At 63.7% G+C, this 111743-nt stretch carries 108 protein-coding genes (2 of these 108 only partly in view); 62 read left to right on the top strand and 46 right to left on the bottom strand.

The features are described from left to right. From iolC to JVX98_RS20660, 3 genes are all read right to left on the bottom strand, one after another. Positions 1 to 340, bottom strand: the start of a protein-coding gene (gene iolC / locus JVX98_RS20670; RefSeq protein ID WP_205237261.1) for a 5-dehydro-2-deoxygluconokinase. 1598 nt of this gene lie to the left of the window's left edge; 340 of the gene's 1938 nt are visible here — the first part of the coding sequence; it begins with the start codon at positions 338 to 340; the stop codon falls past the left edge of the window. Positions 341 to 464: 124 nt separating this feature from the next. Next, positions 465 to 1319: a MurR/RpiR family transcriptional regulator gene (locus tag JVX98_RS20665; protein ID WP_205237260.1), complete on the bottom strand. Its 855-nt coding sequence runs from the start codon at positions 1317 to 1319 to the stop codon at positions 465 to 467. A gap of 213 nt (positions 1320 to 1532) precedes the next feature. Beyond that, entirely contained in the window at positions 1533 to 2660 is a 1128-nt protein-coding gene (locus JVX98_RS20660) for a Gfo/Idh/MocA family protein (protein ID WP_205237259.1), read from the bottom strand. 270 nt (positions 2661 to 2930) lie between these two features. On the opposite strand from JVX98_RS20660, the gene JVX98_RS20655 reads away from it, so the two are divergent. After that, positions 2931 to 3737, top strand: a complete 807-nt coding sequence (locus JVX98_RS20655; protein ID WP_192448053.1) for a class II glutamine amidotransferase — start codon at positions 2931 to 2933, stop codon at positions 3735 to 3737. Between the two features lie 201 nt (positions 3738 to 3938). On the opposite strand, the gene coaBC is transcribed toward JVX98_RS20655, so the two are convergent. After that, positions 3939 to 5159 (bottom strand): bifunctional phosphopantothenoylcysteine decarboxylase/phosphopantothenate--cysteine ligase CoaBC, encoded by a 1221-nt coding sequence (coaBC, locus tag JVX98_RS20650; protein ID WP_205237258.1) that lies wholly within the window; start codon positions 5157 to 5159, stop codon positions 3939 to 3941. A 287-nt stretch (positions 5160 to 5446) separates the two neighbouring features. Between coaBC and JVX98_RS20645 the strand changes: the two genes are divergently transcribed. Continuing rightward, complete coding sequence (locus JVX98_RS20645; RefSeq protein ID WP_205237257.1) at positions 5447 to 7258, top strand: diguanylate cyclase; 1812 nt, start codon at positions 5447 to 5449, stop codon at positions 7256 to 7258. Positions 7259 to 7419: 161 nt separating this feature from the next. Then, positions 7420 to 9000 (top strand): ABC-F family ATP-binding cassette domain-containing protein, encoded by a 1581-nt coding sequence (locus JVX98_RS20640; protein WP_205237256.1) that lies wholly within the window; start codon positions 7420 to 7422, stop codon positions 8998 to 9000. Positions 9001 to 9005: 5 nt separating this feature from the next. Here JVX98_RS20640 and JVX98_RS20635 read toward each other — a convergent pair whose 3' ends face one another. Beyond that, on the bottom strand, positions 9006 to 9908 hold the full coding sequence (locus JVX98_RS20635; RefSeq protein WP_205237255.1) for a cation diffusion facilitator family transporter: 903 nt from the start codon (positions 9906 to 9908) through the stop codon (positions 9006 to 9008). A gap of 213 nt (positions 9909 to 10121) precedes the next feature. Here JVX98_RS20635 and JVX98_RS20630 point away from each other — a divergent pair, with 213 nt between their 5' ends. Then, a complete protein-coding gene (locus JVX98_RS20630) occupies positions 10122 to 10898 on the top strand; it encodes a DUF4239 domain-containing protein (RefSeq protein ID WP_205237254.1) in 777 nt (258 codons plus the stop codon). A gap of 6 nt (positions 10899 to 10904) precedes the next feature. On the opposite strand, the gene JVX98_RS20625 is transcribed toward JVX98_RS20630, so the two are convergent. The 3 genes from JVX98_RS20625 to JVX98_RS20615 all read right to left on the bottom strand — a co-directional run bounded on the left by JVX98_RS20625 (position 10905) and on the right by JVX98_RS20615 (position 13456). Next, positions 10905 to 12173 (bottom strand): MFS transporter, encoded by a 1269-nt coding sequence (locus tag JVX98_RS20625; protein ID WP_246764916.1) that lies wholly within the window; start codon positions 12171 to 12173, stop codon positions 10905 to 10907. 207 nt (positions 12174 to 12380) lie between these two features. Next, positions 12381 to 12851, bottom strand: coding sequence for a nucleoside deaminase (locus JVX98_RS20620; RefSeq protein WP_205237252.1), 471 nt, complete (start codon positions 12849 to 12851; stop codon positions 12381 to 12383). A gap of 11 nt (positions 12852 to 12862) precedes the next feature. After that, entirely contained in the window at positions 12863 to 13456 is a 594-nt protein-coding gene (locus tag JVX98_RS20615; protein ID WP_205239491.1) for an ankyrin repeat domain-containing protein, read from the bottom strand. 359 nt (positions 13457 to 13815) lie between these two features. Between JVX98_RS20615 and JVX98_RS20610 the strand changes: the two genes are divergently transcribed. Beyond that, the gene (locus JVX98_RS20610; RefSeq protein ID WP_205237251.1) at positions 13816 to 14688 is read left to right on the top strand and encodes a LysR family transcriptional regulator; all 873 of its coding nucleotides are present in this window, start codon (positions 13816 to 13818) and stop codon (positions 14686 to 14688) included. A 52-nt stretch (positions 14689 to 14740) separates the two neighbouring features. On the opposite strand, the gene JVX98_RS20605 is transcribed toward JVX98_RS20610, so the two are convergent. From JVX98_RS20605 to ubiE, 5 genes are all read right to left on the bottom strand, one after another. Further along, positions 14741 to 15520: an SDR family oxidoreductase gene (locus JVX98_RS20605; RefSeq protein WP_205237250.1), complete on the bottom strand. Its 780-nt coding sequence runs from the start codon at positions 15518 to 15520 to the stop codon at positions 14741 to 14743. Between the two features lie 158 nt (positions 15521 to 15678). Then, complete coding sequence (locus JVX98_RS20600) at positions 15679 to 15939, bottom strand: hypothetical protein (protein ID WP_034797516.1); 261 nt, start codon at positions 15937 to 15939, stop codon at positions 15679 to 15681. A gap of 169 nt (positions 15940 to 16108) precedes the next feature. Continuing rightward, the gene (locus JVX98_RS20595; protein ID WP_205237249.1) at positions 16109 to 16639 is read right to left on the bottom strand and encodes a GNAT family N-acetyltransferase; all 531 of its coding nucleotides are present in this window, start codon (positions 16637 to 16639) and stop codon (positions 16109 to 16111) included. 221 nt (positions 16640 to 16860) lie between these two features. Further along, positions 16861 to 18435, bottom strand: a complete 1575-nt coding sequence (gene ubiB, locus JVX98_RS20590; RefSeq protein WP_205237248.1) for a 2-polyprenylphenol 6-hydroxylase — start codon at positions 18433 to 18435, stop codon at positions 16861 to 16863. 5 nt (positions 18436 to 18440) lie between these two features. After that, complete coding sequence (ubiE, locus tag JVX98_RS20585; RefSeq protein WP_205237247.1) at positions 18441 to 19217, bottom strand: bifunctional demethylmenaquinone methyltransferase/2-methoxy-6-polyprenyl-1,4-benzoquinol methylase UbiE; 777 nt, start codon at positions 19215 to 19217, stop codon at positions 18441 to 18443. 172 nt (positions 19218 to 19389) lie between these two features. Between ubiE and mutM the strand changes: the two genes are divergently transcribed. The 4 genes from mutM (at position 19390) to dnaA (ending at position 24145) form a co-directional block, all read left to right on the top strand. Next, complete coding sequence (mutM, locus tag JVX98_RS20580; RefSeq protein WP_205237246.1) at positions 19390 to 20280, top strand: bifunctional DNA-formamidopyrimidine glycosylase/DNA-(apurinic or apyrimidinic site) lyase; 891 nt, start codon at positions 19390 to 19392, stop codon at positions 20278 to 20280. Between the two features lie 46 nt (positions 20281 to 20326). Next, positions 20327 to 21100, top strand: a complete 774-nt coding sequence (locus JVX98_RS20575; protein WP_205237245.1) for an enoyl-CoA hydratase — start codon at positions 20327 to 20329, stop codon at positions 21098 to 21100. A 190-nt stretch (positions 21101 to 21290) separates the two neighbouring features. Continuing rightward, on the top strand, positions 21291 to 21557 hold the full coding sequence (gene rpsT, locus JVX98_RS20570; protein ID WP_043615568.1) for a 30S ribosomal protein S20: 267 nt from the start codon (positions 21291 to 21293) through the stop codon (positions 21555 to 21557). A 1142-nt stretch (positions 21558 to 22699) separates the two neighbouring features. Then, complete coding sequence (gene dnaA, locus JVX98_RS20565) at positions 22700 to 24145, top strand: chromosomal replication initiator protein DnaA (protein WP_246764914.1); 1446 nt, start codon at positions 22700 to 22702, stop codon at positions 24143 to 24145. A 51-nt stretch (positions 24146 to 24196) separates the two neighbouring features. Here the strand turns inward: dnaA and gcvA are convergent, their stop codons facing one another. Beyond that, positions 24197 to 25141: a transcriptional regulator GcvA gene (gene gcvA, locus JVX98_RS20560; RefSeq protein WP_205237244.1), complete on the bottom strand. Its 945-nt coding sequence runs from the start codon at positions 25139 to 25141 to the stop codon at positions 24197 to 24199. A 134-nt stretch (positions 25142 to 25275) separates the two neighbouring features. On the opposite strand from gcvA, the gene JVX98_RS20555 reads away from it, so the two are divergent. From JVX98_RS20555 to JVX98_RS20515, 9 genes are all read left to right on the top strand, one after another. Beyond that, on the top strand, positions 25276 to 26235 hold the full coding sequence (locus tag JVX98_RS20555) for a DMT family transporter (RefSeq protein WP_234824388.1): 960 nt from the start codon (positions 25276 to 25278) through the stop codon (positions 26233 to 26235). Between the two features lie 122 nt (positions 26236 to 26357). Next, a complete protein-coding gene (locus JVX98_RS20550) occupies positions 26358 to 26732 on the top strand; it encodes a YciI family protein (RefSeq protein ID WP_205237243.1) in 375 nt (124 codons plus the stop codon). Next, positions 26729 to 28000, top strand: a complete 1272-nt coding sequence (locus tag JVX98_RS20545; protein WP_205237242.1) for an RNA polymerase sigma factor — start codon at positions 26729 to 26731, stop codon at positions 27998 to 28000. Before JVX98_RS20550 ends, JVX98_RS20545 begins: the two co-directional genes overlap by 4 nt. A gap of 87 nt (positions 28001 to 28087) precedes the next feature. Continuing rightward, on the top strand, positions 28088 to 28483 hold the full coding sequence (locus JVX98_RS20540) for a DoxX family protein (protein WP_060608316.1): 396 nt from the start codon (positions 28088 to 28090) through the stop codon (positions 28481 to 28483). Between the two features lie 23 nt (positions 28484 to 28506). Then, a complete protein-coding gene (locus tag JVX98_RS20535; RefSeq protein ID WP_205237241.1) occupies positions 28507 to 28872 on the top strand; it encodes a DUF1801 domain-containing protein in 366 nt (121 codons plus the stop codon). A gap of 396 nt (positions 28873 to 29268) precedes the next feature. Next, entirely contained in the window at positions 29269 to 29661 is a 393-nt protein-coding gene (locus tag JVX98_RS20530; RefSeq protein ID WP_205237240.1) for an MAPEG family protein, read from the top strand. A 29-nt stretch (positions 29662 to 29690) separates the two neighbouring features. Further along, positions 29691 to 30050: a YciI family protein gene (locus JVX98_RS20525; RefSeq protein ID WP_205237239.1), complete on the top strand. Its 360-nt coding sequence runs from the start codon at positions 29691 to 29693 to the stop codon at positions 30048 to 30050. Between the two features lie 39 nt (positions 30051 to 30089). Further along, positions 30090 to 31310 (top strand): RNA polymerase sigma factor, encoded by a 1221-nt coding sequence (locus tag JVX98_RS20520; RefSeq protein ID WP_205237238.1) that lies wholly within the window; start codon positions 30090 to 30092, stop codon positions 31308 to 31310. Positions 31311 to 31464: 154 nt separating this feature from the next. After that, positions 31465 to 32079, top strand: coding sequence for a glutathione S-transferase family protein (locus JVX98_RS20515; RefSeq protein ID WP_205237237.1), 615 nt, complete (start codon positions 31465 to 31467; stop codon positions 32077 to 32079). 84 nt (positions 32080 to 32163) lie between these two features. Here JVX98_RS20515 and hemW read toward each other — a convergent pair whose 3' ends face one another. The 4 genes from hemW to rph all read right to left on the bottom strand — a co-directional run bounded on the left by hemW (position 32164) and on the right by rph (position 35220). Continuing rightward, a complete protein-coding gene (gene hemW / locus JVX98_RS20510) occupies positions 32164 to 33348 on the bottom strand; it encodes a radical SAM family heme chaperone HemW (RefSeq protein WP_205237236.1) in 1185 nt (394 codons plus the stop codon). A gap of 79 nt (positions 33349 to 33427) precedes the next feature. After that, complete coding sequence (gene rdgB / locus JVX98_RS20505; RefSeq protein ID WP_205237235.1) at positions 33428 to 34072, bottom strand: RdgB/HAM1 family non-canonical purine NTP pyrophosphatase; 645 nt, start codon at positions 34070 to 34072, stop codon at positions 33428 to 33430. A 17-nt stretch (positions 34073 to 34089) separates the two neighbouring features. Beyond that, on the bottom strand, positions 34090 to 34485 hold the full coding sequence (locus JVX98_RS20500; RefSeq protein ID WP_192448033.1) for a VOC family protein: 396 nt from the start codon (positions 34483 to 34485) through the stop codon (positions 34090 to 34092). 15 nt (positions 34486 to 34500) lie between these two features. Continuing rightward, complete coding sequence (gene rph, locus JVX98_RS20495) at positions 34501 to 35220, bottom strand: ribonuclease PH (protein WP_192448032.1); 720 nt, start codon at positions 35218 to 35220, stop codon at positions 34501 to 34503. Positions 35221 to 35482: 262 nt separating this feature from the next. On the opposite strand from rph, the gene hrcA reads away from it, so the two are divergent. Both hrcA and grpE read left to right on the top strand, forming a co-directional pair. Then, positions 35483 to 36562, top strand: coding sequence for a heat-inducible transcriptional repressor HrcA (gene hrcA / locus JVX98_RS20490; protein WP_205237234.1), 1080 nt, complete (start codon positions 35483 to 35485; stop codon positions 36560 to 36562). 164 nt (positions 36563 to 36726) lie between these two features. Next, positions 36727 to 37335, top strand: coding sequence for a nucleotide exchange factor GrpE (grpE, locus tag JVX98_RS20485; protein ID WP_205237233.1), 609 nt, complete (start codon positions 36727 to 36729; stop codon positions 37333 to 37335). Between the two features lie 88 nt (positions 37336 to 37423). Here grpE and JVX98_RS20480 read toward each other — a convergent pair whose 3' ends face one another. After that, positions 37424 to 38659: a D-arabinono-1,4-lactone oxidase gene (locus tag JVX98_RS20480; protein WP_205237232.1), complete on the bottom strand. Its 1236-nt coding sequence runs from the start codon at positions 38657 to 38659 to the stop codon at positions 37424 to 37426. Between the two features lie 11 nt (positions 38660 to 38670). Continuing rightward, positions 38671 to 39438, bottom strand: coding sequence for an SDR family NAD(P)-dependent oxidoreductase (locus tag JVX98_RS20475; protein WP_192448029.1), 768 nt, complete (start codon positions 39436 to 39438; stop codon positions 38671 to 38673). Between the two features lie 150 nt (positions 39439 to 39588). Between JVX98_RS20475 and JVX98_RS20470 the strand changes: the two genes are divergently transcribed. Further along, complete coding sequence (locus tag JVX98_RS20470; RefSeq protein WP_192448028.1) at positions 39589 to 40401, top strand: helix-turn-helix transcriptional regulator; 813 nt, start codon at positions 39589 to 39591, stop codon at positions 40399 to 40401. 53 nt (positions 40402 to 40454) lie between these two features. On the opposite strand, the gene ptsN is transcribed toward JVX98_RS20470, so the two are convergent. From ptsN to lptC, 6 genes are all read right to left on the bottom strand, one after another. Next, on the bottom strand, positions 40455 to 40919 hold the full coding sequence (ptsN, locus tag JVX98_RS20465; protein WP_043615607.1) for a PTS IIA-like nitrogen regulatory protein PtsN: 465 nt from the start codon (positions 40917 to 40919) through the stop codon (positions 40455 to 40457). A 172-nt stretch (positions 40920 to 41091) separates the two neighbouring features. Beyond that, complete coding sequence (gene hpf, locus JVX98_RS20460) at positions 41092 to 41664, bottom strand: ribosome hibernation-promoting factor, HPF/YfiA family (protein WP_034797455.1); 573 nt, start codon at positions 41662 to 41664, stop codon at positions 41092 to 41094. Positions 41665 to 41888: 224 nt separating this feature from the next. After that, on the bottom strand, positions 41889 to 43427 hold the full coding sequence (rpoN, locus tag JVX98_RS20455; RefSeq protein WP_205237231.1) for an RNA polymerase factor sigma-54: 1539 nt from the start codon (positions 43425 to 43427) through the stop codon (positions 41889 to 41891). A 146-nt stretch (positions 43428 to 43573) separates the two neighbouring features. Further along, the gene (lptB, locus tag JVX98_RS20450) at positions 43574 to 44392 is read right to left on the bottom strand and encodes an LPS export ABC transporter ATP-binding protein (RefSeq protein WP_192448026.1); all 819 of its coding nucleotides are present in this window, start codon (positions 44390 to 44392) and stop codon (positions 43574 to 43576) included. Between the two features lie 12 nt (positions 44393 to 44404). Further along, the gene (locus tag JVX98_RS20445) at positions 44405 to 44965 is read right to left on the bottom strand and encodes an LptA/OstA family protein (protein WP_192448025.1); all 561 of its coding nucleotides are present in this window, start codon (positions 44963 to 44965) and stop codon (positions 44405 to 44407) included. A gap of 15 nt (positions 44966 to 44980) precedes the next feature. Further along, the gene (gene lptC, locus JVX98_RS20440) at positions 44981 to 45649 is read right to left on the bottom strand and encodes an LPS export ABC transporter periplasmic protein LptC (RefSeq protein ID WP_043615620.1); all 669 of its coding nucleotides are present in this window, start codon (positions 45647 to 45649) and stop codon (positions 44981 to 44983) included. A 263-nt stretch (positions 45650 to 45912) separates the two neighbouring features. Between lptC and sppA the strand changes: the two genes are divergently transcribed. The 4 genes from sppA to JVX98_RS20425 all read left to right on the top strand — a co-directional run bounded on the left by sppA (position 45913) and on the right by JVX98_RS20425 (position 47756). Beyond that, a complete protein-coding gene (gene sppA, locus JVX98_RS20435) occupies positions 45913 to 46872 on the top strand; it encodes a signal peptide peptidase SppA (RefSeq protein ID WP_043615623.1) in 960 nt (319 codons plus the stop codon). Next, on the top strand, positions 46869 to 46991 hold the full coding sequence (locus JVX98_RS32570; RefSeq protein ID WP_256442651.1) for a hypothetical protein: 123 nt from the start codon (positions 46869 to 46871) through the stop codon (positions 46989 to 46991). The genes sppA and JVX98_RS32570 overlap by 4 nt, the downstream gene beginning before the upstream one ends. Positions 46992 to 47001: 10 nt before the next feature. Next, positions 47002 to 47304, top strand: a complete 303-nt coding sequence (locus JVX98_RS20430) for an integration host factor subunit beta (protein WP_025425688.1) — start codon at positions 47002 to 47004, stop codon at positions 47302 to 47304. A gap of 107 nt (positions 47305 to 47411) precedes the next feature. Then, on the top strand, positions 47412 to 47756 hold the full coding sequence (locus JVX98_RS20425) for a lipopolysaccharide assembly protein LapA domain-containing protein (protein WP_205237230.1): 345 nt from the start codon (positions 47412 to 47414) through the stop codon (positions 47754 to 47756). Between the two features lie 60 nt (positions 47757 to 47816). Here the strand turns inward: JVX98_RS20425 and JVX98_RS20420 are convergent, their stop codons facing one another. Next, complete coding sequence (locus JVX98_RS20420) at positions 47817 to 48275, bottom strand: carbon monoxide dehydrogenase subunit G (RefSeq protein ID WP_043615626.1); 459 nt, start codon at positions 48273 to 48275, stop codon at positions 47817 to 47819. A gap of 310 nt (positions 48276 to 48585) precedes the next feature. Between JVX98_RS20420 and JVX98_RS20415 the strand changes: the two genes are divergently transcribed. From JVX98_RS20415 to JVX98_RS20395, 5 genes are all read left to right on the top strand, one after another. Then, entirely contained in the window at positions 48586 to 49740 is a 1155-nt protein-coding gene (locus JVX98_RS20415; RefSeq protein WP_205237229.1) for a class I SAM-dependent rRNA methyltransferase, read from the top strand. After that, positions 49737 to 50597 carry an RNA methyltransferase gene (locus JVX98_RS20410; RefSeq protein WP_192448022.1) on the top strand — a complete coding sequence of 287 codons (861 nt, stop codon included), beginning with the start codon at positions 49737 to 49739 and terminating at the stop codon, positions 50595 to 50597. The genes JVX98_RS20415 and JVX98_RS20410 overlap by 4 nt, the downstream gene beginning before the upstream one ends. Next, the gene (gene lspA / locus JVX98_RS20405; protein WP_043615632.1) at positions 50594 to 51085 is read left to right on the top strand and encodes a signal peptidase II; all 492 of its coding nucleotides are present in this window, start codon (positions 50594 to 50596) and stop codon (positions 51083 to 51085) included. Before JVX98_RS20410 ends, lspA begins: the two co-directional genes overlap by 4 nt. A gap of 55 nt (positions 51086 to 51140) precedes the next feature. Beyond that, complete coding sequence (locus JVX98_RS20400) at positions 51141 to 53417, top strand: ATP-binding protein (protein ID WP_205237228.1); 2277 nt, start codon at positions 51141 to 51143, stop codon at positions 53415 to 53417. A gap of 121 nt (positions 53418 to 53538) precedes the next feature. Further along, positions 53539 to 54429 (top strand): GNAT family N-acetyltransferase, encoded by an 891-nt coding sequence (locus JVX98_RS20395; RefSeq protein ID WP_043615637.1) that lies wholly within the window; start codon positions 53539 to 53541, stop codon positions 54427 to 54429. A gap of 349 nt (positions 54430 to 54778) precedes the next feature. Here the strand turns inward: JVX98_RS20395 and JVX98_RS20390 are convergent, their stop codons facing one another. Further along, on the bottom strand, positions 54779 to 57064 hold the full coding sequence (locus JVX98_RS20390) for an NADP-dependent malic enzyme (protein WP_192448020.1): 2286 nt from the start codon (positions 57062 to 57064) through the stop codon (positions 54779 to 54781). Between the two features lie 103 nt (positions 57065 to 57167). Between JVX98_RS20390 and mutS the strand changes: the two genes are divergently transcribed. From mutS to JVX98_RS20300, 18 genes are all read left to right on the top strand, one after another. Continuing rightward, positions 57168 to 59921, top strand: a complete 2754-nt coding sequence (mutS, locus tag JVX98_RS20385; protein ID WP_205237227.1) for a DNA mismatch repair protein MutS — start codon at positions 57168 to 57170, stop codon at positions 59919 to 59921. 231 nt (positions 59922 to 60152) lie between these two features. Then, a complete protein-coding gene (locus JVX98_RS20380) occupies positions 60153 to 62996 on the top strand; it encodes a [protein-PII] uridylyltransferase (protein WP_205237226.1) in 2844 nt (947 codons plus the stop codon). Beyond that, a complete protein-coding gene (gene murJ, locus JVX98_RS20375) occupies positions 62993 to 64588 on the top strand; it encodes a murein biosynthesis integral membrane protein MurJ (RefSeq protein WP_205237225.1) in 1596 nt (531 codons plus the stop codon). The genes JVX98_RS20380 and murJ overlap by 4 nt, the downstream gene beginning before the upstream one ends. After that, positions 64588 to 64980 (top strand): VOC family protein, encoded by a 393-nt coding sequence (locus JVX98_RS20370; RefSeq protein WP_192448016.1) that lies wholly within the window; start codon positions 64588 to 64590, stop codon positions 64978 to 64980. The genes murJ and JVX98_RS20370 overlap by 1 nt, the downstream gene beginning before the upstream one ends. A 111-nt stretch (positions 64981 to 65091) precedes the next feature. Beyond that, positions 65092 to 66156: a tryptophan--tRNA ligase gene (trpS, locus tag JVX98_RS20365; RefSeq protein ID WP_205237224.1), complete on the top strand. Its 1065-nt coding sequence runs from the start codon at positions 65092 to 65094 to the stop codon at positions 66154 to 66156. A gap of 165 nt (positions 66157 to 66321) precedes the next feature. Beyond that, the gene (locus tag JVX98_RS20360; RefSeq protein WP_205239490.1) at positions 66322 to 66813 is read left to right on the top strand and encodes a universal stress protein; all 492 of its coding nucleotides are present in this window, start codon (positions 66322 to 66324) and stop codon (positions 66811 to 66813) included. Positions 66814 to 66919: 106 nt separating this feature from the next. After that, positions 66920 to 67486 (top strand): NifU family protein, encoded by a 567-nt coding sequence (locus JVX98_RS20355; protein ID WP_043615659.1) that lies wholly within the window; start codon positions 66920 to 66922, stop codon positions 67484 to 67486. Positions 67487 to 67587: 101 nt separating this feature from the next. After that, positions 67588 to 68247, top strand: a complete 660-nt coding sequence (tsaB, locus tag JVX98_RS20350) for a tRNA (adenosine(37)-N6)-threonylcarbamoyltransferase complex dimerization subunit type 1 TsaB (protein ID WP_192448014.1) — start codon at positions 67588 to 67590, stop codon at positions 68245 to 68247. Between the two features lie 6 nt (positions 68248 to 68253). Further along, positions 68254 to 68751 carry a GNAT family N-acetyltransferase gene (locus tag JVX98_RS20345; RefSeq protein WP_205237223.1) on the top strand — a complete coding sequence of 166 codons (498 nt, stop codon included), beginning with the start codon at positions 68254 to 68256 and terminating at the stop codon, positions 68749 to 68751. A 155-nt stretch (positions 68752 to 68906) separates the two neighbouring features. Next, entirely contained in the window at positions 68907 to 69698 is a 792-nt protein-coding gene (locus tag JVX98_RS20340) for a 1-acyl-sn-glycerol-3-phosphate acyltransferase (RefSeq protein WP_205237222.1), read from the top strand. Between the two features lie 71 nt (positions 69699 to 69769). After that, the gene (gene miaB, locus JVX98_RS20335) at positions 69770 to 71170 is read left to right on the top strand and encodes a tRNA (N6-isopentenyl adenosine(37)-C2)-methylthiotransferase MiaB (protein ID WP_043615669.1); all 1401 of its coding nucleotides are present in this window, start codon (positions 69770 to 69772) and stop codon (positions 71168 to 71170) included. A 27-nt stretch (positions 71171 to 71197) separates the two neighbouring features. Next, entirely contained in the window at positions 71198 to 72253 is a 1056-nt protein-coding gene (locus JVX98_RS20330; RefSeq protein ID WP_043615671.1) for a PhoH family protein, read from the top strand. Positions 72254 to 72271: 18 nt separating this feature from the next. Beyond that, the gene (gene ybeY, locus JVX98_RS20325; RefSeq protein ID WP_205237221.1) at positions 72272 to 72778 is read left to right on the top strand and encodes an rRNA maturation RNase YbeY; all 507 of its coding nucleotides are present in this window, start codon (positions 72272 to 72274) and stop codon (positions 72776 to 72778) included. Positions 72779 to 72790: 12 nt separating this feature from the next. Then, a complete protein-coding gene (locus tag JVX98_RS20320) occupies positions 72791 to 73951 on the top strand; it encodes a hemolysin family protein (protein ID WP_192448010.1) in 1161 nt (386 codons plus the stop codon). A gap of 233 nt (positions 73952 to 74184) precedes the next feature. Continuing rightward, complete coding sequence (gene lnt / locus JVX98_RS20315) at positions 74185 to 75780, top strand: apolipoprotein N-acyltransferase (RefSeq protein ID WP_192448009.1); 1596 nt, start codon at positions 74185 to 74187, stop codon at positions 75778 to 75780. 146 nt (positions 75781 to 75926) lie between these two features. Continuing rightward, positions 75927 to 76346, top strand: coding sequence for a helix-turn-helix domain-containing protein (locus JVX98_RS20310; RefSeq protein ID WP_034797393.1), 420 nt, complete (start codon positions 75927 to 75929; stop codon positions 76344 to 76346). Between the two features lie 202 nt (positions 76347 to 76548). Further along, positions 76549 to 77817: a methionine adenosyltransferase gene (gene metK, locus JVX98_RS20305; protein WP_192448008.1), complete on the top strand. Its 1269-nt coding sequence runs from the start codon at positions 76549 to 76551 to the stop codon at positions 77815 to 77817. 165 nt (positions 77818 to 77982) lie between these two features. Further along, entirely contained in the window at positions 77983 to 78681 is a 699-nt protein-coding gene (locus JVX98_RS20300) for a tRNA (guanosine(46)-N(7))-methyltransferase TrmB (RefSeq protein WP_192448007.1), read from the top strand. A 220-nt stretch (positions 78682 to 78901) separates the two neighbouring features. On the opposite strand, the gene JVX98_RS20295 is transcribed toward JVX98_RS20300, so the two are convergent. Both JVX98_RS20295 and JVX98_RS20290 read right to left on the bottom strand, forming a co-directional pair. Next, positions 78902 to 79159 carry a DUF1150 family protein gene (locus JVX98_RS20295; RefSeq protein ID WP_034797387.1) on the bottom strand — a complete coding sequence of 86 codons (258 nt, stop codon included), beginning with the start codon at positions 79157 to 79159 and terminating at the stop codon, positions 78902 to 78904. Positions 79160 to 79206: 47 nt separating this feature from the next. Further along, positions 79207 to 79638 carry an Hsp20 family protein gene (locus tag JVX98_RS20290; RefSeq protein ID WP_034797386.1) on the bottom strand — a complete coding sequence of 144 codons (432 nt, stop codon included), beginning with the start codon at positions 79636 to 79638 and terminating at the stop codon, positions 79207 to 79209. Positions 79639 to 79878: 240 nt separating this feature from the next. On the opposite strand from JVX98_RS20290, the gene JVX98_RS20285 reads away from it, so the two are divergent. Next, positions 79879 to 80823: a nucleoside hydrolase gene (locus JVX98_RS20285; protein WP_205237220.1), complete on the top strand. Its 945-nt coding sequence runs from the start codon at positions 79879 to 79881 to the stop codon at positions 80821 to 80823. A 75-nt stretch (positions 80824 to 80898) separates the two neighbouring features. Here the strand turns inward: JVX98_RS20285 and JVX98_RS20280 are convergent, their stop codons facing one another. From JVX98_RS20280 to JVX98_RS20270, 3 genes are all read right to left on the bottom strand, one after another. After that, positions 80899 to 83304 (bottom strand): methyl-accepting chemotaxis protein, encoded by a 2406-nt coding sequence (locus JVX98_RS20280; protein WP_205237219.1) that lies wholly within the window; start codon positions 83302 to 83304, stop codon positions 80899 to 80901. Between the two features lie 360 nt (positions 83305 to 83664). Then, on the bottom strand, positions 83665 to 84564 hold the full coding sequence (locus tag JVX98_RS20275; protein WP_205237218.1) for a ribokinase: 900 nt from the start codon (positions 84562 to 84564) through the stop codon (positions 83665 to 83667). A gap of 52 nt (positions 84565 to 84616) precedes the next feature. Continuing rightward, positions 84617 to 85810, bottom strand: coding sequence for a DNA recombination protein RmuC (locus JVX98_RS20270; protein WP_205237217.1), 1194 nt, complete (start codon positions 85808 to 85810; stop codon positions 84617 to 84619). A 151-nt stretch (positions 85811 to 85961) separates the two neighbouring features. Between JVX98_RS20270 and def the strand changes: the two genes are divergently transcribed. From def to truA, 3 genes are all read left to right on the top strand, one after another. Then, complete coding sequence (def, locus tag JVX98_RS20265) at positions 85962 to 86486, top strand: peptide deformylase (RefSeq protein ID WP_043616874.1); 525 nt, start codon at positions 85962 to 85964, stop codon at positions 86484 to 86486. A gap of 162 nt (positions 86487 to 86648) precedes the next feature. Beyond that, positions 86649 to 87584: a methionyl-tRNA formyltransferase gene (fmt, locus tag JVX98_RS20260; RefSeq protein ID WP_205237216.1), complete on the top strand. Its 936-nt coding sequence runs from the start codon at positions 86649 to 86651 to the stop codon at positions 87582 to 87584. After that, positions 87584 to 88327, top strand: a complete 744-nt coding sequence (gene truA, locus JVX98_RS20255) for a tRNA pseudouridine(38-40) synthase TruA (protein ID WP_034797373.1) — start codon at positions 87584 to 87586, stop codon at positions 88325 to 88327. The genes fmt and truA overlap by 1 nt, the downstream gene beginning before the upstream one ends. 10 nt (positions 88328 to 88337) lie before the next feature. Here the strand turns inward: truA and JVX98_RS20250 are convergent, their stop codons facing one another. From JVX98_RS20250 to JVX98_RS20230, 5 genes are all read right to left on the bottom strand, one after another. Next, positions 88338 to 88937 carry a hypothetical protein gene (locus JVX98_RS20250; protein ID WP_205237215.1) on the bottom strand — a complete coding sequence of 200 codons (600 nt, stop codon included), beginning with the start codon at positions 88935 to 88937 and terminating at the stop codon, positions 88338 to 88340. Continuing rightward, positions 88924 to 90117, bottom strand: a complete 1194-nt coding sequence (gene dapE / locus JVX98_RS20245; RefSeq protein ID WP_205237214.1) for a succinyl-diaminopimelate desuccinylase — start codon at positions 90115 to 90117, stop codon at positions 88924 to 88926. The genes JVX98_RS20250 and dapE overlap by 14 nt, the downstream gene beginning before the upstream one ends. A gap of 246 nt (positions 90118 to 90363) precedes the next feature. Next, positions 90364 to 93549 carry an efflux RND transporter permease subunit gene (locus tag JVX98_RS20240; RefSeq protein WP_192447998.1) on the bottom strand — a complete coding sequence of 1062 codons (3186 nt, stop codon included), beginning with the start codon at positions 93547 to 93549 and terminating at the stop codon, positions 90364 to 90366. A 128-nt stretch (positions 93550 to 93677) separates the two neighbouring features. Beyond that, the gene (locus tag JVX98_RS20235) at positions 93678 to 94880 is read right to left on the bottom strand and encodes an efflux RND transporter periplasmic adaptor subunit (protein WP_205237213.1); all 1203 of its coding nucleotides are present in this window, start codon (positions 94878 to 94880) and stop codon (positions 93678 to 93680) included. A gap of 79 nt (positions 94881 to 94959) precedes the next feature. Then, a complete protein-coding gene (locus tag JVX98_RS20230) occupies positions 94960 to 95784 on the bottom strand; it encodes an alpha/beta hydrolase fold domain-containing protein (RefSeq protein WP_205237212.1) in 825 nt (274 codons plus the stop codon). A gap of 140 nt (positions 95785 to 95924) precedes the next feature. Between JVX98_RS20230 and JVX98_RS20225 the strand changes: the two genes are divergently transcribed. Further along, a complete protein-coding gene (locus JVX98_RS20225; RefSeq protein WP_043616806.1) occupies positions 95925 to 96836 on the top strand; it encodes a LysR family transcriptional regulator in 912 nt (303 codons plus the stop codon). Between the two features lie 160 nt (positions 96837 to 96996). On the opposite strand, the gene JVX98_RS20220 is transcribed toward JVX98_RS20225, so the two are convergent. From JVX98_RS20220 to dapD, 3 genes are all read right to left on the bottom strand, one after another. Then, positions 96997 to 98967: a DEAD/DEAH box helicase gene (locus tag JVX98_RS20220; RefSeq protein ID WP_205237211.1), complete on the bottom strand. Its 1971-nt coding sequence runs from the start codon at positions 98965 to 98967 to the stop codon at positions 96997 to 96999. A 139-nt stretch (positions 98968 to 99106) separates the two neighbouring features. Further along, positions 99107 to 99490, bottom strand: coding sequence for a DUF805 domain-containing protein (locus tag JVX98_RS20215; RefSeq protein WP_113536592.1), 384 nt, complete (start codon positions 99488 to 99490; stop codon positions 99107 to 99109). 5 nt (positions 99491 to 99495) lie between these two features. Beyond that, on the bottom strand, positions 99496 to 100353 hold the full coding sequence (gene dapD / locus JVX98_RS20210) for a 2,3,4,5-tetrahydropyridine-2,6-dicarboxylate N-succinyltransferase (RefSeq protein WP_034797345.1): 858 nt from the start codon (positions 100351 to 100353) through the stop codon (positions 99496 to 99498). 364 nt (positions 100354 to 100717) lie between these two features. Between dapD and JVX98_RS20205 the strand changes: the two genes are divergently transcribed. Further along, positions 100718 to 101617, top strand: a complete 900-nt coding sequence (locus tag JVX98_RS20205; RefSeq protein WP_034797342.1) for an LOG family protein — start codon at positions 100718 to 100720, stop codon at positions 101615 to 101617. Positions 101618 to 101722: 105 nt separating this feature from the next. On the opposite strand, the gene JVX98_RS20200 is transcribed toward JVX98_RS20205, so the two are convergent. Next, positions 101723 to 102244 carry an EF-hand domain-containing protein gene (locus tag JVX98_RS20200; RefSeq protein ID WP_205237210.1) on the bottom strand — a complete coding sequence of 174 codons (522 nt, stop codon included), beginning with the start codon at positions 102242 to 102244 and terminating at the stop codon, positions 101723 to 101725. 173 nt (positions 102245 to 102417) lie between these two features. After that, a complete protein-coding gene (locus JVX98_RS20195; protein WP_205237209.1) occupies positions 102418 to 103131 on the bottom strand; it encodes a pyrimidine 5'-nucleotidase in 714 nt (237 codons plus the stop codon). A gap of 159 nt (positions 103132 to 103290) precedes the next feature. Between JVX98_RS20195 and JVX98_RS20190 the strand changes: the two genes are divergently transcribed. The 4 genes from JVX98_RS20190 to JVX98_RS20175 all read left to right on the top strand — a co-directional run bounded on the left by JVX98_RS20190 (position 103291) and on the right by JVX98_RS20175 (position 106975). Then, positions 103291 to 104082 carry a sterol desaturase family protein gene (locus tag JVX98_RS20190; RefSeq protein WP_205237208.1) on the top strand — a complete coding sequence of 264 codons (792 nt, stop codon included), beginning with the start codon at positions 103291 to 103293 and terminating at the stop codon, positions 104080 to 104082. Positions 104083 to 104140: 58 nt separating this feature from the next. After that, the gene (locus JVX98_RS20185; protein WP_192447989.1) at positions 104141 to 105055 is read left to right on the top strand and encodes a DMT family transporter; all 915 of its coding nucleotides are present in this window, start codon (positions 104141 to 104143) and stop codon (positions 105053 to 105055) included. A 76-nt stretch (positions 105056 to 105131) separates the two neighbouring features. Further along, a complete protein-coding gene (locus tag JVX98_RS20180; protein WP_205237207.1) occupies positions 105132 to 106211 on the top strand; it encodes a bifunctional transcriptional activator/DNA repair enzyme AdaA in 1080 nt (359 codons plus the stop codon). Next, complete coding sequence (locus JVX98_RS20175; protein WP_205237206.1) at positions 106208 to 106975, top strand: isocitrate lyase/phosphoenolpyruvate mutase family protein; 768 nt, start codon at positions 106208 to 106210, stop codon at positions 106973 to 106975. Before JVX98_RS20180 ends, JVX98_RS20175 begins: the two co-directional genes overlap by 4 nt. A gap of 86 nt (positions 106976 to 107061) precedes the next feature. Here JVX98_RS20175 and argB read toward each other — a convergent pair whose 3' ends face one another. Beyond that, the gene (gene argB, locus JVX98_RS20170; protein WP_065372260.1) at positions 107062 to 107949 is read right to left on the bottom strand and encodes an acetylglutamate kinase; all 888 of its coding nucleotides are present in this window, start codon (positions 107947 to 107949) and stop codon (positions 107062 to 107064) included. Between the two features lie 156 nt (positions 107950 to 108105). Between argB and JVX98_RS20165 the strand changes: the two genes are divergently transcribed. The 4 genes from JVX98_RS20165 (at position 108106) to msrB (ending at position 110781) form a co-directional block, all read left to right on the top strand. After that, positions 108106 to 108645, top strand: coding sequence for a sigma-70 family RNA polymerase sigma factor (locus tag JVX98_RS20165; RefSeq protein ID WP_192447986.1), 540 nt, complete (start codon positions 108106 to 108108; stop codon positions 108643 to 108645). Continuing rightward, a complete protein-coding gene (locus tag JVX98_RS20160; RefSeq protein ID WP_205237205.1) occupies positions 108642 to 109361 on the top strand; it encodes an anti-sigma factor domain-containing protein in 720 nt (239 codons plus the stop codon). Before JVX98_RS20165 ends, JVX98_RS20160 begins: the two co-directional genes overlap by 4 nt. Positions 109362 to 109526: 165 nt before the next feature. Beyond that, entirely contained in the window at positions 109527 to 110084 is a 558-nt protein-coding gene (locus tag JVX98_RS20155) for a fasciclin domain-containing protein (RefSeq protein ID WP_043616880.1), read from the top strand. A gap of 205 nt (positions 110085 to 110289) precedes the next feature. After that, entirely contained in the window at positions 110290 to 110781 is a 492-nt protein-coding gene (msrB, locus tag JVX98_RS20150; protein ID WP_205237204.1) for a peptide-methionine (R)-S-oxide reductase MsrB, read from the top strand. 13 nt (positions 110782 to 110794) lie between these two features. Here msrB and JVX98_RS20145 read toward each other — a convergent pair whose 3' ends face one another. Together JVX98_RS20145 and yihA are read right to left on the bottom strand one after the other, a co-directional pair. Next, positions 110795 to 111331 (bottom strand): DUF1269 domain-containing protein, encoded by a 537-nt coding sequence (locus JVX98_RS20145; RefSeq protein WP_043616846.1) that lies wholly within the window; start codon positions 111329 to 111331, stop codon positions 110795 to 110797. A gap of 150 nt (positions 111332 to 111481) precedes the next feature. Beyond that, a protein-coding gene (gene yihA / locus JVX98_RS20140) for a ribosome biogenesis GTP-binding protein YihA/YsxC (RefSeq protein ID WP_043616883.1) crosses the window boundary here: on the bottom strand, positions 111482 to 111743 show its final stretch. It continues 392 nt past the right edge of the window; only the last 262 of its 654 coding nucleotides appear in the window; its start codon lies beyond the right edge, outside the window; the stop codon is at positions 111482 to 111484.

Here is a 111743-nt window from a genome sequence, read left to right as displayed (position 1 = left end):
GCGGGAAGGTCTTGTCGTTTTCGACCGCGAGGATCGCGAGCGCCGTCAGCCGCTCCGGATCGGTGACAATGCCGCGGGTCTCGACGCCTTCACGGGTAAGCTGCTCGCGGATGAAGCGGCCCATCTGCTCGTCGCCGACGCGGGTCAGAAGTGCTGACTTCAGACCGAGGCGCGCCGTACCGACCGAGATGTTGCACGGGCAGCCGCCGACGGACTTCGCAAAACTCGAAACATCCTCAAGCCGCGTGCCGATCTGCTGGCCGTAGAGATCGACCGAGGCCCGGCCGATGGTGATCAGGTCGAGCGGCTTTGCTCCCTGTGCCGAAACGTTCTGGCTCACTGCTTCCTCCCCGCGGACACCTTGGCGGGCCCGACCATTTCCGTACTGTGGGTGATGGTCGTATGAAACATAAATTCCGACGTTTCGTCAATATGGAATTTTCATTCTATCTGTTCCGTTTCGCCTAATCGCCCTCGGCGAGGCGCTGGCGCTTCTCGGCAATGGCGACCGTCAGGGCCATGGCAAAGGCCATGCTGGCTGAAAGCGAACGGAAGCCGGCATGGTCGGCCTCGACCAGTTCGAACCAGACCTTCGAGGATTCCGCGAGCGGCGAGAAGGCCGAGTCCGTCAGCGACACGACCGGCACCTTGCGTTCGGCGAGAAGCCGCGCCTGGGCGGCACTTTCAGACGCATAGGGCGAGAAGCTGACGGCAAAGGCGGCATCGTTCTTCGTCGCCATGGCCAGCATGTCTTCGTCGATGCCAGCGGCGGTGCCGACGAGTTGGTACTTCACCTTCAGCTTGCCGAAGGCATAGGCCATGTAGCTGGAGATCGGATAGGAGCGGCGCTTGGCGATCAGGTAGACCGTGTCGGCTTTGGCGAGGATATCGACGGCGCGCTCAAAGGCTTCCGGATCGACCGAGGAGGCGATGTTGTCGAGCGAGCGGTGGGCGGCGGCGACGAAGCCGTTGAAGATCGAGCCGCTTTCGAGCTTGCTGTGATCGTTGGCGCTCAGCGCCTTCAGCCGGTCCTCATAGCCGGGCGTGCGCTCGCGTAGCCGGGCGCGAAAAATCTGCTGCAGGCTGGAGAAGCCCTCGAAGCCGAAATGCTGCGCGAAGCGCACCAGAGTCGACGGCTGCACTTCGGCCGAGGTGGCGATGCTGGCGGCTGTGCCGAAGGCGATTTCATCGGGATTGTCGAGCGAATAGGCGGCGACCTGGCGCAGCCGTTTCGGCAGCTCCGCCTTGCGTTCCAGAATGGCGGCCTTCAGCGCCTCGAAATCCTGCGGCACCTCTGTCGTCGTTTCCGGCATGGCCATGTCTCGCTCGTCTCCCTCGATATCAGTCTGGCTTTCGGCCTCACCCTAATCGATTAGTCGGGAACGGGATAGAACAGGCGTTCTATTTTTCCTCCAGCATTTCCAGCAAAAGTGCGCCGCGGTTTTGCGTCCGGGAATGCGTAGCCAAACAGAGAGCATTTCCAGCAAAAGTGCGCAGCGGTCTTGTGCCCGCAACGCGCAGCACGGAACCGCTTAGATCTGCACCCATTCGTTGGTCTTGGCCGATTGATAGGTTGCCGAAAGCACCTTCTGCACCTCGTAGCCTTCGCGGAAATCTGTCGAAGGCGCCTTGCCGCCGGCGATGGCATCGAGGAACTCCTTGACCTCGATGGCCTTCAGGTCGTTGAAGCCGATCTGGTGGCCCGGCGCCACGCAGAAGGCGCCATAGGGCGGATGCTCCGGCCCCGCCCAGATGGTGCGGAAGCCGCGGGTGCGGATGTCGTCGCCGGTCTTGTAGAGGCGAATTTCGTTCAACCGCTCCTGGGTGAAGACGATACTGCCCTTCGAGCCGTAGATCTCGAAATCGTGCTGCATCTTGCGGCCCGTTGCGATCCAGCTTGCCTCGAAGCTGCCGGTGGCACCGTTTTCGAAGCGCACGAAGGCGCGGGTGATGTCGTCGACCTCGACGGCGCGGGTTTCACTGGAGCCGGCGGAAACCGGGCGTTCGGGGATCTGGATGATGGTCTCGGCGAGCACCCGGCTGATCGGGCCGACGAGGTGGCGCATGGAGGCGATGATGTGGCTGCCGATATCGGCAAGCGCGCCGCCGCCGCTGGCCGGGTTCAGGCGCCAGCCCCACGGAACCTGCGCATCGGCCATGAAGTCTTCCGCATGAATGCCGCGCATCGAACGGATTTCGCCGATCTCGCCGCTTTCAATGATGTCCTTGGCAAGGAAGACCAGCGGGTTCTTCAGATAGTTGAAGCCGACCTGGGTGACGACGCCGGCCTTTTCCGCCGCTTCGACCATCTCGCGGCATTCGGCAACGGTCGGGGCCAGCGGCTTTTCGCAATAGACGTGCTTGCCATGGGCGATCGCCGCCAGCGCCATCTCCTTGTGCAAGAGGTTCGGCGTGGTGATGTCGATGATGTCGATATCCGGATCGGTCAGGAGTTCACGCCAGTCGACCGTCGCCTTGCGGAAACCGAGCTGGCCGCGGGCGCGCTCGGCACTTTCAACGGTCACGTCGGCGACGGAAACCAGGTCGAGTTCGAAGGGCAGGTCGAAGACCCGCGCGGCAATGGTGAAGCCGAGCGCATGGGCCTTGCCCATGAAGCCCGTGCCGATCAGGCCGATGCCGAGTTTGCGCTTGCTGCCCATGCCGAATTCCTCCCTGGCGGCGCTGCCGTATTGGCTCGAAATGAAATGAATTGTGCAAGATTTGTCAATATGGAATATTTGTTCGAAATAGGGCGAAGTGCACGCCCTGTGCCGCTCGAAACAGCCAAAACTGTGCATTCCGGCTACCCTCACCTTGACGAAGGGGGAATGTGTTAACGCATTTTTACCATGTTCCGTTGAAACATCGGATTTCGTCATGGTTAACGAATCGCTCCGGAGTGAACCGGGCGGAGCTGGAGTGAAATCAGCATGTGCCGCTGGGCAGCCTATCGCGGGGAGCCGCTGTATCTCGAGGAACTGGTGACCTCTCCGGCGCACTCACTGATCGAACAGTCCCATTGCGCGACACGGGCCAAGACCGCCACCAACGGCGACGGCTTCGGCATCGCCTGGTACGGCGACCATCCCGAGCCGGGGCGCTACCGCGATATCCTGCCCGCCTGGTCCGACTGCAACCTGAAGAGCATTGCGAGGCAGATCCGCTCGCCGCTCTTCCTTGCCCATGTGCGCGCCGCGACCGGCGGTGGCACAAGGCGCGACAATTGTCATCCCTTCGTCTTTGGCCGCTGGTCTTTCATGCACAACGGCCAGATCGGCGACTTCGAGCATCTGCGCCGGCCGATGGAGAGCATGCTCGACAACGACCTCTACTCGGCGCGCACCGGCACGACGGATTCGGAGCTTTTGTTCCTGCTCGCGATGCAGTTCGGCCTCGACCGCGATCCGCTCGGCGCCATCGCCGAGGCGCTGGCCTTCATCGAGCAGCTTGCCGAGCATTTGGAGCGGCAGGTGCTGGTGCGCTTCACCGCCGCTTTCTCCGACGGCCGGGATCTCTACGCCGTGCGCTACGCCTCCGACTGGAAGGCGCCGACGCTCTATGCCGCACCGATGGGCCCGAGCGGCGGCTATTGCCTGGTTTCCGAGCCGCTCAACGACGACGACAGCGCCTGGGTGGAAATCCCCGACGGTACGGCGGTCATCGTCGGCGAGAATGGCGTCGATGTCCGGTTGTTTTCGACCAAGGGTACGCCGGTTCGGTCGCGCCAGCTGGCTTGAGATATCGCATCCACGACTGCAGCACTTGTCGTCGACCCCTCATCAGGTTGCCGCCGCCTTCTCCCCGCAGGCGGAGCGAAGGGACAGGATAGCGCCGTCTTCACTCTACCTCACCGTCGCTGGGTAGGGCACGTCCCCTCGCCCCGCCGGCGGGGTAGGGTTAGTCCTCGGATTTAACCCTAGGAGAGGGGCGATGGTGGATCAGCCCCGATCTTTCCGCGCCAGTTCGTCGGCGATCATGGCCGCAAGCTTCTCCGCCACCGCGTCCTTGTCCATCTCCGGCCAATCATCATTGCCGGTGGCCGAGATCAGTTTCACCTTGTTGCGGTCGCCGCCCATGATGCCCGTTGCCGGTGACACGTCGTTGGCGAGGATGAAGTCGGCGCCCTTGCGTTCGAGCTTGGCGCGGCCGTTGTCGGCGACGTTTTCGGTCTCGGCGGCAAAGCCGATGACGAGCTTCGGTCGCCTGGCATGGTGGCCGACCGTCTTCAGGATATCGGGGTTTTCGGCAAGCAGCAGCGGCGGCGGCGCCTCGCCCGGCTTCTTCTTGATCTTGTTGCCGGCGGCCGTCGCCACCCGCCAGTCGGCAACGGCGGCGACCATGACCGCGACATCGGCGGGAAGGGCGGCAAGCACCGCGTCGCGCATCTCTTCGGCCCGTTCCACATGCACGACCTTGACGCCGGCCGGATCCGGGATCGTCACCGGGCCGGAGACCAGCGTCACGTCGGCGCCGAGTTTCGCGAGCGCCGCGGCGATCGCATGGCCTTGTTTGCCCGAGGAGCGGTTTGCGATGTAGCGCACCGGGTCGATCGGCTCATGCGTCGGCCCTGAGGTGACGACGACGCTGCGCCCGGCAAGCGGCTTTGGCGTTCCGCCAAGAAGATCCTCGACGGCCGCGACGATCGCCAGCGGCTCGCTCATGCGGCCTTCGCCGGCTTCGCCGCTTTCCGCCATCTCGCCCGCTTCCGGGCCGATGAAACGGATGCCGTCCCTGGCAAGCGTCGCCCGGTTGCGGCGGGTCGCCGGATGCGCCCACATCTTCGGGTTCATCGCCGGCGCGACCAGCACAGGGCGGTCCGTTGCCAACAGAATGGTCGAGGCGAGATCGTCCGCATGGCCGTTCGCCATCTTCGCCATCAGGTCGGCGGTCGCCGGTGCCACGACGATCAGATCGCATTCGCGCGCCAGCCGAATATGGCCGACGTCCTGCTCGTCCTCGCGCGAAAACAGGTCGAGATAGACATGCGAGGCCGAAAGCGCGCCGACGGCAAGCGGCGTCACGAACTGCTGTGCGCCCGCCGTCATGACCGGCCGCACGCTTGCGCCGCGCTCCCTGAGGCGCCGGATGAGATCTAGGCTCTTATAGGCCGCGATGCCGCCGGAGATGATGAGGAGAATACGCTTGCCCGACAGTGTCATTTGTACCCGGCCCTTCGGCCGTCCTCTTGCCCGGCATGGGCTGCCGAGCCTACGCGATACCAGAACATTTGGGACGGCTGGCTTTGCCAGCGTCTCTGGATTGAACCTACTTGAGCGATCCGTCAGGCGCAACGTGTGCCGCCGGCGGACACGCGTTGCGCCCAGCGGATCGAGGAAATGCGGCGGAACAAAAGCCGCGCCGCTTGCGTCAACCGGGGCAGGGGCTGTTGCCGAAGCCTGATAATGCGGTTAATCCGCTCTCAATCCGCGGGGGCTAAGCTTCTTCCATGCGAATAAATGCGATCACAAACTGGGCCTATGGCGTGACCGTCCTTCTGACGGGGCTTTCTGGTGCCGCCTTCATCCTGTCGACCGACAGCGCGATCAAGGAACGCCAGGCGGTTGAGCAACATCTGGTGCTTGATACACTCGGCGAAGAGCTTGCGCTCGGGGCTGAAACGCGAAGTGACGAGGCACGTCTTTATGTGATGCGCGGCGACGAGCGCCATCTCGAAGCCTTCCACCGCGCCGAGGAAGAAGAACGCCGCCGCGAGGAGGCGACCAAGACCGCGACCAATCTTGGCGCGACGCCGGCGGAGATCGCCGCCTTGCAGGATATCGTTCGCGAGGCGGAAGCGCTCGACAAGGTCGAGGTTGCCGCCATCGATGCCTATCAGAAGGGTGACCGCGCCGGCGCGCAGGAAAAGCTCTTTGGGCCCGAGCACGAGCGTCTGCAGACCGCCCTTCTTGAGACGGTGGCGCGGTTCAGGGACCTGACCAACGTCCGCACCGGCGCGGCCCTCAACGAGGCGCAGGAGCGCAGCGATTGGTATGCGGCCGCCGCCAAGACGATGCTCGGCATCACCGCCGCCCTGTTCCTGAGCGTGCTCTATTTCATCCTCAAGCGCCGCGTCGCCATGCCGCTTACCCGCATGAGCGGTATCGTCACAAGGCTTGCCGAGCAGGATTACGCCGTGGAAGTCCCGCTCGATCGCCGCAGCGACGAGATCGGCGAGATGAACAAGGCGATCCATATCTTCCGCGAAAACGGCCTGGAGCGGGACCGTCTCGATGCCGAGCGGCGGCTGGACCAGCAGACCAAGGACCTGATCCTGCAGATGATGCACCGGCTGCAGGCCTGCCAGAGCCAGGACGAACTGGCCGAGGTCGTCGCCCGTTTCGCGCCGCAGGTCTTTCCCAACCTCGCCGGCCATCTCTATGTGCTGAACGACAGCCGGACGCTCCTGTCGCGCGTCGGTACCTGGCTCGATCCGCAGCATTCAGCGCCGACGTTTCCCTCCAGCGCCTGCTGGGGGCTCCGCCGCGGCCGGCCGCATGTCAGCAACCGCGGCCACAGCGACATTGCCTGCCAGCACCTCGACGATGAAGGCGTGATCGGCCTCTGCGTGCCGCTGACGGCCCAGGGCGACACGATCGGGCTCCTCTATTTCGAGGAACGGTCTGAGGAGAAGTTCGCGGTCGAGGCGTCGCGCCTCTATCTCGAGCTGATCGCCGAAAACATCGGGCTTGCCGTCGCCAATCTTCAACTGCGCGAAAAGCTCACCAATCTCGCCGTCCGCGACGCACTGACGGGCCTGCTCAACCGGCGCTGCCTCGACGAGGCGCTGAACCGGCAGCCACGCGGGCAGGACGGCAAGCCGCTCAGCTGCCTGATGATCGACATCGACCACTTCAAGCGCTTCAACGACGAGTTCGGCCACGATGCCGGCGACGTCGTGATGCAATATGTCGCCCAGATCATCGTCGACACGGTCGGCGATGCCGGCAGTGCCTACCGCTTCGGCGGCGAGGAATTCACCGTGCTTTTGCCCGACGCCGGCGAAGCGGCGGGCTTTGAGCTTGCCGAGCGGCTGAGGACGCGGATCGGTACGACGCCGCTTTCGCATCGCGGCCGCATTCTGGGCACGGTGTCGGTCTCGGTCGGCGTTGCCGCGGCGCCGGACGATGGGCCCGTTGCCTCGCTTCTGACCCGGGCCGATGCCGCTCTTCTCGAATCCAAGAACCACGGCCGAAACCGGAGCGTGCGGGCCTCCGGGCTCGCCTTCGGCGGCGACGAAGCGCGTCGCAGCCTCGCCTGATCCCCTGCCTTCCGAAACACTGTATCGAATGCCCCGCCTTGAAACGGGCGCATTCGATGCTATCTATGACCGCGATAGAAATTTGAACAGGATACACGCATCGATGGATTTCACCCTGACCGCCAAGCCGAACCGACTTGCCATCAGGGAAAACCGTATCCATGCCTGCTTCGATTTCACTCTTCCAAATTTCGTGGTCCACGCCTGAGGGCCGAAGCCTTCTTTCCGGTCTCGACCTGACCTTTGGTCCTGTCCGCACCGGCCTTGTCGGCCGCAATGGCGTTGGCAAATCCACACTGCTGCGACTGGTCGAGGGCACGCTGACACCGCAGGGCGGCAAGGTCACTGTTGTCGGCAGCCTCGGCGTGCTCAGCCAGACCGTTCAGGTCGCGGCAGGCGAGACCGTCGCCGATCTCTTCGGCGTCACCGACGCACTTGCGGTTCTGCAGAAAGCAGAAGAGGGGCGCGCCACCCTTGACGAACTGGCTTCCGCCGACTGGACGCTGGAGGCCCGCATGGAGGAAGCGCTGGCGCGCGTCGGTCTGGACGCGTCGGCGGAAACGCGCCTTGCCGCCCTGTCCGGCGGGCAGATGACCCGCGTGAAGCTTGCCGCGCTCGTCTTCAGGGAGCCGGACTTCATCCTGCTCGACGAACCCACCAACAATCTCGACCGCGAGGGGCGGGCGGCCGTCGCTGCGCTGATGGCGGGCTGGCGCGGCGGCGCCATCGTCGTCAGCCATGACCGTGAACTCCTGGAAGAGATGGACGCCATCGTCGAACTGACCACGCTCGGCGCCACCACCTACGGCGGCAATTGGAGCCACTATCGCGAACGCAAGGCGATCGAGCTGGCGTCTGCTCACCACGATCTCGCCGATGCCGAGCGTCGTCTGGCCGAGGTCGAGCGCAAGACCCAGGAGACGGCCGAACGCAAGGCGCGCAAAGATGCCGCCGGCCGCCGCAAGCGCGCCAAGGGCGACGAACCGCTGCTCCTGCTCGACGCCAGGAAAGAGCGGAGCGAAAAGACCGGCGGCGACAATGCCCGCCTCGCGGAACGGCGGCGGGACCAGGCAGTCGGCGATCTCGCCGAAGCGCGCGAGCGTATCGAAATCCTGCAGCCGCTGACTGTTCGCCTGCCGCCGACCGGACTGCCTGCCGGTCGGAGTGTCCTGCAGGTCGATAACGTCGGCGTCGGCTATGAGCGGGGGAAGCCGGTCGTCGACCGGCTGTCGCTTTCTGTCGTCGGGCCGGAGCGCGTTGCGCTTACCGGTCGCAACGGTTCGGGCAAGACGACGCTGTTGTCGCTGCTGACGGGTGATCTCCAGCCATGGTCCGGCACGGTGCGCGTCCTGGTCGATCACGCCATGCTCGACCAGAAGGTAAGCCTGCTCGATCCTCGTCTGTCGATCCGCGACAATTTCCGGCGCCTCAATCCCGAGGCCAGCGAGAACGATTGCCGGGCGGCGCTCGCCCGCTTCATGTTCCGGGCGGACGCGGCGCTGCAGATCGTCTCAAGTCTCAGCGGCGGCCAGATGTTGCGGGCCGGTCTCGCCTGTGTGCTCAGCGGCAGCAAGCCGCCGCAGCTCCTCATCCTCGACGAGCCGACCAACCATCTGGACATCGATTCCATCGAGGCGGTCGAGGCGGGGCTCAGGGCCTATGACGGCGCGCTGCTCGTCGTCAGCCACGACCAGGCCTTCCTGGAGGCGATCGGCATCACCAGGCGGATCGAACTTTCCTGACGGGACTATTCCGCCCAGCGCGCATCGCCGGTAAAGGCGATCGTCAGCCAGCGGTCAGGGCCGGGATCACCGATCTCCTCGCCGATCTCGGCGCGGATCCGGTCGAGTTCGGCGAGCGTGCCGACCTTGGTTTCGGGCGTTGCGATCAGATAGACCTCGATCGTCTTGGAGCGCCCGACCTTGGCGACATAGGTGCGGTAATCGGCAAAGCCATGGCGTGTGGCGGCGTTCGCCGCTGCCTGCCGCACCCGCTCGTCGAGTTCGGCGGGTGCGATGAGGAAGATCTCCTTCAATGCCTGGAAGACCGTGCGGATCGGCAGCGGGATCAGGCAGAGCGTCAGCACGATCAGGATCGCCGGGTCGACATAGGGCGTGACGTATTCGTAAGCCGTGCCCTTCAGGGCGGCGGCGATCGCAAAGGCGACCAGCAGCGCGGAGGTGATCGCACCGGACATCGCCCAGGCGCGCACGTCGAGCGCCAGGAACTCCGAGCCGATCGGCCGGTTCGCCCGGCGTACATAGAAGAACATGAAGGCGCAGATCACCACGACGACGGCGGCATAGGCGATCGCCCAGTCGAAGGCGAGGTGATTGCCGCCCGACAGAATGGAGCCCACGGCGTTCACCATCGCGTAGAAGGAAAGCAGGGTCAGAAGGCCGGCATTGAAGAGCAGCACCATCGGTTCAATGTGCCAGAAGCCCATCTGGAAGCGCTTGCTCGGCTTCGGGATCAGCTGCGTCACGCCAAGCGCAAGCAGGGTCATAGAGGCGTCGACGGCCGAGAAGACGCCGTCGAACACGATGGAAACCGAGCCCGATAGCAGACCGAAGATAACGCCCGTCACCCCGACGACCACGGTGGCCGCGATCGATTGTTTGAGGACTGTCTGTTCGCTTGGCGCACTCATGATCTTGTTTTTACTCCAGTTTTGGCGCGGTGCTTAGGTGTTGGCAGTGTCGAAATGGTGGCAAGACGGGTGGATGGCGCTGCAAGCATAGCGTTTCGGCCAGCCGCAAGACAGCCGCCCAGGGCCTGGTCCGGGGCGTGCAGTTGTCTTTCGCCGGTCGTGGGCTCAGAATTGACGAAGGCCCGCGGCAGGAGAATGGGCTGTGGAGGGGACATGATCGTCGAGATGCTGCTCGGTGCACTCTTCGTGTGTGGCACGGTCGCACTGACGCTTGCTGCGTACTTCCTGATGCGGCTGATCATGGGCGGTGAGGCCGAGGGTCATGACAAGGAGCTGGCCAGTTCGGTCATCTTCCGGATCTCGGCACTGCATGGCCTGATCCTTGCTCTCGTGTTCGCGCAGGAGATGGTCGAGTACCAGCAGCTTAAATACGAAATGGCGACCGAAGCCGGCGCTATCGCCGACATCTACTATGATGCCGCACGCTACGGCGAAGGCTTCAAGGCACCGATCCAGCAGGCGATCTCCGCCTACGTGTCCCAGGTGATCGACGGCGAGTGGCAGTCATTGGCCGACAAGGGCCGTCTTTCAAATGAGGCCTGGGCGTTCTGGGACAAGGCCTACCAGCATGTGCTGAACCTCGTGCCGGCCGACAAGCGTCAGGAGAGCCTGCGCAGCCAGATGCTGGAGCGGCTGCACGACGTTTCGCAGAGCCGAACCAAGCGGGAAAGCAACGTCGCGGACTCGATCGACAGCATCTTCTGGTTCGCGGCACTCTCCGGCGTGATCTTCATCGCGCTCGCCTATTATGCCTATCCGCCGAGACGGCGTAACCTGCTGCTGCTCTGCCTCTTCGGCGCCTATACCGGCATCATCCTGTTCCTGATCTACGCCTTCTCCAATCCGTATCAGCCGCCGGCAGCACTGGCGCCGGGGCCACTCGAACGGGTACAGGAGCAGATCAACGCGTCGCCCGCGACCGGCGGATAACCGGTCTCAAGCAAACTGCCCCAGCCGCAGCAGGTCTCCCGTGGCGGCGCCATCGTCGAGCGCTGTGGTGCGCGCAGCCTCAGGACGCGGCGGCGGCATGGAATGGCCGATCGCAAACAGAAGCGCACCTGCCGCCGCAAATGCCCCGAACAGCAGGAACATGCCGGCGCCGCCGACGGCGCCAAGCGCAAGGCCGCCGGTGAGCGGCCCGAGGAAGTTTCCAAACGTCGAGAGTGAATGGGCACCGAAATAGGTGCCGCGGTTGCCGGCGTTGGAAATTCCGTCGACCAGCACATATTCCGACGGCACGACCAGCACCTCGCCTATGGTGAAAAGGATCATCGAGGCGACGAGCATTTCCATTCCGGACGAGGCGGCAAAGCCGATCTCGCCGATCAGGAACAGCAGGCTGCCAAGCGACAGCGCGTGCAGGGCGCCGATCCGTTCGATGACGAAGCGGGCCGGCGTGCTGGCGACCAGCACCGTTACCGCGTTGGTCGAAACCAGCAGCGCAAAGAGCGTGACGCCGTCCTCAAAGCCGGTATTGAGATACTGCGACAGGGTCACCGACCACTGACCGTGAACGGCGAGAAGCAGCGTGCCGCCGACGACGAAGAAGACCAGGCGCCGGTCACGCAAGGCGGCGACAAGTCCGCGCCAGCCACCGGCACTCCCTGACGTTCGTTCGGCTTCGATAGCCTGCCTGCTGCTCGCCTCGGGTACCGTGAGCAAGATCACGAGACCGAAGGCTGCGTGGATGACGCCCGCGATGACGAAAAGCGTCACATAGGCAGCGCCGACCCATACGCCGATCAATGGCCCAATCGCCCAGCCGGCATTGATGGCGAGATAACGCCAGGAGAAAACCTTGAGGCGCAGATGTTCAGGCGCCGCATCGCTCATCAAGGCGCGTGCGACCGGTTCAAAAACGGCGGCGGCAACGGCGGAGACGATGTGGGCCAGCGCGAAGGCGGCGATCGATTGCGCCAGTCCGAGCCCGGCCAGCGCCAGTCCGGCCATGAAGAGTGCGACGGTCAACACGGCTTTTCGGCCAATCCGATCGGAGAGCGTGCCGGCGAAGGGGCTGACGATCGCGCCGAGCAGCGGACCCACGCCGATCAACGCGCCGATGCTGGCAGGGTTGAGGCCGAAGTCACGCTGGAGGCGGATTGCAAGGAAGGTCAGGCTCATGCCCTTGGCGATCGTCACCACACCGGAGCCTGCGATGAGAAGCAGCGCGACGAAGCGGCCGGCTTTTTCGGAATAGGCAGTCATCACGGGCACCTGCTGGCTGGAAACCGCCCGGTCTCCTTAAGAGATGGGGCGGCATAAAAGGAAGAAACGCCTATGCGATTACAGCCGGCACGTGTGTTCCGCAAGGGGCATCGTTTCCCCGATCCTCTGGACTGAACGGAAGGCCCGAGGCGGCCGTCGGCCGCCCCGGCTGTTCACATCCGGATGGCCGGGCGTTGACCCGGCGGCTCAGGCCTTGGCCTGCCGCTCTTGCCAGGCGGCGTAAAGCGGTGCCGTCCCGGCATCGTCGACCGGCACATGGCGGAAGCGCATGGCCTGCTCGGCAAGCGGCTTTGCCAGTTCCGCATAGATCGCCGCGGTCGAGAGGCCAAAGGGCTCGGCGTCGGCATTCGAGTTCGCATAGGCGATCTCGGTGATCCCGGCCATGCGCATGGCCGCCAGACACATCGGGCAGGGCTGGCCGCTGGCATAGACGGCGGCGCCTTCAAGCCGCGGGGAACGAAGGTTTTGGGCGGCGGAACGCAACGCGTTCAGTTCCGCATGCGAGGTAGGGTCGCCGAATGACAACATCTCGTTGACGCCGCGACCGACGATCTTGCCATCCTTGACGACGACGGCGCCGAAAGGGCGTCCTCCTTTCTCGATGTTGCGGCGGGCAAGCGTTACTGCCTCGGCCAGATAGGTCTGTTCCTGGGTCATGAGAGTTCTTTCTAGCGTGCGCCGGCGTCGGCCAGCAGCCTCTCGATCTTGCCATAGCCGCGCTGGCGGGCATGGGTCAGCGGGCTGACACCCTCGCCATCGGCAAGGTTCACGTCGGCGCCGGCCTTGATCAGCAGGCGTACGATCTCGGTGTGCTTTTCACCGCCGCTGCCGAGGATGATGGCTTCGAGCAGCGCGGTCCAGCCGAGGCGGTTGACGTGATCGACGTCGATGCCGGCTTCGATCAAGGTCTTGACGGTCTCGACATGGCCGCGCTCGGCGGCCGGGATCAGCGCCGTTCCGCCATAGCGGTTGGTGCTCTTGAGGTCGGCGCCATTGGCAAGCGTCAGCTTCAGGATCTCGAGATGCCCGCGCGCGCCGGCATAGAGGTAGGGGCTGTCCTCTATCTTGTCCTTGGCGTTGACGTCGGCGCCGGCCTCGATCAGGGCACGCGCCGCATCGACGCGATTTTCATGGGTGGCGGCGAGCAGCGCCGTCGCACCGCTGGCGTCGCGCGCTTCGATGCTCGCGCCTCCCTTGAGCAGCGCTTTGACTTTTTCCGGATCGCCGGTCTCGGCGGCGGAGATCAGTTGGTTTTCAGGCATCGAAGCCCCCACGGTTTGAGGTGCAAGGCTGAAGGCGGCAATCGATGCGCCGATCAGCGAGCCGAAAAGTCTTGGTCGCATTTGGTCTTTCCGATCATGCAGGCCGGTCGAATGGATCGACCGATCGCAATGGTTCCGGTTACGAGCGGAACTGGGAAACCCGGATGGGGCTCCGTCCATGCCGCTCTCGCTCATCGCGATCTCTTGGCTACTTGAGCCGATCCGTGACCTTTTCAAGGGCGCAAGACACGCGTCGTCGCCGAACGTCTCCCGCGCCCGGCATGGCCCTCCCACCTGCGACCTTAGGCACTGCCGCATTCATTTGGAAATTAAATGTATGAATGCTATCAAGTGGAAATATGAATGGTCAGCCTTTCGATCTGGATCTGCTGAGAGCTTTCGCGACGGTGGCCGATTGCGGTGGTTTCACCGCTGCCGCCGGCCGGCTCAATTCCACCCAGTCGACCGTCAGCCAGAAAGTCCTGCGGCTGGAAGAGCAGGCCGGCCATCGGCTGCTCGAACGCAGCCATCGTCAGGTCCGCCTGACCGAGGCGGGCGAGCAGTTGATCGGCTATGCGCGGCGCATGCTGGCGCTCGATGCAGAGGCGCGGCAGCTTCTCTCCGGCGCATCGGTCGCCGCGACGCTGCGCCTCGGCCTGCCCGAAGACTTTGCCGCCGGTCGCACGACCCGCATGCTTTCGGCCTTTGCGCGCCGGTATGACAATGTCAGGCTCGAAGTGACGAGTGGGCTCAGCCGCGAGCTGCGGTCACTCTATGATCGCAGCGAGCTCGAGATCGTCGTCGTCAAGCAGCGCCGCGGCACGGGCGAGGCCGTGAAACGCTGGCAGGAAAGCCTGTGCTGGATCGATAGCGCCGCCCATCCTGTTCTGGCGCTCGATCCTCTGCCGCTCGTCGTCTTTCCGCCACGCGGCCTCTATCGCGACGACATGGTGGCGGCGCTGGACGCCTCAGGGCGCCGCTGGCGCGTCAGCTATACCAGCTCCAGCCTTGCCAGCATTCAGTCGGCGGTTGCCGATGGGCTCGGTATCAGCCTGCTGCCGGCCCGCGTCGTCCATGACGGGCACCGGGTGGTGAAGCCGCAGGACGGGCTGCCGATGGTCGAGACGATGGAGATCGGACTCTATTACCGGCCGGAGGCCGGCGATCTAGTCACGCGGCTTGCAGAGGATCTCTCAGCGCTCATCGGCGATGACAGCCGGGACGAGGCATGACCTCGCCTTCGTGGGTCACCCCAATCCGTCGGCGGAAATGCCCTGAACCGTATCAGAGCATCGAACGGCTGAGGCCGCCATCGACGGGCAACGCCACGCCGGTGATGTAGCCTGCCTGACGGCCGGCAAGGAAGGCTGCGGCCGCCCCGAATTCCGCCGGCGTGCCGTAGCGGCCGATCGGGATGTCGCGTTGGCTGCGGGCTGCGACGGTTGCAATATCGAGTCCTTCGCTTTCGGCGTCCATCCGGTCGAAGCTGAGCGTGCGGTCGGTGGCAAGCCTTCCGGGCAGAAGCAGGTTGACGGTCACGCCGTCGGCCGCGACTTCGCCGGCAAGCGTCTTCAGCCAGCCGGCAACCGCACTTCTGAGTGCGTTCGACGCGGTGAGCCCGACGATCGGCTCGCGGATGCTGGTGGAGGCGACGGCAATGATGCGCCCGAACTTGCGTTCCCGCATGCCGGGCAGCAGTCGTCCGGTGATGCGCATGCCAGCCAGTACCATGGTCTCGAATTGCGCCCGCCAGAAGTCCGTTTCGATGACCGACGCAGGCGAGGGCGGCGGCCCGCCGCCATTCAGCACCAGAATGTCGATCGCACCGAAATTGGCTTCGAGCTGGTCCAGCAGGCCATCGAGGCTTTCGGGTTTCGAGAGGTCGAGGGCATAGCCGCGCGCCGAAGGGCTGATGTCGGCTGCCACCTTGGCGGCCGATGCCGCGTCGCGGCCGGTCAGCGCTACGATGACGCCTTCGCCGGCAAGAGCCTCGGCAATGCCGCGCCCCAGCCCCTTGCTGCCGCCGAGCACCAGCGCGCGTTTTCCAGCGATGCCAAGATCCATGGCCGACCCTCCTCGATTGCGGAATTCAGAATGGCTCGGCATCCGAGCTACACCAGATTTCCGCGCAGAGGAATCGTTTTGACGCCGGTGGGGGTGGGAATGCAAAAGCCCGGCCGCATGGCGGCCGGGCTCTCAAGCGCCCTCCCTCATTCTGTCGCTTAGCGGCAGATGCGGATTTTCTTGTAGTAGCGGTTGCCGTAGCTGTCGTAGCGCTTCACCGTCTTCAGGAAGCAATAGGGTTCGTCCTCGTAGTAGTAGGGTCCGCCATAATAGCTGCCGACGTAGCCGACACGGCCGCTCCAGCCATGACCGTAGTAGCCGTTGCCGAAGCCGATCGAAATACCACCGGCCTGCGAAGGTGCTGCAAAGGAGATGGCGGCGGTAATGGCGACAGCGGCTGCGACGATGAACTTGCGCATGATGATCTCTCCTCCGGATGGGTTGGGATGAACCTTTGTCATCCATGAGACGAAAGTCGCATGAAGCCGAGATATTCGCAGTTCCGGATGGAACAGGACGGTGCCGGCGGTTGCGCTGGATCGCAATCGGCCGGCCACAGTCCGTGCCGGTTGCCGGCCGTTGCGGCCTTCAAGCGGCCTTCGGCGCCCCAGGCTCACGAATGCGGGCCATCGCGAACACGTCGGCCAGCACACCGTTCCTCAGCGCATAGGCCCGGTGCGTACCCTCCATCTCGAAGCCGGCCCTGCGGTAGAGCGCGATTGCGGGTTCGTTGTCGGTAAAGACCGTAAGCTCGATGCGGCTGATGCCGAGCCAGTTGTCGGCGGCATCGATCAGAGCGGTCAGCAACGACTTACCGATGCCTTCGCCGCGATGATTGTCGTCGACGCTGATCCCAAGTGCTGCCGAATGATGCCGGCGCCCCTTGCTGCGGTGCAGTCCGGCCAGGCCGAGGATCCGACCGGCGCGCTCGGCGACGATGACGACGCTGTCGTCCGAGAGGCTCTCCAACCACTTGCGTGTCTGTTCCGGGGTGGCGAACGGCTGGCGCAGCGTGCCCGAGCGGATGCCCGGCTGGTTCATCAGCGCCGCGATCGCTTCGAAATCGACGACGCGGGCCGCGCGGATGTTGATATCTGAAGGGTCGTTTGCGTCGGTCATTGTTTCCTCTCTTTGGTTCCGAGGAAACAGGTCCCAACCCTGCTCGCCTCGGCAGGGTTGGTGGGGGGACATTTCGCCTTAAGTCAGCGCAACAGGTCTCCCGCACACCCCCGGGGTATGCGTGCAAAGCACCATTGCGAGCATCGAGCGATTGTCCATCAGGGGACGATAGCAAGCGAGGGTAGAAAAGCAAGCCGGTTCGGCGACCGGATTGCCGACGGTCAGGTCACCTGCCAGGCGATGTAGACGAGGGTGGCGGCGATCAGCCAAAGCGCGATGCGGCCGGAGCGCGTGTGTTTCGCCTCCGCCTTACCGATCGCATGCGCGGTCTCGGCATCGAAGCGCAGGCCGTTTTCGCTCATCGCCATGATCTCGCTCGAGAACTTCTCGGTACGTGCGGCGATTTCAGGCGCGGCTTCGGCCAGCCGCAGTGCGGCATGCAGGCCGTCGCGCAGGTCGGTGACGATGCGCTTCGGTCCGAGATTGTCTCGGATCCATTTGCCGACGACCGGTTCAGACGCCTTCCACATGTTGAAGCGCGGATTGAGCGTACGGGCCACACCTTCGACGACCACCATCGTCTTCTGCAGCATGACGAGCTCGGGGCGCGTCTGCATGTCGAAGAGTTCGGTGACCTCGAAAAGCAGCGTCAGAAGCTTCGCCATCGAGATGGTTTCGGCCGGCTGCCCGTGGATCGGCTCGCCGATCGCGCGGATCGCCTGGGCGAAACTCGCAGCATCGTGGTGCGAAGGCACGTAGCCCGCCTCGAAATGCACGTCGGCGACCCGCTGGTAGTCGCGGGTGATGAAGCCGAAGAGGATTTCGGCCAGGAACCGGCGCTCCTTTTTGCCGAGGCGGCCGACGATGCCCATGTCGACGGCGACGATATGGCCGGCATCGTCGACGAAAAGATTGCCCTGGTGCATGTCGGCATGGAAGAAGCCGTCGCGCAGCGTGTGGCGCAGGAAGGACTGGATCAGCACTTCGGCAAGAAGGTTGAGGTCGTGGCCGGCCGCCTTCAGCCCCTCGATATCCGACATCTTGACGCCGTCGATCCATTCCATGGTGACGACGTCACGCCCGGTCCGTTCCCAGTCGACCTTCGGCACGCGGAAACCGGAGTCGTCCTTGGTGTTCTCGCCAAGTTCGGACAGGGCGGCCGCCTCCAGGCGAAGATCCATCTCGATCTTCGTCGTCTGCTCCAGCGTCTTGGTCACCTCGACCGGCTTCAGCCGGCGGGTATAGGGCAGGAACCGCTCCTGCATATGGCTGACGAGATACATCGCCTCGATGTCGGAGGCGAAACGCTGCCGCACGCCGGGGCGGATGACCTTGACCGCGACCTTCTCAGGGCCGCTGTCGCGCATTACGATCGCCGGATGCACTTGCGCGATCGAGGCCGCAGCCATCGGCTCGGAAAATTCGGCGTAGAGATCGTCGACCGTCCGGCCGAGCGAGCCTTGGATCGCGGCCTTCGCCTCGTTCTGCGGGAAGGTCGCCATGCGGTCCTGCAACAGCGACAGATCGGCGGCAAACTCCGCGCCGACGACGTCGGGGCGGGTTGCAAGGAATTGGCCGATCTTCACATAGGAAGGGCCGAGCCGGGCGACGGCGCGCGACAGCCGGTCGCTGCGCTCTTCTCCCGGAACCCTGCGGCGCGCCAAAAGTCCGGCCGCCTTCTGGGCAAAACGGGCAAAGGGCGGCAGATGTTCGGTCGGGACGGCGGAGACGACGCCTTCGCGCACGAGAACCCAGCCGATCCGCGCGAGGCGGATATATGCTCCAGGCGTGCTCATCGGGATCAGATTTTCCAGCCGGAATGCAGCGCTGCGATGCCGCCGGTGTAATTGGTGAAGGAAACGCGGGAGAAGCCCGCTTCCTTGATCATCGCCGCGAAGTCCTTCTGGTTCGGGAACTTGCGGATCGATTCCACCAGATACTGGTAGGGCGCTTCGTCGCCGGTGATCAGCTTGCCGAACTTCGGGATCGCGTTGAACGACCATGCGTCATAGAAGCGATCGAGCAGCGGCATTTCGACTTCGGAAAATTCCAGCACCAGCAGGCGGCCGCCGCGCTTCAGCACCCGGTACGCTTCCTTCAGCGCCACGTCGATGCGCGGCACATTGCGGATGCCGAACGCGATCGTATAGGCATCGAAGGTGTTGGCCTCGAAGGGCAGGTCCTCGGCATTGGCCTCGACGAAATCGAGATTGGCGGTGAGCTTCTTCTTCTCGGCCCGCTCGGCGCCGACGGCGAGCATCGAGCCATTGATGTCGAGCACGGTCGAATGCGCCTTGCGGTCGGAGGCCTCGATAATGCGGAAGGCGATATCGCCGGTGCCGCCGGCAACGTCGAGGGTTCTGTAGACCTCGCGGCGCGGCGGGTTGAGCGCGGCGATCATCGCATCCTTCCAGGCGCGGTGCAGGCCGGCCGACATCACGTCGTTCATGATGTCGTAACGCTTGGCCACCTTGTGGAAGACGTCGTTGACGAGCGGCTGCTTCTCGCCCGTGCCGACGTTGCGGAAACCGAAGGATGTTTCCATGCCGCCATCGGCCGATACGCGCTGATCCGTCATACGAAGAACTCCACCTGAACCAATTTTTCCGGCACCATAGCGAAAAGGCCCGCCACGCGCTATCTCGTGGGCGGGACTGCGGCTGCGGCATAGCGCACCCCTATAGGATAAGAAGGCCGCCAAGGAAATGCCAACCACCACATCCGGTGGCTGAGATCGAAGGAGTGCATTCATGCCGGAGTTGCCCGAGGTCGAAACCGTCAAGCGCGGCCTGGCGCCGACCATGGAGGGGGCGCTGCTGGTCAATGCGGAACTGCGCCGTCCGGATCTGCGATTTCCTTTCCCGGAGAATTTCTCCTCGACCGTTGCCGGCCAGCGCATCGTCTCGCTGTCGCGCCGCGCCAAGTACCTGATGATCGATCTGGAAGCCGGCGACGTGATCATCGCCCACCTCGGCATGTCCGGCTCCTTCCGCATCGAGGTGGGACCGGCGGCCGCAACGCCGGGCGAATTCCACCATCCGCGCGGCAAGGACGAAAAGCACGATCACGTCATTTTCCATCTCGACGGCGCGCAAGGCCCGCTGCGGGTGATCTACAACGACCCGCGCCGCTTCGGCTTCATGGACCTTGCTCGCCGCGACACGGTGGCAAACCACGCCTATTTTCGCGCGCTCGGCGAGGAGCCGACCGGAAACGTGCTCGATGCCGCCTATCTCGCCGCACGCTTTGCCGGCAAGGCGCAGCCGCTGAAGGCGGCCTTGCTCGACCAGAAGAACATCGCCGGTCTCGGCAACATCTATGTCTGCGAGGCGTTGTGGCGCTCGCACCTGTCGCCGCTGAAACCGGCCGGCGCGCTCGTCGACAAGCGCGGCAAGCCGAAGGACGGGCTTGTGCGCTTGACGGACGCGATCCGCGAGGTCATCGCCGATGCCATTGCCGCCGGCGGATCGTCGCTCAAGGACCATATCCAGGCCGACGGCTCGCTCGGCTACTTCCAGCACTCCTTCTCCGTCTACGACCGCGAAGGAGAGGCTTGCCGCACGACCGGCTGCGACGGTACGGTCGCGCGGATCGTGCAGGCGGGCCGCTCGACCTTCTATTGCCCGCACTGCCAGAAATGAACGCCGGTCCGTCAGCGGTCTGGTGCATGAACCGGAGGAAACAGGAATGACCTACGAAACGCTGCTGGTCGAAACACGCGGCCGCGTCGGCCTGGTGACGCTCAACCGTCCGCAGGCGCTGAACGCGCTGAATTCGACGGTGATGCGCGAGCTTGCCGCAACGCTGAAGGCCTTCGATGCCGACAAGGAGATCGGCGCCGTCGTCCTCGCCGGCTCGGAGAAGGCCTTTGCCGCCGGCGCCGATATCAAGGAGATGCAGACGCTCGATTTCGTCGACAGCTATCTCGGCGACTTCATCGGCGGCTGGGACCAGGTGGCGGCAGCCCGCAAGCCGCTGATCGCTGCCGTTTCCGGCTATGCGCTCGGCGGCGGCTGCGAGCTTGCGATGATGTGTGACTTCATCATCGCGTCGGAGACAGCCAAGTTCGGCCAGCCGGAAATTACCCTCGGCGTCATTCCCGGCATGGGCGGCTCCCAGCGCCTGACGCGCGCCGTCGGCAAGGCGAAGGCGATGGACCTGGTTCTGACCGGCCGGATGATGGATGCGGCCGAGGCCGAACGTGCGGGACTCGTTTCGCGTGTGGTGGCGTCGGAGAAACTGATGGAGGAAGCGCTGGCCGCTGCCCAGAAGATCGCCTCCTTCTCGTTGCCAGCGGTCATGATGGCGAAGGAGGCCGTAAGCCGCTCGCTGGAGGTGACGCTTGCCGAAGGCCTGCGTTTCGAGCGGCGTCTCTTCCACTCGCTGTTTGCGACCGAGGACCAGAAGGAGGGCATGGCCGCCTTCGTCGCCAAGCGGAAGCCGGACTTCAAGCATCGCTAGCTCAAAGGAAGGCGCGCAGATTCTGGAAAATGCGCGTTGACGGGGCGGCCGTTTCCCGCTATACGCCGCCCTCAGTTTGGAACGCCATCCTGGGCTTTCCGGAAATACTCCCGAATTGCTTTGATGACAGGTCGCAGTGACCCGGCACGGCGAGGGCGGAGTTCATATCAGTTTTCGAAGAGAGGCACCAATGGCCAATACAACTTCGGCGAAAAAGGCGACCCGCAAGATCGCACGCCGCACTGCAGTGAACAAGGCCCGTCGTTCGCGCGTCCGTGGCTTCATCCGTAAGGTCGAAGAAGCGATCGCCACCGGCGACCAGGCTGTTGCAGCCGCAGCGCTCAAGGCAGCTCAGCCCGAGCTGATGCGCGCCGCCACCAAGGGCGTCCTGCACGCCAACACTGCATCGCGCAAGGTTTCGCGTCTTGCACAGCGCGTAAAGTCGCTTTCGGCCTAATCCGGCTAAGAAAAATCTGTTAATCGAGAGCCCGGCCCTTGCGCCGGGCTTTTCGGATTCATACTTCTGTCATTGCGATGGTTAATCTGGCGGCTTGGGCTTATGTCAGTGCGATGACAAAATTTATATAATTATTTCAATGACTTGTGAGAGGTCCTTATCAAAAGGATGTCTCTGGCTGGGGGTCTGTTAGGCCCATTCTGAGTCAAGCGAATTTTTATTTTTTTTCTTTTTCGCCAGCTAAGCAAAGGGCGAAAAATCAAAACCCTTGATTCAACAGGGATTCTTCTCGGACTCGGAATGCGGCAAGCAAATGGCGGCCGGAGAGTCAACGGCCGGCGCTTAAGGTTGCGTAAAAATCGCGATTGATCTTGCCCATCGATCCTGCCTAAATGCCCTCCACAGGGGACACGGACCACATCTGTAAAAGGAAGCAAAAGAGGCCATTTCGAAGAAATGGTTTCGATGTTTCTGTCCTTTGTATCAGGGCGGCTCCGCGTCGTTCAATCAGACAAGTCGAAGGTGAAAAACCGGATGGTTCAGACCACTCCGGACGAGAAACTTTCGTCCTGTGATTGTGAGGCGGCCATCTGCAGCACCGTGCGTCCGGTCGGACGCCTGAAGGTCGCTGCGGCGCTTTGACGGCTGCCTATCCTGCCCTTTGATCGGCTACGACAAAGGAAACATGCAGGCGGTCTCGATGGAGGGTGCAAGCGGCGCCCGACGCGAGGCCAAGGTCCAACGCGCGGCTCATCGCTTCGTACGAGGGTGCGAGGAGCTGTTGACGAGGAGGAGGATCCGGTACGGCGCGGGAGCGCGTCGAAGGGATTGTTGACAAGAGGCGCGAGGGGACATCCTCCGGCCCGAAGGGCAGGTGGGTGCGCGTAGCGCGCAGCGAGGCGGGAGATGAGGAGCCCGGCGTCGTCTGCGACTGTGACGTTCGGCGTAAGCGGCATGGCCCATACGGGCGCCGCGGGCGGCGGACATAAGAGATGAGGCCGGCAGCGATGACGGCATCTGAACATGAATTGGAAGGCGGCAAAATGCAGATGAATTTGGTGACGGCGGGCGCACTTCAGAAAGAAGGAGACGCATTTCAAGCCGGAAGCAATCTATCTCAGGCGGCGGGGGAAAAAACCGACATGAGGCACGACGCACTGTTCGAGCGGGTAAGTGCGCGTCTCAAAGCTCAAGTCGGTCCGGATGTCTTTGCAAGCTGGTTTGGGCGTCTGAAGCTCCATTCCGTATCCAAGAGCGTTGTGCGCCTTTCGGTGCCGACCACGTTCCTGAAGTCCTGGATCAACAACCGTTATCTTGACCTCATCACCTCGATCTTCCAGCAGGAAGACGGCGAGATCATGAAGATCGAGATCCTGGTGCGCACGGCAACCCGTGGCGCCCGTCCGACCACCCAGGAAGAAGCGCTGCCGCAGGCGGTAGAAGCAGCTCCGGCTCAGCCCGCGCGCCGTCCGGCCGCAGCCCAGCCGGTGGCAACCGTTGCCGCGGCGACTGTCGCAAGCATGCAGAGGCCGACCCAGGCGCCGCTCTTCGGCTCGCCGCTCGACCAGCGCTACAATTTCGAAAACTTCGTCGAGGGTTCCTCGAACCGCGTGGCGCTTGCCGCCGCCCGGACGATTGCGGAAGCCGGCGCCGGTGCGGTGCGGTTCAACCCGCTCTTCATCCATTCGAGCGTCGGTCTCGGCAAGACGCACCTTCTGCAGGCGATCGCCATCCAGGCGCTGCAGAGCGCGCGTGCGCCGCGCGTCGTCTACCTGACGGCCGAATACTTCATGTGGCGTTTCGCCACCGCGATCCGCGACAACGACGCGCTGTCCTTGAAGGAGTCGCTGCGCAACATCGATCTCCTGATCATCGACGACATGCAGTTCCTTCAGGGCAAGTCGATCCAGCATGAGTTTTGCCACCTGCTGAACATGCTGCTCGATTCCGCCAAGCAGGTCGTCGTCGCAGCCGACCGCGCACCGTGGGAATTGGAATCGCTCGACAGCCGCGTTCGTTCGCGTCTCCAGGGCGGCGTCGCCATCGAGATGGACGGCCCGGACTACGACATGCGCCTGGAAATGCTGAAGCGCCGCCTGGACACGGCCCGTCAGGACGACGGTTCGCTCGACATTCCCGGCGAAATCCTGAGCCACGTGGCACGCAACGTGACCGCCAGCGGCCGCGAACTGGAAGGTGCCTTCAACCAGCTCCTGTTCCGCCGCTCCTTCGAGCCGCAGCTCTCGCTTGAGCGCGTCGATGAATTGCTCGGCCACCTCGTCAACGCCGGCGAACCCCGCCGCGTGCGCATCGAGGACATCCAGCGCGTCGTCGCCAAGCACTACAACGTCTCGCGCCAGGAGCTCGTCTCCAACCGCCGCACCCGTGTCATCGTCAAGCCGCGCCAGATCGCGATGTATCTGTCGAAGACGCTGACGCCGCGCTCCTTCCCGGAGATCGGCCGTCGCTTCGGCGGACGCGACCACACGACCGTGCTGCATGCCGTGCGCAAGATCGAGGAGCTGATTTCGGGCGACACCAAGCTCAGCCATGAGATCGAACTGCTGAAGCGCCTGATCAACGAATAGCCGAGGCGCATTGCCGCAAAAAAAGCCCGGGTTCGCCCGGGCTCTTTTGTTTTATCGGACCGCTTTCAGTGCCGGCCGCGGCGGACGCTTGGTCGCCGCTTTCCTCACACCCTGCTCGGCTCGTGCCTGTTCGATGATCCAGGCGCGAAAGGCCGTGACCGGCGGGCGGTCGAGCGCGGCCGGCGGGTAGACGAGATGGTAGGCAAGCCCGGTCATCACGCCCTCAGGGAAGGGGGCTTCCAGCACACCCTCCGCAAGCTCGCGCGTGACCAGCGACAGGCGCACCAGTGCAACGCCGTCGCCGGCCTTGGCCGCCTCGATGGCGCCGTTGCTGTTGACGAAGACTGGCCCTCGTCCTGCGTCCACCCCGTCGGCGCCCGCCGCATCCAGCCACAGCCTCCAATCCTGACGGTGCACGTCGTGCAGGAGCACATGCGCGGCAAGGTCGCCCGGCGTGTCGAGTGGGTTCCTGGCGCGTAGTGCCGGGTGAAGGACCGGCACCGGGTCGTCATCGATCAATCGTTCGCTCACAAGACCGTCATAGCGGCCAAGCCCATGACGGATGGCGATGTCGACCCCATCGCTGTTGAAGTCGGTCAGCCGATTGGTGGTGCTGATGCGCACGTCGATGCCGGGCACCTGCAACTCGAAGGCGCCGATGCGCGGGACCAGCCATTGGGCGGCAAAAGTGGGCGTGCAGCTCACCGTCAGCACCGGCGCGCGCTTGCGCGCCGTCAGTTCCTCGGTCGCTTCGCGCATCATCCGGAACGCGCGCCTGAGCGTCGCGAAATAGGTGCTGCCGTCCTCCGTCAGCACCAACTGTCTCGGCCGGCGCTCAAACAGCGTCACGCCAAGCGTCTGCTCTAGTTCGCGCACCTGCAGGCTGACCGCGCCAGGCGTCACGTTGAGTTCCTGTGCGGCCTTCGTCACGCTCGAATGGCGCGCCGTCGCCTCAAAGGCGCGCAGCGAGGCGAGGGACGGAAGGGATGTAGCCATGGTTTAGCCAAACTCAATCATGCGGCGAGAAATGATCGTTTGTTCGAAGCTCAATATCCTGAGAATAATGGCACAAAGTCAAGATGGTCGATGCCATCACGGTTTAGCCTGACAAACAAACGAGGGTTTAGGCAATGACACAAGCAACGCAGGCCAAGGTCATGGGTGCCCGGGAATGGGGCATGTTGATCCTGCTCTCCATTTTGTGGGGTGGGTCGTTCTTCTTCATCGGCGTCGCCGTCAAGGCGTTGCCGCCGGTCACGATCGTGGCGCTGCGCGTCAGTCTCGCGGCGCTCGCGCTGCTCGCCTTCGTTCGACTGATGGGACTGTCGATGCCGCGCGACCCGCGCGTTTGGCTGGCCTTCTTCGGGATGGGGTTGCTCAACAATCTCATCCCCTTCTCGCTGATCGTCTGGGGGCAGACGCATATCGCAAGCGGCCTTGCCTCGATCCTCAACGCCACCACGCCGCTGTTCGGCGTGATCGTCGCGCATCTCCTGACCGATGACGAGAAGCTGACAGCCAACCGGTTTGCAGGCGTCGTCGTCGGCTTCCTCGGGGTTGCGATGATGATTGGCCCGGCGGCGCTCGGTGGGCTCGGTTCGAACCTGCTTGCCCAGGTCGCCGTGCTCGGCGCAGCGCTCTCCTATGCGCTCGCCGGTGTCTTTGCCCGCCGCTTCAAGCGCATGGGCGTGGTGCCGATCGTGACGGCGACCGGTCAGGTCTCGGCCGCAAGCATCATGCTGGTCCCGCTGTCGCTGCTGATCGATCATCCCTGGACGCTTCCCATGCCCGGCTTCGACGTCTGGGCGGCGATCGTGGGCATCGCGCTGATTTCCACGGCGCTCGCTTACGTCCTGTTCTTCCGCATCCTTGAAACGGCCGGTGTCACAAACCTGATGCTGGTGACCTTCCTGATCCCGGTCAGCGCCATCCTGCTTGGCGCCCTTTTCCTCGGCGAAACGCTGGAACCCAAGCACTTCCTGGGTATGACCTTGATCGCGGCCGGTCTGGCGGCGATCGACGGGCGGCTTCTGCGCCTCTTTTCCCGACCGGCCATCGACACCAAGTTAGAGTGCCGCGACAACGCTTGAGCATTTCTGATTTGCACGCATTGCGGGCCGGTGGGCGAAAGCACCACCGGCCCTGTTTTTTTCATCCGGGTTGTCGGCTATTGCTTGCCGCCACCGTCTTTGTTTCAGGAGCTGGAGTTCCGATGCTTTACGCCGTGTTTTGCTACAATCAAGAAGATGTCACGAACGCCTGGACCAAGGAGCAGGACGAAAAAGTCATGCATGATCTGTTGGCCGTACAGAGCAAATATGCGGAGGCAGGCCGGCTTGGGCCGGTGGCGCGCTTGATGCCGACGACGGCGGCGACGACGCTCCGGCACAGTCACAGCGAGACGATCGTAATCGATGGCCCGTTTGCCGAAACGAAAGAGCAACTGCTCGGTTTCTATGTCATCGACTGTGCGTCTCTCGATGATGCGCTCGAGTTCGCCCGTGATCTGAGTTCTGCCAATCCGGCCGCTGGCTCCTATGAAATCCGTCCCCTTGCCATCTACAAACCCAGTGAGCTTGATTCATGACAGACACAGCCTGGATAGACCTCGCTCTCGTTTCGGCCCGGCCGCAGGCCGTGGGCGCGCTGTTGCGCTATTTCCGCAACCTCGACACTGCCGAAGAAGCGTTTCAGGAGGCCTGTATCCGGGCTTTGAAGACCTGGCCGAAGAGCGGCCCGCCGCGCGACCCCGCCGCCTGGCTGATCTTCGTCGGCCGCAACAGCGGCATCGACAAGGTGCGCCGCCAGTCTCGCGAGACGGCGCTGCCGCCGGAGGAAATTCTTTCCGACCTCGAGGATCAGGAGGGCGTGCTCGCCGACCAGCTCGACGGCTCCCACTATCGCGACGACATTCTTCGCCTGCTGTTCGTCTGCAGCAATCCGGCACTGCCGGCAACGCAGCAGATCGCGCTGGCGCTGCGCATCGTCTCGGGCCTTTCGGTCAAGCAGATCGCCCGCGCCTTCCTCGTCAGCGAGGCGGCGATGGAACAGCGGATCACGCGGGCCAAGTCGCGTGTCGCGGCCGCCGGCCTTGCCTTCGAGACCCCGGATGCGGCCGACCGGTCAGATCGGCTTGCCGCCGTCGCCACGATGATCTACCTCGTCTTCAACGAGGGCTATTCGGCGATGAACGGCCCGGAAAGCGTCTCGGCCGACCTGTGCCAGGAGGCGATCCGGCTCGGACGCCTGTTGCTTCAGCTTTTCCCGGCCGAGCCGGAGATCAAGGGGCTTACGGCGCTCATGATGATCCAGCATTCGCGGGCGCGCGCCCGCTTCGACGCCGATGGCGCCGTCATCCTGCTTGATGACCAGGACCGCAGCCTGTGGGACCGCCCGCTGATCGACGAGGCCTTGGCGCTGATCGACAGGGCGATGCAGTACCGCCAACCGGGCGCCTACCAGATCCAGGCGGCGATCGCGGCGCTGCATGCCCGCGCCGAGCGTGCGGATGAGACCGACTGGGCCCAGATCGACTTGCTCTACCAGGCGCTCGAGCGGCTGCAGCCCTCTCCGGTGATCACGCTCAATCGCGCAGTGGCGGTTTCGAAGCGTCAGGGGCCGGAAGCCGCGCTGGCGATGATCGCGCCCTTGGCGGAAAAGCTCTCCGGCTATTTCTATTTCCATGGCCTGAGCGGCCATCTCCTGAAGCAGCTCGGCAAGGTCCGCGAGGCGCGTGTGGCCTTCGACCATGCGATTGCGCTTGCGACCAACGCGGCCGAATGCGCTTACATCCGCATGCAGCTCGACAAGCTCGATGAAACGCCTGGTATCGAGATCTCCGAAAGAAAAATCTGACGGTGCCTGTCGGGATCCCTCATGCGCTTTCGTCCTTGGACCGAGAACGAAATCCAAGGAGAGAAATCAGTGACCACCAGCCTCGTTATGCCCGCCCCAACGGCAAAGTCGATCATCCTCGGCCGCTTCCTCAGCGGCGTGCTAGTCGCCTTCCTGATTTTCGATGCCGTCATCAAGCTCGTGCCGCTTGCTGTCGTCACCGAAACCATGGTTGCGCTCGGCTACTCGGCCGACCAGGGCCTGGCACGTCTGCTCGGCATCCTCACATTGCTATGCACGGTGCTATATGTGATCCCGCGCACCTCGATCCTCGGCGCCATTCTGCTCACCGGCTATCTCGGCGGCGCGATGGCGACGCATCTGCGGGCCGGCAGCCCGCTCTTCACCCATCTGCTTTTCGGCTTTTATCTCGGCGTGATCGCCTGGGGCGGCCTCTGGCTTCGGGATCCGCGCCTGCGCGCCCTCATCCCGCTCAAGAACTAACGGCAAGCGACAGAAAGACGACCATGACCAAGACAGTCAAGGACTACATTGCCGGCCTTTCCGGCGTTCCCGCCGACGTGGCGAAACGCCTGCATGATGCCATCCTCGCGGTGGGCGGGCTGACGGACATCGTCAAATGGGGGCATCCGGTCTACGACGCCGGCGGCGCTGTCTGCCTGCTCAAGGGCACAAAGGACTCCGTCACCTTCGGCTTCTGGCGCGGAGCCGACATGCTCGATCTTGATCCTCGCATGGAGAAGGGCGGCGGCAAGGGTGACATGGCCTATATCCGCCTGCGCAGCACCGATGACGTCGACGATGCGCAGGTCGCCCGGCTGGTCGCGAAAGGCATCGAACTCAATCGCCTCAAGGGCGATCCTATGAAATAGGCTTCCGCGGAAGACGCGTGCAGATTTGCAATCATCGCCACCTCGCGGATGCGTGATTTTCACGCCCGCCTCCGCGAGGAATCGAACCGCTCTCCTTCGCGGCGCCCATACCCTTGCCCGGCCTCTCAGGCGGTTTCGCCGGGAAAAATCGTCCTTCGCATCGTCCGGTTGGTGGCAATGGCAAAGGGCGTTCCGACCCTCCGTGTGGCAACGGCCTGGTACCGTTAATTGTAGGCCACGCGGGCTCGCGCGCGCCTTGCATCACCCCGACGCCTCGGGCATCGTCCCGCACACCGATCCTCAAAAATTTTCGAGAAAAGTTTTTACCCGTGTCGAAATTCGCGAAGCGCGGACGTCCATCGCACGTAGAGACCATTCAATCTCATTGGAGAGACCATGACTTTTACAGTGACACCGCTTTATGCGCTGCCGGTGGCGGCGATCTACCTTATCCTCTGGTTCCGCGTCAACGCCTCGCGGTCCGCCAACGGCGTGTCGTTCGGCGATGGCGGCAACGCACTTCTGCTTCAACGCATTCGCCAGCACGGCAATTGCGCGGAGTGGTCGGCCTTCGTCATCATCCTGATGATGCTTGCCGAGGGCATGGGCGCGCCGGCGCTCTACCTGCACATTTCGGGCGGACTGCTGCTGATCGGGCGCATCGCGCATCCCTTTGGGCTCAAGGCCGACAATGCCGGGCATCCGCTGCGCTATGTCGGAAACGGCACGAACATTCTCGCAGCACTCAACGCGATGGTCTGCCTTGGCGTCAACGCCGTCGACCTCTGACATCCGCACACAATCGAAAGGCAAGAACGATGCAATACATGCTGCTGATCTATAACGACCCCCAGAAAGAGCCTGCCTATGGCACGCCCGAATTCCAGGAGATGATGGCCGGATTCTTCGCTGCCAACGCGCGAATGAAGGACGATGGTGTCCTGCGCTCGGGCGAGGGCCTTCAGGGCACAGAAACCGCAACGTCCCTGCGCATAAAGTCCGGCAAGGTCGAGACGATGGATGGTCCGTTTGCCGAAACGCACGAGCATCTTGGCGGCTATTATGTCATCGATGTCGCGGACCTGGATGCAGCACTCACCTATGCTGCGCTGATACCCTCGGCGCACTTCGGTACGGTCGAGGTCCGTCCGCTCATGGATTACAACCCCACAAACTGACCTGAACCGATGTCACAAACCGTCCCCAAGGCCATCGCCGTGGCGAAGTTGCTCGACAGCACGCTGCGGTCGGATCGGGGGCGGCTTTTGGCCATCCTTGCGGCCAACCTGCGCGATCTTTCACTGGCCGAGGACGCGCTGCAGGACGCCGCCGTATCGGCCCTGTCGCATTGGGGCCGGGCCGGCGTGCCGGCATCGCCGCAGGGCTGGCTGCTGACGGTTTCCCGGCGCAAGGCGCTCGACCGCTTGCGCGGGGCGCGCCGCGACGCCCGCAAGGCCGAGGCGCTGGCGCAGCTGATCGTTCGCGAAGAAGCGGAAGCCGAAGACATTCCCGATGAGCGCCTGCGGCTGATCTTTGTCTGCTGTCACCCGGCGCTCGAACTCAAATCGCGCGTCGCCCTGACCTTGCGCACGGTCTGTGGCCTTACCACCCCTGAAATCGCCCGTGTCTTTCTCGACCAGGAGCCGACGATGGGCCAACGTATCAGTCGTGCCAAAGCCAAGATTGCCGGCGCGGGCATTTCCTTCTTTGTGCCGGCTGCCGAGCACTGGCCGACGCGGCTCGACGCGGTGTTGACGACCGTCTACCTGATTTTTACGACTGGTTATCTGGCCGGGGCGGAGGGCGCGCGGGATCTGTGCCTGGAGGGCGAATTCCTGATGCGGATGATCGATCGGCTGCGCCCCGAAGACCCGGAAATCGAGGGCGCGCTGGCGATGATCCTGTTGACCGCCGCCCGCCGTGCTGCGCGGATCGGCCCCGATGGGGCAAGCCTTCCGCTCGACGAGCAGGATCGCGGGCTTTGGGATCAGGCGCTGATATCGGAGGGCCGCGCCATTCTTGCGCAGGCGGTGGCCCGCAGAAGCCCGGGGCCGTTCCAGATCAAGGCGGCGATCGCCGACTGCCGGTTGGCCGACGCGGGGCCCGACTGGCCGCAGATCGCAGCACTTTATGGCGGCCTCCTTCGGTTCGAACCGACGCCCGTGGTTGCATTGAATGCAGCCGTCGCGCTGGCCGAAGCCGGCGACCCGGCAAGGGGTCTTCAGATCGTCGAAGGGCTCGCGGCCGAGCTTGCGGACTACCAGCCTTGGTGCGCTGCCAGGGCGTCGCTCCTGGCCATGACAGGCAGGTCTTGCGCGGCGGCCGACGCCTATCGGCGCGCCATTGCCTTGGCTCCAGGCCCGGCCGAAGCCCTGTTTCTGGAAAAGCGCCTCGCGGCGTTGCCTTGCGACCAGCCAGGGCCCCCTGAGCCGTTGTGATGGCGTCCCCGCGACTTGGTGAAAGACGATCCACCACAAGGGCGTTCGACGAAACAAAATTGCGGAACAGCCGACTATTCAGAGCAGCTTTATCGCGTCGAATGCAATATTTCTTCACGGGACCAGGAAATCACCACGATCCCGCGAGGCAATCATGATCCTCTACTATCAGACCCATTCCCCTTTCGCCCGCAAAGCGCTCGTCTTTGCCCATGAGATCGGTCTTGCCGACCGGCTCGAGGTCATTCACCACGAAACGAGCCCGACACGGCGTAACGATGAGGTCTATGCCGAAAACCCGCTCGGCAAGGTTCCGATCCTGTTGCGTGAGGGGCAGGAGCCGATCTTCGACAGCGACGTGATCTGCGCTTATCTCGACACGCTCCATGAGGGCCGCAACCTGATTCCGGAGGCCGGTGAGCCGCGTTGGCGGGCGCTAAGGCTGCAGTCGGTGGCACAGGTCTTGGCGCAGACCGGCATCGGCCTGCGCTGGGAATGGGAGCGCCGGCCGGAGCATCTGCGTTATCCGGCGCTTGCCGATGGTTATGCCGAGAAGATCGAGGCGACCTACGATTGGCTGGAGCGCACGTTAAAGCCGGAAGCGGCTGTCGATATCGGCCAGATCGCGCTTGCAACCACGCTCTCGTGGATGGCGTTTCGCGACCTTCCGTCGTTTCGCAACCGTCCGTCGCTGACCCGCTGGTTCGATGCGTTCGAAGAGCGGCCGTCGATGCAGGCGACGCCGCTCTCCGGTGAAACGTTCGATTGAGCCTGTAGCCGGCGAAACCCTACCAGAAGCAATCCCAGGAAAAGTGCGACGCGGTTATCCGTTGGAAATCGCGTCCTTACCACCTTACGGGCAGGCGAGATCGGCAACCACCGCGTCGAGGATCAACATGCCCGCCGGCGTGCAGCGCAGGCGCGAATTGCCAAGCCGCTCGATGAAGCCGTTGTCGATCAGGAACTGCTCGCGCTCCGGGTCCGGGTCGCGGCCGGAAAGCGTCTGCCATCGGGCGAGGTCGACGCCTTCCTTCAGACGCAGGCCCATCAGCAGCAGTTCGTCGGACTGCGCCTCGAGATCGAGGGATTCCCGTTCGATCATTCCATGGCCGTAGGTCTCGACAAGGTTGAGCCAGTCCTCGGGCTTGCGCTCGGTGGAAGTCGCGATCTTGCCGTTGCCGATGCCGAGGCGGCCGTGCGCGCCGGGGCCGATGCCGGCATAGTCGCCATAGCGCCAGTAGGTCAGGTTGTGGCGGCTTTCGGCACCCGGGCGGGCGTGGTTGGAAACCTCATAGGCGGGCATGCCGATCGAAGCCGTGATGTCCTGCGTCGCCTCGTAGAGCACCGCCGATTGTTCTCCGTCGGGAACGATGAGCTTGCCGGCCTTGTGCAGGCCGAAAAAGGGCGTGCCTTCCTCGATCGTCAGCTGGTACAGCGACAGATGGTCGACCGCGTAGGAGACGGCCTCCTTAAGCTCGCGCTCCCACTCCTCGACCGTCTGGTTCGGGCGGGCATAGATCAGGTCGAAAGACATGCGCGGGAAGATTTCGCGCGCCAGCCGGATTGCCTTCAGCGCGTCCTCGACATTGTGCAGCCGGCCCAGGAATTTCAGGTCTCGGTCGTTCAGCGCCTGGACGCCGAGCGAGACGCGGTTGACGCCGGCGGCGCGGTAGCCGTGGAAGCGTGTCGCCTCGACGCTCGACGGGTTCGCCTCCATGGTGATCTCGATGCCGTCGGGCACATGCCAATGGCGAGCGATACCCTGGAGGATGGCGTCGACCGTGGCGGGTTCCATCAAGGACGGCGTGCCGCCGCCCATGAAGACGCTGGTGACGGTACGCGGGCCGGAAAGCTCGCGCACTTCTTCCATTTCCTTGAGGAACGCGGCAACGAAACGCGGCTGGTCCACCGGCTGGTGGCGCACATGGCTGTTAAAGTCGCAATAGGGGCATTTGGCCGCGCAGAACGGCCAATGCACATAGACCCCGAAACCGGGGTCCATGCCGTCACCGATCGCCGATAGCGTGGCAGTCTGCATTATTGCGTCTCTCATGGTCACATTTCATAGGGAGCGGGGACGCGGCGGATAAATCCGCGGTTTCCTCCTCCCGCTCCGATCACGCTCCGAGGCAGGTTTCGGCAAAGATCTTGAAGGCGCGGGCGCGGTGCGACAGAGCCTCTTCGTCGCCCGGCTTCCAGCCGTGCTTCTCGTCGGCGCTCATCTCGCCGAAGGTGGTGTCGTAGCCCTTGGGCTGGAACACCGGATCATAGCCGAAGCCCTGGCTGCCACGCGGCGGCCAGACGACGAAGCCTTCGACTTCGCCGCGGAAGAGTTCCACATGGCCGTCCGGCCAGGCAAGGCAGAGAACCGAGACGAAGCGGGCGGTGCGCTCGGAAGGCGTCTTGGCGCCTTTCTCCTGCAGCGCATCTTCGACCTTCTGCATGGCCATGGCGAAGTCGCGGCTGCCATCCTCGCGCTCGGCCCAGTTGGCGGTATAGACGCCGGGTGCGCCATCGAGCGCGTCGATCGCGAGACCAGAATCGTCCGAAAGCGCCGGCAGGCCGGAGGCCTTGGCCGAGGCAAGCGCCTTGATCGTGGCGTTCTCCTCGAAGGTCGTTCCGGTCTCGTCGGGCTCGACGAAATTGAGGTCGGCGGCCGACTTCGCCTCGAAGCCGAGCGGGCCGATGAGATCGCGGATTTCGCGGATCTTGCCGGCATTGTGGCTGGCCACGATCAGCGTCTTGTTGTCCAGTTTGCGCATGGTGTCTCGTTTCGTGTTCATTCGATGGACCAGAGGCCCGGTTCCGCACATTCAAGGCTGTTGCCGGCCGGGTCGCGGAAATAGAAGGACCGCGCCCCATTGGGCCAGCGGGTGTCCGCTTCGATCGCGATACCCGATGCTTCCAGTTTCGCCTTCCAGGCGTCCAGCGCTGCGGCGGAAACCCGGAAGCACATGTGACCCTGGCCGCTTGTGCCGTGCGGGATTGGCGGCTTCAGCGTTTCGTCCGGATTGAAGATCAGCAGCACGCCCGGTCCGCAGCGATAGAAGACGTGACGATTACCGGCGCGCGTGATCTTCTGCAGGCCGAGAATACCACCGTAGAAGGCCTCGGCGGCATCGAGGTCACCCACGTAGAGGGCGGTCTCGAGAATGCCTTCCAACGCCGGGGCCATCTTGACGTTCCTTCCTCAGCCGGCGATCGCCTGCTTCTGCAGCGCCACCAGTTCGGCAATGCCGTTCTTGGCAAGGCCCATCAGGCTTGCGAATTCTTCCTCCGAGAACGGCTTGCCTTCCGCCGTGCCCTGGATCTCGACGATGCCGCCGGAGCCGGTCATGACGAAGTTGGCGTCGGTCTCGGCAGCAGAATCTTCGAGGTAGTCGAGATCGATCACCGACTGGCTGGCGAAGATGCCGCAGGAAATGGCGGCGACATGATCCTTCAGGACCTTCTCGACCTTGACCATGTTGCGGGCTTCCATCCACTTCAGGCAGTCGTGGAGCGCGATCCAGGCGCCGGTGATCGAGGCCGTGCGCGTGCCGCCATCAGCCTGGATGACGTCGCAGTCGATCGAGATCTGGCGTTCGCCGAGCGCCGGCAGATCGACGACGGCGCGCAGCGATCGGCCGATCAGCCGCTGGATTTCCTGGGTACGGCCGCTCTGCTTGCCGCTTGCCGCCTCGCGCCGCATGCGCTCCCCGGTGGCGCGCGGCAGCATGCCGTACTCCGCCGTCACCCAGCCCTTGCCGCCATTGCGCAGCCAGGCCGGAACCTTTTCCTCAAGGCTGGCGGTGCACAGCACATGCGTGTCGCCGAACCGCACCAGACAGGAGCCTTCCGCATGCTTGGAAAAATTGCGCTCGAAAGAAACCTTGCGCATTTGATCGGTTTTTCTGCCGGATGGCCGCATCGTCAACTCCTATCGTATCTCGTGAGCCTTCTACTGCATAATTCCCTAAATCGAAATCGATTTAGGGACAAAATTATGCAGCAGTTTATGGTGCTGCAGCGACCTTTGGCGCGTCCAAGGACGCGCGGCGCTGCAGAACACGGCGCGGGCAAAGGGAACCGGTGGAAAGCCGGGCAATCGACCGTTTTTTCCCTTTTGCCAACGGCCCGCAGGGACACTATATTCCGGCCACGGCAGGATGTGCCTGCATATGTGGAGTGACATGGTACTGCGCAATCCCGGAGCAAAGGAAATCGCCGCGGCGCTCGACGAGCGCTCGGGCGAAATTTTCCGTCGCATCGTGGAGACCTATCTGACGAGCGGCGAGCCGCTCGGCTCGCGCAATCTGTCGCGGCTTTTGCCGATGGCGCTGTCGCCTGCCTCCGTGCGCAACGTGATGAGCGACCTCGAAGACCTCGGGCTCATCTATTCGCCGCATGTGAGCGCCGGTCGCCTGCCGACCCAGACGGGCCTGCGCTTCTTCGTCGACGCCTTCATGCAGGTCGGCAATCTCTCACCTGAAGACCGCGCCTCGATCGACCGGCATGTCCGGCGCGACGACCATACCCAGCCGGTCGATGCGCTTTTGACCGAAGCGAGCCAGATGCTGTCCGGCATGTCGCGCGGCGCGGGTCTTGTCATCACCGCCAAGGCCGATCCGGTGCTGAAGCATGTCGAGTTCATCCGCCTGGCGCCGACCAAGGCGCTGGCCGTGCTCGTCGGCGAACATGACCAGGTGGAAAACCGCATCATCGAGCTGCCGGCAGGCGTCACCAGCTCGCAGCTTACGGAAGCCGCAAACTTCCTCAACGCCCATCTCGCCGGACAGACGATCGCCGAGGTGCGCACGCAGCTCGAAAGAGTGAAGCTGACGGTGCGCGGCGAACTCGACGCGCTGTCGCAGGATCTCGTCGAGCGCGGCCTTGCCATCTGGTCGGGCAACGAGGGCGACGAGAAGCCGGCGCGCCTGATCGTGCGCGGCCGTGCCAACCTGCTAGAAGGGCTCGAAGGCGCCGAGGATATCGACCGGCTCAGAATGCTGTTCGATGATCTCGAAAAGAAGGACAGCATGATCGAGCTGCTCGATCTTGCCGAAAGCGGCCCGGGCGTGCGGATCTTCATCGGCTCGGAAAACAAGCTGTTCTCGCTGTCCGGCTCCTCGCTGATCGTCGCACCCTATCGCGATGGCGAGGACCGCATCGTCGGCGCCGTCGGTGTCATCGGTCCGACGCGGCTCAACTACTCGCGCATCGTGCCGATGGTCGATTATACCGCGCAGCTGATGTCGCGGCTTTCGCGCTAAGAGCCCGTCTTTAGCGCACGTGCGCCATTGAACCCTTGATTTTTCGGCCCCAAACCTCGATATCGGCTTCAAATCCAGTTCCTGAGCATTTTTGCTGAAACGCAGGCTCGCGCTTGCGGTGTGGAAATGCGAAGGACAATAGAGACGACACTGCGGAGAACGTCATGACCGACGATACGAACAAGCACGGACCCGAGGCCACCGACGAGGTATTAGACGCCGCACCGGACGCTGCCGAGGCAGCAGCCGTTGCCGAGCCCGATCCGTTGGAACTCGCCCGGGCCGAGAGCGCCGAACTGCGCGACAAGTACCTTCGGCTTGCCGCCGAGATGGACAACCTGCGCCGCCGCACCGAACGCGATGTCAAGGATGCCAAGTCCTATTCGGTTGCAGGCTTTGCCCGCGACATGCTGGCGGTATCCGACAACCTGCGCCGCGCGCTCGACGCCATTCCGGCGGAAGCCAAGGAAGCTGGCGAAGCCGGTCTCAACACGCTGATCGAAGGCGTGGAGATGACCGAGCGCTCGATGCTTTCGGCGCTTGAGCGCCACGGCGTCAAGAAGCTGGAGCCGGAAGGCCAGAAGTTCGACCCGAACTTCCACCAGGCGATGTTCGAAATCCCGAATGCGGATGTGCCGAACAACACGGTGCTGCAGGTCGTCCAAGCCGGCTACACCATCGGCGACCGCGTCCTGCGTCCGGCCATGGTCGGCGTTTCCAAGGGCGGCCCCAAGGTCGTTGCTGGCGAGAACGGCGACACGCCGGCCGCCTGATCCCGCCGAACGGAATTCAACAAAAACGCCGCGCGAGCTTCGCGCGGCGTCTTTGTTTGGTGCACGGCGCGACAGCCACGGGCAAGTGTTACCCGAACAATTGCTGTAGGTGATCGTTGAGGAAGCGTCCTTCGGGATCGACCTTGGCCCTCAGCGCCCGGAAATCGCCGGCGCGGGGGTAGAGTGCCGTTACATCCTCGGCGCCGAGGAAGTGCAGCTTGCCCCAGTGCGGCCGCGAGCCGTACTGCCTGAGGATCGTGTCCACGTCCTTCAGGTATTCCCAATAGTCGGTGCCGGGCTCGCCGGAGACCGAAAGCGTGATTGAGTCCTGCTCGAAGAAGGGGCTGATCCAGCCGGTGTCGCCAGCAGTGAAGCGATACTCGATCGGATAGATGCATGTCGGGTGCTTCTCCAGCATCAGCTTGCGCACCGCCTTGACCGCTTCCTTGCCGTGGGCGACGGGCACCGCATATTCGAGTTCGTGGAAGTTCGGCACGTATTCGATCGGGTAGATCTCCGAGGAATAGGCGATCTTCTCGAAACCACGCTCCATCGGCGCTTCCCCGGTGATGTCGATCACCTTCATCTCGCAGACGTCGGAGGTCTTGTCGGTGGTCGAAACCGAGGCCGTATCCGGCAGGCAGTAGCAGTGGCGGCTCTCGGGCACCGGGCACCAGAAGAAGCCGAAATGGCGGTGCTTGGCGGCAAGCTCGTCGTGCTGCTCGATCATTTCGTCGAAGGTGCAGCGCCAGAGCTTTTCATGGAGATTGTAGCTCTCCATCGCCTGCAGGGTAATCTCCGAGATCACGCCGAGCATGCCGACGGAGACGCGCGCCGCCTCGAGCAGATCCGGCGTCGTCTCGTCGACCACGAGGATGCTGCCGTCCGGTTGCACGAGGCGCATGCCGACGATCTGCGAGGCCATGTTGCCAAGCCTGGCGCCGGTGCCATGGGTGCCGGTCGTCAGCGCGCCGGCCAGCGCCTGGCTGTCGATATCGCCCTGGTTGATCAGCGACAGGCCGTTTTCCTTCAGCACCTTGCCGAGCTGGTTGATGGTGGTGCCGGCCCTGACCGCGACGCGCTTGCGCGCGCTATCGATGTTGACGACACCTTGCATGCTGGAAAGCGTCAGATGCAGCCCGCTCGTCAGCGCCACCGGTGTGAAGGAATGGCCGGACCCGGCGCAACGCACGTTCAGCCCTTGGGCTGTCGCATCGCGCACCATTTCGGCCAGCGCCGCCTCGCTCTCCGGCGCGCCGCGATGGCGCACGATGCATGATTGGTTTCCGACCCAGTTGCGCCAGTGGCCACCTGCCTGAAGCATTTTCCCCTCCCTCAAACCGCGGTGAAGCAATTGTCGACGAACAGATGCGTGCCGTTGACGAAACTCGCCTCGTCGCTCGCCAGAAACAATGCCGCGTTCGCCACTTCCTTCGGATCGCACATGCGGCCCTGCTGCGCGGCGATCGCCGCCTCCGAAACGTCGACGCCATATTTGCTGAGGCCGACAAGTTCGCGCTTGCCGTGGTCGGTGGCGATGAAGCCCGGGCAGACGGCGTTGCAGCGGATGCCGCGGTCGCGAAACTCGACGGCGATGGCGCGCGCGAACATGTGGCAGGCGCCCTTTGTGGTGTCGTAGAGCACCTCCATCGGCGTGGCCGCCACGGCCGAGATCGACGAGGTGCAGACGATGCTGCCGCCGCCGGCCGCAAGCATGCCCGGCAACACTGCCTTGGTCATCAGGAACATGCTGCGCACATTGACCGCCATCAGCCGATCCCACTCGTCCTCCTCCGTTTCGAGGAAGGGGCCGACGGCAAGGATGCCGGCGTGGTTGAAGAGCACGGTGATGGAACCGAAGGCCGCTTCGACCGCCTTGACGGCGGACGTCACCTCGGCCGACACCGAGACGTCGGCGGGGGCGAAAATCGCCTCGCCGCCATTGGCGCGGATCGAGGCGGCCACCTCTTCGCCCTTGCTGCGCGGCAGGTCGACGATCGCGACCTTTGCGCCTTCGCGCGCGAACAGCTCGGATGCGGCAAGACCGCAGCCTCCCGCGCCACCGCTGATCAGCGCCACCTTGCCTGAAAGCCTGCCTGCCATCGTCATCCTCCCCCTTAGGCGTCCTTCGCAGCGGTCGCCAATGACGACCCGCGACGGATCCGGTTTCTCACTCCCCGGGAATTATTGTTGACGAGTGAGGGGCTGTCGATATCCCATGGGGGATACGTAGGGTTGGGGGATGACAAGGGAATGCTCGCAAGCGAGTCCGCAGATATCTCGGCGATGATCGGCCTGATCGGCACCGAGGATTTCGGCCGGGCGCTCGACCGGATGCTCCGGTCGGTCACCGGCTTCGATCTCTCGGTCGTGTTTGCCTACCCCTACGATGCCAGGCCGATCGTCCTGCATGACGGCTATACGGCCAAGGTGTCGGCAAGTGCGCTTTCCGCCTATCTCGGCGGCGCCTATCTGCTCGATCCCTTCTATGTCGCCTGTTGCGCCGGCCAGCCGGCGGGCCTCTGGCGAATGCGCGAGCTGGCGCCGGACCAGTTCTTCCAGTCTGACTTCTCGTCGTCGGCGGAAGTGCATCCTTGCGTGTCGATGGAATCCGGCGTTCTCGTCGAGGAGGTGGGCTTCGTCATCCCGCTCGATGGCGGCCTGCAGGCGACCTATTCGCTGATGCGCGGCCGCGGCGGCGAACCTTTCAGCGAGGCGGAACTGGCGCGGCTCCGCGTCTACGAGCCGATCGTGCGCGAGGCCATCCGGTCGAACTGGCGCCAGCAGGGCCAGCCGGTCGCGCCGCCGCCTTCCGAGGAGGGCGACGACGCGATGGAGGTGGCGTTCGAGAGCCTCTGTTCAGATCGGCTGACCAAGCAGCAGCGCAACATCGTGCGCCTGATCCTCAGGGGCCACAGCAACCTGTCGATCGGCAAGGTGATGAACATTGCCGAAGGGACGGTGCGCATCCACCGCAAGAACATCTATCGCCGGCTCGGCATTTCGAGCCAGGGTGCGCTGTTTCGGATTTTCATTGATCATTTGAACGGGCGTCAGCTCTATTGACGCAAGGTTCGGGTGACTGTGCGCATCCTGCCGGATGCGCCCGTTGTTCAAGCTCAGGCGGCGTGCGAGGTCGCGTCGTCGTCGAGCAGCGTGTAGATCGCGCTGGCGGAATCGCTCGAGCGGATCTTGGCCACCATGTCCTGGTCGCGAAGCACGCGGGCGATGCGCGACAGGGCCTTGAGGTGGTCCGCACCGGCGCCTTCCGGAGCAAGCAGCAGGAACACGAGATCGACCGGCTGGTCGTCGAGCGCCTCGAAATCGACAGGCGTATCGAGACGCGCGAAGATGCCGATGATCGAGGGAAGGTTGTTGAGCTTGCCGTGCGGGATGGCGATACCGTTGCCGACGCCGGTGGAACCGAGGCGCTCGCGCTGCAGGATCACGTCGAAGATTTCACGCTCCGGAAGCCCGGTGATCTTAGAAGCTTTTGCCGCCAATTCCTGAAGGAGCTGTTTTTTCGAGTTGGCCCTCATGGCCGGGATGATCGCATTTTGATGCAGTAGACCTGCCAATGCCATTCTTTTGTCCTCGTTCGCCGGTTAGAGCCGGACAACATCATCATAAATGCGTCGCAATGGCTCTAACCATCTTTGTCATGGCGGGTTCCATGCACAGAAAAGTCACATTTTCCGGCCTGGCCGCTGAGTTGCGGGAGAGGGACGCCGGCATGCCGGCATCCCTCTTTTTCGCTCATGCTTTGATATTGGCAGCGTCGATCCAGCCAATATTTCCGTCGTTGCGTCTGTAGACGATATTCAGTTCGGCCTTGCCGGGAGTGCGGAACATGAGGACGGGTTCATCCGTCATGTCGAGTGCCATCACGGCGCTGGCGACAGACATCGTCCTCAATTGTTTCGAGCTTTCGGCGACGATCGTCGGGGCGTAATCCTCGGGGACTTCGTCATCCTCGAAGGGCACCGAATCCATCACTGTGTAGGCCACTTCGGCAGCGTTCTGTCCGTTGCCGTTGTGATGATCCTTCAGCTTGCGCTTGTAGCGACGCAGGCGCTTTTCGATGCGGTCCGACGCCGCGTCGAAGGCTGCCTGTGGATCGTTCGCCTGGCCATTCGCCTGCATTACCACGCCCGTATCGAGATGAAGCTTGCAGTCGGCGCTAAAGCGCGGCCCGGATTTTTCCACAGTGACCTGGCTTGAATATCCTCCGTCGAAATATTTGGTAACGGCCTGCTCGATCTGCTCGCCAATGCGGGCGCGGAACGAATCGCCGATTTCCATCTGTTTACCGGATACACGCACACTCATGGAGTTTCCTCTCTCGTTCGTGATTTGCGCAGCCAGTCTATTCCAAGCGGTCCCGTCATCCAAGCCTTTCAGACTTGCGAGCGCGCCTCTGTCGCAGCCACCGGTCGCACCGGTCGCCTCCGGGGCGAGCATGTCCCCGGCAATTGCGGCGGGCTCATATCGCCTGTGTCGGAGAGAGTCAATCGAAGGTCGCAAAAAAGTTAATGCGCCTTAACGTTCGAGGCTCAGAAACCGGAGGCCTTGGCGAGCGCGCGCTTCTCCCGCCGGCGCTGCACGGAGGAGGGGATGTTCATCGCCTCCCGGTATTTGGCGACCGTGCGCCGCGCGATGTCGATGCCAGCCTTCTTGAGGATGTCGACGATGTCGTCATCGGAAAGCACGGCCTCGGTGCTCTCCTCCTGGATCAGCGTGCGGATCTTGTGGCGCACGGATTCCGCCGAATGGCTGTCGCCGCCTTCGGCCGAGCCAATCGAGACGGTGAAGAAATATTTGAGTTCGAACAGCCCGCGCGGCGTCAGCATGTACTTGTTCGAGGTGACGCGGCTGACGGTCGATTCATGCATCTTGATGGCGTCGGCCACGGTCTTGAGGTTCAGCGGCCTGAGATGCCCGATGCCGTTGGCGAGAAAGGCGTCCTGCTGGCGCACGATCTCGGTCGCGACCTTCATGATCGTGCGGGCGCGCTGGTCGAGGCTACGCGTCAACCAGTTGGCATTCTGCAGGCACTCGTTGAGGAAGGCCTGGTCGGCGCTGTTTTTCTGCGTGCCGCGCGAAACCGAAGCGAAGTAGTCCTGGTTGACCAGAACGCGCGGCAAAGCGTCCGGATTGAGCTCGACCAGCCACGACCCGTCGGGCGCTGCCCGCACGACGATATCGGGCACGATCGCCTCGCTGACGCTGGTCTCGAAGCTGGTGCCCGGCTTCGGGTCGAGCTTGCGGATTTCCGCCAGCATGTCGATCAGGTCTTCCTCGTCGACGCCGCAGATCTTCTTGAGCGTTGCGAAATCCCGTCGCGCCAGAAGTTCGAGATTGGCAAGCAGCGCCTCCATCGCCGGGTCGAGCCGGTCGCGGGCGCGCAACTGGATGGCGAGACATTCGCCGAGCGAACGGGCAAAGACGCCCGGCGGATCGAACTGCTGCAGCGTCAGCAGCACCCTGATGACATCGGCATCTGCGGCACCCAGCCGTTCGCCGACCTCGCCGAGGTCCGCCTGCAGGTAGCCGGCGTCGTCCAGCTGGTCGATGAGGTGTTGCGCGATCAGTCGGTCGGACGGCGTCGGCAGCGCGAAGGGTAATTGCTCCAGAAGCGTTTCGCGCAGGCTCTTGCGGCCGGCGACGAAGTCGTCGAGGTCGTAGTCTTCGCCCTCGCCGCCGCCGGGCATCGATTTCCACTGGCCAAGCAATTCCGGCGCGTCGGCGCGCTGCGGCGTCGTGTCGTCCTGGAAGACATTGGCGAAATCGGCATCGAGCTGGTCGTCAAGCCGCTCGCCGCTCTGCGATGTGGCGCTGTCATAGAGATCCGCCTGGCCGCCGCCGTCGTCGTTTGCGCCACTCTCGTCGCCGCCGGCCATCTCGCCCCGCTCCGGGGTGAGCTGATCGTCATTTGCCTGAAATTCGAGCAGCGGGTTCTTTTCGACTTCCTGGGCAATGAACTGGTTGAGTTCAAAATGCGTCATCTGCAGCAGCTGGATCGACTGCATGAGTTGTGGCGTCATCACCAGGGACTGGGATTGGCGCAGATGAAGGCTGGCGGACAGGGCCATGCTGACGCGAAACTCCCGAGAAATCTCCAGGGGCCGCGGTGCTTCTCCGGTCGCCGATCGGGCCCTTTTCTTAATTGGCCCAAAAATTGCTTATCGGAAAGGTTTGGTCAAGCGCGATCGCGGGCGGAATCGCCCGCGAGGCGGTCTCAGAGGCTGAAATTGTCGCCGAGATAGAGCCGGCGCACGTCAGGATTGGTGACGATGTCGTTGGCGCGACCATGCGTCAGCACTTCGCCGGCATGGATAATGTAGGCACGGTCGATGAGGCCGAGCGTCTCGCGAACGTTGTGGTCGGTGATCAAAACGCCGATGCCGCGCGATGTCAGGTGCCGGACAAGTGCCTGGATGTCGGCGACCGAGATCGGATCGACGCCGGCAAAGGGCTCGTCGAGCAGCATGAAAGTCGGGTCGGTCGCAAGCGCGCGGGCGATTTCGAGACGGCGGCGTTCGCCACCGGAAAGCGCAATCGCCGGCGACTTGCGCAGATGCGTGATGTTGAACTCGCCGAGCAGGTCGTTGAGCTTGCTCTCGCGTCGCTCCAGGTTCCTGTCGTGGACCTCGAGCACGGCGCGGATGTTCTCCTCGACCGTCAGCCCGCGGAAGATCGACGCTTCCTGCGGCAGGTAGCCGACGCCGAGGCGTGCACGCCGATACATCGGCATGGTCGTCACGTCGTTGCCGTTGATCTCGATCGAGCCCTCGTCGACGGGGACGAGGCCGGTGATCATGTAGAAGCAGGTGGTCTTGCCGGCGCCGTTCGGCCCGAGCAGGCCTACGGCTTCGCCGCGCCGCACCACGAGCGATACGCCGTTGACGACCCGGCGCTCGCGATAGGCCTTGGTCAGCCCACGGGCGATCAGCGTGCCGTCATAGCGCGCCTTGTCGACCGCATGGCCGGAGGCGACCGCAGCGGTCGCCGACGGTTTGCGGACCCGTTTGCGCTTGTGGAGGAAGGGAAGTTGCACGAGCGGTCTACGTCAGTTCGTCTTGCGGGACTTCGGGTCGAGCTGGATCTGCACGCGGCCGCCGCAGGCTTCGAGCTGGGCCTCACCGGTTTCCATCTGGACGTTGAGCTGGCAGCCGACGAAGACGTTCTTTCCTTCCGAGAGGACGACCTTGTCGCCCTTGAGAACGAAGACCTGCTTGGTCATGTCGAACGAGCCGGTGTCGGCCGTCGCCTGCTGGGTCCCGGAGCTCAGGAAAACCTTGTTGCTGACCTCGATGCGGTCGATGTCGGCGTCGCCGCTCGAAACCGAGCCGCCGCCGGACTTGTAGAAGACGACCATGTTGCCCGCCTGCAGCGTCGTCGTGCCCTGCACGACCTTGACGTTGCCGCTGAAGATCGCCTTGCTTTCCGGGTCCTTGATTTCGAGCTTGTCGCTCTCGATCTGGATTGGCTTGTCGTTGGACAGCTCAAGGCCCTTCATCTTGCTCGACGTGGCCTGCGCAAAAGCGCCGGAGGCAATAATCAAAGCGCCGGCTCCGGCAATGGCCAGGCTGGCGGAAATCTTGAAAAATGATGCGGTTGTGACCGACATGGAGTGCACCGGGTCCTATTTCGCGTTTTTGCGGATGGCGGTGGGCTCGACGTTCACCCTCACCATGCCCTCGAAAATTACAATACGTCCCTTATCCGTCATTCGCAGCGTCTGCGCAATGATCGAACCACCCTTCATGCTGATCGCAACGGGCTGCTTCGTTTCCATCTCGCCGGCATTGATATCCAGATAGGCCGACTGGAAGTCGGCGTTGATGCCATTATTGACGGAAATGGTGAACGGGGCGTTCATGTCGAGCGTATTGGCGCCGCGATCGTAGATGCCGTTGGTGGCATCGACGGTTGCCATCATCGAATCCTTCATCGGCATTTCCGCGTGGATCGTCTGCAGCGTGATGATGTCGGGGTTGGCGATATCCTGAAGCGCCCGCTGGGCCTTCATCGAATAGCTGATGCCCTGCTTGTTGCGGCCGGAGATCGCCGGGTTCTTCATGACGATCTTGCCATCCTCGATCGTCGCGGTCTCGATCTGCAGGTCGACGGGCATGAAGGCGCGCACGAAGGAGACGGCGGCAAAAATGACGGCGATGACGCCGGCGATGATCGGCAGGATGATCTTCAGGCGACGCACGCGCGCGGAATGCCGCGCGGCGAGCGCGTAGGCGTCGGCGGAGCTCGCACCCGTATCGGCAAAGATGCCCGGGGCTGGCGCGTGGTTCAACATGAAAAGGCCTGTCGGTTCTACTGCTTTTGTCGCTGACCCGGCGAAGGGGTCATTTACATACATTGGTGTAAGTCGTCGCAAATATGGATATTTTTTGCTGTCGCACAATGGCGCCGCAAAAAAACTCGGGTAAGGCGCAAAAACGCCCGCCGCGGCTTTCAACCGTGACCAAGCGCGTTTATGGAATATGCCTCTTCGCGCGCAGATAGCACGTTCCCGCGGAAACTGACAGAAGCAGCGCCAACAAATCGGGAGAAACCCACATGGACGAACTCGCCATCGCCGATCGCCGCAGCCTGCGCCGGAAGTTGAGCTTCTGGCGCTTTGTGGTGGCGGGCCTGCTTCTCCTCGTCGCGCTCGCCATCTTTGCCTGGTCCGGTGCTGCCGACGATGTCGGCCACAACAGGCAGCACGTGGCGCGTGTCGCGATCACCGGCCTGATCCAGGATGACCGCGAGCTGCTCGAGCGCCTGCAGAAGATTGCCGACAACGACAGCGTCAAGGCGCTGGTCGTGACCATTTCGTCGCCGGGCGGCACCACCTATGGCGGCGAGGTCATCTATAAGGCGATCCGCAAGGTCGCCGCCAAGAAACCGGTCGTTTCCGACGTGCGCACGCTTGCCGCTTCGGCGGGCTACATGATCGCGCTCGGCGGCGATACGATCGTTGCCGGCGAAAGCTCGATCACCGGCTCCATCGGCGTCATTTTCCAGTACCCGCAGGTCAAGGAGCTGATGGACAAGCTCGGCGTCTCCCTGGAATCGATCAAGTCGCGGCCGCTGAAGGCGGAACCTTCGCCCTTCCATCCGGCCAGCGACGAGGCGAAGGCCATGATCCAGTCGATGATCGACGACAGCTACGCCTGGTTCGTCGACCTGGTTGCCGAGCGCCGCAAGTTGTCGCGTCCCGATGCGTTGCTGCTCGCCGACGGACGCATTTTCACCGGTCGCCAGGCGCTGAAGGCCAAGCTCGTCGACAAGCTCGGCGGCGAGGACGAAATTCGCGCCTTCCTCACCGAGAAAAAGGTGTCGAAGGACCTGCCGATCGTCGATTGGGAAGCCCCCCGCAAGACCCTTCCTTTTGGCCTCGGCGCGCTGGTCGGCAACTGGATCAAGATGTTGGGATATGACGCTTTTCCGGCAATGAGCGGGCTCGAAAAAGTTGCAGGCGACAAGTTGTTTCTTGACGGTCTTGTTTCGGTTTGGCAGGTTGATGGCCAATGAGCAAGGCGACATATACCCAGCCTGAGCCGTCGAGCGATGTCGGTGATTTTGCAAATGCCGCGCACCGCCTTGCGGAAATCACAATGCAGACCGAAAAAGCAAAACAAACAAGAATTTGAGGGGGCGACAGTGATCAAGTCAGAACTGGTGCAGATTGTTGCAGCTCGCAATCCGCATCTCTACCACCGCGACGTCGAAAATATCGTCAACGCGGTCCTCGATGAGATCACCGACGCGCTCGCCGCAGGCAACCGGGTCGAACTGCGTGGCTTCGGCGCCTTCTCGGTCAAGAACCGGCCCTCGCGGTCCGGGCGCAACCCTCGAACCGGCGATTCCGTCTTCGTCGAGGAAAAATGGGTGCCGTTCTTCAAGACCGGCAAGGAACTGCGCGAGCGGCTCAACCCGGGCATGAACGGCGACGACGAGGATTGATTATCCTTGGCGGTCTACAGAGACCCCCAGCGACCCCCTGTAAACGAGGCCCGTTGCCGGCAAGTGTCCGGCAAAGAGTGTGGGCGTCGGCGAAATGGAGCGATTGAATGTTCAAGAAACTGATCAACATCGTTGTTCTTGTACCGGTCGCCATCATCCTGATTGTGCTCAGCGTGGCCAACCGCCAGAGCGTGACGCTGGCACTGAACCCCTTCCGGCCGGAAGACAGCGTGCTTTCGGTGAGCGCGCCGTTCTTCGTCTTCCTGTTCCTTGCGGTCATCGTCGGCGTCATTCTCGGTGCCGCCGCGACCTGGTTGAGCCAGGGCAAGTACCGGCGGCGCGCGCGCAACGAGGCCAACGAAGCAGTGAAGTGGCACCGCGAGGCGGAGAAACACCGCAGCCAGGCGGAAAAGCTCGCAACCCAGGCGACGCTGGCAGCGCCGCAGAACTGATCAGACGCTCACAAGCCTGCGAAGGCCGAGACGGGATGCCTGCTCGGCCGCGTCGCGTTTTCAGCTCGCAGCTTCCGCCGGGCCGCCAACGGCGGCGCTAAAATCGGCGAAAAATTGCTGCGCCAGTTTCTTGGCTGTCGAGTCGATCAGACGCGAGCCGAGCTGAGCGAGCTTCCCACCGATCTCCGCCTTGACGTCGTAACGCAGCACCGTTTCCTCCCCGTCCTCGGTCAAGGCGACATCGGCGCCGCCCTTGGCAAAGCCGGCGATGCCGCCCTTGCCTTCGCCCGAGATCGTATAGCTCTCTGGCGGATTGAGGTTGGAGAGCACGACATTGCCGGTGAAGGAGGCCGAGACCGGGCCGATCTTGATCTTCACCACGGCCGCAAGCTCGGTCGGCGACGTCATTTCCAGCGACTGGCATCCGGGGATGCATCGTTTGAGGATCTCCGGGTCGTTGAGGCCGCGCCACACCGCGTCGCGCCCAGCCGCAATCCGTTCTTCGCCGGTCATGTCCATGCGTTTTCCTCCCCCCATGCGACGCCGCGCGCCCGATATCGACGCGCAAATGTCGCTTCGACACACTAGACCTGCCGCGGAATTTTGTCGCGAAGCCGGTTCCGGCCCATGGAAATTCGCAGCGGGTTCTTGCGCCTTGATCTTCGCAAAACGGAAACGGCTTTGCCAAGAGCATCAGCGATGCTATTTGCAGCTTCAAGAGATGCCGCGGCTTCAGGCTGCGGCGACAAACCTCATGGCGTCCGCCGGCTCGTCCCGGATACTGCGCAGGCAGGCGGCCCATGCACCAACAAAGCCCAGGGATTTCAGCGTGAAGGAAAAGGACCGGCGGTCGAAGAATGCCTCCGTGACGACGGCCAAGGGCCGTGGTGCCGAAGCGCGTGGCGGCGGCCGCCACGCAGAGAAGCGTTCGGCGCCGCCAAAGGGCGGCGGCTTCAAGGAGCGGCCGGCGCGACCGGCGGCAGCGCAGGGCGCGGAGACGCGCGAGAAGCAAGCAAAACATGCGCCTGCGCAGGAAACGCCGGCGCGGGTGATCGCGCGGCGAAACGGCGACAAGCCGGCCGAACGCGTGCCGCTCATTCTTGAAACGTCCGACGCTTCCGGCTACCACCTGATCGACAGCGGTGCCGGCGAGAAGCTGGAACAGTACGGTCCCTATCGCATCGTGCGCCCCGAGGCGCAGGCGCTCTGGCCGCGCAACCTGCCCGACAGCGTCTGGGAGAAGGCCGACGCGATCTTCACCGGCGACACTGACGAAGACGGCATGGGCCGTTGGCGCTTTCCCGGCGCCGTGCTCGGCGAAACCTGGCCGATGCAGCTTCTCAATACGGAGTTCCACGGCCGTTTCACCTCGTTCCGCCATGTCGGCGTCTTTCCCGAACAGCTCGCGCACTGGAGCTGGGTGAAGGAGCAGGTCGAGGCGGCCGGACGGCCGCTGAAGGTTCTGAACCTCTTCGGCTACACTGGCGTTGCCTCGCTGATCGCCGCCAGGGCCGGCGCCGAGGTCACCCATGTGGACGCCTCGAAGAAGGCGATCGGCTGGGCGCGCGAGAACCAGCAGCTGGCGCGGGCCGAAAACCTGCCGATCCGCTGGATCTGCGACGATGCGATGAAGTTCATCCAACGCGAGGAGCGACGCGGCAGCCGCTACGACATCATCCTCACCGACCCGCCGAAGTTCGGCCGCGGGCCCAACGGCGAGGTCTGGCAGCTTTTCGACCATCTGGCCGCGATGCTCGACATCTGCCGCGAGATCCTGTCGCCGGAGGCGCGCGGCCTGGTGCTGACGGCCTATTCGATCCGGGCGAGCTTCTACTCGATCCATGAACTGATGCGCGAGACGATGCGCGGCCGCGGCGGCCGGGTGGAGTCGGGCGAACTCATCATCCGCGAGGGCGGGCTTGACGGCCGCGAGCCGGGCAGGGCGCTTTCGACTTCACTCTTCAGCCGCTGGGTACCGCAATGACGAACGACAGAAGCGAGCACGGCACCGGTCGTGTCGGTCAGGTGAAGGAGGTCACGAGCCTCACCAACCCGATCATCAAGGATATTCGCGCGCTGACGCAGAAGAAGCACCGCGATGAGACGCGCTCCTTCATGGCCGAAGGCCTGAAGCTGGTGATCGACGCGCTCGACCTCGGCTGGAAGATCAAGACGCTGATCTATGCGAAGGCCGCCAAGGGCAAGCCGCATGTCGAACAGGTGGCGGCAAAGACCTTCGCCAAGGGCGGGCTGGTGCTGGAAGTCAGCGAAAAGGTGCTGTCGACAATCACCCGGCGCGACAATCCGCAGATGGTCGTCGGCATCTTCGAGCAGCGCTACCAGTCGCTGAAGGACCTGAAGCCGCAGCTCGGCGAAACCTATGTGGCGCTCGATCGCGTCCGTGACCCCGGCAACCTCGGCACCGTCATCCGCACGGCCGATGCCGCCGGTGCCTCCGGCGTCATTCTCGTCGGCGAGACCACCGATCCGTTTTCGCTCGAAACCGTGCGCGCGACGATGGGCTCGGTCTTTGCGATGCCGGTGGCGCGCGCCAGCGTCGAGGATTTCATCCGCTGGCAGAAATCCGCCGGCGTGAAGGTCGTCGCGACCCATCTCGCCGGTGCCGTCGACTATCGCACCATTGACTACAAGTCGAAGCCGGTCGTGCTTTTGATGGGCAACGAGCAGTCGGGTCTGCCGGAGGAGCTCGCCCGCGAGGCCGGTGCGCTTGCCCGCATCCCGCAGGCCGGCCGCGCCGACTCGCTCAACCTGGCGATCGCCACCGGCATCATGCTGTTCGAGGCGCGCCGTCACCTTCTGACCCTGGATGCCCGTGCATGAGCGAGAAGCAGGTGCTGTTTTCGCGGCCGCTGCCGATCGCGGTCTTCATCGTTCTCGCGCTCATCGCCGATCAGGTGATCAAGTATCTGGTCGAGCTTTACCTGCCGTTCAACCAGGCGGTCCATGTGGTGCCAATGCTGGCGCTCTACCGCACCTACAACTACGGCGTCGCCTTCTCGATGCTGTCGGGCATGGAAGGCTGGTTCATCGTCGGCATGCGGCTCACCGTCTGCGCCTTCGTGCTCTGGCTGTGGAAGCGCACGCCGAAGGACCGGTTCTTCGCCCATTTCGGCTACGCGCTGATCATCGCCGGTGCGCTTGGCAACCTCGTCGACCGGGTGATCTTCGGCTACGTCATCGACTACATCCTGTTCTATACGGAGACGTGGTCCTTTGCCGTCTTCAATCTGGCCGATACCTTCATCACCATCGGGGCCGGGGCGATCATCCTTGACGAGCTTCTGCACGCGAAAAAGGCGGATCGGTAAGATTTTATCGAAGCCTTGAAGCCATTCGGAACGCCTGTCGTGTTAGCCGGAACGCATGAGCGAACCGTCACGACTGCTAGAGCGGATCGAAACCGGCTTCGGGAGAGACGCCCGGGCGGGTAGCGCTGCGTCGGTTTCGGCGCTTCCGCTCGATGGGGCGCCGTCCCGTGAGGTGTCGGCGCAGCCGGCTTCCGGTACGCGCTCTGCGCTTAATTACGCATCCCTGGCGCTGCTCGGCCTGGTCGCTTCCGGCCTTATCCTCGTCGTCGGCATGACTGCCGGCTTCCACTTGTTCGCCGCGGCGATTGCCGCGGCCGGCGTGGTCGGTGCGCTTCTGCTCGCCGTTGAAGCCATCCGCGCGTTCGATAGCGTGCCGGTTTCCGATGAGGCGGAGCGAGACAAGGATTGGCGCCGCTCTGAAACCTCGGCGCTGCTTTCGACCATTCACGATGCGCTGGGCGACCTTGCGATCATGCGCGGCATGGACGGAAAGATTGTCCACGCCAATGCCGTCTTCCATCAGATCTGCGGCCGGTCGGATGTCCGGGGCATGGCCTGCGGCGCCCTTGGCCTGAGCTTCGAGCCGAAGGCCGCGCCCAATCATTACCTCGTGCGCATCGCCGCGGCCGAAGGCATCCGCCTTTTCGATTGGCATGACGTGATCGCCCGCGATCCGGCGAGCGGCAAGCTCATGCGCCACAGCATTGCGCGCGATGTCACCGAGGAAGCGCGGGCGGCGCGCGAGCGTGAGGCGGCGCGCCGGCGGGCCGAGGAGGCGAGCCAAGCCAAATCGCGGCTGCTCGCCACCGTCAGCCACGAAATTCGCACGCCGCTTTCGGGCATTCTCGGCATGAGCCATCTGCTCGGCCAGACACGTTTGTCGAGCGAACAGCAGAACTATCTCGCCGGAATGCAGCAATCCGGCCACGCGCTGGTCCAGCTCGTCGAAGACCTTATCGACTTCTCGTCGCTTTCGGCCGGTCGCTTCCAGTTTCGCCCGAGCCGCCAGGATCCGCGTGGCGTGATCGAGAGCGTCGTGGAAATGCTCTCCAACCGCGCCCACGAGAAGGGCATCGAGATCGGCGCCACCGTTTCCGTCGACGTCCCCGCGCTGATGGCTTTCGATGCCGCGCGTCTGCGGCAGGTGCTTTTCAACGTCATCGGCAACGCGGTCAAATTTACGGAAGTCGGCGGCGTCTTCGTCAGCGCCGACACGATCGAAGACTGCGTGCGGATCCGCATCGACGATACGGGTCCGGGCATGTCGCCCGAAGATCTGAAGCGCATCTTCGAGGAGTTCGAGCAGGCCGGCAATGACGAACAGCGCGCCAAGGGCACCGGTCTCGGCCTCGCCATATCCAGGCGCATCATGCAGGCCTGCGGCGGCAGCCTCACGGCTGCGAGCGCGCCCGGCCGCGGCAGCCGCTTCGAAATCCGCATGCCGCTTGCAGAGGTCGAGGCGATCGCGCCGGAGCGCCGCTCCACTCTTGCCGGATCGCATGTGCTGGTCATGGCCCCAGATGGCCCGGCCTCGGCGGCGCTGGCCGCAACCATCGCGACGCTTGGCGGGCGCTGCCACCGCGCAACGACGCTTGCCGCAGCCCAGCATGTTCTCGCCGACGTGCAGGCAGGCGGCGCGGCGCTCACCGACGTGATCGTCGATCACCGACACGCACAGCAGTACGAGCAGCTTCTGGCGCTGCAGCCGGCCATCGGGCGGCTGGAGGTTCGCCGCACCTATCTGATCAATCCGGAGGAGCGCAACAGTCATCCCGTCAACCAGATGGATGGCTACGAGGCTTGGCTGATCCGGCCCTTGCGCGAAAAGTCGCTGGTCGAAGTGCTGCTCGGCCGCCTGAAGGGCATCGAAAAGCGCGACGCGATCAACGACAACAGGCCGGTCCTGCGCGAGGAGCCGGTCGTCGAACCCGACCGTCGGCCGGGACACGGCATCCTGTTGGCCGAGGACGACCCGATAAATGCACTGATCATCCGCACCCTGCTGCAGCGCTCGGGACATGCGGTTCAACTGGTCAGCGATTTCGCGGGGGTCGCCGAGACGCTACGGGCGCCCGCCGGAAACACATCGCCGGAGCTTCTCGTCACCGACCTCAACATGCCGGGTGGCGACGGGCTTTCCATGATGCGGCAGATACGCGCGGACGAGGCGTCGCGCGCGCTGGCGCGGCTGCCGGTGATCGTTCTGACGTCGGATATCCGCGAGGATATGCGCGACCGCCTGCTTGCTGCCGGTGCCGATGTCGTGCTCGCCAAGCCCGTGGAACCACAGGTGCTGACCGCCGAGATCGCGCGTCTGCTGCGCAAACGGTAACTCTTGCGGTGGTTACGGTATTGATCGGACAGCGGGGGTTGTACGCAATGTTCATGTCACTATGTTGTTGCAGAAACGTGGTCTAAGCCCCCGCAGACAGATTTGATTCGGGATTACGCGGATGGCCATCGAGCTACTGGATTCGGCGAACGTGGTTGACACTTCTCAGGCTTGCATCGGCAAGAAAGCCGCCGCTCCGGCGTCCGACGTTCTCGGCAGGATCGCCAATCTCGAGACGCGGCTTGCCCGCACGGCGTCGGAAATCGATGCCGCTCAGGCCGTGCGTTACAAGGTTTTCGTCGAGGAGATGAAGGCGCAGGTCGGCCCAGAGGCAGATCGGCGCAAGCGCGACGTCGACAGCTGGGACGCGATCTGCGACCATCTTTTGGTTCTCGATACCTCGATCGAAGGCGACGCCGAGGATCAGATCGTCGGAACATACCGGTTGCTGCGCCAGGATGTGGCTGAGCGCTCGGGCGGCTTCTACTCGTCTTCCGAATTCGCGATCGATGCGCTTCTCGCCCGTCATCCGACCAAGCGCTTCATGGAGCTCGGCCGTTCCTGCGTCCTGCCGGACTACCGGACCAAGCGCACAGTCGAACTCCTGTGGCAGGGCAACTGGGCCTATGCGCTCAAATACGGCATGGACGCGATGTTCGGCTGCGGTTCGTTCCCCGGTGTCGTTCCGGCCGAACATGCGCTGGCGCTATCCTTCCTGCACCACAATATCCGCGCCCGCGACGACTGGGCCGTCAGCGCACGGCCCGAGCTGCACCGGACGATGGATCTGATGCCGGCCGAGGCGATCAATGCCAAGAAGGCGCTTGCCGCTCTGCCGCCCTTGATCAAGGGCTATATGCGGCTCGGCGCCATGGTCGGCGACGGAGCGGTGGTCGATCATGCGTTCCGCACCACCGACGTTCTGATCGTTTTGCCGATCAGCAACATCTCGGGCCGCTACCTCAACTACTACGGCGCGGATGCCGGACGTTTCGGTGGCGCCGCCTCCTGACCGGGTCCCGGTGGGGTTAACCAATTATTAATGATGGGTTTGACTTTCAGGGTCGAAAGAGAGACATGTATTGTCATGTTCTTCTCTAGTTTCATGACGAACGAATAGAGAAAATAAATGGAGAAACTGCCGATCTTCCGGGGATCGACAGGCATAGGGTTCCCAAGACTCCGTCTTTCATTACCTTAAACATAAATGCATTACATGTTATTAAGCCCGCCTCCTTTTCGGAAGGCGGGCTTTTCTTCTTTATAGTTGTTTCGAATTGCTACCAATCGGGGTCGCGCGTTGATCCGAATGGAGACGGCTGCACTGAAATGGAGCAGCCGCCGGACCGGCAATACCGGTCCTACATGCCGGCGTTATAGGCCGCGATCGCCGCCATATTGACGATGTCGGAATCCTTGGCCGACATCGAGACGATCTGGATCGACTTGTCGAAGCCGACGAGCAGGGGGCCAATCACCGTCGAGCCGCCGAGTTCCTGCAGCATCTTGGTCGAGATCGATGCCGAGTGGAACGCCGGCATGACGAGCACGTTGGCCGTGCCCGAAAGTCGGCAGAACGGGTATTGCTCCATGACCCGGGCATTGAGCGCGACGTCGGCGGCCATTTCGCCGTCATACTCGAAATCGACGCGACGCTTGTCGAGGATGTTGACCGCCTCGCGCACCCGCTCGGAACGCTCGCCCTGGGGATGGCCGAAGGTGGAATAGGCAAGCATCGCCACGCGCGGCACGTAGCCGAGACGCTTGGCGAGGCCGGCCGCTTCCTCGGCGATATCGGCAAGCTCCTCCGAAGAGGGCATGTCGTGAACCGCCGTGTCGGCGACGAGCACCGTACGGCCGCGGCAGAGCGCGATCGAGACGCCGATGACGCGGTGGCCGGGCTTCGGGTCGATGCAGCGGCGCACGTCTTCGAGCGCCGTCGAATAGTTGCGGGTGAGACCCGTCACCATGCCGTCGGCGTCACCGAGCGCCACCATGCAGGCGGCGAAGTGGTTGCGGTCGTTGTTGATCAGACGCTGGGCGTCGCGGAAGAGGAAACCCTTCCGCTGCAGGCGGGCATAGAGATAGTCCGTATAGGCGCCGACACGCTTGGAAAGCCGCGCATTGACGATCTGGATGCCGGGGCGGTCGAGGTCGATGCCTTCACGCTCCGCCGTCTCGCGCATGCGCTCTTCGCGCCCGAGCAGGATGGCGGTGCCAAGCTGCTGGTTGGCATAGGCGATGGCCGAGCGCATGACCTGCACTTCCTCGCCTTCGGCAAAGACGATGCGTTTCGGCTGGCGCCGGACGCGCTCGTAGATGCGCTGCAGCGTCGAGGCGATCGGGTCGCGGCGGGCGGAAAGCTGGCGGCCATAGGCTTCGAGGTCGGTGATCGGCTTGCGGGCGACGCCGCTTTCCATCGCTGCCTTGGCGACCGCCATCGGGATCGCCGAGATCAGCCGCGGGTCGAAGGGGACCGGGATGATGTATTGCGGGCCGAAGCGCGGGCGGTTGCCCTGGTAGGCGGCGGCGACGTCGTCGGGAACGTCTTCCTTGGCAAGGCTGGCGAGCGCCTCGGCAGCGGCGATCTTCATCTCGTCGTTGATGGTCGTTGCGCGCACGTCCAGCGCACCGCGGAAAATGTAGGGGAAGCCGAGCACGTTGTTGACCTGGTTCGGATAGTCCGAACGACCGGTCGCGACGATCGCGTCGTCGCGGATGCGGGCGACTTCCTCAGGCGTGATTTCCGGATCCGGGTTGGCCATGGCGAAGATGATCGGCCGCGGCGCCATCGAGCGCACCATGTCCTCCGAAAGCGCGCCCTTGGCCGACAGACCGAAGACCACGTCGGCGCCGTCCATCGCTTCGGCCAGCGTGCGGCGGTCGGTCTTGACCGCATGGGCCGACTTCCACTGGTTCATGCCCTCGGTGCGGCCTTGGAAGATCACGCCCTTGGTATCACACAGGATCACGTTTTCCGGATTGAAGCCCATCGACTTGATGAGCTCGATGCAGGCGATGGCTGCGGCACCTGCGCCGTTGCAGACGAGCTTCGTCGTCTTGAAGTCGCGGCCGGTCAGCGCCAGCGCGTTGATGAGGCCGGCCGCGGCGATGATCGCTGTGCCGTGCTGGTCGTCGTGGAACACCGGGATGTCCATCACCTCGCGCAGCTTCTGCTCGATGATGAAACAGTCCGGCGCCTTGATGTCTTCAAGATTGATGCCGCCGAAGGAGGGCCCGAGGAAACGCACGCAGTTGATGAACTCGTCGACGTTTTCGGTATCGACTTCAAGGTCGATGGAATCGACGTCGGCAAAGCGCTTGAACAGCACGGCCTTGCCTTCCATGACCGGCTTGGAGGCAAGCGCGCCGAGATTGCCGAGGCCAAGGATGGCCGTGCCGTTCGAGATCACGGCCACCATGTTGCCGCGGGTCGTATAGTCATAGGCGGTGTTGGGATCCTCGGCGATCGCCTTCACGGGGACTGCAACGCCCGGTGAATAGGCGAGCGACAGGTCGCGCTGGGTGGCCATCGCCTTGGTGGGGGAAATCTCCAGCTTTCCGGGGCGACCCTGCGAGTGAAAATCAAGCGCTTCCTGCGCGGTGACGCTCGTCATGGTGCGATCGGTCTTGTCGGTGGCCGGCATGTTTCCTCTATCCTCCTGTGGGCGAGCCTTGCGGCGCGCCTCTTTATGGTTGTCGTCTATATTTGCTTGGCGATAGTGTGCCATCTCTTTTTTCGGAACAATCATGAATTTCGTGACAGACTATTCGACCCGCGCGGGGGAGGTTTTATCCGCAGCCGAATTGGCGAGCGAGGAAAGCCGTTCCACCGCGACGCCGATGATGGAACAATTCATCGAGATCAAGGCGAACAACCCGGACTCGCTGCTGTTCTATCGCATGGGCGACTTCTACGAGCTGTTCTTCCAGGACGCGGTCGAAGCCTCGCGCGCGCTCGGCATCACGCTGACCAAGCGTGGCCAGCATATGGGGCAGGAGATCCCGATGTGCGGCGTGCCGGTGCATGCGGCCGATGATTACCTGCAGAAGCTGATCGGCCTCGGCTTCCGCGTCGCCGTCTGCGAGCAGGTGGAAGACCCGGCGGAAGCCAAGAAGCGCGGAGCCAAGTCAGTGGTGCGCCGCGACGTGGTGCGCCTGGTCACGCCGGGTACGATCACCGAAGAGAAACTGCTTTCGCCGTCCGAGACCAACTATCTGATGGCGCTGGCGCGGATCAAGAGCGGCTCGGAGCCGGCCTACGCGCTTGCCTGGATCGACATCTCCACCGGCATCTTCCGCCTCGCCGAAACCGCCGAGAGCCGGCTGCTTGCCGATATCCTGCGCATCGAGCCGCGCGAACTGATCCTGGCCGATACGGTCTTTCACGACCCGGAACTAAGGCCCGTCTTCGACGTGCTCGGCCGCGTGGCCGTGCCGCAGCCGGCGGTGCTGTTCGACAGCGCGACGGCGGAAGGCCGCATCAGCCGCTACTTCGGCGTCAAGACGCTCGATGGCTTTGGCACGTTTTCCCGCGCCGAACTCGCAGCGGCGTCTGCTGCCATTTCCTATGTCGAAAAGACCCAGCTTGCCGAGCGGCCGGCGCTCGGTACGCCCGAGCGCGAAAGTGCCGCCTCGACGCTCTTCATCGACCCGGCGACCCGCGGCAATCTGGAACTGGTAAAGACGCTGTCCGGCGCACGCGAAGGCACCCTCTTGAAGGCGCTCGACCGCACCGTGACAAGCGGCGGCGCCCGGCTTCTGGCCGAGCGGCTGATGTCGCCGCTGACCGACCCGGACCGTATCAATGAGCGTCTCGACTCGATCGAGATCCTTGCGGATCAGCCGTCCTTTGCCGGCGACCTGCGCGATGCGCTGCGTCGCGCGCCGGATATGCCGCGTGCCCTGTCGCGGCTGGCGCTCGGCCGTGGTGGCCCGCGCGATCTCGGCGCCATCCGGGCCGGCCTGCATGCCTCCGCGTCGATTGCGCGGATGATGGCGGCCGGCACGCTGTCTGATGAGCTGAAAGGTGCGCGCGCTTCGATCGAGGCGCTGCCTGCCGGTCTGCTCGGCCTGCTCGATGCGACGCTTGGCGACGAGCTGCCGCTTCTGAAGCGCGACGGCGGTTTCGTGTGCGAAGGCGCCAATGCCGAGCTCGACGAGGTCCGGGGCCTGCGCGATCAGTCTCGCCGGGTGATCGCCGGGCTGCAGCTGCAATATTCCGAAGAGACCGGCATCAAGTCGCTGAAGATCAAGCACAACAACGTTCTCGGCTACTTCATCGAGGTGACGGCGGGCAATGCCGGTTCGATGACAGACACGGATGCCGGCCGTGCCCGTTTCATCCATCGACAGACGATGGCGAACGCGATGCGCTTCACCACGACGGAACTGGCCGAGCTTGAAAGCAAGATCGCCAACGCCGCTGACCGCGCGCTGTCGATCGAGCTTGAAGCCTTTGACCGGATGACGGCAGAGGTCGTCGCTGCTGCCGAGACGCTGAAGGCGGCGGCACTGGCGCTTGCGACCGTCGACGTCTCCGTCGGTCTTGCGGTTCTCGCCGAGGAACAGGCCTATGCCCGCCCCACAGTCGATCGCTCGCGCATGTTTGCGATCGACGGCGGCCGCCATCCGGTGGTCGAGCAGGCGCTGAAGCGCCAGGCGTCGAATGCCTTTGTCGCCAATGGCTGCGATCTCTCCCCGCCCGAAGGCGAGGAGGGCGGCGCGATCTGGCTGCTCACCGGTCCCAACATGGGCGGTAAGTCGACCTTCCTGCGCCAGAACGCGTTGATCGCGATCATGGCGCAGATGGGCACCTTCGTGCCTGCCGCGAGCGCCCATATCGGCATCGTCGACCGGCTCTTCTCCCGCGTCGGCGCCTCCGACGATCTGGCGCGCGGCCGCTCGACCTTCATGGTCGAGATGGTCGAGACGGCCGCGATCCTCAACCAGGCAACCGACCGCTCGCTGGTCATCCTCGACGAGATCGGCCGCGGCACCGCCACCTTCGACGGCCTGTCGATCGCCTGGGCGGCGGTCGAGCACCTGCATGAGGCGAACCGCTGCCGCGGTCTCTTCGCCACCCACTTCCATGAGTTGACCGTGCTTTCGGAAAAGCTCGGCCGTCTCTCGAACGCGACGATGCGCGTCAAGGAATGGCACGGCGACGTGATCTTCCTGCACGAGGTCGGTCCGGGTGCTGCCGATCGCTCCTACGGCATTCAGGTCGCCCGTCTCGCCGGTCTGCCGGCCTCGGTCGTGGCGCGCGCCAAGGACGTACTCGCCAAGCTCGAGGATGCGGACCGCAAGAACCCGGCGAGCCAGCTGATCGACGATCTGCCGCTGTTCCAGGTGGCGATCCGCCGCGAAGAGGTGAAGCCCGCCGGAAATTCCAAGGTCGACGAGGCGCTGAAGGCGCTGAACCCCGACGACATGACGCCGCGCGAGGCGCTCGATGCGCTCTATGCGCTGAAGAAGGAATTGAGCGCGACCAAGGCGGGGTGAGGAACGTGCGTGCGGTTTCCCGCCCGCATTCCAACAACCCTTGGCCTATGCGCTGCGCCTTTTTCCTGTGCAAGCCGTCGGTAAAAAGGCTATACAGCGCCGCGCGCCTTTGCCGGCGCGGCGCTTGATTGCTGTTTGGTCTTTATTCGGCCTCGGTCGCAAGGATCATGCAGGAGCGCTTGACAGCGAACGACCACGCAACCAGTCGGACAGGGCGCCCCTCGGCACTTCATGGGCAGACAAGACATTTCCTTTCCCGAAATTCTCGACGTCGCAGCGCTCCGGGCGAAATGCGACTTCATCGCCTCGGCCCATGCCGAACAGCGCGACCCGATGCGTCAGGCGCTGCTCGCGGCCTTCAAGCAGGCAAACGTCGCTGGCCGGGCAAAGGCCCGTGAACTGTTCAATGCCGACGGTGCCGGCATTCTCTGCGCCGAGCGTATTTCCTGGCTGCAGGATCGGCTGATCATGGTCCTGCATGATTTCGTGCTGAACGAGATCTTCGATGCCGCCAATGCACCGCCGGCGTCGCGGATCGCCGTGACGGCGGTCGGCGGCTATGGCCGCGGCACGCTGGCGCCCGGTTCCGACATCGACCTTCTGTTCCTGCTGCCGGTGAAAAAGGCCGTCTGGGCCGAGCCGGCGATCGAGTTCATGCTCTATATTCTCTGGGATCTGGGCTTCAAGGTCGGCCACGCCACCCGCACCATCGATGAGTGCATCCGGTTGTCACGCGCCGACATGACGATCCGCACGGCCATCCTCGAGACACGCTACATCTGCGGCTCGCAGACGCTCTGCGCCGAACTGGAAACCCGCTTCGACCACGAGATCGTCCGCAACACCGGCCCGGATTTCATCGCCGCCAAGCTGGCCGAGCGCGACGAGCGTCACCGCAAGGCCGGCGACACGCGCTATCTCGTCGAGCCGAACGTCAAGGAAGGCAAGGGCGGGCTCCGCGACCTGCACACGCTGTTCTGGATCGCCAAGTACTTCTACCGGCTGAAGGACACTGCCGACCTCGTCAAGCTCGGCGTCTTGTCGCGGCAGGAGTACCAACTCTTCCAGAAAGCCGAGGACTTCCTCTGGGCGGTGCGCTGCCACATGCATTTCCTCACCGGCAAATCCGAGGAGCGGCTTTCCTTCGATATCCAGCGTGAGATCGCCGAGGCGCTCGGTTACCATGACCACCCTGGCCTGTCCGCCGTCGAACGCTTCATGAAGCACTTCTTCCTGGTGGCCAAGGACGTCGGCGATCTCACCCGCATCTTCTGCGCAGCGCTCGAAGACCAGCAGGCCAAGGACGCGCCCGGCATTTCCGGCATCATCGGCCGCTTCACCCATCGCAGCCGCAAGATCGCCGGTACGCTCGATTTCGTCGACGACGGCGGTCGCATCGCGCTTGCAAGCCCCGATGTCTTCAAGCGCGATCCGGTCAATCTGCTGCGCTTCTTCCACATCGCCGATATCAACGGGCTCGAATTCCATCCGGCGGCACTGCGCCAGGTCACGCGGTCGCTGAGCCTGATCAAGCCGGCGCTGCGCGAAAACGAGGAGGCGAACCGCCTCTTCCTGTCGATCCTCACGTCCCGCCGCAAGCCGGAGCTGATCCTGCGGCGCATGAACGAAGCCGGTGTGCTCGGCCGCTTCATTCCGGATTTCGGCAAGATCGTCTCGATGATGCAGTTCAACATGTATCATCACTATACGGTCGACGAGCATCTGCTGCGCACCGTCGACGTGCTGTCGCGCATCGAAGGCGGCATCGAGGAGGAGGCCCATCCGCTCGTCGCCAAGCTGATGCCGGGGATCGAGGACCGCGAGGCGCTCTATGTCGCCGTGCTGCTGCACGACATCGCCAAAGGCCGGCCCGAGGATCACTCGACCGCTGGCGCCAAGGTGGCGCGCAAGCTCTGCCCGCGCTTCGGGCTGTCGCCGAAGCAGACGGAACTGGTCGCCTGGCTGATCGAGGAGCATCTGCTGATGTCGATGGTCGCCCAGACGCGCGACCTCAACGACCGCAAGACGATCGTCGATTTCGCCGAGCGAGTGCAGTCGCTCGACCGGCTGAAGATGCTGCTCGTCCTGACCGTCTGCGATATCCGCGCCGTCGGCCCGGGTGTCTGGAACGGCTGGAAGGGCCAGCTCCTGCGCACGCTCTATTACGAGACCGAGCTGTTGCTGTCGGGCGGCTTCTCGGAACTGTCGCGCAAGGAACGTGCGGCCCATGCCGCGATCATGCTCGGCGAGGCCCTGACGGATTGGTCCGAAAAGGAGCGCGACGACTATGTGCGCCTGCACTACCAGCCCTATCTCCTGACGGTGGCGCTGGAAGACCAGATCCGGCATGCGCGCTTCATCCGCGAGGCGGATGCCGCCGGCAAGGCTCTCGCGACCATGGTGCGCACCCACCAGTTCCACGCGATCACCGAAATCACCGTGCTTTCGCCGGACCATCCGCGGCTTCTGACTGTCATTGCCGGGGCCTGTGCGGCCGCCGGCGCCAACATCGTCGACGCGCAGATCTTCACGACCTCGGACGGACGCGCGCTCGACACCATCCTCGTCAACCGCGAGTTCGCCGTCGACGAGGACGAGATGCGCCGGGCTGCCAGCATCGGCAAGCTGATCGAGGACGTGCTTTCGGGCCGCAAGCGCCTGCCGGAGGTGATTGCCAGCCGCACCAAGGTTAAGAAGCGCACCAAGGCGTTTACCGTCACGCCGGAAGTGACGATCAGCAACACGCTGTCGAACAAGTTCACGGTGATCGAGGTCGAAGGCCTCGACCGTCCGGGCCTCCTGTCCGAGATCACCGCGGTGCTGTCCGATCTTTCGCTCGACATCGCCTCGGCGCACATCACCACCTTCGGCGAGAAGGTGATCGACACCTTCTACGTCACCGACCTTGTCGGCCAGAAGGTGACGAGTGAAAACCGACAGATGAACATTGCCGCACGCCTCAAGGCCGTCATGGCCGGGGAGGGGGACGAAGCGCGCGACCGCATGCCCTCGGGCATCATCGCGCCGCCCCCGGGCGTTTCCTCCGCTCACAGAACGACAAAAGCCGAAACATGAGTCTGGTCAAGAAATTTGCAACCGTCGGCGGCGCGACGCTCGGAAGCCGCCTGTTCGGCTTCATCCGCGAAACCTTCATGGCGGCAGCGCTTGGCACCGGCCCCGTTGCCGACGCCTTCAACACCGCCTTCCGCCTGCCCAACACCTTCCGGCGCCTCTTTGCCGAAGGCGCCTTCAATTCCGCCTTCGTGCCGCTCTTTGCCCGGGAGATCGAGGCGAACGGCATGGACGGCGCCCGGCGCTTCTCCGAGGAGGTCTTCGGCGTCCTCTTCACCGTGCTCCTGTTCCTGACGATCGCGATGGAATTGACGATGCCCTTCATCGTCAGCAACCTGATTGCGCCCGGCTTTGCCGACGACCCGGAAAAGCTAGGCAGCACCATCGTCTTTGCGGCGATCATGTTCCCCTATCTCGCCTGCATGTCGCTGGCGGCGATGATGGCGGGCATGCTGAATTCGCTACACCGCTATTTCGCAGCGGCGATCGCACCGGTCTTCCTCAATTTCATCCTCATCGGTGTGCTCGGCTATGCCTGGTATGCGGGTCAGGATCCGATCGCGGTCGGCTACGGACTTTCCTGGGGCGTCATGGCCGCCGGTCTCGTTCAGCTTGCGATCGTCTGGATCGCCGTGCGCGACGCCGGTATCAAGATCGGCCTTCGCCGCCCGAAGATGACCGCCAATGTCCGGCGTCTTTTGGTGCTGGCGCTTCCGGCGGCGATCACCGGCGGCATCACCCAGATCAACCTCCTGATCAACACCAACATCGCCTCGGCGCAGGAAGGTGCGGTGTCATCGCTCGTCTATGCCGACCGCATCTATCAGCTTCCGCTCGGTGTCGTCGGCATTGCCGTCGCAACCGTGCTTCTGCCGGAACTTGCCCGGGCGCTGCGTTCGGGCAACGTCAACGAGGCCTCGAACCTGCAGAACCGCTCGGTCGAGTTCACGCTGTTCCTGACACTGCCAGCCGCGGCCGCCTTGCTCGTCATGTCCGAGCCGATCGTCCGGTTGCTGTTCGAGCGCGGCAAGTTCTCGGCCGATTCGACCGTCATCGTCGGTCATATTCTGGCGATCTACGGTCTCGGCCTGCCGGCTTTCGTGCTGATCAAAGCCTTCATTCCCGGCTTCTTCGCGCGTGAAGATACGCGCACGCCGATGATTTTCGCTGCGATTTCCGTCGTCGTGAACGTGTCCCTGGCGCTCACCCTGTTCCCACGGCTTGGCGCCAGCGGCATCGCCACCGCCGAGATCGTTGCCGGCTGGGTCAATGCCGTGCTGCTGTTCGCAACGCTTGTCTGGCGCGGCCATTGGGGCAGGGACATCCCGCTTCTGACCCGTATCCCGCGTCTCGTCCTCGCCGCGGCGGGCATGGCGGCGGCGCTGTATTATGCTGTCGACTGGTTCGCCTTCGAGCTGTCCTCGGCAGCCTCGCTCTTCACGCGGGCAACGACGCTGACGGGTCTCGTCGCGGTCGCCATGGTGATCTACTTTGCGCTTGCCTTCGGGCTCGGTGGCGCGAGCCTCGGGATGATCCGCCGCAACATCAAGCGCGGGGCGAAAGCGCCCGCCGCAGCACCTGAGGCGAGCGACTGATGCGCCAGACCATTGCACGCATTGCCCTGGTCGTGCCGGATTACGATGCCGGCATCGCCTTCTATTGCGGTAAGCTCGGTTTCGATCTCGTCGAAGACACCGTCCTCGATGCGACCAAACGCTGGGTCGTCGTTCGTCCCAAGGGTGCGGTCGAGACGGCTTTGCTGCTCGCCAAGGCGGACGGCGAGCGCCAGCAGGCGGCGATCGGCAACCAGACCGGCGGCCGGGTCGGCTTCTTCCTGTTCACCGACGATTTTTCCCGCGACCATGCGGCGATGCTGGCCGCAGGCGTCGTCTTTCTCGAAGCGCCGCGCCACGAGCCCTATGGCACTGTGGCGGTCTTCAGCGACCCGTTCGGCAACCATTGGGATCTGCTGCAGCCGGCGGCATGAGGGTGCCTCGCCGGGCCCCTTGATTGCCTTGCATCCTGCGTGCATAAGCCATGCCGTTAGCAACATGGGCCAGCCGGCCCTGGGGCCCTCCACCAGCCTATTGAGGACGACATGAACGAATTCAAGCCGCTCGTATTTTCCGGCGTTCAGCCGACGGGCAATCTCCATCTCGGCAATTATCTCGGCGCGATCCGCAAGTTCGTGGCGCTGCAGGAAAACAACGATTGCATCTACTGCGTCGTCGACCTGCACTCGATCACCGCGCAGCTCGTGCATGAGGACCTGAAGGGGCAGATCCGCTCGATCGCCGCCGCCTTCATCGCTTCGGGCATCGACCCGAAGGAGCACATCGTTTTCAACCAGTCGGCCGTGCCGCAGCATGCGGAACTCGCCTGGATCTTCAACTGCGTCGCCCGCATCGGCTGGATGAACCGCATGACGCAGTTCAAGGACAAGGCCGGCAAGGACCGCGAGAACGCCTCGCTCGGTCTGCTCGCCTATCCGAGCCTGATGGCGGCCGACATCCTCGTCTATCGCGCCACCCATGTTCCTGTCGGTGACGACCAGAAGCAGCACCTGGAGCTGACGCGCGACATCGCCCAGAAGTTCAACATCGACTTCATGGAGCATATCCGCAGCGCCGGTTGCGGTGTCGACATGGTCGTCGGTGAGGAGCCGATCCATGCCTACTTCCCGCCGGTGGAGCCGCTGATCGGTGGCGCGACGCCGCGCGTCATGTCGCTGCGTGACGGCACCAAGAAGATGTCGAAGTCGGACCCGTCCGATCTCTCGCGCGTCAACCTGATGGACGATGCGGAGACGATCTCGAAGAAGATCCGCAAGGCCAAGACCGATCCGGACGCGCTTCCGAGCGAAGTGGACGGCCTGAAGGGCCGTCCGGAAGCCGAAAACCTCGTCGGCATCTACGCGGCGCTGTCTGACAAGACCAAGGAGCAGGTGCTCGCCGAGTTCGGTGGACAGCAGTTCTCGGTCTTCAAGCCGGCGCTGGTCGACCTTGCGGTCGAGGTTCTCTCGCCGATCACGGCTGAGATGCGCCGGCTGATGGGCGACACCGCCCATATCGACGCGATCCTCAGGGATGGCGGCGAGCGGGCGCGGGCGCGGGCGGAAAAGACGATGCGCGAAGTGCGCGAAATCATCGGCTTCCTGCAGTAAATTGACTGGGTCCGGGGAACTCCCGGACCCAATTTCATTTTGATGGTCGGCTTTCACCAGCCGAAGTGAACCTCGACCGGAAGCCTCGGGCACTTTTCCGTGTCCTCGTCTGAAACGCAAAAATCAGACCTTGCGGCGGCTCGCGCGGGATGTATTGTTCACCCTATGGTCTCGACCCGACTCTCTCGACTTGAAGGACATCGCCGCAAATTCATGGCGGTGATTGACGATACCCCGGAATGCGGGCGCGCCGTGCACTATGCGGGCATGCGCGCCAAAAATTCCAATGGTGGCCTCGTCCTGCTCTATGTGATCGCCGACGGCGACTTCCAGCAATGGCTGGGGGTTGAGGAAATCATGCGTGCGGAAGCACGCGAGGAGGCCGAGGCGACGCTCGCCAAGGTGTCCCAGTCGGTGCGCGAGCGCATCGGTATCGAGCCGGAAGTCGTCATCCGCGAGGGCGCGGCGACCGATCAGATCCACGCGGCGATCGAAGAGGATCGCGATATCGCCATTCTGGTCCTGGCAGCCGGTTCGGCGAAGGAAGGCCCCGGTCCGCTGGTGTCGTCCATTGCGGGCAAGGCCGCGGCCTTTCCGATCCCCGTGACGGTCATCCCCGATGCCCTGACGGACGAGGAGATCGACGCGCTCAGCTGACCTGCGTCGCTATGCGCTCTTGCGAGCCGAGAGCCATGCTCCTATATTCTTTTGAATTATTCTAAAAAGCTGGGCGGATGCCGCTCCCGGCGAAACGGAGACAGACATGTTCATTCAGACCGAAGCCACGCCGAACCCGGCGACGCTGAAGTTTTTGCCGGGCAAGGTCGTCCTGGAAAACGGCACGGCCGAATTCCGCGACGAGGAAGAAGCACGCGCCGGCTCGCCGCTTGCGGCACGGCTGTTTTCGATCCCCGGCGTCACCGGCGTCTATTTCGGCTACGATTTCATCACCGTCACCAAGGAAGGCCAGGAATGGCAGCACCTGAAGCCGGCGATCCTCGGTTCGATCATGGAGCACTTCATGTCGGGCCAGGCGATCATGGCTGGCAGCGGCCGCGCCGAGCAGTCCGACGAGGAAGACGAGTTCTTCGACGAGGGTGACGAGACGATCGTCGCCACGATCAAGGAACTCCTGGAAACCCGCGTGCGTCCGGCCGTCGCCCAGGATGGCGGCGACATCACGTTCCGTGGCTTCAAGGACGGGACTGTGTTCCTCAACATGAAGGGCGCCTGCTCCGGTTGCCCGTCGTCCACCGCGACGCTGAAGCATGGCGTGCAGAACCTGCTGCGCCACTTCGTTCCCGAGGTGGAGGCCGTCGAGGCCGTGTAAAATAGCGCGCGCCTGTCCGGCGCGCCGGTTTCGCGTATCGATTTTGCCGCAAAGCCCGATCGGCTTTGCGGCTTGTGGCGTCTGAAAGATCCTGCGTTGAAATGATTGTACTTGCGCTCGACACGTCCGGTTCCGGTTGCTCCGTTGCCGTCTATGACAGCGAAACGGAAGCCGTGCTCGGGCGTTCCGGGGCCGATCTCGGCAAGGGACATGCCGAACGGCTGATGGAATTCGTCGACGAGGCGCTGGCTGCGTCCGGCCGGTCGCTTGACGCTATCGACCGTATCGCCGTCACCGTCGGCCCGGGATCCTTCACCGGCATTCGCGTTGGCGTCGCGGCCGCTCGTGGCCTGGCTCTGGCGCTCGGCAAACCCGCCGTCGGCGTCTCGACGCTTGCCGTCGTCGCCGAGGGACTGCGCCGCACGGCTGCCGGAAAGCCCGTCCTCGTTGCCATCGACGCCAAGCGGGACGAGGTCTATCTCCAGGCTTTCGATGCGACCGGCGGTGCCACAGGCGAGCCCGAAGCCCTCTCCGTCGAAAGTGCCCGCGAACGCTTCGCCGATTTCGACGGCGTCATTGGCGGCTCCGGCGCGCATCTCGTTGCTGACGATCTGCCGTCCAAACCTTCAGAACTCATCGACGTTGCCGCGGTTGCCGCCCTTGGCGCCGCTGCCGATCCAGCCTCGGCCAAGCCGCGTCCGCTATATCTCAGAGGCCCCGACGCAAAGCCGCAGGCGGGCTTCGCGATTGCCCGAGCATAGACCGAGATGAGCTTTACCGACTACTTCACCCGCCGTACCGAGTTCGACATCTTCCCCCTGGAGGAAGCGGACCTGATCGCCGCGGCGGCGCTGCACCGTCAGCGTTTCGCGTCCCCGTGGAGCGATGGCGAAATCCATGCGCTTTTGGTGCAGGAAACGGTGTTCGGCTTTGTCGCCCGGCAGACCAATGGCAGCTTCCGCCCGGCCTTCGGTGGGTTTGTCCTGTCGCGTGCGGTTGCCGGCGAGGCGGAAATCCTGACGATCGGCGTCGAGCCGCGTTATGCCCGCTCCGGTCTCGGCTGGCGGTTGATGCAGGCGGCGATGCGCGAAGCGCTGGTCAAGGGCTCAGAGGCCCTGTTCCTCGAAGTGGACGAGACCAATGAGCCGGCAATCGGGCTTTACCGTAAGCTTGGCTTCAACAAGGTCGGCGAACGCCGCGCCTATTACCAGGACAAGGCCGGCCAGCGGACCGCCGCGCTTGTCATGCGGCTCGATCTTCGCTAGTCCCGACACGGACAGGAGCAGGATGAGGAAGGCCAAGGCGGTCTTTCGCCCGCATCCGGCTTTACCCAATTTGGAACAGGTCACGATGATCGCGCCGCGGTTCGGCTGAAGATCATCGCGATTCTCAAGGTCTCGCGCAGGAAAACTCTTCCCGGATGGTCAATTGGCTACGGATCGCGATCTTCGCAGCGCTTCTGGCGCTGGTTTCGCTCGTGCTGATGCCGATCCAGGTCGTCTGCCTCTGGCTTGAGCTGAAACCCCGGCGCCGTCTGCCGCGATATTGGCACCGGCTCGCCTGTTACCTTCTCGGCATCAAGGTGCGCGTCCACGGAATGGCGGATCGCCGCCGGCCGCTTTTGATCTGCGCCAACCATGCCTCCTGGAAAGACATTCTGGTGCTTTCCTCGGTTGCCGACGTCGTCTTCGTCGCCAAGTCCGAGGTGAAGGGTTGGCCGGTCTTCGGCGTGCTTGCCCGGCTGCAGGCGTCGATTTTCGTCGAGCGGGAACAGAAGCGCTCGACCGGCAAGCAGGTGAGCGAAATCGGCGAGCGCATGGCCGCCGGCGAAATCGTCGTGCTGTTTCCCGAGGGGACGACTTCGGACGGCAACCGTCTTCTGGAGATCAAGACCTCGCTTTTCGGAGCGGCCGCTTCCGCCGTGCCGCATTCGCCGACCGGTCTCGTGCATGTGCAGCCGGTCGCGATCTCCTATACCGGCATCCACGGCATGCCGATGGGCCGCTTCAACCGGCCGATCGCCGCCTGGCCGGGCGATACCGAACTGGTGCCGCATCTGCTCGGCATCCTGCGCGAGGGCGCGATCGAGGTCGATGTCGATTTCGGTGAGGCGATCGACTACGACCGCCACACCAATCGCAAGGAAGTGAGCCGTACGGTCGAGCAACGCATCCGCAGCATGCTGTCGGATCGTCTGCGCGGGCGGGCCTGAGACGTCCCGGGCAAGGGCGGCTGCGCCGAAAATACTTCAACTTCCGACCACTTTGCACTAAAGAACCCGGCATGACCCAGGAAACTGCCCTTCTGTCGACGACGCCCGCCACGGGCGACGAGCGCGCCCCGGCCCGCAAGGTCTTCGTCAAGACCTACGGCTGCCAGATGAACGTCTACGATTCCGACCGCATGACGGACGCCCTGTCGCGCGACGGCTATGTCTCGACCGACGTGCTGGAAGACGCAGACTTCGTGCTGCTCAACACCTGTCACATCCGCGAGAAGGCGGCTGAGAAGGTCTATTCCGAACTCGGCCGCCTGCGCGACCTGAAGAAGGAAAGGGCCAAGGAAGGCCGCGAGATGGTGATCGGCGTTGCCGGTTGCGTCGCGCAGGCCGAAGGCAACGAGATCCTGCGGCGCGCGCCCGCCGTCGATCTCGTGATCGGCCCGACCACCTATCACCGCCTGCCCGAGGCGCTGAAGCGCGCCCGCAGCGGCGAGCGCGTCGTGCAGACGGACTATGCCGTCGAAGACAAGTTCGAGCACCTGCCGGCACCCGACAAGGCAAAGACCCGCCTGCGCGGCGTCACCGCCTTCCTCACGGTTCAGGAAGGCTGCGACAAGTTCTGCACCTTCTGTGTCGTGCCCTATACGCGCGGCTCCGAGGTTTCCCGCCCCGTCGCCCAGATCGTCTCGGAGGCGGAGAAGCTGGTCGAGGGCGGCGTGCGCGAGATCACCCTGCTCGGCCAGAACGTCAACGCCTGGCATGGCGTCGGGCCCGATGGCCGCGAATGGGGCCTTGGCGACCTGCTTTTACGCCTTGGCGAGATCGAGGGCCTTGCCCGGCTACGTTATACTACCAGCCATCCGCGCGACATGGATGACAGCCTGATCGAGGCGCATCGCTCGATGGAAAAGCTGATGCCCTACCTGCACCTGCCGGTGCAGTCGGGCTCCGACCGCATCCTGAAGGCGATGAACCGCAGGCATACGGCGGCGGAATATCTGGCGCTGATCGCGCGCATCCGCGCCGTCCAGCCGGACCTCGCCCTGTCGGGCGATTTCATCGTCGGCTTCCCCGGCGAGACCGACGAGGACTTCGAAGACACCATGCGCCTCGTCGAGGCCGTGGGTTATGCACAGGCATTTTCGTTCAAATATTCGACCCGTCCCGGCACGCCGGGCGCCGAACTCGGCGACCAGGTTCCCGAGGACGTGAAAGCCAAGCGCTTGGAAAAATTGCAGGCTTTGCTGTTTTCTCAGCAGCGCGCCTTTGCCGAGTCCTGCGTCGGCCGCGAAATCGACCTGCTTTTGGAGAAGGAAGGGCGCATGCCCGGCCAGCTCGTCGGGCGTTCGCCGTGGCTGCAGCCGGTGAATGTTGATGCAAAAGCATCGCAAATCGGTGACATTATCAAGGTGCGAATCATCAAGGCCGGGCCGAACAGCCTGTTTGCGGAGATGATCGGGTAAGGACCGAAAACAAGGAGCCTGAACCGCTTGAACGGACACGAATTGATCTCTTCATCCACGCGCCAGTCGAAAACCACTGCGACAGACGCCAATCACTTCGTGCTGACCTTCGAGAACAATCGGTTCGCCAGCGAGCTCTTCGGCCAGTTCGATCAGAACTTGAAACTTCTCGAAGAGCGCCTGCGCATCGACGCCCGGCCGCGCGGCAATTCCGTCGCGATCTCGGGTGACGTCGTCGCCACCAACCAGGCCCGCCGTGCTCTCGATTATCTCTACGGGCGGTTGCAGAGCGGCGCGTCGATCGATACGTCTGATGTCGAAGGTGCGATCCGTATGGCGGTTGCCGCCGACGATCAGCTACAATTGCCGACCATGGAGCGTAAAGCCAAATTGACAATGGCGCAGATTTCGACGCGCAAGAAGACGATCGCCGCGCGCACGCCGACGCAGGATGCCTATATCCGTGCGCTCGAGCGGTCCGAGCTCGTCTTCGGCGTAGGCCCCGCCGGTACCGGCAAGACCTATCTTGCCGTTGCCCATGCCGCACAGCTGCTTGAGCGCGGCGCCGTCGACCGCATCGTGCTGTCGCGCCCTGCCGTCGAGGCGGGCGAGCGCCTGGGCTTCCTGCCGGGCGACATGAAGGAGAAGGTCGATCCTTACCTTCGGCCTCTCTACGACGCGCTCTATGACATGATGCCGGGCGACAAGGTCGAACGCGCGATTACCGCCGGCGTCATCGAAATCGCGCCGCTCGCCTTCATGCGCGGTCGTACGCTTGGCAACGCCGCCGTCATTCTCGACGAGGCGCAGAATACGACATCGATGCAGATGAAGATGTTCTTGACCCGCCTGGGTGAAAACGGCCGGATGATCGTCACCGGCGATCCGAGCCAGGTGGACTTGCCGCGTGGCGTCAAGTCGGGCCTGGTCGAGGCGCTGCAGATCTTGAAAGGCGTCGAAGGCGTCTCGGTCGTCCGCTTCAAGGATGCCGATGTCGTCCGCCATCCGATGGTGGCGCGCATCGTCAGGGCCTACGAGTCCCACACGGCCGTGCACGACGAAAGCGAGCAGGGCGACCGCTGACAGGCGGTCGCTGCGATCATGACGGCATTGGATATCCAGATCAGCGTGGAAGAGGGCAACTGGCCGGACGAAGAGGCGTTGCTCGCCTTCGCGTCGCCCGTGCTCGAAGCGGCGGCAGCCTTTCTTGTAAGCGAAGAAAAGCAGCCGCTGCCGAAGGTGGCGCCGGAGCTCTCGCTCGTCTTCACCGACGACGCCTCCATGCGGGCGATCAACGCCGAGTGGCGCAACCAGGACAAACCGACCAACGTTCTGTCCTTCCCCGCCTTTCCGGTGATGCCTGGATCGATGCCCGGGCCGATGCTCGGCGACATCATCGTTGCTCGCGAGACGCTCGAGCGCGAGGCGGTGGAGCTCGACAAGTCCTTCGATCAGCACCTGACGCATCTTCTCGTGCATGGATTCCTGCATCTTTTCGGCTATGATCATATGGAAGATGACGAAGCCGAAAGAATGGAAAGCCTGGAGACTCGCATTTTGGCGCGTCTTGGCTTATCTGACCCCTACGGGGATCGTACCCCGGATTAACAGTTTGGACCGATGAGCGATTATAAAACACAGCCCGTCGCGCTGGCGACCGAGGAGGCCGATGCCTCCGGAGAGGCGGAGGCGGGCAGTAGTAGCACCGCCACTCGACACGAGGGCACGAAATCCACTTCCACCTTTTGGAGCCGGGCCGCGCGCCTTTTGCGCGGCGCAAGTCCATCGAGCCTGCGCGAGGATCTTGCTGACGCGCTGCAGACCGATGCCGACAGCAACACGGTCTTTTCGCCTGGCGAACGGGCGATGCTCAACAACATCCTGCGCTTCCGCGAGGTCCGGGTCGAGGACGTGATGGTCCCCCGCGCCGACATCGAGGCGGTCGATCAGAGCATCACCATCGGCGAGCTGATGGTGATCTTCGAGGAATCCGGCCGCTCGCGCATGCCGGTCTACAGCGAAGGGCTCGATGACCCGCGCGGCATGGTCCACATTCGCGACCTGCTGTCCTACGTCACCAAGCAGGCCCGCAATCGCCGGCGTAACGGCAAGGCCCAGGCGTCGACGACAGCTGCGTCCGAAAAGACGCCGCGCTCGCCCAAGGCAAGTTTCGACCTTGCGCGCGTCGATCTCGGCAAGTCGCTGGAAGAGGCGGGCATCGTTCGCCAGCTTCTCTTCGTGCCGCCATCGATGCTGGCCTCCGACCTGATGCAGCGCATGCAGGCGGCCCGTATCCAGATGGCGCTCGTCATCGACGAATATGGCGGAACCGACGGTCTCGTCTCGCTCGAAGACATCGTCGAGATGGTCGTCGGCGACATCGAGGACGAGCACGACGATGACGAAGTCATGTTCGCGCGCACGTCGGACGATGTCTTCATCGCCGACGCCCGTGTCGAGCTGGAAGAGATCGCCGCGGCAATCGGTCCCGACTTCGATGTGCGCGAACAGCTCGAAGACGTCGACACGCTCGGTGGCCTGATCTTCGCCTCGCTTGGCCGCATTCCAGTGCGCGGCGAGGTCGTCCAGGCGATCCCGGGCTTCGAGTTCCAGATTCTCGATGCCGATCCGCGCCGCGTGAAGCGCGTCCGCATCATGCGCAAGCGCCCGCCCGCCCGCCGCCGCGTTCTGCGGCCGGAAGGCGAGACGATTGCAGAGGCCGGAGCGATCAATCGCGCCAACGGTGCAGCCGCGCCAGAGGCAACGGCGGACGAACAATAATCGTCCGGTTCCCGCGCGTCTTTGCGCGTGCGGGATACCCTCTCTCGCCTACCTTCGATGTCTCCCACGCCCGTGTCGTAAGTACTGATCAAGGGCCGGGGCACCTTGGCTTGGCGCCTAATCCAGCCCCGAAAGGGGACAAGCAGCCGGTTTTTTGGAAGACTGGCCCCGATTGATTCGGGTGTTGTTGCGCTCCTCCGCCGTGGCAGGCGGCGGGATCGACTGGAGGCTGCATGGTAAGACTGGCTGGCAGGGTGATGTTACTTTCCGGGTTTCCCCGGGCTTCGCTCGCTTTCTTCGCGGGGCTTATCGCGGTTCTGGCGCAGCCGCCCTTCGGCATCTTCGCATTTGCTTTCGTCGCTTTCCCGATCCTCGTCTGGTTGCTTGATGGTGCGACCGGAAATCCGGATGGTGGCTTCATCCGGCGGCTCTGGCCCTCGGCGGTTGTCGGCTGGTGGTTCGGCTTCGGCTACTTCCTCGGGGGTCTCTGGTGGCTCGGCAATGCCCTGCTTGTCGAGGCCGATGAGTTTGCCTGGGCGCTGCCGCTCGCCGTCGTCGGTCTGCCGGCTTTTCTCGCGCTCTTCTATGCCCTGGCAACGCTGATCGCCCGCCTGTTCTGGTCCGATGGCGTCGGGCGTATCGCCGCACTCGCCCTCGGCTTCGGCCTTGCCGAATGGCTTCGCAGCTTCCTTTTTACAGGCTTTCCCTGGAATGCGATCGGCTATGCGGCCATGCCGATGCCGCTGATGATGCAGTCGGCAAGCGTCGTCAATCTCGCGACCATCAACATGCTCGCCGTCTTCGTTTTCGCCGCGCCCGCCCTGATCGCAACGGGCCGGGGGAGCCGGATCGGACTTTCGCTTGCCGTCGTGCTTTTTGCCGCCCATGTGGGCTTCGGCTTCTACCGCCTGGCGCAGCCGGCGCCGGCCTCGCCTGAACCGCCGCTGACCGTACGCCTCGTCCAGCCGGTGATCGATCAGGCAAAGAAGCTCGATGACGGCGAACGTGCCGACGTGTTCGAGGAGCATCTGGCCCTGACCGCGGTCGCTCCGGAGAAAGACGGCAAGCGGCCGGATATCGTCGTCTGGCCCGAGACATCGATCCCCTTCATCCTCACCGACAATCCGGACGCACTGGCCCGTATCGCCGAGGTGCTCGACGACGACCAGATCCTGGTTGCCGGTGCCGTGCGCGTGGAAGATGCCGGTGCAGGCCTGCCGCCCCGCTACTACAATTCGATCTACATGATCGACGGCCGGGGCCAGATCATCGGTGCTGCCGACAAGGTTCATCTGGTGCCCTTCGGCGAATATCTCCCTTTCGAGGATCTGTTGTCGTCCTGGGGGCTGAGTTCGGTCGCCGCGTCGATGCCCGGCGGGTTCACCGCGGCAAAGAGCCGTTCGTTGCTGACGTTGCCCGGCGGCCGCACGCTCTATCCGCTCGTTTGCTACGAGGCGATCTTCCCGGATGAGATCGACGGGGCCGCGCGCCGAGCCGATGTGCTTCTCAATATCACCAACGATGCCTGGTTCGGAGATACGCCGGGCCCGCGCCAGCATTTTCATCAGGCACAATTACGGGCCGTAGAAACTGGCACCCCCCTTGTCCGCGCCGCTAACAGCGGTATATCAGCAATTGTTGATGCACGTGGGGTTTTAATGGTAGGATTATCCTACAATTATAGGGGAGTGGTCGACACACTTCTGCCGGGAAGGATGCCTACCCCGTTGGACGACGCTATGCGAAGCCGCGTTTTCTGGCTGGGTGCGATCTTCCTCCTTCTGGTTGCAGTGTTTTCGCGTGTTGGTTTTAATATTAGGAAGAATTGACCTAAAACCCCTAAAATTGCATAGTGGTCCGCACCATCGTCCTTGTTGTGCTGGCTCTGTCCTTATCACCCTGGCGGTCGCTTCGGTGAGCGTAGGTCTCATGCTGGGCGATGGATAAACGAAACAGCGTGTTTGGGAACGCAGATATGATCGAAAACAAGAAGAAGCCGAACCCGATCGACATTCATGTCGGAAGTCGGATTCGTCTTCGCCGTACGATGCTTGGCATGAGCCAAGAGAAGCTCGGCGAAAGCCTGGGGATCACTTTCCAGCAGATCCAGAAGTACGAGAAGGGCACGAACCGCGTCGGCGCCAGCCGGTTGCAGAACATTTCAGGCATCCTGAACGTTCCGGTTTCCTTCTTCTTCGAAGATGCCCCGGGCGATAACGCTGCCGGTCAGTCCGGCATGGCAGAAGCTTCCAGCTCGAACTACGTCGTCGATTTCCTGTCGTCCTCCGAGGGGCTGCAGCTCAACCGCGCTTTCGTCAAGATCACCGACCCGAAGGTTCGCCGCCGGCTTGTCGATCTCGTCAAGGCACTCGCTGCGGAAGCAGAAAGCGAATAGTTCCAACGTTCCCCGTCGGGACTTGAAAATAAAGCGGCCATCTGTGCCGCTTTTTTCTTGCGCGCCTTTCCCTCCGGCGCACCAAAGTGATTGGCTGCGATGGCGATATAAAGATATATTTATGTCGTTGTGTGCTTGTTTTTCGGTCGCAAAACCACTAACACCGTGCCAGCGCTTTTTCTTCATTGAGGGGACTTCCCGCATGCGTGCAAACTACCTGTTCACGAGTGAATCCGTAGCCGAAGGTCATCCGGACAAGGTGTGTGACCGTATCTCCGACGAGATCGTGGATCTGGTCTACCGTGAAGCGGCCAAGACCGGTGTCGATCCCTGGGGCGTGCGTATCGCCTGCGAGACGCTGGCAACCACCAACCGCGTCGTGATCGCCGGCGAAGTGCGTCTGCCGCCGAGCCTTCTGAAGAAGGACAAGGACGGCAACGACGTCATCAACCCCTCGAAGTTCAAGTCCGCGGCCCGCAAGGCGATCCGCGAGATCGGCTATGAGCAGGACGGCTTCCACTGGAAGACCGCGAAGATCGACGTGCTCCTGCACTTCCAGTCCGCCCACATTGCGCAGGGCGTCGACAGCGCCTCGGACAAGCAGGGCGAAGAAGGTGCTGGCGACCAGGGCATCATGTTCGGCTACGCCTGCCGCGAAACCGCAGAGTTGATGCCGGCGCCGATCTACTATTCGCACCGCATCCTCAACCTGCTCGCCGCTGCCCGCAAGAAAGGCGAGGGCGAAGTCGCCAAGCTCGGCCCCGACGCCAAGAGCCAGGTCACCGTACGCTACGTCGACGGCAAGCCGGCGGAAGTCACCTCGATCGTTCTGTCGACGCAGCACCTCGATGACACCTGGGATTCGGTCAAGGTTCGCTCGGTTGTCGAGCCCTATATCCGCGAAGCCCTCGACGACCTGAAGATCGCCGACGACTGCACTTGGTACATCAACCCGACCGGCAAGTTCGTCATCGGCGGCCCGGATGGCGATGCTGGCCTCACCGGCCGCAAGATCATCGTCGACACCTATGGCGGTGCCGCACCGCACGGCGGCGGCGCCTTCTCGGGCAAGGACACGACCAAGGTCGACCGTTCGGCCGCCTATGCTGCCCGTTACCTGGCAAAGAACGTCGTTGCCGCCGGCCTGTCCGACCGTTGCACGATCCAGCTGTCCTACGCCATCGGCGTCGCCCAGCCGCTGTCGATCTATGTCGACCTGCACGGCACCGGCAAGGTTTCGGAAGACCAGGTCGAGGATGCGATCCGCAAGACGATGGACCTGTCGCCGACCGGCATCCGCCGTCATCTCGACCTCAACAAGCCGATCTATGCCAAGACGTCTGCCTATGGCCACTTCGGCCGCAAGGCTGGCCGCGACGGTTCCTTCTCCTGGGAGAAGCTCGACCTCGTGAAGCCGCTGAAGGCTGCGATCGAAGAGGGCGGCGCCGTCAACGGTCGCGCTGCCGCCTAAAAGGCGATAGGGCGCGGCGTCACGCCGCGCATTGAAGATAGCGCAACGTCCTGCTATCAGGCGTTTGCGAAAATCAAGGCGGGCGCTCCGACAGGAGCGCCCGCTTCGTTCATTTTGATTTTGGGTTGGCCTGATCCAGATCGGTATGACCAAGGGAAAGACGACATGACCGAACCGCGCCGCGCCAGAGCAACCGAGGCCTTTTTCGGCCGCCGCAAGGGCAAGCCGTTGCGCGAGCGGCAGGCGGCGCATCTGGAAACCGTGTTGCCGACCCTGAAGCTCGACCTTTCGAGCCCGCCTCCGGCGGACCTGAAGACGCTCTATCCTGAGGGCGTGGACCGCATGCGCCTCGAAATCGGTTTCGGCGGCGGCGAGCACCTGATCCACCGTGCGGCTGAAGCGCCGTCCACCGGCTTTATCGGCGTCGAACCCTTCGTCAATTCCATGGCCAAGCTCGTCGGCCATATCGAGGAGCGCGGCGTCAGCAACGTCAGGCTCTATGACGACGATGCCACCCAGGTGCTCGACTGGCTGCCGGCCGCGTCGATCGACCAGATCGACCTGCTCTACCCGGACCCGTGGCCGAAGCGCAAACACTGGAAGCGCCGTTTCGTCTCCAAGGTCAATCTCGACCGCTTCGCCCGCGTGTTGAAGCCCGGCGGCGTGTTCTGCTTCGCCTCGGATATCGATACCTATGTCAACTGGACGCTGTTGCACTGCCGCGATCACGCGGCTTTCGAGTGGACGGCAGAGAAGGCTTCCGATTGGCTGACGCCCTATGAGGGATGGCCGAGCACGCGCTACGAGGCCAAGGCGCGTAGGGAAGGGCGCAGCTCCGCCTATCTCACGTTTCGGCGGGTCTAAAGCAATTCCAGGAAAAGTGCGAAGCGGTTTTCCGTCCGGAATTGCGGACTGGAAGATCAATTCCAGGAAAAGTGCGAAGCGGTTTTCCGTCCGGAATTGCGGACTAGAGGATCAATTCCAGGAAAGTTCGAAGCGGCTTCCGCTCCGGCCTGCGTCGCTCTCGCGAGCGACGGCTTTACAATCAAACATCATGGCGCTGCCGCCATGGACGGCAACACTGTCAGTGCAGGGTGACGGTCTTCAGATCGTCCTCGGCCGCCTTGAAGAAGGTGCTGGAGCGGTTGTCTGTCAAAAGGATCGGCGTGCCATCGGCGCCGAACAGCGCCCAGAGATCAATACCCGGTCCCATCTCCGGTGCTTCCGGGAAACAGCGCGAGACTTCTTCCGAGCGCATTTTGCGGATGTAGCCGATTTCGCCTTCGCCGAGATGCGCGAGGTCGTTCTTCGACAGCGACGAGCTGATGTCTTTCAGTCCCATGGTGACACTCCGTGGTCGCCGGTGAGGGGAGAATCCCGCCGGTTATCCTACTCTGGGACTGAAATGTTAATTTTCTTTACCATACGAACCGGTTCGGGACGAACGAGGTCGACCGAGAGCAGGCCGTTGCGCAGTTCCGCGCCCAGAACCTTCATGCCGTCGGCAAGAACGAAGGTGCGCTGGAACTGGCGTGCCGCAATGCCGCGGTGCAGGTAATCACGGTCGCCGTTGTCGATCTGCCGGCCGCGGATGACGAGCTGGTTCTCTTCGGTGGTGACTTCGAGATCCTCTTCGGAAAAGCCTGCCACGGCGAGCGTGATGCGCAACCGTTCCGGTTCGTCGGTCGAGGCATCGCCGCGAACGCGTTCTATGTTGTAGGGCGGGTATCCGTCGTTGCCCTTGGCGATCCGCTCAAGGGTCTTTTCCATCGTATCGAAACCCAGCAGGAGCGGGCTCGTAAAAGGGGTAATTCGGCTCATTCTTCAAGTCCTTGCGAGATCAAGCGACCGTTGTTCGGACCTGCCTTGCAGCATCCTCTCCGCAATATGGTAGCTGTGCGCAATGAGTGCAAGCCGCTTGCCTCCGGCGTGCACGCAAATCATAGTCCGCTCTCGCAGAATCCGGGAATGGGACCAAGGAACGCTTGGGCGTTCACTCCCGTCCGGCCCAATGCAACGTATCGATCGCGCCGAACACCGTGATCCAGGGAGGACGAGAAAGTGCCCGTGCCGAGAAAGATAATCATAGACACCGACCCCGGGCAGGACGATGCCGCCGCCATCATGCTCGCCTTCGGCAGCCCGGAAGAGATCGATCTGCTCGGCATCACCGCCGTTGCCGGCAACGTGCCGCTGGCGCTGACGGCCCGCAACGCGCGCATCCTGTGCGAGCTCTGCGACCGGCCGAGGGTTCGGGTGTTCTCCGGCGCCGACAAGCCGATTGCCCGTCCGCTCGTGACCGCCGAGCATGTGCACGGCAAGACCGGCCTCGACGGTCCGGAGCTTGCCGAGCCGACGATGAAGCTCGAGGAGCAGCATGCGGTCGACTTCATCGTCGAGACGCTGCGAAAGGAGCCAGAGGGTACCGTGACGCTCTGCACGCTCGGTCCGCTCACCAACATCGCGCTGGCCCTGCAGAAGGCGCCTGACATCGCTCCGCGGGTCAAGGAGCTGGTGATGATGGGTGGCGGTTTCTTCGAAGGCGGCAACATCACGCCTGCCGCCGAATTCAACGTCTATGTCGATCCGGAAGCCGCCGACATCGTCTTCCGTTCGGGCATTCCGATCGTGATGATGCCGCTCGACGTCACCCACCGGGTGCTGACCCACAAGGCGCGTGTCCAGAAGATCCGCGACATCGGCAGCCGCCCGGCGATCGCCATGGCCGAGATGCTCGAATTCTTCGAGCGCTTCGATATCGAGAAATACGGCACCGATGGCGGCCCGCTGCACGACCCGACGGTCATTGCCTATCTGCTGCGGCCCGAGCTTTTCACCGGCCGCGATTGCAACGTCGCGATCGAGACCAAGTCGGAGCTGACGGCCGGCATGACCGTCGTCGACTGGTGGCAGGTCACCGGCCGGCCACACAACGCCAAGGTCATGCGCTTCGTCGACGACCAGGGTTTCTTCGATCTTCTGACCGAGCGGCTGGCCCGCATCTGAACCTCGGTTCGATCATCGTACTCTAAACGAAAACGGCGCCCCGAGAGGCGCCGTTTTCTTTTCTCGTTCCGTTGATCAGAACTCTTCCCAGTTGTCCTGGGCAAGCGCGTTGGCGCCGGAGGTCTGGGTAAGCACCCGCTGCGTCGAAGCCGAATAGTTGCTTCGCGCCGGGCTTGCTGCCGGAGCGGGCCGCGCTTCGCGGGCGGGGGCCGGGACCGGAGCCGGGCGTTCAGCCGCGCGCATGCGCTCGGCCGTGCCGCGCAGCATTGCTGCGGAGGACGGCTGGGCCGATGTTGTCGCCTGCGCGACCCGGAAGCGCGCAACGAGCGTGTTGAGCGTGCGCGCTTCCTCGTTGAGCGCCATGCCGGCCGCAGTCGTTTCCTCGACCATGGCGGCGTTCTGCTGGGTCACCTGGTCCATCTGGTTGACGGCCGAGTTGATCTCCTTCAGGCCGACGGCCTGCTCGGAAGCGGAGCTGGAGATCTGGCGGATGAGACCGTTGATCTGCACCACCTGCTCGGCGATCTTTTCGAGCGCACCGCCGGCCTTGCCGACGAGATCGACGCCCTCGCGCACCTGGCCGGCCGAGGTGTTGATCAGGGTCTTGATCTCCTTGGCGGCGTTGGCGGAGCGCTGGGCGAGCTCGCGCACTTCCTGGGCAACGACGGCAAAACCCTTGCCGGCGTCACCGGCACGCGCCGCTTCGACACCGGCGTTCAGTGCCAGAAGGTTGGTCTGGAAGGCGATTTCGTCGATGACGCCGATGATGCGGCTGACCTCGTGCGAGGACTGTTCGATGCCCTTCATCGCGGCGATCGCCTTCTGCACCACTTCGCCCGATTGTCCGGCGTCGCTGCTGGCGACGTCCACCGATTTCGCGGCGACCTTGGCGTTTTCGGCGCTGGCGTTGACCTGCGAGGTCAGCTCGTCGAGGGCTGCTGCGGTTTCTTCCAGGCTTGCAGCCTGCTGCTCGGTGCGGTGCGACAGGTCGTTGGCGGCGCTGCTGATTTCGCTGGTGCCGTTGCCGATGTTGACGACCGAATGGTTGACGGTGCGGATCGTCTCTTCGAGGCTTTCCATCGCCGCGTTGAAGTCGCGCTTAAGCTGGGCGTATTCGCCCGGGAAATCGTCGGTGATGCGGAATGCGAGATCGCCGGACGACAGATGCGAGAGACCCTTGCCGAGGCGGGCGACGATGTCGCGCTGAAGCGCGCTCGATTCGGCACGCTCGGTTTCCGAGCGGCCGCGTTCGCGCTCGGCCTGTTCGCGCTCATGGCGGGCTTCGCCTTCGAGGCGCTTGGTGTCGGCAAGCTGATGGCGGAAGCCTTCGAGCGCCTTGGCGACTTCGCCGGTTTCGTCGGAACGATCCTGGCCGGCGATCGCCTTGGTATAGTCACCGTGGCTGAGGTCGTTCACGTCCTTGACGAGGCTTGCCAGCGGCTTCTGCACGAAACCACGAACCGCGAGATAGAGACCGAGCAGCACAGCGCCGAGCACGACGAGGCCGCCGACGATCATCATGTAGGTCTGATCCTTGACCGGCGCATTGATCGCGGTGCGCGGCACGTCGACGAGCACGACCCAACTGGTGTTCACGCCCGAGAGAGTGAACGGATAGACGAGACGGTCGAAGGGCTCGTTGCCGTCATAGGAGAGGTTGGAGATGATGCCCGGCTTGCCGGAGGCCAGCGCGTTCTTGACGACCTCGTTGCCTTCTCCGTCATACTCCTTGAGCAGAAGGTCCGGGATCGGTGCGACCAGCCATTTGCCGGTCTGCGACAGCAGGTAGACGCGGCCGGTGTCGAAGGGCTTCAGCTTCGAGAGGCCATCGCCGAGCGAAGCGAGCGAAATGTCGACGCCGGTGACGCCGAGAAGTTTGCCGCCGGACATGACCGGATAGGCGATCGAGCTCATTGCGGTCGGTACGTCGGTGTCCTGTGCGGTGTAGGGCTGAGTGATTGCACCCTTGCCGCTTGTTGCAGCGAGTTTGTACCACTCGGCCGCGTAGTCAGCGCCAAAAGTGGAGTACTGGATTTCGTTGGTGCGGCTCTTCGACCAATAGGGCGTGAAGATGCCCTTGTCGTTGCCGCCCAGTTGCTTGTTGTTGACGACGTCTTCCTGGCGACCGTCGAAAGCCTTCGGCTCCTCGGCGAACCAGCTGCCGAAGGCGAACGGGTTCTGCTCGAGGTTTGCCCTGAGGATGTTGATCACCCCGGTGCGCTCCAGCGACTTCTCGGCATGTGCGCGGCCGAGGATGCCCGCCATCGAGCGGGCAGCACTTGCAAGCTCGCCGATGTCGCCGGCAATGTCGGAGGCAATCGCGCGGGCTTCGCCGCCAGCCTGTTCGAGGACCAGCGTTTCGACGCGGTCCTCGGTCTGGGAGATGAGAACGAAATTCGAGGCAAGCAGGACAAGTGCGATCGTGCCGCCTGTCACCGCGATCAGTTTGGTCGCCAGCGATTTGGCTTGGAACTTGAACATGAAATCCTCACGTGCTGGGAGGTTCGCAGGTTTTCACCTGCGGTGGACGCATTTCGCAATGGGGGTGAACTCCATCATGGAGCGTCAGATGCCGACCGGCATGTTGGAGACGACCAGGCGCTTTGGCCGGTTTTCTCACGGTCCTGAATAGACTGGAGATTCTTAAGATAGGGCCAACACGGACGCTGTTTTACGCATCGCTTGGATAAAATTGCGCGCAAAGTTTTACGTCCGCGACATCGGCTGTCCGGATTGCGCGAGCGGTCGTCGGAAGGGGGGAAACGATGCGGGCAAGGGGCCGGGAATAATGAAGACGGGCGAATATCGCCCGTCTCAAGCGTGCGCTTTTAGGTGCGGAATCTAGAGGCGCGATGCCACGTCCGCAGCGAGCGGGATCGAAGGCTGAGCGCCGCTCTTCAGGCAGGCGAGGGAGCCGGCGACTGCTGCGCGGCGCAGAGCGTCGGGGAAGGCGATGCCGGCATCGAGGCTGGCTGCGAGATAACCGCAGAAGGTGTCGCCGGCGCCGACGGTATCGACCGGCTCGATCTTCAGGCCCTTGGCGCGCTGGATCTCGCCCTCATGTACGGCCACCACGCCTTCGGCGCCAAGCGTGACGATGACCGTCTGGCCGGTCTCCGCGTGCAGCGCCTTCATCGCTTCTTCGCGCTCAGTGCTCCCGATACCGCTCTTGCCGGCCAGCAGCTCGAATTCGGTTTCGTTGGCAATGACGATATCGGCCATGCGGCCGAGGCGGGCTGCCTCCGGCGTCAGCGGCGCGATGTTGATGACAGAGCGCACGCCCTTCTGTTTGGCGGCGGTGAGCGCCTTTTCGACCGAGGCGGCCGGAATTTCGAGCTGCAGCATCAAGGTGTCGCCGGGCTTCATGCCATCGACTGCCTTTTCAGCATCGGCCTCATTGACCGTCGCATTGGCGCTGGCGACGACGACGATGACATTTTCGCCGTCACCGCCGACGAGGATATGCGCGGTGCCGGTCGGTTCGCTGACTGTCTTGGTCAGCGACAGGTCGGCGCCGGCACCCTTCAGCAGTTCGAGCGCGCCGTCGGCAAAGCTGTCCTTGCCTACCGCGCCTGCCATCTGCACCGTGGCGCCGGCGCGCCGTGCGGCCAGCGCCTGGTTTGCGCCCTTGCCGCCGGCGGCGGTCGAGAAGCCGGTGCCGGCGACGGTTTCGCCGGGCTTCGGAAGGCGTGCGGTGGTGGCGATCAGATCCATGTTGATGGACCCAAAAACAGTAATCATGTGTAGGTATCCTGTCGGCTTTGCGAATTGGGCCGGAGAGTGCCCGACAGCCTCAGTCCTCGTCAACCACCCGCAGGCGCAATTGCCCGACGCGATTGTCGACCGGGGCACGTGGTTCACCAGCGTCCCGTGTGCCGCCTTCCGCTTGCAATTCGAGGGCCTCTATCTTGGCGCCGCGGCGGGTCAGCTTGCTGGAGGAAACGAGGATGTCCTCGACATCCTTCTGGCTCATGGCGAAATGGCCCTGCAGCTTGCGCACACGCTCGTCGAGACGGCCAAGGTCCTCCATCAGCCGCGCGACTTCGCCCTGGATCAGGTGCGCCTGCTCGCGCATGCGCGCATCCTTGAGGATAGCCTGGATCACCTGGATCGACAAAAGGAGCAGAGAGGGCGAGACGATGACGATCCGCTGGCGGTGTGCCTTCTGCACGATCGCTTCGAAATGCTCGTGGATCTCCGCAAAGATCGATTCCGAGGGGACGAAGAGAAAGGCGGTGTCCTGCGTTTCACCCGGGATCAGATATTTGCCGGCGATATCGCGCACATGCGTTTCCATGTCGCGGCGAAAGAGTTGGGCGATCTGCTGGCGGCGTTCCGGGGTCGGCGCGTCACGCATTGCGTTCCAGGCTTCGAGCGGAAATTTTGCGTCGATGACCAGGGGCGGCTGGCCGTTCGGCATGCGGATGGTGCAGTCGGGCCGCACCCCGTTCGACAGCGTCGCCTGGAATTCGAAGGCGCCCATCGGCAGCCCGTCGGCGATGATCGCTTCCATGCGCGACTGGCCGAAGGCGCCGCGCGTCTGCTTGTTCGAGAGGATCGCCTGAAGCCCGGCCATATCTTTGGCGAGCGATTGGATGTTGTTCTGGGCCGTGTCGATGACCGCGAGGCGCTCCTGCAGCCGGCGCAGGTTTTCATGCGTCGCCTTGGTCTGCTCGCTGATCGAGGTACCGATGCGGTGGGTCATGCCGTCGATGCGCTGGCTGAGCGTCTGGTTGAGCTCCGCCTGCCGGGCACCGAACACCTCGGCCATCGCCGCGACCCGCCCCTGCATCTCCGTCTGGGCGGCCAGCAGCATTGCCATCTGTTCCTGCCGCTCGTCGTCGCGGGGATTGCGTCGGCGCGACAACGCTATCAGACCGGCAACGACGACCACAAGGCCGGCGGCAAGCACGAGATGGCCCAGGGTGATTGGCAGAGTGCCGATGAAAAACAGCGGCTGGGCGAAGGGAAGGGGCGCAGGTTCCATGCGCCGAGCCTAACAGATTCTCTCGCGAAGTGTAGATCAAAACAAGAACAGAAGCGCGTCGAGGTTAATGCCCGGCCAGGGGCGAACGGGTGCCGCAGGTGGCAAGGCAATTTCCTTGCGCGTCGATGGAAAGATCGGCTATGGGAGCATCATGACCATCAAGCCGCTCATCATCCTTCCCGATCCTGTGCTTCGCCAGGTTTCCACGCCGATCGAAACCGTCGACGCGGACGTCCGCCGCCTGGCCGACGACATGCTCGAAACCATGTATGATGCCCCCGGCATCGGCCTTGCCGCGATCCAGATCGGTGTCGCCAGGCGCATGCTGGTGCTCGACGTTTCGAAAGAAGGCGACGAGAAGACGCCGCTTGTCTTCATCAACCCCGAGATCGTCGCTTCGTCCGACACCTATTCGGTCTACGAGGAAGGCTGCCTGTCGATCCCGGATTATTACGCCGAGGTAGAGCGCCCCGCTGTCATCACCGTCAAGCATCTGGACCGCGACGGCAAGGAACAGACGATCGAGGCCGATGGCCTGCTCGCCACCTGCCTGCAGCATGAGATCGACCACCTGAACGGCGTGCTGTTCATCGACCATATCTCCAAGCTCAAGCGCGACATGGTGATCCGTAAGTTTACCAAGGCCGCCAAGACGCGCGGCGCCAAGGCGATCTGAGCCTTCGATCGCGGACGATCGCGCGAAAGCTTGAAGGCGGGAACCCTTTGAACATTCCAGGAAGTGCGTGAAACGGCTTTCCTGAAATTGTCCTGTTTTAGAGAATGAGATCATTTCGCCGTTTCCCCGCATGAAGTGATCTGAGAGGACGGAGTTACCGCCTTGTCGCTTCGCATCATCTTCATGGGCACGCCGGAATTTTCGGTGCCGACACTGGCGGCACTTGCCGAGGCCGGCCATCAGATCGTCGCCGCCTACACCCAGCCGCCGCGGCCGGGCGGCCGTCGCGGGCTCGACCTGCAGAAGTCGCCGGTGCACCAGGCGGCCGAGTTGCTCGGCATTCCGGTGCTGACGCCGGTCAACTTCAAGGACGAGGCGGACCGCCAGACCTTCCGTGATTTCGACGCCGACGTCGCCGTCGTCGTCGCCTATGGGCTGCTGCTGCCCGAGGCCATTCTCGCCGGCACCAAGCTCGGCTGCTACAACGGCCACGCCTCGCTGCTGCCGCGCTGGCGCGGGGCAGCGCCCATCCAGCGCGCGATCATGGCTGGCGACCATGAGACCGGCATGATGGTGATGAAGATGGAAAAGGGGCTCGATACCGGCCCGGTGGCGCTTACCAAGACGGTCCAGATCGGCGAGACGATGACGGGGGGCGAATTGCACGACCGACTGATGCAGGTCGGCGCCAGCCTGATGCGGGAAGCGATGGCGAAACTCGAGGCCGGCGATCTGCCGCTCACGGTCCAGGCGGAGGACGGTGTCGTCTACGCCCAGAAGATCAGCAAGAACGAAACCCGCATCGATTTCGCCCGTCCCGCCCGCGCGGTGCACGACCACATCCGCGGCCTGTCGCCGTTCCCGGGCGCCTGGTTCGAGCTTGAGATCGCCGGCAAGCCGGAACGCATCAAGGTGTTGAACTCGCAGCCCGCTTCCGGCGCGGGCGAGGCCGGCACGGTGCTCGACGATAATCTGACGATTGCCTGCGCCGAGGGCGCCGTTCGGCTCACCCGATTGCAGCGCGCCGGCGGCAAGGCGTTGGACGCGGCCGATTTCCTGCGCGGAACGCCGGTGGCGCCCGGCACGAGGGTCGGCTGATGCCGCGGTTCAAGCTGACCGTCGAATATGACGGCTCGGACTATGTCGGCTGGCAGCGGCAGGACAACGGAGAGTCCGTGCAAGGGGCGATCGAAAAGGCGATCCTGTCGCTGACCGGCGAGACCGTATCGATCCGCGGCGCCGGCCGTACCGATTCCGGCGTGCATGCCAGCGGCCAGGTCATGCATGCGGACCTTACGCGTCCGTGGAAGCCCTATACGCTGCGCAACGCGCTGAACGCCCATCTGGGGCTTGCGGGCGAGCGGGTGGCGATCCTCGAGGCCGAGGAAGTGTCCGAGGAATTCGACGCGCGCTTCTCGGCGCTGCGCCGGCATTATCTCTACCGCATCATCTCACGGCCGGCACCGCTGGCGCTTGAAGCCCGGCGCGCCTGGTGGGTTCCGAAGCCGCTCGACCATGAAGCGATGCACGCGGGCGCCCAGCGCCTCGTCGGCCATCACGACTTCACCACCTTCCGCTCCGCCCATTGCCAGGCGGCAAGTCCGGTGCGCACGCTCGATCGGCTGGACGTCGCGCTTGTCGCCGGCGTCATCGAGATCCGCGCGACGGCGCAGAGTTTCCTGCACAACCAGATCCGCTCCTTCGCCGGCTCGTTGAAGCTGGTGGGCGAGGGCAAATGGACGCCTGACGATCTGCAGGCAGCGCTTGAAGCCCGCAACCGCAAGGCCTGCGGCCCCGTCGCCCCGCCCGATGGGCTTTATTTCCTTCAGGTGGACTACTGATCCCGACGTCTTAGCTCGTCGGGATCAGGCCGAAGAAGCGCTGCAGGAGATCGCCGATCATCATCGACGGCAGCAGGAAGAGCGCGGTCAGCGCCGAAGCAAGCAGCGTCTGGTTGCCGGTCACCATCCGCAACAGCCGGAAGAGCACCGCAACGCTGATGACGAGCAGCGTCAGCCAGATGAAGCTCGTCAGCCCCTGGCTCCCGGGAATGACGACGCGGATCGCTGCCGGTAGCGCCATGGCGTAGGAGAGCGGCACCGAGAGCCAGTTGGTGGTGACGACGATCGGTACCACCGCTCCGGCAAAGCCGAGCGGTCGCGAGAGAATGGCGATCAGCACCAGCGGCAAGAGCCAGCTGACAAGATCGACGACGAGCAGCTTGAAGATGAAGCCGATGCCGATCGTGGTGCCGTCAGGCATGACCGAGAGGTAATAGAGCCGCCAGGACGCCCAGGTGACGGCGATCGCTGGCAGGCACCAGAGCATGGACGTGAACGAGCGCCAGAGGCCGCTCTCGCTGAAATCGAACCAGCGGAAGCCTTCTTCGTTACCCTGCGCCAGGAGCCAGAGCCCCCGGATATAGGCAAGCACCTCATCAAGCAGAGGCATGGCCGAACCAGCTGAAGATGAAGGTTTCATAGATGTTGGTCAGCGTCTCGAGGTCGGCGACGGCGACCCGTTCGTCGACCATGTGCATGGTCTGGCCGACGAGACCGAATTCGACCACCGGGCAGTAGTCCTTGATGAAGCGCGCATCCGAGGTGCCGCCGGTTGTCGACAGCTTCGGCTGACGCCCGGTGACGGCCTCAACCGCGCCGGAGAGCGACGAGATCAGCGCATTGTTGCGCGTGAGGAACACGTGGCTCGGGCGCTCGGCCCAGACGATTTCGTAGCGGACGGGCGCGCGGTCCGGACGCAGGCTGCCGCTTGCCGCGGCACGGTCGAGCCGGGAGATGATCTCCGCCATCAGGCTTTCCGCCGTCCAGGTATCGTTGAAGCGGATGTTGAAGGCAGCCGTCGCCTTGGCCGGAATGACGTTGACGGCGCCGTTGCCGACATCGATCGTCGTCACTTCCAGATTGGAGGGCTGGAAGCTCTCGGTGCCGTTGTCGAAGGGCGGGTCCATCAGCGCCTGCGTCAGCTGCAGTATGCCGCGCACGGGGCTGTCGGCAAGGTGCGGATAGGCCGCGTGGCCCTGCACGCCGTGAACGGTGATGCGCCCGGAAAGCGAGCCGCGCCGGCCGATCTTGATCATGTCGCCAAGCTGATCCGGGTTGGTCGGCTCGCCGACGAGGCACGCATCCCAGCGCTCGCCCTTGTCGGCCGCCCATTGCAGGAGCTTGGTGGTGCCGTTGATCGCCGGTCCCTCTTCGTCGCCGGTGATGAGGAAGGAGACCGAGCCTTTCGGGGCGCCATGCTTTTCGACATGGCGGGCGATTGCCGCGACGAAGCACGCGATGCCGCCCTTCATGTCGACCGCGCCGCGGCCATACATCTCGCCGCCGGCAATGTCGGCAGAAAACGGTCCGTGGCTCCAGGCCGCCTCGTCGCCGACGGGAACGACATCCGTATGGCCGGCGAACATCAGATGCGGGCCTTCGGTTCCGAGCCGCGCGTAGAGGTTTTCGATATCGGGCGTGCCGGCCTCCTTGGCCATCACGCGGTCGACCGCGAAACCGAGCGGCTTCAGCATGGCTTCGAGCGCGGAAAGCGCGCCGCCTTCGGCCGGGGTGACCGAGGGGCAACGGATGAGGGTAGCGAGATTGGCGATCGGATCGGTGGAGGTCATTTAGCGTTATGCCGTCTGCATGGCCATGAGAGGCCTTGGGAATGGAGGTGCTGGTTTATCCGATCGCCAGCAAACTGTCACGCAAGATGGCGACCTGTTGCGCGAGATGGGCGACTGACCCGCGGGACGGGGAGCCGTGACTTCGGACGCAAAACGGCGCTGCGCCTGGGCGGAGGCGCAGCGCCGCAGCTTCGACGGGCCGGAGTGATCCGGCCCGCCTGAAGATCGCGAAGGGTAGGAGAAGTCTTATTCTCCGGGCGCCAGATGCGGCGCTTCGATTTGGGCTCCCGTGTGCTTCAGCGGTCGCTCGCCGGCGAGCTTGCGGATCAGCACGTAGAACACCGGCGTCATGAAGATGCCGAAGGCGGTGACGCCGATCATGCCGGCAAAGACCGCGACACCCATGGCCGAGCGCATTTCCGCGCCGGCGCCGGTGGATATCACCAGGGGAACAACGCCCATGATGAAGGCCATGGAGGTCATCAGGATCGGCCGCAGGCGGAGCCGGCTTGCCTCGATCGCCGCCTTGACCGGCGTGCTGCCCGACAGTTCCAGTTCGCGGGCGAACTCGACGATCAGGATGGCGTTCTTCGCCGATAGCCCGACCAGGACGATCAGACCGATCTGGGTGAAGACGTTGTTGTCGCCTCCGGTCAGCCAGACGCCCACCAGCGCCGCCATGATGCCCATCGGCACGATCAGGATGATCGCGATCGGCAGAGTCAGGCTTTCATACTGGGCAGCCAGCACGAGGTAGACGAGCAGCAGCGCCAGCGGGAAGACCAGGATGCCGGAGTTGCCGGCAAGGATCTGCTGGTAGGTCAGGTCCGTCCATTCGTAGCCGATGCCCGGCGGCAGGGTTTCAGCAGCGATGCGCTCGATGGCAGCCTGCGCCTGGCCGGACGAGAAGCCCGGTGCCGGGCCGCCGTTGATGTCGGCCGACAGGAAGCCGTTGTAGCGGATTGCCCGTTCGGCACCCACCGTCTGCTCGACCTTCAGAAGCGCCGACAGCGGGATCATCTCGCCGGACTGCGAACGCACCTTCAGCTTGCCGATGTCGTCGGCATGGCTGCGGTAGTTGGCATCCGCCTGGATGCGCACGCTGTAGGTGCGGCCGAAGGCGTTGAAGTCGTTGACGTAGAGCGAGCCGAGGTAGATCTGCAGCGTCTCGAAGACGTCGGTGACGGCCACGCCGAGCTGGCGCGCCTTCACGCGGTCAAGGTCGGCATAGAGTTGCGGCACGTTGATCTGGTAGCTCGAATAGAGCCCGGCCAATTCCGGTGCCTGGTAGGCCTTGGCGAGGAAGGCCTTGGCCGCCTCGTCGAGCGCCTGGTAGCCGAGGCCGTTCTTGTCCTCGAGCTGCAGCTTGAAGCCGCCTGTAGTGCCGAGACCCTGGACGGGCGGCGGCGGGAACATGGCGATGAAGGCATCCTGGATGACGCCGAATTCCTGGTTGAGCTGCATGGCGATCGCGCCGCCCGACAGCTCGGGCGTCTTGCGTTCCTCGAAAGGCTTGAGGGCGACGAAGACGATGCCGGAGTTCGACGAGTTGGTGAAGCCGTTGATCGACAGGCCAGGGAAGGCGATGGCGTTTTCGACGCCCGGATGCTTGAGCGCGATTTCGCTCATGCGCTTGATTACGTCTTCCGAGCGGTCGAGCGTGGCTGCGTCCGGAAGCTGGGCAAAGCCGATCAGGTACTGCTTGTCCTGCGCCGGCACGAAGCCGCCGGGGACCGCGCGGAACAGCGTGAAGGTGACGCCGAGAAGCACCACATAGACGACCATGATCAGCGACTTGCGGGTCAGGATCCGCCCGACGCCGCGGCCATAGGCTTCCGAGCTTGCACCGAAGAAGCGGTTGAAGCCACGGAAGAACCAGCCGAAGAGCCTGTCCATCACCCGCGTCAGCCAGTCCTTTGGCGCGTGGTGGTCCTTCAAGAGAAGGGCGGCCAGTGCCGGGGAAAGCGTCAACGAATTGAGCGCCGAAATGACGGTCGAGATGGCGATCGTCAGCGCGAACTGGCGGTAGAACTGGCCGGTGAGGCCGGTGATGAAGGCAAGCGGCACGAACACGGCGACAAGCACCAGCGCGATCGCGATGATCGGGCCCGAGACTTCCTGCATGGCGCGATAGGTCGCCTGGACCGGCGACAGGCCCTGCTCGATGTTGCGTTCGACGTTCTCCACCACGACGATCGCGTCGTCGACGACGATGCCGATCGCGAGCACCAGGCCGAAGAGACTGAGCGCGTTGATCGAGAAGCCGAAGACGTACATGACCGCGAAGGTGCCGACGATCGAGACCGGCACGGCGACGAGCGGGATGATCGAGGCGCGCCAGGTCTGCAGGAAGATGATGACGACGAGCACGACGAGCGCGATCGCTTCGAGCAGCGTGTCGACGACCGATTCGATCGAGGCGCGCACGAACTGCGTGGTGTCGTAGACGATGCCGTAGTCGACGCCCGCAGGCATGGTGAGCTTCATCTCGGCCATCGCCTCGCGGACGTCGTCGGAAATCTGGATCGCGTTCGATCCAGGCGCCTGGAAGACGGCCATGCCGACGGCCGGCTTGTTGTCGAGCAACGAACGCAGCGAATAGTCGGAGGCACCCATTTCGACGCGGGCGACGTCACCGAGGCGGGTCACTTCGCCCTGGGCGCCGGACTTGACGACGATGTTCTCGAAATCCTCGGGCGTCTGCAGGCGCCCTTGCGCGTTGACGGAAAGCTGCAGGTCGAGACCGGGGACGGACGGCGAGGCGCCGATAACGCCGGCTGCCGCCTGAACGTTCTGGCCGCGCACTGCATTGGCGATATCGCCGGCGGCCAAGCCGCGCTCGGCTGCCTTCTGCGGGTCGATCCAGATGCGCATCGAATAGTCGCCGCCGCCGAAGATCTGCACCTGGCCGACACCTTCGATGCGTGCCAGCCGATCCTTGACGTTGAGCACACCGTAGTTGCGCAGGTAGTTGATGTCGTACTGGCCGTTGGGCGAAAGCAGGTGCACGACCATGGTCAGGTCGGGCGAGCTCTTGACCGTGGTGACGCCGAGGCGGCGTACTTCCTCAGGCAGCCGCGGCTCGGCCTGCGAGACGCGGTTCTGCACGAGCTGTTGCGCCTGGTCCGGGTCTGTGCCGAGGGCGAAGGTGACGGTCAGCGTCATCAGGCCGTCGGCGGTTGCCTGGCTCTGCATGTAGAGCATGTCTTCGACGCCGTTGATCTGCTCTTCAAGCGGTGTCGCCACCGTTTCGGCGATGACCGCCGGGTTGGCGCCCGGATATTGCGCGCGCACGACGATCTGCGGCGGGACGACTTCGGGATATTCGGAGATCGGCAGACCGGTCATGCCGATCAGGCCGGCCACGAAGATCAGGACCGACAAGACGCCCGCGAAGACCGGGCGGTCGACGAAGAAGCGTGAGAAGTTCATGGTATCCCCCTTGGGATGCGTTCGGGCAGACCTCCGGCGGGCGCGGCGAAAAAGCTCGCCGCGCAGCCATGTCTGCAGAGTGATGCTTAGGCAGGAGCCTCTTCACACCGGGCGAAGAGGCGCCGGGATTACTTGGCGATCGAAGCGGTCGTTTCCTCGACCTGCTGCGGTGCCACGAGGACGCCCGGGCGAACCCGCTGCAGGCCGTTGACGACGATGTTCTCGCCGGACTTCAGGCCGCTTTCGACGATGCGCAGGCCGTCGGAATTCGGCCCCAGCTTCACCTGGCGATACTCGACCTTGTTGTCGGTGCCGACGACGAAGACGAACTTCTTGTCCTGGTCGGAGCCGATGGCGCGGTCGCTGATCACAAGCTTTTCCTCGGGGTCCGGCTCGCCGATGCGGATGCGGACGAACTGTCCGGGGATCAGCCGGCCGTCGGCGTTTTCAAGCGCCGCGCGCACGCGGATCGTGCCGGTTGCCGCATCCACCTCGTTGTTGATGAGCTGGATATGGCCCAAGATCGGCGTGCCGTCGTCGGCGGCGGTGCCGACCTGGACCGGCAGGCGCTCGATCGCGTTGCCGCCGGCCGACGCCGCGAGCCGGGCAAGAGCGGTGGTGACCACTTCTTCGCTGGCGTTGAAGCTCGCATAGATCGGATCGACGGAGACGAGCGTCGTCAGCACCGGCGAAGCCGAGCCGGCAGCAACGAGGTTGCCGGCGGTGACGTCGAGCCGGCCGACGCGGCCGGAGATCGGCGCACGGACCTCGGTGTATTGCAGGTCGAGTTCGGCCGTGCGCAGCGCCGCCTTGGCCGAGCGCACCTCGGCCTGGGCTTCGTCATAGGCGCTGGCGCGCTGGTCGACGCTGCTCTGCGGCACGGCGCTGGTGGTCACCAGCTTGCGGCCGCGCTCGAGTTCGATCTTGGCGAGCGACACACGCGCTTCGGCAGCCTCGACCTGGGCCTTCGCCCGCTCGACGGCGGCGGCATAGGGCTCGGGATCGATCGTCACCAGCAGGTCACCCTGCTTGACCAGCGCGCCTTCGCGGAAGTGCGCCTTGAGGATGGCGCCGCCGACGCGCGGGCGAACTTCGACGCGCTCGATCGCTTCCAGACGCCCGGAGAATTCCTCCCAGGTGGTGATGCGCTTGGACTGCGCCCGCGCCACCGAGACCGGCACGGCCGGGGGTGCAGCGGCGGACGCATCGGTCGCGGCGTCGGCCTCGAAATGCTGCGGCAGGCCGAACATGACGGCAGCGCCGCCGCCGACAGACAAAAGGATACTCAGGCCGGCGCCCCAGAGGGCCCGGCGGGTCACTGTCGATGTCATCTTTTCTCTCCTTGCCGGTTGGGAGCCGGCGCTTTGCGTTCGATGCCAGATCGGGGAATGAGCCTCGGAGCGGCCCCGCCTAACGCACCGTCATTTCCGCCGGCTTTGCCCCCGCCTTCTGGAAGAAGCGGGCGAAGATGCCGGTAATTTCTTTCTGCTGTGCCGACCAGCTTTCGCCGGTATCCGCGTTCTGCGGCAACCATCCGGCGCGTCCCGGCAGCACGTGGGACTCCACCGCCACGCCCGCCTTGCGCAGGCGCTCGGCGTAGGCTTGAGCCTCGTCTCGCATCGGACACTGCTCGCTGGTCACGATCAGCGAAGGCACGAGGCCGGCAAGCCGCGTACAGTGAGCCGGCGCGGCGTAAGGGTGGGTGAAGCCACCGTTCTGGCCGAGATAACGCTGCCAGCCGTCGGCGATCGATTGCGCCGAGGACTGGGGACAATATTGCCGGAACGATGCCGTTGCCAGACACGGATCCAGCATCGGCGACAGCAGGATCTGGCCCTTGAGATCGGTCAGATACTGGTCTCGCGCCATCAGCGCGGCCCCGGCGGCGACATTGCCGCCAGCCTCTTCGCCGGCCACGAACAGCGACGACTTCTTGTGTGCGAACTGGGGGCAGCGCGCGCGCATCGACGACAGCATGGCATAGGCGACGTCGAGCGCCGCGGGAAAGGGATTGAGGCAGGCCGCGGAATATTCCGGAGAGATCACCACCGCTCCGGCTGCCGCGAGTGCCTCGGCGACGCGCTCGCCGGCGGCGATCGTTCCGCCGACGAAGGAGCCGCCATGCAGGTGCAGCACGATCGGCGGCGGATTGAGCAGGGTCTCGCCGCGGTAGACGCGTGCCGTGCACGAGCCTTGGCCCGTCTGCATCGTCTCCACTTTGAACTGTTCGCCCATCTCTCTTGCCTTCGGCCCGAGCCAAACCCACATGTGGCGACATAACGCCACGATGGGAGAATAGCATTGTCTTCTGTCTGGAATAGTCTTTTCAATCTGATTACACTATTCGTATTCTCGAACAATTACGGCTCTTGAAAATGGACCAGCTCACGGCCATGCGCGCGTTTCTCCGGGTCGTCGAAACCGGAAATTTCACCCGCGCTTCCGCTTCGCTGAATATGCCCAAGGCGACATTGACCAATCTTATCCAGGGATTGGAGGCGCATCTGCGCACAAAACTTCTGAACCGCACCACCCGCCGGGTGCTGGTGACGCCCGATGGCGCGCTCTACTACGAACGCGCTGCCCGCCTTTTGACCGACCTCGACGAACTCGACGGCAGTCTTTCGAGCGCCCAGACCCTGCCGAAGGGACGGCTCAGGGTGGAGATGGCCAGCGCGATCGCCAACCTGATCGTCATTCCGGCCCTGCCGGAGTTCCACAAGCGCTACCCCGACATCCAGATCGATCTTGGGGTCTCCGACCGGACGGTCGACTATGTGGCGGAGAATGTCGACTGCGCCATTCGTGTCGGCGCGCTCACCGACCAGTCCTTGATCGCGCGCCGCATCACCGAGATGAGTTTCGTCGCCTGCGCAGCCCCCGACTATCTCTCGCGCCACGCGGTCCCGCAGCACCCCTCTGATCTCTCGAAGAACTGCTATGTCGTCGGCTATTTCCGGCCGCAGACCGGGCAGCAGTTGCCGTTCTATTTCAAGCGCGGCAACGAGGAGATCGAGGTGAACGGTCGCTACGCCGTGGCGGCGAACGAGGCCACCACCTATCTTGCGGCGGCGCGCGCCGGCCTCGGCGTCATCCAGGCGCCGCGTTTCATGGTGCGGGACGACCTCGAGACCGGTGCCATGCGGCCGGTGCTGGAGGATTGGGAGGTCGAGCCCATGCCGATCTATCTCGTCTATCCGCCGAACCGGCACCTCAGCAGCCGCCTGCGTGTCTTCGCCGATTGGGTGGTCAAGATCGTCGCCCAGTCGCAACTCGACGCCGCCTGACCATCACGCGCGCTGGCTCGATGCCGTGCATGATCCGCGTTGTGCTGAGCGTCGTGCGCTGGTGCCGAGACGCCTTTCCCGGTCTTCGGCGTAATAAAAAAGGCGCCGCGATCCGATCGCAGCGCCTTCTTGATTGGCTTTGGAGTTGCCGTCGCCGGGCTCAGCCCTGGCGGTTCTTGGCATTGCCCTTGGGCTTGGTCTTGGGCTTGAAGCCACCGTCCTTGCCCGCGTCCGGCTTGCCCTTCTTCTTGTTGGCCCAGGGCTTGTCGGCGGCCTTTGCCGGCGGCCGGTCCTCGGTATAGGCCGGCCCTTCGGAATAACCGGGCTTCTTGTCGAACTTGCGCTTCGGCTTGAAGTCGCCGCGGTCGTCGCCACGGGCCGTGTCGTCAGAATAGGGGCGCTTCTTGCCGAAGCCCGCCTTGTCCTTGGAGAAATTCGGCTTGTCCCTGGAGAAGCTCGGCTTTTCCTGCCGTTGCTGCGAGAGATCCGGCGCGCCGGCGAGCGGCTTCACGCGGATGCCTTTTTCCAGCATCTTGTCCTTGCCGATCGCCGACAGGAACCGTTCGGCACCCTCGGCGGTCATTTCGACGAAGGTTTCTTCCTGCTGCATGCGGATCGCACCGATGTCGCGCTTGGTCAGCTTGCCGTGACGGCAGAGCATCGGGATCAGCCAGCGCGGCTCGGCACTCTGCTTGCGGCCGACGGACAGCGAGAACCAGCTGCCGTCGCTGAAATCCGCGCGCTCGGCGCCGAAATCCTCGCGCGGTCCACGATCTTCGCGCGGCGCGCGTTCGTCGCGGCGCGGCTTGGCGCCGACGGCGACCTCGATCAGGTCTTCCGGAGCCGACCGGCCTGAACGGAACTGGCGTACGAAGGCGGCGGCCATCTGCTCGGCGCCGTGGCGCTCGAGCAGCGCTGCGACGATCGCCTGCTCGTCTTCGCGGATCGGCTCGGCAAAGCTCGTATCGGCGAGCAGCCGCTCGTCGTCACGTTGGCTGACCTCGTCGGCCGATGGCGGGCGCGCCCAGGTCGCGGTGATCCGGCCGCCGTCGAGCAGGCGCTCGGCCTTGCGGCGCTGGTTGACCGGAACGATCAGGGCGCTGACGCCCTTCTGGCCGGCGCGGCCGGTGCGGCCGCTGCGGTGAAGCAGCGTCTCGGAGTTGGTGGGCAGGTCGGCGTGAATGACCAGTTCCAGGCCCGGAAGGTCGATGCCGCGGGCAGCGACGTCGGTGGCGATGCAGACGCGGGCGCGGCCGTCGCGCATGGCCTGCAGCGCATGGGTGCGTTCGTTCTGGCTGAGCTCGCCCGAAAGCGCCACCACCGAGAAGCCGCGATTGTTGAAGCGGGCGGTCAGATGGTTGACGGCGGCACGCGTCGAACAGAAGACGATGGCGTTGCGGGCTTCGTAGTAGCGCAGCACGTTGATGATCGCGTTTTCGCGGTCGTTCGGCGCAACCGTCAGCGCACGGTATTCGATGTCGACATGCTGCTTCTGTTCGGAAGCGGTGCTGATGCGCACGGCGTCGCGCTGGTAGTTCTTGGCAAGCGTCGCGATCGACTTCGGCACGGTCGCCGAGAACATCAGCGTGCGACGATCATCCGGAGACTCTTCGAGAATGAATTCGAGGTCTTCGCGGAAGCCGAGGTCGAGCATCTCGTCGGCTTCGTCGAGCACGATGGCGCGCAGCGCGGAGATGTCGAGCGAGTTGCGGCGGATGTGGTCGCAAAGGCGACCGGGCGTGCCGACGACGATGTGGGCGCCGCGCTCCAGGGTGCGCTTCTCGGTGCGCATGTCCATGCCGCCGACGCACGAAGCGATCGTCGCGCCGGTCTCACCGTAGAGCCATTCAAGCTCGCGCTTGACCTGCAGCGCCAGTTCGCGCGTCGGTGCAATTGCGAGCGCCAGGGGGGCACCCGCATGCCCGAAGCGGCGTTCGTCGCCAAGCAGCGTCGGCGCCAGCGCCAGGCCGAAGGCGACGGTCTTGCCGGAGCCGGTCTGCGCCGAAACCAGGGCGTCGCGGCCGGCGAGTTCCGGATCGCGCATCGCCTGTTGAACCGGCGTCAATTCGTTGTAACCGCGTTTTGCCAACGCCTCGGCGATCGCAGGCGCGATCCCTTCGAATTCAGTCATATCTTGTCTTTCGGATATCGGTCGTAGAGCCCAGGACGAACGGATCGTCTCGGCGCCAATTGCCGCGGCCAACACGTCGCGGGCCTGTCATGGCGCGCTACATACGCGCTCGCGCGGTTCTTGTACAGGGGCGAAGGCTTCAGGGGCCGGGTTCGTCGCTGCGCGCGCCGAATTCGTTGGGCCCCTGATCGCCCGGCCAGAGGCAAAGGGCGATGAAGACGACCGGGCTCAAGACCGGGATAAATAGAGTGAGGGAAAGCGGGCCGGGATAGCCGATGTCGTGCAGGCGCTTGATCGCCAGCAGCGCGATGGAGGGTAGCGAGACGAGGCTCGAGACGACGAATGCCAGCGTCCAGAGCGCCAGCACCGTCTCGTTGCCCTCGTTGGCGACCATCCGGGCGACCATGAAGCCGCCGATCAGGAACCAGAACAGCCAGGAGAGAAAGAAGGGCAGGCGGCCGATGCGACCGGAGGGGCTGAAGAACAGCCAGGTCATGCTCGGCTGCGGCCCCTCCGGTGTCATCGCAATCAGTCCCGAAGCAGTTCGTTGATGCCGGTCTTCGAGCGGGTCTTTTCGTCGACGCGCTTGACGATGACAGCGCAATAGAGGTTCGGCGCCGGCTGGCCGTTGCCCATGGTCGAGCCCGAAGGCATCGAGCCCGCGACGACGACCGAGTAGGGCGGCACTTCGCCATAGGTCACTTCGCCGGTGGCGCGGTCTACGATCTTGGTCGACTTGCCGATGAAGACGCCCATGCCGAGGACGGAACCTTCGCGCACGATGCAGCCTTCGACGACTTCCGAGCGGGCGCCGATGAAGCAATTGTCCTCGATGATCGTCGGGCCGGCCTGCATCGGCTCCAGCACGCCGCCGATGCCGACGCCGCCGGAAAGGTGCACGTTCTTGCCGATCTGGGCGCAGGAGCCGACGGTCGCCCAGGTGTCGACCATCGTGCCTTCGCCGACATAGGCGCCGAGATTGACGAAGGAGGGCATCAGGATGGCGTTGGGGGCGATATAGGCCGAACGGCGCACGACGCAGTTCGGAACGGCGCGGAAGCCGGCCTTCTCGAACTCGTTGACGCTCCAGCCGTCGAACTTCGAGGGCACCTTGTCCCACCAGACCGACTGGCCCGGGCCGCCCTTGACGATTTCCATCGGGTTGAGGCGGAAGGAGAGCAGCACGGCCTTCTTCAGCCACTGATTGACCGTCCAGTTACCGTCTTCGCCGCGCTGGGCGACGCGGACCTTGCCGCTGTCGAGCAGGTTCAGCGCCGTCTCGACGGCATCGCGCACCGCGCCGCGGGTTCCGGTGTTGACGGAATCGCGGTCTTCAAAGGCGGCTTCGATCGTCTGCGACAGGGAGGCGAGGTCGTGGTTCGTCATCGGAATTCCTTAAAGTTCGGCGGTTATCCTGCGAAAGCTCTACTGCATAAATCCGAAAATCGGAATCGATTTAAGGACAAAATTATGCAGCAGATCTAGCTGCTGCAGCGACCTTGATATGTCCCGAGCGGCAGCGGCTGCACGACATGATCCTGAAAAGTTGAAGGGCTTTTCAGGTCGCCGCAGTGGCCGGGGCTTGGCAAACTGAGGCGAACACGGCACTACAGCGCCGCGTGCCCGTTCGGGATACGCAAGGGCGCCGCAGCGCGCTGCTGCGCTTGCGACCTTCATGACCGAGGATTGAGGATAGGACGCGTCTGGACGAGATGCCGATTGTCCGGAACGCGACGGGAAAGACGAGAATATGGCACGCATGAAGAAGCGCGCTCTGCGCCGCAAAGATGGGGTCTGGGATCCGCTGGCCGACAGCTCGCAGAGCCGGCAACGCGCACAGACCGTTCCGGTCACGCCGCAATCGGCTTCGCCTTCCTATCGCCTCGCCTATATCGACGACGATTTTCTCTGCCGCGAGGAGCTGCGCCCGATCCGGCTGCAGCTCGAACTCTTAAAGACCGAAATGATGCTGGAGGAGCGCGGCATCAACTCCACCGTCGTCATGTTCGGCGGCGCTCGCATTCCCGAGCCCGGCGGCGACGCCTGGGCGGCGAAGAACGAAACGCAGCGTAAGAACCTCGAAGCCGCCTCGGTCTATTACGAGGAAGCACGCAAGTTCGCGCGGCTCTGCTCCGAGCATTCGGCCAAGCTGCACTACAAGGAATATGTCGTCGTCACCGGCGGCGGGCCGGGCGTGATGGAGGCGGGCAATCGCGGCGCCGATGATGTCGGCGCGCCGTCGATCGGCCTCAACATCGTGCTGCCGCACGAGCAGGCGCCCAACCGCTACGTGACGCCGGAACTGTCGTTCAACTTCCACTATTTCGCGATCCGTAAGATGCATTTCCTGCTGCGGGCGAAGGCCGTCACCGTTTTCCCCGGTGGCTTCGGCACACTGGACGAACTGTTCGAGACGATGACGCTGATGCAGACCGGGCGCCTGGCGCTGGTTCCGCTTATTCTGTTCGGGGAAAAGTTCTGGCGCTCGATCGTCAATTTCGAGGCGCTCGCCGAATTCGGCACGATCGCGCCCAACGATGTCGATCTGGTCCAGTTCGTCGAAACGGCCGATGAAGCCTGGGATATCATTTCCCGCTTCTACGAAACGGTCGACCCGAAGTCCGTTCCGATGGCAAACGGCCGCCGCTGATCGCAGCGGTTCGAAAAAGCGCATAGCCCCTCGCGCGGGTTGCAAGGGGCTATGGGCTAGGCAGGAGCCTCTCCACCGGGCGGTGGGGAGAGAGAAGAGCTCCCGTCAGATCTTTTTGGTGAAGTCGGCCGCGTCGATGACGCCGTCGCCATTCTTGTCGCGCCGCTTGAACATCGCTTCGGCCGCGCTTGAAACTTCGCTGGCGCTCAGGGAGCCGTTGCTGTCGGTATCGACGCGCTTGAAGGCCTTCGGCTTGAGCCCAGGCAGCATGGCCGGGCGGGCTTCCTTCAGCTTGGCAAGGGCGGTCTCGCGCTCTTCGCCGGTCTTCGCCTTGGCGTCCTTCCAGGCCTTGCGCGCCTCGCGGAAGGCTTCGCGCTTCACCTTCATCTCTTCGGTGCTGATCTGGCCGTCGCCATTGGTGTCGAAGGTTTTGAAGTTGTCGGAGATCCGCGCCTGGAACTCGGTGAGCGAAACCTTCTGGTCCTTGTTGGTGTCGAGCCGCTCAATCATGCGCTGGCCGCGCTGCTCGGGCGTCATCTTATCGCGGGCGGCAAAGGAGGGGGAGGCCATTCCGGTGACGGCGACGGAGAGTGCAGCCACGCCGAGGATCAGGGTCTTGTTCGGCATCATGCGTCCTTTCGATCGGTTGTTTCTGATCGCAAGGATAGACGCAGGTGCAGCCGGCACCAGTTAAACTTTGGTAATTTAAGTCATTGGCCGAAAAGGGGTTTTTCGGCGGCGAAATTGTGTCGGGGCGCGCGCGACACCGTCTCTGCGGTGTTCCACCCGCGTCCGTTTTTCTAGAGATCCGTGAGGAGACGGCGCAGGAAGCCCGTGAGGTCTTCCGTCACGTAGTCGATCTGTTCGTCGGTGTCGTTCGACTTTTCCCAGGATTCCGCAAAGGTGTATTCGAGGTTCTGCGGCACCAGCAGCACAGTCTTCATGCCCAGCGCTTTCGGCACCAGGAGATTGCGCGGCAGGTCCTCGAACATGGCGGCATTGCGGGTATCGACCCGGTGCAGGCTCATGAACTTGTCATAGGTCTCGCCGGCGGGCTTCGGCACGAAATCGGCGGCGACGATGTCGAAGATGTCGTCGAAATGGTCGAGGATGCCGAGTGCCCGGGCCGTCATCTGCGCATGGGCAACACTGCCATTGGTGAAGATGAACTTGCGGCCAGGAAGCGACTTGATGGCCTCGCCGAGCGCCGGGTCGGCCGGAACGATCGAATAGTCGATCGCATGCGCCTGCTCGAGGAACTCGTTCGGATCGATGCCGTGATGGACCATCAGGCCTTTGAGCGTCGTGCCGTGGTCGCGGTAGTAATCCTTCTGCAGCTTCTTGGCGTCGGCCGGCTCCAGCGACAAAAGCTTCGCCACATAGGCCGTCATGTTGCGGTCGATCTGCGCAAACAGGTTGACGTGGTGCGGATAGAGCGTGTTGTCGAGGTCGAACACCCAGTCGGTGACATGGGCGAATTCGGAGCGGGTCGGCAGGCGGTCGAGCTTTTTCATGACCGCCTTATGACACGGCCAACCGTGGCGGCAAACGGGAAAATAGCGATGCGGGGTGCGGGGGGCGTAATGCTCGCGCATAGATTAGCGCTTTGAATTGGCAGTTGTGCGTGGCATCTTCCGGCTCGCGCGGTTTTTGGCTCGGGGACGCGGATGCCAATGTCTGACGAAGTGTTTTATCTGCTCTTTCTGTTCGGATTTTACACGTTCACGGTCGTCACCTATTTCGCGCTCGGCCATGGGATCACATGGCTCAACGAGCGAAACCCCGAGCGAAAGATCCAGAAGGGACGCGGCTCCGACAAACGCCGCAGCGCCGAGATCCGCCAGAGCCTCAAATCGATGTTCAGCGCCTGCCTGCCGCTGACGATCGGGCTTTACGCCCAGCAGAAGGGCTGGGCGCCGGCGCCCTGGACGCTCACCTGGTGGAACGCCCTGCCGCTCTTCGTGCTCAGCATGATCCTCTACGATGCCTGGTTCTATTTTATGCACCGGCTGCTGCACACCAAGTGGCTCTATCCGCTGCATGCCCTGCATCATAAAAGCGTCGCACCAACAATCTGGAGCACCTATTCGGAAGACGTCGTCGACAACTTCCTGCTTCAGAGCTTTTCGGCCGTCGTCGTTTTCGTCGTGCCGTTTCCGCCGCTGGTGCTCGTCGCCCATCGGCTGTTCGAACATTTCAACGGCATGATCGGACATTGCGGCTTTGAATATTTTGCCGCTTCGACTGCGCGCTACCCGTCTCCGCTGCTGTGCACGACGTTCCATGATCAGCACCATTCGGGCTTCAGGTACAATTACGCCAACTACTTCTCCTTCTGGGACCGTGTGCTCGGGACGCTCGCGCCCAATTACGATCAGCGTGTGAAGACCTTCGAGGACGAAGCGCCGCGGATCACGATCAGCGAGGGCACCGAACTCGCAGAGGCGCGGGAACGGGCAGAGTAGCGGTCGGTCCGTTAGGTGGTCCTTGGCAATGAGCCGGCCTGCATGCTAGCTCGAAACGATGGAAACCTGGGTCCTCATCACCATCGCCGCGGCCTTCCTTCAGAATGTCCGCTCCGCAATGCAGAAACACTTGAAAGGCGTCATGGGCACGACGGGTGCGACCTTCGTGCGCTTCGGCTTCGGCCTGCCGTTCGCCTTCCTCTATCTCCTTGTGCTCTGGCAGGTGGTGGGCCGTCCGCTGCCGGTGCCGAATGGCACATTCTTCCTCTGGGCGGTGATCGGGGGGCTTGCGCAGATTGCCGCGACCTTCCTGCTCGTCCATCTCTTCTCCTTCCGCAACTTCGCCGTCGGCACCGCCTATTCGCGCACCGAGCCGGCGCAGGCGGCTCTCTTCGGTCTGATCTTCCTCGGTGAAAAGGCGAGCGAGGGTACGCTGGTGGCGATCGCCATCTCGGTCGTCGGCGTGATGCTGATTTCGGTGGCGCGCACGACCCTGAGCGCGCGCACGCTGGTGACCTCCGTATTCTCGCGCACGGCCGGCATCGGCCTGCTGTCCGGCACCTTCTTCGGCCTTTCGGCCGTCGCCTACCGTTCGGCGTCGCTCGCACTGGCGCCGAGCCTGCCGGCACCCGACTACATGATGCAGGCAAGCTTCACGCTTGGCTTCGTCATCCTCCTGCAGACCGTCGTCATGCTGATCTGGATCGTGCTGCGCGAGCGCGACGAGCTACCGCGCATCGCGGCCGCCTGGAAGCCGGCCTTTGTTGTCGGCTTCGTCGGCGCGTCTGCCTCCTTCGGCTGGTTCATGGCGATGACCCTGCAGCAGGCGGCCGTCGTCAAGGTCGTGGCCCAGGTGGAAATGCTCTTCACCTTCGCCTCGTCCTTCTTCATCTTCCGGGAATGGATCAACCGGCTGGAGCTTTTGGGCTGCCTCCTGATCGTGCTTGGCGTCGTAATGCTGGTCCTCATCTGAAGACGGGCGCTGATCTCACAAAATAGACGCCCGAAAACCGGCGTCGCCCGACCCCGCGGCGTGCTAGAACGGCAGCATGTTGTTCGATCTCCCCTCCGATGACACGCTCTACGATGCACTGATTGCGCGCAGCAGCGACTACGAAGGTTCCGCCTTCGTCTGCGTCAAGACAACAGGCGTCTTCTGCCGCCTGTCTTGCCCCGCCCGCAAGCCGAAGCGGGAGAATACGATCTTCGTCGGCTCGATCGGAACCTGCCTGGAGACGGGCTTCCGCCCCTGCCAGCGGTGCCGGCCGCTTGCCACCTTCGGCGCCAAGGACCCGCTCGTCCAGGAGCTTCTGCAGGCACTGGAAGCGGCGCCCGAGCGGCGCTGGAGCGAGGACGATCTCGTTCGCCGCGGGCTCGATCCGTCGACCGTCCGGCGTGCCTTCAAGCGCGCGCTCGGCATTACCTTCCTCGATCTCGCGCGGCATCGCCGCCTGGGGCTCGCCGCCCGCCAGCTCGCGGACGGCGGGCGGGTGATCGATGCGCAGCTCGAGGCCGGCTATCAATCGCCGAGCGGCTTTCGCGCCGCCTTCCAGCGCCTGCTCGGCGATGCGCCGGCGGCAGCCCAGGGGAGGGCGCTGCTCTCGTCCGACTGGATCGAAACGCCGATCGGGCCGATGGTCGCGGTTGCCGATGCGACGCACCTCCATCTGCTGGAGTTCCACGAACGCAAGGCGCTGCCGACGGAACTGGAGGCGCTGAAGCGCGCGACGCGCTCGGCCATCGTTCCCGGCCGGACGACGCCGATCGACCAGATCGAAGGCGAGCTGAAGAGCTATTTCGCCGGCGAGGCGAGCGGATTTCAAACCCCGCTTGCGCCTGGGGGGACGCCCTTCGAGCGCAACGTCTGGGCGAAGCTCGTGAAGATTCCCGCCGGCGGAACGCGTTCCTATGGTGACATTGCCCGCGAGGTCGCTACCATCCAGTCCGCTCGTGCGGTCGCCAAGGCCAACGGTTCCAACCGGATCGCCATCGTCATTCCGTGCCACCGTTGCCTCGGCGCGGATGGTTCGTTGACCGGCTACGGCGGCGGGCTATGGCGCAAGCAATGGCTGCTTCGGCACGAGGCGAAGATGAAACCAGTCAGCCTATTGGTGGAGGAAACGCAATGAACCAGAAGGAAAAGGCGCTCGCCTTTGCCGCCCTGCATAAAAAGGGCGACCCGGTCGTGCTCTACAATATCTGGGACGCCGGCAGCGCCAAGGCGGTGGCCGAAGCCGGGGCCAAGGCGCTTGCGACCGGAAGCTGGTCGGTGGCCGCCGCCCACGGCTTTGGCGACGGCGAGAAGGTGCCGCTGGCATGGCTTTCCGATATCGCGCGCCTGATCGTGGCTTCGACCGACCTGCCCGTCAGCATCGATTTCGAGGGCGCCTATTCCGACGACCCGGCGACCGGTGCCGCCAATGTCTCGCGCATCCTTGACGTCGGCGCCATCGGCATCAATTTCGAGGACCAGATCGTTGGCAAGGGCGGCGTGCACCCGGTCGAAAAGCAGGCGACGCGCATCCGCGCCATCCGCGAGATGGCCGACCGGCGCGGCATCCCCCTGTTCATCAACGCCCGCACCGATCTCTTCCTGCAGGAGGGTGACGAGAACCGGCATGCCGGCCTCGTCGTCGAGGCGATTGCCCGCGGCAAGGCCTATGCCGAAGCCGGCGCCAGCGGCTTCTTCGTGCCGTGGCTGGTGGACGAGGCGCTGATCGCCAAGGTCTGTGCTGCCTCTAGCCTGCCCGTCAACATCATGATGCGACCGACCGCACCCGACCTGAAGGCGCTCGCCCGCGCCGGCGTCTCGCGCGTCAGCTATGGCCCGGGGCCGTATCGCGTGATGATGGAGAAGCTGAAGGCGGCGGCGACCGAGGTCTACCAGAGCTGATCGGATCTCGCTGTTCAAAACAAAAGCGGGAGAGGGCCGATGCCTTCTCCCGCTTTTTTGTTTGAAGCGATGGTTGCTGAAGCCGATCAGGGCACGATCAGCGTGCCGGCGCCGCGCTCGGTGAAGATTTCGAGCAGCACCGAATGGGCGGTCTTGCCATTGAGGATGACGACGCCCTGGACGCCCGCCTTGATCGCGTCGATGCAGGTCTCGACCTTCGGGATCATGCCGCCGGAGATCGTGCCGTCGGCAATTAGTGCACGCGCCTGGGAAACCGAGAGTTCCTTGATCAGGTTGCCCTGCTTGTCGAGCACGCCCGGAACGTCCGTCAGGAACAGCAGGCGCGTGGCGTTGAGCGCGCCGGCAATCGCGCCGGCAAAGGTATCGGCGTTGATGTTGTAGGTGTGGCCGTCACGGCCCGGCGCCACCGGCGCGATCACCGGGATCATTTCCGAGCGGGCAAGCAGGTCGATCAGCGTGCGGTCGACTTCGACCACTTCGCCGACGAAGCCGAGATCGAGCACGCGCTCGATGTTGCTGTCCGGATCCTTGATGGTCTTGCGCGCCTTTTCGGCGAAGACCATGTTGCCGTCCTTGCCACAAAGGCCGATCGCCCATTCGCCTGTTTGGTTGATGAGTGCGACGATCTCCTTGTTGATCGAGCCGGCCAGCACCATCTCGACGATCTCGACGGTCTTTTCGTCGGTGACGCGCAGGCCGCCTTCGAACTTCGATTCGATGCCCATCTTCGTCAGCATCGCGCCGATCTGCGGGCCGCCGCCATGCACGACGATCGGGTTGACGCCCGACTGTTTCAGAAGCGCGATGTCGCTGGCAAAAGCGCGGCCGAGCTCGCTGTTGCCCATGGCGTGGCCGCCATATTTGACGACGATCGTCTTGTTTTCGTAGCGCTGCATGTAGGGCAGGGCCTGGGTGAGCAGGCGTGCCTGGATTTCACTTTCATTGGCGGACATGGCGGACCCTCGAAAAATACCGGCTGCTGTTTAGCGCAAGTTCCGGACCGAGGGAATGATCGGCGAACAAGATAAAGCCGGAATGACGGAACGGCTGGCACATTGTGATCAGCGCCCTATCTCCGTTCGTGAACGAGGCTTTGGGGCGCGCACTGGATGATGGACGAGGACATAGCCGGGCTGCTCGGCCGCATTTCGCTCGGCGACCGCGATGCCTTTTCCGAACTCTATCGCCAGACCAGCCCGAAACTCTTCGGCATCTGCTTGCGTATCCTTGCAAACAGGAGCGAAGCGGAAGAAGCCCTGCAGGAAATCTACGTCAAGATCTGGCAGCGCGCCGGGCGTTTCGCGCAAGGACAGGCGTCGGCGGCGTCCTGGCTGGCGGCGATCGCGCGCAATCAGGCGATCGATCTCATCCGGGCGCGCAAACCAGCCGCCAACGTGATTGACGAAGCCTACGATTTGGCTGATCCTGCTGCCGATCCGGAAAAATCGGCAGTGGTGAAAGCGGAGGGCAGGCGGATCGACGCCTGCATGGAGGAGCTTGAAAAAGACCGCGCGGAAGCGGTGCGGCGCGCCTATGTCGAGGGCCTGAGCTACCAGGAACTGGCTGACGTCTTCGCGGTGCCGCTGAACACGATGCGGACTTGGTTGAGGCGCAGTCTCCTGAAGTTGCGAGAGTGTATGGAGCGATGACAACACCAACCCCAGAGGGCCGGGACTTTCGCCGCGACGAGGTGATTGCGGGCGAGTACGTGCTCGGCGTGTTGTCTGCCGACGATCGCCGCAAGGTCGAAGCCCGGCTTGCCTCCGATCGCAACTTCGCCGCCATGGTCGACCGCTGGCAGAGCAACCTATCCTCCTTCGACGAAGCCTACGATCCGGTGGTGCCTCCACCCAGGACCTTCGCCGCGATCGAGCGGCAACTGTTCGATACGTTTCGGCCGGAGCCTGCGCGGTCCCGCGGGCTGTGGCATTCGCTGGCGCTCTGGCGTGGGTTGGCGCTGGCCTCGCTCGCCGCGCTGATGGTGATGGCCGCCTCCATGGCCGGCCTGTTCGAGACGCCCTCGACCGGTGCTTCGCTCGTTGCAGAGCTTACGGGCAAAGGGGCCGCCATCGATCTCGTCGCCCGCTTCGACCGGGCATCGGGCCGCCTGCATGTAACGCCGGTGGCCGCCAGCCAGGCGGAACAGAAATCCCTCGAACTCTGGCTGATCAACGGCAGCAATCCGGCGATTTCGCTCGGTGTTTTGCCGCAGACCGGGGAAGGCGAAATCGCCGTGCCGTCAACGTTCCGCTCGAGGATCTCCGCCGGTTCGGTTCTTGCCGTCAGCGTCGAGCCGCTCGGCGGTTCGCCAACCGGCGTGGCCACTGGACCGATCATCGCGCTCGGCAAGGCGCGAAACCTCTGATCACAGCAGCCTATTAAATATCGTTATTTATCAGTCGGCTAACTTTCCCCGCGAATTCCTGAAACTCTTTCTGTCGTCCTTCCGTTGCTTGTCCTGTTCCCCGCAGGGAACGGCAGCTTCGGCGGGCGGCGCTATGCCGCCTCCCTCAACAGGAAGGAAGAGAAGATGTTCACGTCTGCCATCCGCTTGGTCGCAACAGCGTCCGTCCTCGCAGCAAGTGCATTCGTCGCCCACGCCGAAAATCCGATGGTCGGCGGCGCGCCGATGTATGCGGAGAAAAACATTGTCGAAAACGCGGTCAATTCCAAGGATCACACGACGCTGGTCGCCGCCGTCAAGGCCGCCGGCCTGGTGAAGACGCTGGAGGGCAAGGGGCCATTCACGGTGTTTGCGCCGACGAATGCCGCCTTTGACGCACTGCCGGCCGGTACTGTCGACACGTTGCTGAAGCCGGAAAACAAGGACAAGCTCGCCAAGGTCCTGACCTGCCATGTGGTTGCCGCCGACGCGATGTCGGCGACGATTGCCGAGATGATCAAGAAGGACGGCGGCGAGCATGACGTCAAGACGGTCGGGGGCTGTGTGCTGAAAGCCAGGGAAGATGGCGGCAAGCTGATGCTGACCGACGAAACCGGCGGTACCGCGACGGTAACGATCGCCGACGTCAAGCAGTCGAACGGCGTCATCCACGTGATCGACAAGGTTCTCCTGCCGAAAAGCTGACCCTCTGTAGCGCCGGGCCGCTGCCAGCGGCCTGGCGCATCTGTCTACGGGATGGCTTTTCGCCGCGTCACGACGCTTTGAACGGCATTGTTTTGCAGTGCCTCCGTCCGGGCGATATCGTCGATCTCGACATCCGACAAATCGACAACTTACAGCGCACCGCACGAATGATCGTAAAGCGCTTTAGGTCAGGTAGGAGGTTATCATGATCAGCCGGCGCGTCTTCCTGATGGCAGGCACGGCATTGGCCGCAGCATTCGCGGTTCGCGGCCTCACGCCGCTGGCATGGGCTGCGGGAACGGAGACCTTCGAAGTCGTCAAATCCGATGCCGAATGGCGGGCGATCCTCACCGACGACCAGTACCGAATCCTGCGGCACGAGGATACGGAGCGCCCCTTTACCAGCGCGCTCAACCACGAAAAGCGCAAGGGCACGTTTCAATGCGCCGGCTGCGCGCTACCGCTCTATTCGTCCGCGGCGAAATATGACAGCGGCACGGGCTGGCCAAGCTTCTGGCAATCGCTCCCCAATGCCGTGGCGACACGGGAAGACAATTCGCTGCTCATGACCCGGACGGAATGCCATTGTCGCCGTTGCGGCGGCCACCTCGGTCACGTCTTCGACGACGGCCCGCCACCGACCGGCAAGCGCCATTGCATCAATGGCTTGGCGCTTGCCTTCGCGATGTCTCGATAAGCCAGCCGGACGACTAGGCGCCGGCAGGCGGCGTAGCCGGTGCTGCGCCGGAGAGGGCTGCCTGCAGCTTCTGCTCCTGTTCTGGCGAAAGCGACGTCTTCAGCACGCGGCCGCGCAGGTCGGGGAATTCGGCGAGAACCTTTTCCGGCTGAACCTTGCGCACCAGGATGAACAGAGCGGAGGAATTGTTCGGGATGGTGTTGCCGAGCGACTTGATGAATTCGTCGTCGATGCCGTAGTCGCTGAGCGACCCCGAAAGAGCGCCGGCACCCGCGCCAAGCGCGCCGCCGATTGCAAAGCCCGCCAGCGGATTGAGGAACAGAAGGCCGACCAGGCCGCCCCAGAGCGAGCCGGAGAGCAGGCCCGAGGTGGCGCCGACGGCCGTCAGGTTGAGGCTCTGCTTCAGGTGGACCTTGCCTTCGGTGTCGCGCACGACGACCACCGCATCCTCGAGGTCGATCAGATATTCCTTCTTCAGCCCGGCGAGCCGGACCAGAACCCTGTCAGCCTCCTCGGGGGAATCGAACCCGACAACGATCAAATCGGACATGTCTCACTCCTATCTCTGGCCGCGCCACCGTTCTGGGCGCAACGCAGAGATAGAGCGGATTGCATGTCGGGGTAGTGACAGAGATCAAAGACAGAGGATTGGCAGCGGTTGTCGAGGCCGCGCCGCCCCGGGTTTGTCCCGCGGGTTCCGCTAGTGGGCAATCGCCGTGGCGATCGCGGCCCGCAGTTCCTCGAGACCTTCCCCCTTTTCCGAAGAGGTCGAAAGGACCTCCGGATAGGCCGCCGGATGCTTCTTGATCTTTTCGAGCGTCTCGGCGACCAGCCGCGGTACGCCGGCGGCCTTGATCTTGTCGGTCTTGGTCAACACGAGCTGATAGGAGACCGCTGCCTTGTCGAGCAGGTCGAGCACCTCGTCGTCGTTCTTCTTGATGCCGTGACGGCTGTCGATCAGC

The organism is Ensifer sp. PDNC004, from assembly GCF_016919405.1.
Lineage (GTDB): Bacteria > Pseudomonadota > Alphaproteobacteria > Rhizobiales > Rhizobiaceae > Ensifer.
This window is presented reverse-complemented; position numbering and strand designations above follow the sequence as displayed.

Excerpts from the sequence above, each read along its gene's own strand:
- JVX98_RS20665 (WP_205237260.1), bottom strand. The coding sequence starts at position 1,319 with ATGGCCATGCCGGAAACGACGACAGAGGTGCCGCAGGATTTCGAGGCG.
- JVX98_RS20660 (WP_205237259.1), bottom strand. The coding sequence starts at position 2,660 with ATGGGCAGCAAGCGCAAACTCGGCATCGGCCTGATCGGCACGGGCTTC.
- JVX98_RS20655 (WP_192448053.1), top strand. The coding sequence starts at position 2,931 with ATGTGCCGCTGGGCAGCCTATCGCGGGGAGCCGCTGTATCTCGAGGAA.
- coaBC (WP_205237258.1), bottom strand. The coding sequence starts at position 5,159 with ATGACACTGTCGGGCAAGCGTATTCTCCTCATCATCTCCGGCGGCATC.
- JVX98_RS20645 (WP_205237257.1), top strand. The coding sequence starts at position 5,447 with ATGCGAATAAATGCGATCACAAACTGGGCCTATGGCGTGACCGTCCTT.
- JVX98_RS20640 (WP_205237256.1), top strand. The coding sequence starts at position 7,420 with ATGCCTGCTTCGATTTCACTCTTCCAAATTTCGTGGTCCACGCCTGAG.
- JVX98_RS20635 (WP_205237255.1), bottom strand. The coding sequence starts at position 9,908 with ATGAGTGCGCCAAGCGAACAGACAGTCCTCAAACAATCGATCGCGGCC.
- JVX98_RS20630 (WP_205237254.1), top strand. The coding sequence starts at position 10,122 with ATGATCGTCGAGATGCTGCTCGGTGCACTCTTCGTGTGTGGCACGGTC.
- JVX98_RS20625 (WP_246764916.1), bottom strand. The coding sequence starts at position 12,173 with ATGACTGCCTATTCCGAAAAAGCCGGCCGCTTCGTCGCGCTGCTTCTC.
- JVX98_RS20620 (WP_205237252.1), bottom strand. The coding sequence starts at position 12,851 with ATGACCCAGGAACAGACCTATCTGGCCGAGGCAGTAACGCTTGCCCGC.
- JVX98_RS20615 (WP_205239491.1), bottom strand. The coding sequence starts at position 13,456 with ATGCCTGAAAACCAACTGATCTCCGCCGCCGAGACCGGCGATCCGGAA.
- JVX98_RS20610 (WP_205237251.1), top strand. The coding sequence starts at position 13,816 with ATGAATGGTCAGCCTTTCGATCTGGATCTGCTGAGAGCTTTCGCGACG.
- JVX98_RS20605 (WP_205237250.1), bottom strand. The coding sequence starts at position 15,520 with ATGGATCTTGGCATCGCTGGAAAACGCGCGCTGGTGCTCGGCGGCAGC.
- JVX98_RS20600 (WP_034797516.1), bottom strand. The coding sequence starts at position 15,939 with ATGCGCAAGTTCATCGTCGCAGCCGCTGTCGCCATTACCGCCGCCATC.
- JVX98_RS20595 (WP_205237249.1), bottom strand. The coding sequence starts at position 16,639 with ATGACCGACGCAAACGACCCTTCAGATATCAACATCCGCGCGGCCCGC.
- ubiB (WP_205237248.1), bottom strand. The coding sequence starts at position 18,435 with ATGAGCACGCCTGGAGCATATATCCGCCTCGCGCGGATCGGCTGGGTT.
- ubiE (WP_205237247.1), bottom strand. The coding sequence starts at position 19,217 with ATGACGGATCAGCGCGTATCGGCCGATGGCGGCATGGAAACATCCTTC.
- mutM (WP_205237246.1), top strand. The coding sequence starts at position 19,390 with ATGCCGGAGTTGCCCGAGGTCGAAACCGTCAAGCGCGGCCTGGCGCCG.
- JVX98_RS20575 (WP_205237245.1), top strand. The coding sequence starts at position 20,327 with ATGACCTACGAAACGCTGCTGGTCGAAACACGCGGCCGCGTCGGCCTG.
- rpsT (WP_043615568.1), top strand. The coding sequence starts at position 21,291 with ATGGCCAATACAACTTCGGCGAAAAAGGCGACCCGCAAGATCGCACGC.
- dnaA (WP_246764914.1), top strand. The coding sequence starts at position 22,700 with ATGAGGCACGACGCACTGTTCGAGCGGGTAAGTGCGCGTCTCAAAGCT.
- gcvA (WP_205237244.1), bottom strand. The coding sequence starts at position 25,141 with ATGGCTACATCCCTTCCGTCCCTCGCCTCGCTGCGCGCCTTTGAGGCG.
- JVX98_RS20555 (WP_234824388.1), top strand. The coding sequence starts at position 25,276 with ATGACACAAGCAACGCAGGCCAAGGTCATGGGTGCCCGGGAATGGGGC.
- JVX98_RS20550 (WP_205237243.1), top strand. The coding sequence starts at position 26,358 with ATGCTTTACGCCGTGTTTTGCTACAATCAAGAAGATGTCACGAACGCC.
- JVX98_RS20545 (WP_205237242.1), top strand. The coding sequence starts at position 26,729 with ATGACAGACACAGCCTGGATAGACCTCGCTCTCGTTTCGGCCCGGCCG.
- JVX98_RS20540 (WP_060608316.1), top strand. The coding sequence starts at position 28,088 with ATGCCCGCCCCAACGGCAAAGTCGATCATCCTCGGCCGCTTCCTCAGC.
- JVX98_RS20535 (WP_205237241.1), top strand. The coding sequence starts at position 28,507 with ATGACCAAGACAGTCAAGGACTACATTGCCGGCCTTTCCGGCGTTCCC.
- JVX98_RS20530 (WP_205237240.1), top strand. The coding sequence starts at position 29,269 with ATGACTTTTACAGTGACACCGCTTTATGCGCTGCCGGTGGCGGCGATC.
- JVX98_RS20525 (WP_205237239.1), top strand. The coding sequence starts at position 29,691 with ATGCAATACATGCTGCTGATCTATAACGACCCCCAGAAAGAGCCTGCC.
- JVX98_RS20515 (WP_205237237.1), top strand. The coding sequence starts at position 31,465 with ATGATCCTCTACTATCAGACCCATTCCCCTTTCGCCCGCAAAGCGCTC.
- hemW (WP_205237236.1), bottom strand. The coding sequence starts at position 33,348 with ATGCAGACTGCCACGCTATCGGCGATCGGTGACGGCATGGACCCCGGT.
- rdgB (WP_205237235.1), bottom strand. The coding sequence starts at position 34,072 with ATGCGCAAACTGGACAACAAGACGCTGATCGTGGCCAGCCACAATGCC.
- JVX98_RS20500 (WP_192448033.1), bottom strand. The coding sequence starts at position 34,485 with ATGGCCCCGGCGTTGGAAGGCATTCTCGAGACCGCCCTCTACGTGGGT.
- rph (WP_192448032.1), bottom strand. The coding sequence starts at position 35,220 with ATGCGGCCATCCGGCAGAAAAACCGATCAAATGCGCAAGGTTTCTTTC.
- hrcA (WP_205237234.1), top strand. The coding sequence starts at position 35,483 with ATGGTACTGCGCAATCCCGGAGCAAAGGAAATCGCCGCGGCGCTCGAC.
- grpE (WP_205237233.1), top strand. The coding sequence starts at position 36,727 with ATGACCGACGATACGAACAAGCACGGACCCGAGGCCACCGACGAGGTA.
- JVX98_RS20480 (WP_205237232.1), bottom strand. The coding sequence starts at position 38,659 with ATGCTTCAGGCAGGTGGCCACTGGCGCAACTGGGTCGGAAACCAATCA.
- JVX98_RS20475 (WP_192448029.1), bottom strand. The coding sequence starts at position 39,438 with ATGGCAGGCAGGCTTTCAGGCAAGGTGGCGCTGATCAGCGGTGGCGCG.
- JVX98_RS20470 (WP_192448028.1), top strand. The coding sequence starts at position 39,589 with ATGCTCGCAAGCGAGTCCGCAGATATCTCGGCGATGATCGGCCTGATC.
- ptsN (WP_043615607.1), bottom strand. The coding sequence starts at position 40,919 with ATGGCATTGGCAGGTCTACTGCATCAAAATGCGATCATCCCGGCCATG.
- hpf (WP_034797455.1), bottom strand. The coding sequence starts at position 41,664 with ATGAGTGTGCGTGTATCCGGTAAACAGATGGAAATCGGCGATTCGTTC.
- rpoN (WP_205237231.1), bottom strand. The coding sequence starts at position 43,427 with ATGGCCCTGTCCGCCAGCCTTCATCTGCGCCAATCCCAGTCCCTGGTG.
- JVX98_RS20445 (WP_192448025.1), bottom strand. The coding sequence starts at position 44,965 with ATGTCGGTCACAACCGCATCATTTTTCAAGATTTCCGCCAGCCTGGCC.
- lptC (WP_043615620.1), bottom strand. The coding sequence starts at position 45,649 with ATGTTGAACCACGCGCCAGCCCCGGGCATCTTTGCCGATACGGGTGCG.
- sppA (WP_043615623.1), top strand. The coding sequence starts at position 45,913 with ATGGACGAACTCGCCATCGCCGATCGCCGCAGCCTGCGCCGGAAGTTG.
- JVX98_RS32570 (WP_256442651.1), top strand. The coding sequence starts at position 46,869 with ATGAGCAAGGCGACATATACCCAGCCTGAGCCGTCGAGCGATGTCGGT.
- JVX98_RS20425 (WP_205237230.1), top strand. The coding sequence starts at position 47,412 with ATGTTCAAGAAACTGATCAACATCGTTGTTCTTGTACCGGTCGCCATC.
- JVX98_RS20420 (WP_043615626.1), bottom strand. The coding sequence starts at position 48,275 with ATGGACATGACCGGCGAAGAACGGATTGCGGCTGGGCGCGACGCGGTG.
- JVX98_RS20410 (WP_192448022.1), top strand. The coding sequence starts at position 49,737 with ATGACGAACGACAGAAGCGAGCACGGCACCGGTCGTGTCGGTCAGGTG.
- lspA (WP_043615632.1), top strand. The coding sequence starts at position 50,594 with ATGAGCGAGAAGCAGGTGCTGTTTTCGCGGCCGCTGCCGATCGCGGTC.
- JVX98_RS20400 (WP_205237228.1), top strand. The coding sequence starts at position 51,141 with ATGAGCGAACCGTCACGACTGCTAGAGCGGATCGAAACCGGCTTCGGG.
- JVX98_RS20395 (WP_043615637.1), top strand. The coding sequence starts at position 53,539 with ATGGCCATCGAGCTACTGGATTCGGCGAACGTGGTTGACACTTCTCAG.
- JVX98_RS20390 (WP_192448020.1), bottom strand. The coding sequence starts at position 57,064 with ATGCCGGCCACCGACAAGACCGATCGCACCATGACGAGCGTCACCGCG.
- mutS (WP_205237227.1), top strand. The coding sequence starts at position 57,168 with ATGAATTTCGTGACAGACTATTCGACCCGCGCGGGGGAGGTTTTATCC.
- JVX98_RS20380 (WP_205237226.1), top strand. The coding sequence starts at position 60,153 with ATGGGCAGACAAGACATTTCCTTTCCCGAAATTCTCGACGTCGCAGCG.
- murJ (WP_205237225.1), top strand. The coding sequence starts at position 62,993 with ATGAGTCTGGTCAAGAAATTTGCAACCGTCGGCGGCGCGACGCTCGGA.
- JVX98_RS20370 (WP_192448016.1), top strand. The coding sequence starts at position 64,588 with ATGCGCCAGACCATTGCACGCATTGCCCTGGTCGTGCCGGATTACGAT.
- trpS (WP_205237224.1), top strand. The coding sequence starts at position 65,092 with ATGAACGAATTCAAGCCGCTCGTATTTTCCGGCGTTCAGCCGACGGGC.
- JVX98_RS20360 (WP_205239490.1), top strand. The coding sequence starts at position 66,322 with ATGGTCTCGACCCGACTCTCTCGACTTGAAGGACATCGCCGCAAATTC.
- JVX98_RS20355 (WP_043615659.1), top strand. The coding sequence starts at position 66,920 with ATGTTCATTCAGACCGAAGCCACGCCGAACCCGGCGACGCTGAAGTTT.
- tsaB (WP_192448014.1), top strand. The coding sequence starts at position 67,588 with ATGATTGTACTTGCGCTCGACACGTCCGGTTCCGGTTGCTCCGTTGCC.
- JVX98_RS20345 (WP_205237223.1), top strand. The coding sequence starts at position 68,254 with ATGAGCTTTACCGACTACTTCACCCGCCGTACCGAGTTCGACATCTTC.
- JVX98_RS20340 (WP_205237222.1), top strand. The coding sequence starts at position 68,907 with ATGGTCAATTGGCTACGGATCGCGATCTTCGCAGCGCTTCTGGCGCTG.
- miaB (WP_043615669.1), top strand. The coding sequence starts at position 69,770 with ATGACCCAGGAAACTGCCCTTCTGTCGACGACGCCCGCCACGGGCGAC.
- ybeY (WP_205237221.1), top strand. The coding sequence starts at position 72,272 with ATGACGGCATTGGATATCCAGATCAGCGTGGAAGAGGGCAACTGGCCG.
- JVX98_RS20320 (WP_192448010.1), top strand. The coding sequence starts at position 72,791 with ATGAGCGATTATAAAACACAGCCCGTCGCGCTGGCGACCGAGGAGGCC.
- lnt (WP_192448009.1), top strand. The coding sequence starts at position 74,185 with ATGGTAAGACTGGCTGGCAGGGTGATGTTACTTTCCGGGTTTCCCCGG.
- JVX98_RS20310 (WP_034797393.1), top strand. The coding sequence starts at position 75,927 with ATGATCGAAAACAAGAAGAAGCCGAACCCGATCGACATTCATGTCGGA.
- metK (WP_192448008.1), top strand. The coding sequence starts at position 76,549 with ATGCGTGCAAACTACCTGTTCACGAGTGAATCCGTAGCCGAAGGTCAT.
- JVX98_RS20300 (WP_192448007.1), top strand. The coding sequence starts at position 77,983 with ATGACCGAACCGCGCCGCGCCAGAGCAACCGAGGCCTTTTTCGGCCGC.
- JVX98_RS20295 (WP_034797387.1), bottom strand. The coding sequence starts at position 79,159 with ATGGGACTGAAAGACATCAGCTCGTCGCTGTCGAAGAACGACCTCGCG.
- JVX98_RS20290 (WP_034797386.1), bottom strand. The coding sequence starts at position 79,638 with ATGAGCCGAATTACCCCTTTTACGAGCCCGCTCCTGCTGGGTTTCGAT.
- JVX98_RS20280 (WP_205237219.1), bottom strand. The coding sequence starts at position 83,304 with ATGTTCAAGTTCCAAGCCAAATCGCTGGCGACCAAACTGATCGCGGTG.
- JVX98_RS20275 (WP_205237218.1), bottom strand. The coding sequence starts at position 84,564 with ATGATTACTGTTTTTGGGTCCATCAACATGGATCTGATCGCCACCACC.
- JVX98_RS20270 (WP_205237217.1), bottom strand. The coding sequence starts at position 85,810 with ATGGAACCTGCGCCCCTTCCCTTCGCCCAGCCGCTGTTTTTCATCGGC.
- def (WP_043616874.1), top strand. The coding sequence starts at position 85,962 with ATGACCATCAAGCCGCTCATCATCCTTCCCGATCCTGTGCTTCGCCAG.
- truA (WP_034797373.1), top strand. The coding sequence starts at position 87,584 with ATGCCGCGGTTCAAGCTGACCGTCGAATATGACGGCTCGGACTATGTC.
- JVX98_RS20250 (WP_205237215.1), bottom strand. The coding sequence starts at position 88,937 with ATGCCTCTGCTTGATGAGGTGCTTGCCTATATCCGGGGGCTCTGGCTC.
- dapE (WP_205237214.1), bottom strand. The coding sequence starts at position 90,117 with ATGACCTCCACCGATCCGATCGCCAATCTCGCTACCCTCATCCGTTGC.
- JVX98_RS20240 (WP_192447998.1), bottom strand. The coding sequence starts at position 93,549 with ATGAACTTCTCACGCTTCTTCGTCGACCGCCCGGTCTTCGCGGGCGTC.
- JVX98_RS20235 (WP_205237213.1), bottom strand. The coding sequence starts at position 94,880 with ATGACATCGACAGTGACCCGCCGGGCCCTCTGGGGCGCCGGCCTGAGT.
- JVX98_RS20230 (WP_205237212.1), bottom strand. The coding sequence starts at position 95,784 with ATGGGCGAACAGTTCAAAGTGGAGACGATGCAGACGGGCCAAGGCTCG.
- JVX98_RS20225 (WP_043616806.1), top strand. The coding sequence starts at position 95,925 with ATGGACCAGCTCACGGCCATGCGCGCGTTTCTCCGGGTCGTCGAAACC.
- JVX98_RS20220 (WP_205237211.1), bottom strand. The coding sequence starts at position 98,967 with ATGACTGAATTCGAAGGGATCGCGCCTGCGATCGCCGAGGCGTTGGCA.
- JVX98_RS20215 (WP_113536592.1), bottom strand. The coding sequence starts at position 99,490 with ATGACACCGGAGGGGCCGCAGCCGAGCATGACCTGGCTGTTCTTCAGC.
- dapD (WP_034797345.1), bottom strand. The coding sequence starts at position 100,353 with ATGACGAACCACGACCTCGCCTCCCTGTCGCAGACGATCGAAGCCGCC.
- JVX98_RS20205 (WP_034797342.1), top strand. The coding sequence starts at position 100,718 with ATGGCACGCATGAAGAAGCGCGCTCTGCGCCGCAAAGATGGGGTCTGG.
- JVX98_RS20200 (WP_205237210.1), bottom strand. The coding sequence starts at position 102,244 with ATGCCGAACAAGACCCTGATCCTCGGCGTGGCTGCACTCTCCGTCGCC.
- JVX98_RS20195 (WP_205237209.1), bottom strand. The coding sequence starts at position 103,131 with ATGAAAAAGCTCGACCGCCTGCCGACCCGCTCCGAATTCGCCCATGTC.
- JVX98_RS20190 (WP_205237208.1), top strand. The coding sequence starts at position 103,291 with ATGTCTGACGAAGTGTTTTATCTGCTCTTTCTGTTCGGATTTTACACG.
- JVX98_RS20185 (WP_192447989.1), top strand. The coding sequence starts at position 104,141 with ATGGAAACCTGGGTCCTCATCACCATCGCCGCGGCCTTCCTTCAGAAT.
- JVX98_RS20180 (WP_205237207.1), top strand. The coding sequence starts at position 105,132 with ATGTTGTTCGATCTCCCCTCCGATGACACGCTCTACGATGCACTGATT.
- JVX98_RS20175 (WP_205237206.1), top strand. The coding sequence starts at position 106,208 with ATGAACCAGAAGGAAAAGGCGCTCGCCTTTGCCGCCCTGCATAAAAAG.
- argB (WP_065372260.1), bottom strand. The coding sequence starts at position 107,949 with ATGTCCGCCAATGAAAGTGAAATCCAGGCACGCCTGCTCACCCAGGCC.
- JVX98_RS20165 (WP_192447986.1), top strand. The coding sequence starts at position 108,106 with ATGATGGACGAGGACATAGCCGGGCTGCTCGGCCGCATTTCGCTCGGC.
- JVX98_RS20160 (WP_205237205.1), top strand. The coding sequence starts at position 108,642 with ATGACAACACCAACCCCAGAGGGCCGGGACTTTCGCCGCGACGAGGTG.
- JVX98_RS20155 (WP_043616880.1), top strand. The coding sequence starts at position 109,527 with ATGTTCACGTCTGCCATCCGCTTGGTCGCAACAGCGTCCGTCCTCGCA.
- msrB (WP_205237204.1), top strand. The coding sequence starts at position 110,290 with ATGATCAGCCGGCGCGTCTTCCTGATGGCAGGCACGGCATTGGCCGCA.
- JVX98_RS20145 (WP_043616846.1), bottom strand. The coding sequence starts at position 111,331 with ATGTCCGATTTGATCGTTGTCGGGTTCGATTCCCCCGAGGAGGCTGAC.